The 108,777-nt window shown below is 47.6% G+C and carries 91 protein-coding genes, 2 tRNA genes and 2 pseudogenes (1 of these 95 cut by a window edge); 15 read left to right on the top strand and 80 right to left on the bottom strand.

The features are described from left to right. The 39 genes from mutL to ACTNEN_RS01800 form a co-directional block, all read right to left on the bottom strand. Positions 1 to 481, bottom strand: the start of a protein-coding gene (gene mutL, locus ACTNEN_RS01610; protein ID WP_441204313.1) for a DNA mismatch repair endonuclease MutL. The gene continues 1,571 nt to the left of window position 1, outside the view; 481 of the gene's 2,052 nt are visible here — the first part of the coding sequence; its start codon is at positions 479 to 481; its stop codon lies off the left edge, out of view. Then, positions 478 to 3,180, bottom strand: coding sequence for a DNA mismatch repair protein MutS (mutS, locus tag ACTNEN_RS01615; RefSeq protein WP_441204314.1), 2,703 nt, complete (start codon positions 3,178 to 3,180; stop codon positions 478 to 480). Before mutS ends, mutL begins: the two co-directional genes overlap by 4 nt. A 102-nt stretch (positions 3,181 to 3,282) precedes the next feature. Next, positions 3,283 to 4,725 (bottom strand): tRNA (N6-isopentenyl adenosine(37)-C2)-methylthiotransferase MiaB, encoded by a 1,443-nt coding sequence (gene miaB, locus ACTNEN_RS01620; RefSeq protein WP_441204315.1) that lies wholly within the window; start codon positions 4,723 to 4,725, stop codon positions 3,283 to 3,285. Between the two features lie 3 nt (positions 4,726 to 4,728). Beyond that, the gene (locus tag ACTNEN_RS01625; protein WP_441204316.1) at positions 4,729 to 6,000 is read right to left on the bottom strand and encodes a glutamate-5-semialdehyde dehydrogenase; all 1,272 of its coding nucleotides are present in this window, start codon (positions 5,998 to 6,000) and stop codon (positions 4,729 to 4,731) included. Between the two features lie 135 nt (positions 6,001 to 6,135). Further along, complete coding sequence (locus tag ACTNEN_RS01630; RefSeq protein WP_441204317.1) at positions 6,136 to 6,309, bottom strand: DUF896 domain-containing protein; 174 nt, start codon at positions 6,307 to 6,309, stop codon at positions 6,136 to 6,138. A gap of 149 nt (positions 6,310 to 6,458) precedes the next feature. After that, positions 6,459 to 7,319 carry a glutamate 5-kinase gene (gene proB / locus ACTNEN_RS01635; RefSeq protein WP_441204318.1) on the bottom strand — a complete coding sequence of 287 codons (861 nt, stop codon included), beginning with the start codon at positions 7,317 to 7,319 and terminating at the stop codon, positions 6,459 to 6,461. Positions 7,320 to 7,363: 44 nt separating this feature from the next. Next, positions 7,364 to 8,983 (bottom strand): NAD(P)/FAD-dependent oxidoreductase, encoded by a 1,620-nt coding sequence (locus tag ACTNEN_RS01640; RefSeq protein ID WP_441204319.1) that lies wholly within the window; start codon positions 8,981 to 8,983, stop codon positions 7,364 to 7,366. Next, positions 8,946 to 10,232 (bottom strand): NAD(P)/FAD-dependent oxidoreductase, encoded by a 1,287-nt coding sequence (locus ACTNEN_RS01645; RefSeq protein ID WP_441204320.1) that lies wholly within the window; start codon positions 10,230 to 10,232, stop codon positions 8,946 to 8,948. The genes ACTNEN_RS01640 and ACTNEN_RS01645 overlap by 38 nt, the downstream gene beginning before the upstream one ends. Before the next feature lie 62 nt (positions 10,233 to 10,294). Further along, the gene (locus ACTNEN_RS01650) at positions 10,295 to 11,989 is read right to left on the bottom strand and encodes a putative polysaccharide biosynthesis protein (protein ID WP_441204409.1); all 1,695 of its coding nucleotides are present in this window, start codon (positions 11,987 to 11,989) and stop codon (positions 10,295 to 10,297) included. 113 nt (positions 11,990 to 12,102) lie between these two features. Next, positions 12,103 to 12,600: an rRNA maturation RNase YbeY gene (gene ybeY, locus ACTNEN_RS01655; protein WP_441204321.1), complete on the bottom strand. Its 498-nt coding sequence runs from the start codon at positions 12,598 to 12,600 to the stop codon at positions 12,103 to 12,105. 2 nt (positions 12,601 to 12,602) lie between these two features. Then, complete coding sequence (locus ACTNEN_RS01660) at positions 12,603 to 13,634, bottom strand: PhoH family protein (protein ID WP_441204322.1); 1,032 nt, start codon at positions 13,632 to 13,634, stop codon at positions 12,603 to 12,605. Between the two features lie 72 nt (positions 13,635 to 13,706). Then, complete coding sequence (rpsU, locus tag ACTNEN_RS01665) at positions 13,707 to 13,883, bottom strand: 30S ribosomal protein S21 (protein ID WP_005539624.1); 177 nt, start codon at positions 13,881 to 13,883, stop codon at positions 13,707 to 13,709. 209 nt (positions 13,884 to 14,092) lie between these two features. Continuing rightward, positions 14,093 to 16,816 carry an alanine--tRNA ligase gene (alaS, locus tag ACTNEN_RS01670; protein ID WP_441204323.1) on the bottom strand — a complete coding sequence of 908 codons (2,724 nt, stop codon included), beginning with the start codon at positions 16,814 to 16,816 and terminating at the stop codon, positions 14,093 to 14,095. 88 nt (positions 16,817 to 16,904) lie between these two features. Next, the gene (locus ACTNEN_RS01675; RefSeq protein ID WP_441204324.1) at positions 16,905 to 17,468 is read right to left on the bottom strand and encodes a lysozyme inhibitor LprI family protein; all 564 of its coding nucleotides are present in this window, start codon (positions 17,466 to 17,468) and stop codon (positions 16,905 to 16,907) included. Between the two features lie 14 nt (positions 17,469 to 17,482). Continuing rightward, positions 17,483 to 19,123: an MBL fold metallo-hydrolase RNA specificity domain-containing protein gene (locus ACTNEN_RS01680; protein ID WP_441204325.1), complete on the bottom strand. Its 1,641-nt coding sequence runs from the start codon at positions 19,121 to 19,123 to the stop codon at positions 17,483 to 17,485. 309 nt (positions 19,124 to 19,432) lie between these two features. Next, on the bottom strand, positions 19,433 to 20,146 hold the full coding sequence (locus tag ACTNEN_RS01685; protein ID WP_441204326.1) for an ABC transporter ATP-binding protein: 714 nt from the start codon (positions 20,144 to 20,146) through the stop codon (positions 19,433 to 19,435). Between the two features lie 12 nt (positions 20,147 to 20,158). Continuing rightward, the gene (locus tag ACTNEN_RS01690) at positions 20,159 to 20,917 is read right to left on the bottom strand and encodes an ABC transporter ATP-binding protein (RefSeq protein ID WP_441204327.1); all 759 of its coding nucleotides are present in this window, start codon (positions 20,915 to 20,917) and stop codon (positions 20,159 to 20,161) included. A gap of 1 nt (position 20,918) precedes the next feature. After that, positions 20,919 to 21,998: a branched-chain amino acid ABC transporter permease gene (locus ACTNEN_RS01695; RefSeq protein WP_441204328.1), complete on the bottom strand. Its 1,080-nt coding sequence runs from the start codon at positions 21,996 to 21,998 to the stop codon at positions 20,919 to 20,921. A gap of 7 nt (positions 21,999 to 22,005) precedes the next feature. Then, positions 22,006 to 22,887: a branched-chain amino acid ABC transporter permease gene (locus ACTNEN_RS01700; RefSeq protein ID WP_441204410.1), complete on the bottom strand. Its 882-nt coding sequence runs from the start codon at positions 22,885 to 22,887 to the stop codon at positions 22,006 to 22,008. A gap of 162 nt (positions 22,888 to 23,049) precedes the next feature. Next, positions 23,050 to 24,309, bottom strand: a complete 1,260-nt coding sequence (locus ACTNEN_RS01705) for an ABC transporter substrate-binding protein (protein ID WP_441204411.1) — start codon at positions 24,307 to 24,309, stop codon at positions 23,050 to 23,052. A gap of 207 nt (positions 24,310 to 24,516) precedes the next feature. Further along, positions 24,517 to 25,527, bottom strand: coding sequence for an NAD(P)H-dependent glycerol-3-phosphate dehydrogenase (locus tag ACTNEN_RS01710; protein WP_441204329.1), 1,011 nt, complete (start codon positions 25,525 to 25,527; stop codon positions 24,517 to 24,519). Positions 25,528 to 25,572: 45 nt separating this feature from the next. Next, positions 25,573 to 26,223: a glycerol-3-phosphate acyltransferase gene (locus tag ACTNEN_RS01715; RefSeq protein ID WP_441204330.1), complete on the bottom strand. Its 651-nt coding sequence runs from the start codon at positions 26,221 to 26,223 to the stop codon at positions 25,573 to 25,575. Next, complete coding sequence (der, locus tag ACTNEN_RS01720) at positions 26,223 to 27,554, bottom strand: ribosome biogenesis GTPase Der (RefSeq protein WP_441204331.1); 1,332 nt, start codon at positions 27,552 to 27,554, stop codon at positions 26,223 to 26,225. The genes ACTNEN_RS01715 and der overlap by 1 nt, the downstream gene beginning before the upstream one ends. A 216-nt stretch (positions 27,555 to 27,770) precedes the next feature. Beyond that, positions 27,771 to 31,301, bottom strand: a complete 3,531-nt coding sequence (nifJ, locus tag ACTNEN_RS01725) for a pyruvate:ferredoxin (flavodoxin) oxidoreductase (protein ID WP_441204332.1) — start codon at positions 31,299 to 31,301, stop codon at positions 27,771 to 27,773. 299 nt (positions 31,302 to 31,600) lie between these two features. After that, positions 31,601 to 33,715: a VanW family protein gene (locus tag ACTNEN_RS01730; protein ID WP_441204333.1), complete on the bottom strand. Its 2,115-nt coding sequence runs from the start codon at positions 33,713 to 33,715 to the stop codon at positions 31,601 to 31,603. A 206-nt stretch (positions 33,716 to 33,921) separates the two neighbouring features. Then, entirely contained in the window at positions 33,922 to 35,808 is a 1,887-nt protein-coding gene (gene uvrC / locus ACTNEN_RS01735; RefSeq protein ID WP_441204334.1) for an excinuclease ABC subunit UvrC, read from the bottom strand. 48 nt (positions 35,809 to 35,856) lie between these two features. Further along, entirely contained in the window at positions 35,857 to 37,113 is a 1,257-nt protein-coding gene (locus tag ACTNEN_RS01740) for a putative glycoside hydrolase (protein ID WP_441204335.1), read from the bottom strand. A 104-nt stretch (positions 37,114 to 37,217) separates the two neighbouring features. Next, positions 37,218 to 38,420, bottom strand: a complete 1,203-nt coding sequence (locus ACTNEN_RS01745) for an FprA family A-type flavoprotein (protein WP_441204336.1) — start codon at positions 38,418 to 38,420, stop codon at positions 37,218 to 37,220. Positions 38,421 to 38,717: 297 nt separating this feature from the next. After that, positions 38,718 to 38,900, bottom strand: coding sequence for a 50S ribosomal protein L32 (gene rpmF, locus ACTNEN_RS01750; RefSeq protein WP_441204337.1), 183 nt, complete (start codon positions 38,898 to 38,900; stop codon positions 38,718 to 38,720). A 219-nt stretch (positions 38,901 to 39,119) separates the two neighbouring features. After that, the gene (locus ACTNEN_RS01755; protein ID WP_441204338.1) at positions 39,120 to 40,319 is read right to left on the bottom strand and encodes an acetate/propionate family kinase; all 1,200 of its coding nucleotides are present in this window, start codon (positions 40,317 to 40,319) and stop codon (positions 39,120 to 39,122) included. Positions 40,320 to 40,408: 89 nt separating this feature from the next. Next, entirely contained in the window at positions 40,409 to 41,416 is a 1,008-nt protein-coding gene (gene pta / locus ACTNEN_RS01760; RefSeq protein ID WP_441204339.1) for a phosphate acetyltransferase, read from the bottom strand. 200 nt (positions 41,417 to 41,616) lie between these two features. After that, positions 41,617 to 42,795, bottom strand: coding sequence for a tRNA(Met) cytidine acetate ligase (locus ACTNEN_RS01765; protein ID WP_441204340.1), 1,179 nt, complete (start codon positions 42,793 to 42,795; stop codon positions 41,617 to 41,619). An 85-nt stretch (positions 42,796 to 42,880) separates the two neighbouring features. After that, entirely contained in the window at positions 42,881 to 44,263 is a 1,383-nt protein-coding gene (locus ACTNEN_RS01770; RefSeq protein WP_441204341.1) for a PFL family protein, read from the bottom strand. Positions 44,264 to 44,284: 21 nt separating this feature from the next. Next, positions 44,285 to 44,557, bottom strand: a complete 273-nt coding sequence (locus tag ACTNEN_RS01775) for an ACT domain-containing protein (protein ID WP_441204342.1) — start codon at positions 44,555 to 44,557, stop codon at positions 44,285 to 44,287. A gap of 15 nt (positions 44,558 to 44,572) precedes the next feature. Then, on the bottom strand, positions 44,573 to 45,376 hold the full coding sequence (locus tag ACTNEN_RS01780; RefSeq protein WP_441204343.1) for an MBL fold metallo-hydrolase: 804 nt from the start codon (positions 45,374 to 45,376) through the stop codon (positions 44,573 to 44,575). Continuing rightward, a complete protein-coding gene (coaE, locus tag ACTNEN_RS01785; RefSeq protein WP_441204344.1) occupies positions 45,339 to 45,926 on the bottom strand; it encodes a dephospho-CoA kinase in 588 nt (195 codons plus the stop codon). The genes ACTNEN_RS01780 and coaE overlap by 38 nt, the downstream gene beginning before the upstream one ends. A gap of 1 nt (position 45,927) precedes the next feature. Next, positions 45,928 to 46,296: a hypothetical protein gene (locus tag ACTNEN_RS01790; protein ID WP_441204345.1), complete on the bottom strand. Its 369-nt coding sequence runs from the start codon at positions 46,294 to 46,296 to the stop codon at positions 45,928 to 45,930. After that, positions 46,283 to 48,880 carry a DNA polymerase I gene (gene polA / locus ACTNEN_RS01795; protein ID WP_441204346.1) on the bottom strand — a complete coding sequence of 866 codons (2,598 nt, stop codon included), beginning with the start codon at positions 48,878 to 48,880 and terminating at the stop codon, positions 46,283 to 46,285. The genes ACTNEN_RS01790 and polA overlap by 14 nt, the downstream gene beginning before the upstream one ends. A gap of 24 nt (positions 48,881 to 48,904) precedes the next feature. After that, positions 48,905 to 49,252, bottom strand: coding sequence for an anti-sigma factor family protein (locus tag ACTNEN_RS01800; RefSeq protein ID WP_441204347.1), 348 nt, complete (start codon positions 49,250 to 49,252; stop codon positions 48,905 to 48,907). Positions 49,253 to 49,302: 50 nt separating this feature from the next. Between ACTNEN_RS01800 and ACTNEN_RS01805 the strand changes: the two genes are divergently transcribed. Next, positions 49,303 to 49,385: transfer RNA gene (locus tag ACTNEN_RS01805), tRNA-Leu, on the top strand. A 97-nt stretch (positions 49,386 to 49,482) separates the two neighbouring features. On the opposite strand, the gene upp is transcribed toward ACTNEN_RS01805, so the two are convergent. The 7 genes from upp to ACTNEN_RS01840 all read right to left on the bottom strand — a co-directional run bounded on the left by upp (position 49,483) and on the right by ACTNEN_RS01840 (position 59,722). Continuing rightward, positions 49,483 to 50,127 (bottom strand): uracil phosphoribosyltransferase, encoded by a 645-nt coding sequence (gene upp / locus ACTNEN_RS01810; RefSeq protein WP_441204348.1) that lies wholly within the window; start codon positions 50,125 to 50,127, stop codon positions 49,483 to 49,485. 89 nt (positions 50,128 to 50,216) lie between these two features. Next, positions 50,217 to 50,891, bottom strand: coding sequence for a UDP-N-acetylglucosamine pyrophosphorylase (locus ACTNEN_RS01815; RefSeq protein WP_441204349.1), 675 nt, complete (start codon positions 50,889 to 50,891; stop codon positions 50,217 to 50,219). A 96-nt stretch (positions 50,892 to 50,987) separates the two neighbouring features. Next, positions 50,988 to 52,997, bottom strand: coding sequence for a DNA topoisomerase (locus tag ACTNEN_RS01820; RefSeq protein ID WP_441204350.1), 2,010 nt, complete (start codon positions 52,995 to 52,997; stop codon positions 50,988 to 50,990). 9 nt (positions 52,998 to 53,006) lie between these two features. Then, entirely contained in the window at positions 53,007 to 54,080 is a 1,074-nt protein-coding gene (locus tag ACTNEN_RS01825) for an aldose epimerase family protein (RefSeq protein ID WP_441204351.1), read from the bottom strand. A 210-nt stretch (positions 54,081 to 54,290) separates the two neighbouring features. Beyond that, positions 54,291 to 55,373 carry an aspartate-semialdehyde dehydrogenase gene (gene asd / locus ACTNEN_RS01830; RefSeq protein ID WP_441204352.1) on the bottom strand — a complete coding sequence of 361 codons (1,083 nt, stop codon included), beginning with the start codon at positions 55,371 to 55,373 and terminating at the stop codon, positions 54,291 to 54,293. 126 nt (positions 55,374 to 55,499) lie between these two features. Continuing rightward, positions 55,500 to 57,737, bottom strand: a complete 2,238-nt coding sequence (locus ACTNEN_RS01835; protein WP_441204353.1) for a DNA gyrase/topoisomerase IV subunit A — start codon at positions 57,735 to 57,737, stop codon at positions 55,500 to 55,502. 56 nt (positions 57,738 to 57,793) lie between these two features. Further along, a complete protein-coding gene (locus ACTNEN_RS01840) occupies positions 57,794 to 59,722 on the bottom strand; it encodes a DNA gyrase/topoisomerase IV subunit B (RefSeq protein ID WP_441204354.1) in 1,929 nt (642 codons plus the stop codon). Between the two features lie 349 nt (positions 59,723 to 60,071). On the opposite strand from ACTNEN_RS01840, the gene ACTNEN_RS01845 reads away from it, so the two are divergent. Continuing rightward, positions 60,072 to 60,713, top strand: a complete 642-nt coding sequence (locus ACTNEN_RS01845) for an orotate phosphoribosyltransferase (RefSeq protein ID WP_441204355.1) — start codon at positions 60,072 to 60,074, stop codon at positions 60,711 to 60,713. Between the two features lie 208 nt (positions 60,714 to 60,921). Here the strand turns inward: ACTNEN_RS01845 and ACTNEN_RS01850 are convergent, their stop codons facing one another. Then, complete coding sequence (locus ACTNEN_RS01850; protein ID WP_441204356.1) at positions 60,922 to 62,880, bottom strand: oxidoreductase; 1,959 nt, start codon at positions 62,878 to 62,880, stop codon at positions 60,922 to 60,924. Positions 62,881 to 63,178: 298 nt separating this feature from the next. Here ACTNEN_RS01850 and ACTNEN_RS01855 point away from each other — a divergent pair, with 298 nt between their 5' ends. After that, positions 63,179 to 64,012, top strand: a complete 834-nt coding sequence (locus ACTNEN_RS01855) for a LysR family transcriptional regulator (RefSeq protein ID WP_441204357.1) — start codon at positions 63,179 to 63,181, stop codon at positions 64,010 to 64,012. Positions 64,013 to 64,141: 129 nt separating this feature from the next. On the opposite strand, the gene ACTNEN_RS01860 is transcribed toward ACTNEN_RS01855, so the two are convergent. The 7 genes from ACTNEN_RS01860 to ACTNEN_RS01890 all read right to left on the bottom strand — a co-directional run bounded on the left by ACTNEN_RS01860 (position 64,142) and on the right by ACTNEN_RS01890 (position 72,786). After that, positions 64,142 to 65,737 (bottom strand): UDP-glucose--hexose-1-phosphate uridylyltransferase, encoded by a 1,596-nt coding sequence (locus ACTNEN_RS01860; protein ID WP_441204358.1) that lies wholly within the window; start codon positions 65,735 to 65,737, stop codon positions 64,142 to 64,144. Between the two features lie 170 nt (positions 65,738 to 65,907). Then, positions 65,908 to 66,924: a UDP-glucose 4-epimerase GalE gene (gene galE / locus ACTNEN_RS01865; protein WP_441204359.1), complete on the bottom strand. Its 1,017-nt coding sequence runs from the start codon at positions 66,922 to 66,924 to the stop codon at positions 65,908 to 65,910. Positions 66,925 to 66,928: 4 nt separating this feature from the next. Beyond that, positions 66,929 to 68,104, bottom strand: coding sequence for a galactokinase (locus tag ACTNEN_RS01870; RefSeq protein ID WP_441204360.1), 1,176 nt, complete (start codon positions 68,102 to 68,104; stop codon positions 66,929 to 66,931). Between the two features lie 190 nt (positions 68,105 to 68,294). Further along, entirely contained in the window at positions 68,295 to 69,233 is a 939-nt protein-coding gene (locus tag ACTNEN_RS01875; RefSeq protein ID WP_441204361.1) for an AEC family transporter, read from the bottom strand. Positions 69,234 to 69,297: 64 nt separating this feature from the next. Further along, positions 69,298 to 70,221 carry a 1-phosphofructokinase gene (gene pfkB / locus ACTNEN_RS01880; protein WP_441204362.1) on the bottom strand — a complete coding sequence of 308 codons (924 nt, stop codon included), beginning with the start codon at positions 70,219 to 70,221 and terminating at the stop codon, positions 69,298 to 69,300. A 74-nt stretch (positions 70,222 to 70,295) separates the two neighbouring features. Then, complete coding sequence (locus ACTNEN_RS01885; protein ID WP_441204363.1) at positions 70,296 to 71,048, bottom strand: sce7726 family protein; 753 nt, start codon at positions 71,046 to 71,048, stop codon at positions 70,296 to 70,298. Between the two features lie 49 nt (positions 71,049 to 71,097). Then, positions 71,098 to 72,786 carry a Na/Pi cotransporter family protein gene (locus ACTNEN_RS01890; RefSeq protein ID WP_441204364.1) on the bottom strand — a complete coding sequence of 563 codons (1,689 nt, stop codon included), beginning with the start codon at positions 72,784 to 72,786 and terminating at the stop codon, positions 71,098 to 71,100. Between the two features lie 297 nt (positions 72,787 to 73,083). Here ACTNEN_RS01890 and ACTNEN_RS01895 point away from each other — a divergent pair, with 297 nt between their 5' ends. Next, entirely contained in the window at positions 73,084 to 74,247 is a 1,164-nt protein-coding gene (locus ACTNEN_RS01895; protein ID WP_441204365.1) for a pyridoxal phosphate-dependent aminotransferase, read from the top strand. 10 nt (positions 74,248 to 74,257) lie between these two features. Here ACTNEN_RS01895 and ACTNEN_RS01900 read toward each other — a convergent pair whose 3' ends face one another. The 6 genes and pseudogenes from ACTNEN_RS01900 to ACTNEN_RS01925 all read right to left on the bottom strand — a co-directional run bounded on the left by ACTNEN_RS01900 (position 74,258) and on the right by ACTNEN_RS01925 (position 79,858). Further along, the gene (locus ACTNEN_RS01900; protein ID WP_441204366.1) at positions 74,258 to 75,268 is read right to left on the bottom strand and encodes a GHMP family kinase ATP-binding protein; all 1,011 of its coding nucleotides are present in this window, start codon (positions 75,266 to 75,268) and stop codon (positions 74,258 to 74,260) included. A 21-nt stretch (positions 75,269 to 75,289) separates the two neighbouring features. Beyond that, entirely contained in the window at positions 75,290 to 75,949 is a 660-nt protein-coding gene (locus ACTNEN_RS01905) for a D-sedoheptulose-7-phosphate isomerase (RefSeq protein ID WP_441204367.1), read from the bottom strand. Between the two features lie 33 nt (positions 75,950 to 75,982). Continuing rightward, complete coding sequence (locus ACTNEN_RS01910; RefSeq protein WP_441204368.1) at positions 75,983 to 78,049, bottom strand: HelD family protein; 2,067 nt, start codon at positions 78,047 to 78,049, stop codon at positions 75,983 to 75,985. Between the two features lie 156 nt (positions 78,050 to 78,205). After that, positions 78,206 to 78,631, bottom strand: coding sequence for a DUF4186 domain-containing protein (locus ACTNEN_RS01915; protein WP_441204412.1), 426 nt, complete (start codon positions 78,629 to 78,631; stop codon positions 78,206 to 78,208). Positions 78,632 to 78,640: 9 nt separating this feature from the next. Then, positions 78,641 to 79,354, bottom strand: a pseudogene (locus ACTNEN_RS01920) (DUF5131 family protein); the annotation flags it as partial. 147 nt (positions 79,355 to 79,501) lie between these two features. Then, on the bottom strand, positions 79,502 to 79,858 hold the full coding sequence (locus tag ACTNEN_RS01925; protein ID WP_441204369.1) for a DUF1304 domain-containing protein: 357 nt from the start codon (positions 79,856 to 79,858) through the stop codon (positions 79,502 to 79,504). A 673-nt stretch (positions 79,859 to 80,531) separates the two neighbouring features. On the opposite strand from ACTNEN_RS01925, the gene ACTNEN_RS01930 reads away from it, so the two are divergent. Then, positions 80,532 to 80,786: a polya polymerase gene (locus ACTNEN_RS01930; RefSeq protein ID WP_441204370.1), complete on the top strand. Its 255-nt coding sequence runs from the start codon at positions 80,532 to 80,534 to the stop codon at positions 80,784 to 80,786. A gap of 107 nt (positions 80,787 to 80,893) precedes the next feature. Here ACTNEN_RS01930 and ACTNEN_RS01935 read toward each other — a convergent pair whose 3' ends face one another. Together ACTNEN_RS01935 and ACTNEN_RS01940 are read right to left on the bottom strand one after the other, a co-directional pair. Further along, positions 80,894 to 81,934, bottom strand: coding sequence for an alpha-hydroxy-acid oxidizing protein (locus ACTNEN_RS01935; protein ID WP_441204371.1), 1,041 nt, complete (start codon positions 81,932 to 81,934; stop codon positions 80,894 to 80,896). 319 nt (positions 81,935 to 82,253) lie between these two features. Beyond that, positions 82,254 to 82,382, bottom strand: a complete 129-nt coding sequence (locus tag ACTNEN_RS01940) for a hypothetical protein (protein WP_441204372.1) — start codon at positions 82,380 to 82,382, stop codon at positions 82,254 to 82,256. On the opposite strand from ACTNEN_RS01940, the gene ACTNEN_RS01945 reads away from it, so the two are divergent. The 5 genes from ACTNEN_RS01945 (at position 82,381) to ACTNEN_RS01965 (ending at position 87,302) form a co-directional block, all read left to right on the top strand. After that, complete coding sequence (locus ACTNEN_RS01945; protein WP_441204373.1) at positions 82,381 to 83,796, top strand: MATE family efflux transporter; 1,416 nt, start codon at positions 82,381 to 82,383, stop codon at positions 83,794 to 83,796. The two genes, ACTNEN_RS01940 and ACTNEN_RS01945, sit on opposite strands and share 2 nt — an antisense overlap. Continuing rightward, complete coding sequence (locus tag ACTNEN_RS01950; protein WP_441204374.1) at positions 83,796 to 84,245, top strand: MarR family winged helix-turn-helix transcriptional regulator; 450 nt, start codon at positions 83,796 to 83,798, stop codon at positions 84,243 to 84,245. Before ACTNEN_RS01945 ends, ACTNEN_RS01950 begins: the two co-directional genes overlap by 1 nt. An 89-nt stretch (positions 84,246 to 84,334) precedes the next feature. Then, on the top strand, positions 84,335 to 85,489 hold the full coding sequence (locus tag ACTNEN_RS01955) for an ABC transporter substrate-binding protein (RefSeq protein WP_441204375.1): 1,155 nt from the start codon (positions 84,335 to 84,337) through the stop codon (positions 85,487 to 85,489). A 368-nt stretch (positions 85,490 to 85,857) separates the two neighbouring features. Next, complete coding sequence (locus ACTNEN_RS01960; protein WP_441204376.1) at positions 85,858 to 86,583, top strand: ABC transporter permease; 726 nt, start codon at positions 85,858 to 85,860, stop codon at positions 86,581 to 86,583. Between the two features lie 59 nt (positions 86,584 to 86,642). Next, a complete protein-coding gene (locus ACTNEN_RS01965; RefSeq protein ID WP_441204377.1) occupies positions 86,643 to 87,302 on the top strand; it encodes an ABC transporter ATP-binding protein in 660 nt (219 codons plus the stop codon). A gap of 115 nt (positions 87,303 to 87,417) precedes the next feature. On the opposite strand, the gene ACTNEN_RS01970 is transcribed toward ACTNEN_RS01965, so the two are convergent. The 3 genes from ACTNEN_RS01970 to ACTNEN_RS01980 form a co-directional block, all read right to left on the bottom strand. Beyond that, positions 87,418 to 88,488: a M24 family metallopeptidase gene (locus ACTNEN_RS01970; protein ID WP_441204378.1), complete on the bottom strand. Its 1,071-nt coding sequence runs from the start codon at positions 88,486 to 88,488 to the stop codon at positions 87,418 to 87,420. A gap of 113 nt (positions 88,489 to 88,601) precedes the next feature. Then, on the bottom strand, positions 88,602 to 89,177 hold the full coding sequence (locus tag ACTNEN_RS01975) for a hemerythrin domain-containing protein (protein WP_441204379.1): 576 nt from the start codon (positions 89,175 to 89,177) through the stop codon (positions 88,602 to 88,604). 510 nt (positions 89,178 to 89,687) lie between these two features. Then, complete coding sequence (locus ACTNEN_RS01980; RefSeq protein ID WP_441204380.1) at positions 89,688 to 90,875, bottom strand: flavodoxin domain-containing protein; 1,188 nt, start codon at positions 90,873 to 90,875, stop codon at positions 89,688 to 89,690. A gap of 111 nt (positions 90,876 to 90,986) precedes the next feature. Between ACTNEN_RS01980 and ACTNEN_RS01985 the strand changes: the two genes are divergently transcribed. Beyond that, positions 90,987 to 91,640, top strand: coding sequence for a Crp/Fnr family transcriptional regulator (locus tag ACTNEN_RS01985; RefSeq protein ID WP_441204381.1), 654 nt, complete (start codon positions 90,987 to 90,989; stop codon positions 91,638 to 91,640). A gap of 10 nt (positions 91,641 to 91,650) precedes the next feature. On the opposite strand, the gene ACTNEN_RS01990 is transcribed toward ACTNEN_RS01985, so the two are convergent. Continuing rightward, positions 91,651 to 92,109: a hypothetical protein gene (locus tag ACTNEN_RS01990; protein ID WP_441204382.1), complete on the bottom strand. Its 459-nt coding sequence runs from the start codon at positions 92,107 to 92,109 to the stop codon at positions 91,651 to 91,653. Positions 92,110 to 92,439: 330 nt separating this feature from the next. Here ACTNEN_RS01990 and ACTNEN_RS01995 point away from each other — a divergent pair, with 330 nt between their 5' ends. Further along, positions 92,440 to 93,162 (top strand): precorrin-2 C(20)-methyltransferase, encoded by a 723-nt coding sequence (locus ACTNEN_RS01995; protein WP_441204383.1) that lies wholly within the window; start codon positions 92,440 to 92,442, stop codon positions 93,160 to 93,162. 164 nt (positions 93,163 to 93,326) lie between these two features. Next, positions 93,327 to 94,085: a hypothetical protein gene (locus tag ACTNEN_RS02000; protein ID WP_441204384.1), complete on the top strand. Its 759-nt coding sequence runs from the start codon at positions 93,327 to 93,329 to the stop codon at positions 94,083 to 94,085. Positions 94,086 to 94,163: 78 nt separating this feature from the next. Here the strand turns inward: ACTNEN_RS02000 and ACTNEN_RS02005 are convergent, their stop codons facing one another. From ACTNEN_RS02005 to ACTNEN_RS02050, 10 genes are all read right to left on the bottom strand, one after another. Further along, positions 94,164 to 95,486: an L-cysteine desulfidase family protein gene (locus ACTNEN_RS02005; RefSeq protein WP_441204385.1), complete on the bottom strand. Its 1,323-nt coding sequence runs from the start codon at positions 95,484 to 95,486 to the stop codon at positions 94,164 to 94,166. Positions 95,487 to 95,540: 54 nt separating this feature from the next. Continuing rightward, entirely contained in the window at positions 95,541 to 96,158 is a 618-nt protein-coding gene (locus ACTNEN_RS02010) for a dihydroxyacetone kinase subunit L (RefSeq protein ID WP_441204386.1), read from the bottom strand. A gap of 78 nt (positions 96,159 to 96,236) precedes the next feature. Then, a complete protein-coding gene (locus ACTNEN_RS02015; protein ID WP_441204387.1) occupies positions 96,237 to 97,244 on the bottom strand; it encodes a dihydroxyacetone kinase subunit DhaK in 1,008 nt (335 codons plus the stop codon). A 44-nt stretch (positions 97,245 to 97,288) separates the two neighbouring features. Continuing rightward, on the bottom strand, positions 97,289 to 98,023 hold the full coding sequence (locus ACTNEN_RS02020; protein ID WP_441204388.1) for an ABC transporter ATP-binding protein: 735 nt from the start codon (positions 98,021 to 98,023) through the stop codon (positions 97,289 to 97,291). Next, entirely contained in the window at positions 98,023 to 98,808 is a 786-nt protein-coding gene (locus tag ACTNEN_RS02025) for an ABC transporter ATP-binding protein (RefSeq protein WP_441204389.1), read from the bottom strand. The genes ACTNEN_RS02020 and ACTNEN_RS02025 overlap by 1 nt, the downstream gene beginning before the upstream one ends. Further along, positions 98,805 to 99,845 carry a branched-chain amino acid ABC transporter permease gene (locus tag ACTNEN_RS02030; protein ID WP_441204390.1) on the bottom strand — a complete coding sequence of 347 codons (1,041 nt, stop codon included), beginning with the start codon at positions 99,843 to 99,845 and terminating at the stop codon, positions 98,805 to 98,807. Before ACTNEN_RS02030 ends, ACTNEN_RS02025 begins: the two co-directional genes overlap by 4 nt. Next, positions 99,845 to 100,720, bottom strand: coding sequence for a branched-chain amino acid ABC transporter permease (locus tag ACTNEN_RS02035; RefSeq protein ID WP_441204391.1), 876 nt, complete (start codon positions 100,718 to 100,720; stop codon positions 99,845 to 99,847). The genes ACTNEN_RS02030 and ACTNEN_RS02035 overlap by 1 nt, the downstream gene beginning before the upstream one ends. Positions 100,721 to 100,850: 130 nt before the next feature. Further along, positions 100,851 to 102,104, bottom strand: a complete 1,254-nt coding sequence (locus tag ACTNEN_RS02040) for an ABC transporter substrate-binding protein (RefSeq protein ID WP_441204392.1) — start codon at positions 102,102 to 102,104, stop codon at positions 100,851 to 100,853. A gap of 71 nt (positions 102,105 to 102,175) precedes the next feature. Then, a complete protein-coding gene (locus ACTNEN_RS02045; RefSeq protein ID WP_441204393.1) occupies positions 102,176 to 103,198 on the bottom strand; it encodes a uroporphyrinogen decarboxylase family protein in 1,023 nt (340 codons plus the stop codon). A gap of 18 nt (positions 103,199 to 103,216) precedes the next feature. After that, a complete protein-coding gene (locus ACTNEN_RS02050; protein WP_441204394.1) occupies positions 103,217 to 103,894 on the bottom strand; it encodes a GntR family transcriptional regulator in 678 nt (225 codons plus the stop codon). 181 nt (positions 103,895 to 104,075) lie between these two features. Between ACTNEN_RS02050 and ACTNEN_RS02055 the strand changes: the two genes are divergently transcribed. Next, positions 104,076 to 104,150: transfer RNA gene (locus ACTNEN_RS02055), tRNA-Pro, on the top strand. A 426-nt stretch (positions 104,151 to 104,576) separates the two neighbouring features. Here the strand turns inward: ACTNEN_RS02055 and ACTNEN_RS02060 are convergent. From ACTNEN_RS02060 to ACTNEN_RS02070, 3 genes are read right to left on the bottom strand one after another with little or no spacing between them, the layout of a single operon-like run. Then, positions 104,577 to 104,954 carry a DUF1667 domain-containing protein gene (locus ACTNEN_RS02060; protein ID WP_441204395.1) on the bottom strand — a complete coding sequence of 126 codons (378 nt, stop codon included), beginning with the start codon at positions 104,952 to 104,954 and terminating at the stop codon, positions 104,577 to 104,579. Further along, on the bottom strand, positions 104,951 to 106,234 hold the full coding sequence (locus tag ACTNEN_RS02065; protein WP_441204396.1) for an NAD(P)/FAD-dependent oxidoreductase: 1,284 nt from the start codon (positions 106,232 to 106,234) through the stop codon (positions 104,951 to 104,953). The genes ACTNEN_RS02060 and ACTNEN_RS02065 overlap by 4 nt, the downstream gene beginning before the upstream one ends. Continuing rightward, positions 106,234 to 107,721, bottom strand: a complete 1,488-nt coding sequence (locus ACTNEN_RS02070) for an NAD(P)/FAD-dependent oxidoreductase (protein WP_441204397.1) — start codon at positions 107,719 to 107,721, stop codon at positions 106,234 to 106,236. Before ACTNEN_RS02070 ends, ACTNEN_RS02065 begins: the two co-directional genes overlap by 1 nt. Before the next feature lie 185 nt (positions 107,722 to 107,906). Here ACTNEN_RS02070 and ACTNEN_RS02075 point away from each other — a divergent pair, with 185 nt between their 5' ends. Further along, positions 107,907 to 108,368, top strand: a complete 462-nt coding sequence (locus tag ACTNEN_RS02075; RefSeq protein WP_441204398.1) for a FadR/GntR family transcriptional regulator — start codon at positions 107,907 to 107,909, stop codon at positions 108,366 to 108,368. Positions 108,369 to 108,581: 213 nt separating this feature from the next. Here ACTNEN_RS02075 and ACTNEN_RS02080 read toward each other — a convergent pair. Then, positions 108,582 to 108,777 (bottom strand): annotated as a pseudogene (locus ACTNEN_RS02080) (IS30 family transposase); the annotation flags it as partial.

Here is a 108,777-nt window from a genome sequence, read left to right on the forward strand (position 1 = left end):
TCAGAAACTTCCTTCTGGCAGGCACATTTTTAAAAAGGTTCCGAACGATGATCGTTGTACCATCCGGTGCGCCGATCTCCGACAGCTCCTGCTCCACGCCACCGTTTATCACATAGTGCGTGGCATAGAGCGCCCCGGGCTGCTTGGTAATCATTTCCACCTCGGAAACTGCCGCAATGGAGGCAAGTGCCTCACCCCGGAAGCCAAGCGTCTGAATGCTTCCAAGGTCGCGCGCATCCCGGATCTTGGAGGTTGCGTGCCTTACAAATGCATTGCGCACATCCTCTCTTGCAATCCCGATCCCGTTATCCGTAATCCGGACCATGGCAATGCCGCCCTCCCGGACTTCTACGGAAACTGAGCTGGAGCCGGCATCAATGGCATTTTCCAAAAGCTCCTTCACAATGCTGAGCGGTCGCTCGATAACTTCACCCGCTGCAATCTGATTGATGGTTTCATCACTTAAAATGTTTATTTTCATGATTTTAACAGCTTATCCTTAAGTTCAAAAAGCGTGTTCATTGCATCCAGCGGAGTCATGTGATTTAAGTCAAGCGATCTGAGGTAGCTGACCGCCGCCTCCACCCCTGCCGGGAGAGGATTTCCACCCTGCAAAGACACGTCCTTGCTCCCGGCGGGTACCTCCGCGGAGGATGCATTCGCAGACTCCGATGTCTCAGGCTCCCCCATTTCCTCCTCTGCGAATGCTTCCTGCCGGTAGCTGTCCGCACTGGAAATCTCTCTTGCCTTTCCGGTAATATCCGCATCGGTAAGCTCCGCCGCAATTTCCTTGGCACGGTCGATGACAGGCTTCGGGACACCGGCAAGCCTTGCCACATCAATGCCGTAGCTCTGGTCTGCGCCGCCCGGGATGATCTTACGGAGGAAAATGATATCGGAGTCGTGGCTTGTCACTGCAATACAGTAATTACTGACGCCGTCCAGCTTGCCCTCCAGCTCGGTCAGCTCATGATAGTGAGTTGCAAAGAGGGTCTTGGCTTTTACAACCTTACTGATATATTCGACTACCGCCCAGGCGATGGAAAGTCCGTCAAAGGTTGAGGTGCCTCTGCCGATCTCATCCAGGATCAATAAGGAACGGGTTGTCGCATTGCGCAGGATATTGGCAACCTCGTTCATCTCCACCATAAAGGTGGACTGTCCGGAAGCAAGATCATCGGATGCACCGACTCTTGTAAAAATCCGGTCGCAGATACAGATGTCCGCCTTGGATGCCGGCACAAAGGAGCCAATACTTGCCATCAACACAATGAGCGCAACCTGACGCATGTAGGTCGACTTTCCTGCCATGTTGGGTCCGGTGATGATCGCAATTCTCTCCTTTTCATCATCCAGCAGGGTATCGTTAGCAACAAACATGCCGTCCTGCATCAGCTTCTCGATCACCGGATGCCGGCCATCCTTGATCATCAGTGTCCCGTTGTCATTGAGCCTCGGACGGACGTAGTTATTGCTCGTTGCCACCTTGGAGAGCGAAACCATGCAGTCCAGCATGGCAATGGCATGGGATGTCTGCTGGACTCTCTTGATGTTTGCTCCGATCGTATCCCGGACATTACAGAAAAGCTCGTATTCCAGGGCATTGAGCTTCTCCTCGGCGCCGAGGATCGTGTTCTGAAGCTCCTCGAGCTTGTCCGTCGTATACCTCTCGCCGGTCGCTAGTGTCTGCTTCCGGATGTAATAATCCGGCACCTGGTCCTTAAAGGTATTGGTAACCTCAAGGCAATAGCCGAAAATCCGGTTGTACTTTACCTTCAGCGTCTTGATTCCGGTTTTCTGACGTTCCTCTGCTTCCAGCTCTGCAAGCCATCGCTTGCCATCCGTTTTGGCATCCATATACTTGTCAGCTTCCGGATGGTATCCTTTTTTGATGAGCCCGCCATCCCGGGAGGAAACCGGAGGATCCTCTATGATGGCTTTGTCAATCAATTCGTACAGATCCTGCATCTCATCGATGCCATCCCGGATCTCCCTGGCAAGTGCGGATGTAAAGGACCTAAGCTGCTGCCGGATATCCGGAAGCATATGAAGCGACTCCTTAAAGGCAATGAGATCCCTTGGAGTTGCGGAGGTATAGCTGATTTTACCGAGAATCCGCTCAAGATCATAGATCGAGCCAAGATACTCGGACAGTTCCTCGCGGTCAATATAACGGTCGCAGAGCTCATCCACCAGATCCTGCCGGCGAGTGATCTCCTCTATGGAAATGAGCGGCTGCTCCAGGAAGCGGCGCATAAGCCGTGCGCCCATCGCGGTTTTGGTCTTGTCCAGCACCCAGAGCAGTGTCCCGCGCTTTTTCTTCTCCCGCATTGTCTCTGTAAGCTCCAGATTCCGCTGCGTCGAATTATCAATGATCATAAACTGCTGACTGGAGTAATAGCGGATATTGGAAATGTAATCTACCGAGCCCTTCTGCGTATCATAGATGTAGGACAGCGCACCGGCAGCAGAGAGCCGCGCAAGCTCCCGATCCTTAAGCCCAATCCCCTCAATGCTTGCATGGAAATGCTTTTCCAGCAGCCTTGTCGCGGTATCATCCTGGTAAACCGCATCATCCAGCTCCGTAATAATCAAATTAAAACGGTTCTTAAGCTGATCCGTATCCATTCCGGAAATCATAAAGCTATGGTTACAGACAATCTCCGCCGGAGAAAAGCGGCTGAGCTCATCCATGACATCCTTTGCCGTATTACAGGTCGTGGTCAGAAACTCACCTGTGGAAACATCTACGCTGGAAACGCCAAAGCCTGAGTCATTATAATAGATGCTCATGAGGAAATTATTTTTGCTCTCATCCAGTGCGGTTTCCGCCGTAACCGTGCCGGGGGTGATAACTCTGATAACCTCTCTTTTTACAAGTCCCTTGGCAAGCTTCGGATCCTCCACCTGCTCCCCAATGGCTACCTTATAGCCCTGGGATACGAGCCTTGCAACATAGGAATCTGCGGCATGGAAGGGAATCCCGCACATCGGCGCCCTCTCCTCAAGCCCACAGTCCTTTCCTGTCAGAACAAGATCCAGCGCCTCCGAGGCGATCTTAGCATCCTCAAAAAACATCTCATAGAAATCGCCGATGCGGTAAAAAAGGATACAATCCGGATATTCCTTTTTGGTTTCCAGATACTGTGTCATCATCGGTGACATTTTATTTTCTGCCATGGTCACTGTCTCCCCTGCTGCAAAAACCCTGAGCATAAAAGCCCTGGAAATAAACATAAGAAGTGCCTGCCCGTGAGTGAACTCCCGTCAGACACTTCCTGATCAATTCTGTAATGAACCGAAATAATAGAACCCGCGGCTCTCATCCAGCCTTACCCTAACCATTTCTCCAATGAGACTCTCCGGTCCCTCAAAATGCACGAGGATATTGTTGGAGAGACGTCCGGTAAGATAGCCCGGCTTCTCCTTGTCCGTTTCCTCCACCAGAGCCTCCATCACCTTGCCGAGATCCCGGCCTTCGTTTTCCTGTGAGCACTCCTTCACAAGCTTCAAAAGCCGCTCAAAGCGGTCCTTTACGATTTCCTCCGGCACCATATCCCATTTTGCCGCAGGTGTACCATGCCGCCGGGAGTAGATAAAGGTAAACGCCGAATCAAACCTCGCCTCTCGTACCACATCCATGGTATCCTGGAAATCCTCCTCGGTCTCCCCCGGAAATCCGACAATAATATCCGTCGTAAGGCTTACATCCGGGAGCCTGTCATGAATCTTATGCACAAGCTCCAGATAGCTCTCCTTGGTATAATGCCGGTTCATCTTAAACAGCAGTGCCGAGGAGCCCGACTGCATCGGCAGGTGAATGTGCCTTGCCACGTGCGGATTTCTCCGGATCACCTCAATCAGCTCGTCCGAGAGATCCTTGGGATTGGGTGTCATAAAGCGGACTCTCTCGATCCCCGGGATGCTAGCCACCGCATCCAAAAGTTCCGGGAATGTAATCTCCCCGGAGAGATCATTTCCGTAAGAGTCTACATTCTGCCCCAGGAGCGTGATTTCCCTGACTCCGTCCTTCACAAGCATCTCGCACTCTCTCAGAATATCTGTTGCATTACGGCTTTTTTCCCTGCCTCGTACATAAGGCACAATACAGTAGGTGCAGAAATTATTGCAGCCAAAGCTTATGTTGACGGAAGCCTTAAATTTATATTTCCGGTCAGAGGGCAGATTCTCCACGATCATAGAGCTGTCCTTCATGACCTCCACCTGCCGGTGCTTACGGATCAATACCTGATACAGAAGCTCCGCAAGCTTATAGATATTATGGGTGCCGAAAATCAGTTTTACATAGGGGTATTTTTTCTGAATGGTGGCAACCTCATCTTCCTCCTGCATCATACAGCCGGTAATACCAAGCACAAGCTCCGGATGCCGCTCATACTGATGCTTCAGCCTGCCGATCCTGCCATAGAGCTTTTCATTGGCATTTTCACGGACAGTACAGGTGGTGAATAAAATCACATCGCAGCTGTCCTCATCCTCTGTAGCAGTATACCCGCATTTCTCCAAAATGCCGAGAAGCTTCTCTCCATCCTTAGCGGACATCTGGCAGCCAATGACATTCACCTTGCAGAGTGCGCGGTAGCCCTCCTGCTTTTTTACTTCCACAAGCTCCCGCACCCGGTCCATAAAATAGTACTGGCGCTCCGGCTCCTCCATCGGTGCCACTTCACAAATATCCTTAAAATCAAAAATTGTTTCGTTCATCCTTTATTTCCTGATCTGTCCGTTTCCTGTAATTTCGTACTTGCTGGTGGTCAGCTCCTTAAGTCCCATCGGGCCTCTTGCATGCAGCTTTGCTGTGGAAATCCCGATCTCCGCTCCAAAGCCGAACTGTCCTCCATCGGTAAATCTAGTCGAGGCGTTCCAGTAAACGCAGGCCGAATCCACCTCGTTTAAAAACCTTGCAGCATGATCCGGGTTTTCTGTAATGATGCTTTCGGAATGCTTTGTCGAGTAATGATTGATATGCTGTATGGCTTCTTCCACCGAGCCTACCGTCTTGACGGAGATTTTATAGTCCAGATACTCTGTTCCAAAATCCTCTTCCGTTGCCGGCTGAATCAGCTCCTGATGTAAATCTGTTGCTGCACGCAGCACTGCAAGACTCTCCGGATCCGCATAGCAAGTCACATTCCGCTCCTGAAGCTTCCGAATGACAGGAACCAGAACCGCAGGAAGCACCGTCCGGTCCGCGACGAGAGATTCACAGGCATTGCAGACACCGATTCTCTGGGTTTTGGCATTAAAGACGATAGGAACCGCCTTGTTGACATCCGCCGTCTCATCCAGAAAAATATGGCAGTTTCCGGCACCGGTTTCGATGACCGGCACACTGGCGTTTTTTACCACCGCTTCAATCAGGCGTCGGGAGCCCCTCGGGATCAGCACATCCACACAGTCATGCATCTTCATAAAGGCCTGGGTCGTCTCATGATCCGTAGCCTCGATCAGTTGGATGGCGTTTTCGTTAAAGCCGCTGTCCTTCAGCGCCTTACGGAGAACCCCTGCGATTGCCATATTGGAGTGGATCGCGTCAGACCCTCCCTTCAGGATCACCGCATTGGAGGACTTAAACGTAAGCGCAAAGGCATCGCTCGTAACATTTGGCCGGGCTTCATAGATGATTCCGATGACACCGATCGGAACCCGCTTTTTTATGATTTTAAGACCATTGGGTCGGATATCCTCTGAGAGCACCTCACCGATCGGATCCGGAAGTCGTGTGACATCCAGGATCGCATCCGCCATGCCATCAATTCTTTCTTTATTAAGCATAAGGCGGTCCAGGATGCCCTGAGACATGCCGCTGCTTCTGCCATTGTCAAGGTCCCGCCGGTTAGCTTGAAGGATCTCATCGCAGTGCTCCCGGAGTGCCTCCGCCGCATTGGCAAGAGCACGGTTTTTATCCGACTCCGAATATTTTACAAGTGAATACGCCGCCTCTCTTGCATTCTTTCCAAGCGTTTCAAGATCTGTCATGGTTTTCCCCTCCTGCCAAAATCTCAAACATCGTATATCGTATTTCCGGTCCTTGCCAGCCTGGCTGCGGTCCAGTCTGTCCTTACCGATTCCAGATGCTGATCTTAATGACTGCCTGTTCTAAGCCCGGTCAATTTAATCCTTAATCTCAATCTGACTAAGATAACTATTAAGATTCTCCCTTACTGACGCAATATACGCCTTGCGGAGGCGCTGCTGCTCCTCCCGTTCCTCCTCTGTCAGACCCTTGGAGGTCTTGGATTTATGATAAAGCTCATTGATTCTTGAAATGTCCTCTGTTGTTACCATTGTATTTCCTTTAATTTTTTTCTAGAAATTTATTTTAATAATATTTACTTTTGAACCTCATGAAAGCGAATTTATGCAAGTCTTAAAGGTTTGAAACGATTGACTCTATAAAATCGAATATCCTTAACCTGGATTTGCGGCGAGTGGGTTCAAATATCCTCAATATATTGGATAAGGTTAAAATTCTGGTTCCTGTGTGCGGCAAAAAGCGTGCCGACATTCGCTCCCTCCACAATATCCGTAATAACATCCGCAGAGGTAAAGCGGGCAATCACCATATCTGCTCCGGAATCTGTCGCGATCCTTGCAGCAGAGAGCTTTGCGGACATGCCGCCGGTTCCCACGCGGGAGCTTGTGCCCTTGCCCATACCGAGAATCTCCTCCGTAATCACCGGTACATAGCTGATAAAGCTTGCCTCCGGGTTTTTATGCGGATCATCTGTATACATGCCGTCTATGTCCGAGAGCAGAATCAGGAGATCTGCCTGCACCACACTGGATACAATCGCAGCCAGTTGGTCGTTATCGCCGAATGTTTCCACCTCCGGGATCTCTGCGGTGGAAATCGTGTCATTTTCATTGACAACCGGGATTACTCCAAGCTTCAAAAGCTCATTAAAGGTATTGACAGTATTTTTCCGGGAAACCGGATCTATAATGACATTTTTGGTAAGCAGTAGCTGCGCGGTGTTCTGACTGTACTCTGAAAACATTTTCTGATAGGTCATCATGAGTCTTGCCTGTCCGACTGCTGCAAATGCCTGCTTCTCCGCCATGGTATCCGGACGTCTTCGGATGCCGAGGGTCTGCCGTCCTGTCGCAATGGCGCCGGACGAAACCAGGATGACATCCCGACCCTCCCCCTTAAGATCCGCAAGTACTCTTACAAGCTTCTCGATCTTGGAAAGATACAGGTCCCCGGTCTCCGGGTGGGTAATGCTGGCAGAGCCTACCTTTATGACAATTCTTTTTTTATATTTTAATGCCTTACGCTTTTCTTCACTTTCCATAGCCCACCTATGCTTCCTCGGTAATGCGTCCGTAATCTACTATTTTACAGCAAATTGTAATGCTTGACAAGTGCCTCTGCTGCCTTCATCCCGTCCATGGCAGCACTGGTAATGCCTCCTGCATAACCGGCGCCCTCCCCACAGGGGTAGATTCCCTGCAGGTTTGCCTCAAGGTTTTCGTCTCTCGGGATCCTCACCGGTGAAGAGGTTCTCGCCTCAATACCGGCAAGGATCGTATCCGGTCGGTTGAAACCGGGGATCTGATGGGCAAAGCTCTCCATTCCCTCGATGAAGCTTGCATTCACATCATTGAGACTAGCAAACGGACTGTCCTCCGTAAATTGAAATATACGTTTAAGATCTGCTTCTTGATACAAGCCGCGGAATGCCGGTGAAATGCCGATTTCCTCCGGTGGAACCTCCTCTCCGGTTTTGAAGCTGCCGTAGCGTTCCATCGGGATTTTACCGTCTGCAAGTCGATACGCTCTTGCTTCCAGTTCTCTCTGCAGCTTAAGCCCGCCCAGGGGATCGGCATCGCCATGATAGTCCTCCTTACGGATGGAAACAATAATGGCTGCGTTGGCATTTCTGCCATCTCTTGCATGGTAGCTCATACCATTGATACAAAGCCGCCCGGGCTCGGAGGAGGAATTTACAACATAGCCGCCCGGACACATGCAGAAGGAGTATACGGCTCTGCCACTCTCTGCGGTATGTGTAAGCTTATAAGCTCCAGGTCCCAGTGCCTTAAGCATTGCCTCATCCACCTTGCCATACAGCGCGTCATTGATCATCTCCTGCGGATGCTGCACCCGGAAGCCCATGGCAAAATCCTTTCCCTCCATATGAAGCCCTGCCTGAAGCAGCTCCTCATAGGTATCCCGGGAGCTGTGTCCGATTGCAAGGATGACATTCTGCTCTCCATGATACGTGAATTTTGTATGGAAGTGAAATTCGCCGCCAAGGGACTGGATCTCCTTACGGATGCCTCTCACAATGCCGACCAGCTGGTCTGTACCGACATGCGGCTTGGCATCGATCAGAATCTCCGAATCCGCACCATGCGCAATAAATTTTTCCAGTACATAACGATTGCGTCCGGATTTATCCTTGGTCAGCGTATTCAGCTTGCCATCGGAAAAGGTTCCGGCTCCACCCTCGCCGAACTGGGGATTGGATTCCGGATGGAGTGTTCCACGCTGCCAGAGATCCTCTACATCATGAATCCGCTCCTCCACTGTAGCGCCCCGCTCGTAGATGATAGGCCGGGCTCCGGCATGGGCTAGGATCAGTGCCGCAAACATACCGGCAGGTCCAAATCCTACGACGATCGGGCGGTTCTCATCCTGTTTAAAATATTCGGATGCCGGAACACCGGAAATAGAGCTGTGAAGCTCCGGCATCTGATACACCATCCGCTCTGCGATGCTTACATCCCGGTTCCGGAGTCTCCGGACAAGACCTGCCTCGTCCTTTACATCCGTCTCCAGAAGCACCGTATAGCTAAAGTAAATTTCCGGCTTTTTCCGCGCATCGATAGAGCGGCGCAGAATTTCCAGCTTCCGGATATGGCTTGCATTTATTTTAAGAATCGCAGCACTTTTGTTTCTAAGCTTCTCTGTGGGTTCAACGACGTGAAGCTTTAGCTGATTTATGCGTATCATACTGATCTTTTCTTACCCTGTCCTTCCCTGCTCTGTTTCCGGCCGCAGCCTTACCTGCGAGATATCCGCTGCTCCACGCCCACTGCAGATTATAACCTCCGCAGATTCCGTCCACATCCAGAAGCTCTCCTGCAAAATACAGTCCCGGCACCTTCCGGCTCTCCAGAGTACGCGGATTCACCTCTCTTGTGGATACTCCTCCGGCGGCACATTGCGCGTTGTCAAAGCCATTGGTGCCCGTCACCACGGTCGGAAATCCCGTGCAAAGACCGGCAAGCTTCCGAAGCTCTCCCTCCCGAAGCTCTCCGATCCTTTTATGAAGCGCGAGCCCCGACTGCTTTAACAGTACCTCCGCAAGCTTCTGATTTAAAAGACCGAGAAAAAATTGTCCCGTCTCCTTATACGACAGGCTCTCTCTCCTGCTTAAAAAAAGAGACAGCACTTCCTCCAGCGTTTTGTCAGGGAAAAAAGAAAGCTCTGCCGTTACCTTTTTTCTGTCCCGCAGACCATAAGAAGCATAACGGCTGACCTGAAAGACCGGGATCCCGGAAATACCGTATTTCACAAGCTGCAGCTCCCCCGTGTCTCTCGCCACAGCTTCCCCATTGATCCGGAGAATGACCTCTCCCCGGACTCTCACGCCGGCTAGCTTTGGATAAAACGACTCCTTACATTTCAGTGCGACAAGCGCCGGAACCGCTGGTATAAGCGTATGTCCAAGCTGCTCCGAGAGCGTATATCCGCTTCCATCCGAGCCGGATGATGGTACGGCACAGGAGCCTGCCGCAAGGATCAGACGGTCACAGATAAACGTTTTTTCTCCTGCCAGAATCGTAAAGCCATGCCCACTCGTTTTTACGGAACGCACCTTCTGTCCGGTCTCAACCCGGACAGATTGATGCGTAAGCTCATCCATAAGCGCATATACCATGGAGGACGCCTGATCCGAATAGGGATATACATAGCTCTCTCTGTAACGTGGCTCGATTCCAAGGCTTTGGAAAAAACCGAGCGTCTCCGGTACGGTAAAGCCGGACAAAACTTCACTTATAAATTCCGGATCCTTCCCCCGGTATTTCTCCAGGGTCATGTCCAGATTGGTATAATTGCATCTGCCGTTTCCGGTTGCCGAGAGCTTTTTTCCAAGTCTGGGGTTTGCTTCCAGCAGCGTGACATCCGCGCCGTGCCGGCTGGCGGAAATCGCCGCCATCATGCCCGCAGCGCCCCCGCCGATCACGATTACCTTCATATCGCTTCCTCTTTCAGCTTCCTTTGTCTAAGATAATAAAGCAACGACAAGCTGTAAAATCCTCAGGCTTTTACAAAGCGCTTGAGTCTGCCTCCCATCGGCATATTATCAAGATCCTCACGTGTAAAGGCATGCATCACAAGAAGTGCTGCAATATATATCACCACTGCAATCAGCACCGCCGGTCCGACAGAAATTGCAGAACCGATTCGTCCATTCCGGATCCCCTCCGGCAGCAGGATACGGATGCCAAAATAAACCGCATACGCTGCTGCACCCATGATCAGGGAGGCGATTGTCGGCAGTATATAAACCTTCACAATACCCTGCCGGAAATGCACATGCTTCTGGATGGCAAGCTGGTTCAGGATGCACATCAGGAGCGCAAACAGAATGTTGGACAGAACCACAGCGTAAATGCCAAATCCTGCATACATAAGTCCGATCAGGATCGCAATATGCGCAGCAAGTGAAATAAGTGCATTGCGAAGCGGCACATTGAGATGCCCAAGTCCCTGCAGGATCGCATTGGAAATGGTCGACAGGGAGAAAAATACAACTGCAAGCGATCCGATCCGGGTAAGGTTGATAAGAAGCCCTACATTTTTGCCGGGGAACAGCATCCGGCAGATCGGCGACGCCAGTACCGCCATCCCGATCGTTGCCGGTATGGCAATCAGCATGGTAAAGCGAATGGCATAGCGCACGCGGGAAACCGTATCCCGGTGATTTCCGGATGCCACCGCGCGTGTGAGGCTCGGGATCAGGGAGCTTGACAAGGCATTGGCAAGCGCCACCGGAATATTAAACAGGATATGGTACTCGCCGAAGATTCCCCATTGTGTGACAATATTCTGCGCCTGTCCCAGCGCTGTCATGACATTACCAAAAAGATAGTCGTCAATGACCGAGGAGATATTATACACCGTGCTGGAGATGAGGATCGGAAGCATCGTTGCGGCAAGCACCAGAGAGATCCTGCCGTAGCCTGCCACCCTGCTCTCATCACGTCGTACCGCCCGCTTCATCGCGGGTCTCTGGGCAAGATACAGGATTATGAAAAACAAGAGTGCCGTCAGCGCGCCTGCACCGGTGCCGATCGCTCCGCCTGCCGCACCAAATGCATAGGTATACTCCGTATCATTGTAAAGCAGATTGGCGGTCTCGCCTCTATGAAACAGGATAGAGGCCGCGAGCACGGAAATCACTGCATTGAGGATCTGCTCCAGGATCTGGGAGATTGCAGTCGGCACCATATTGCCGGAGCCCTGGAAATAGCCGCGCAGGATGCCGAGGTATGCCATAATCCAGACCGTAGGGGCCAAAGCACGCAGGGCATATTCGCAATAGGGCTTTTTGAGGAGTCCTGCAATGGCATCCGCGCCAAACCAGAGCGCAGAAAACATCAGAAATCCCATAATGGTCGCATAGACAAACGCCGCCTTGAGCACGCGCTCCGTGTTCCGATAGCTGTCCTCCGCCATATAGCCTGATACAATCCTGGAAATTGCGGTCGGCATGGAAAAGGACGACAGGATCAGAAGCAGCGTATAAATACTAAATGCGCTGGTATAATATCCGTTTCCCTCCGCGCCGATGATTGCGGTGAGCGGGACACGGTAAATCATGCCGATGATTCTTACGAGAATGCTGGCGCCCGCAAGCAAGGACCCCTGCACTACAAAGTTTGTGCTGCGGCGGCTCTGCTGCGACGATGGTCTCGTAGATCGGGATGGCTTCTGCTGCGGGGAACGCATGGGTATATGCTCTTGTCTTCCGTAATCCGAACTCCCTTGTCTTCTGCGAGGCGCGGCTTGCTGTCTTTCATGCGGTGCTCTGCTGGATGCCCGACCGGTACTCTTGCTGATGCTCATCTTGTGTAACCCTTTCCTTCCAGTATTTCTCTCTGCCGCCGCTCCATCTCAAGACGTTCTGTATCAACCATATGGTCGTAGCCAAAAAGATGCAGCATGGAATGCGCCACAAGAAAGGCAAGCTCACGTCTCTCGGCATGCCCGTATTCTCTCGCCTGACTCTCAATCCTGTCCTGATTCAGCACGATGTCTCCCAGCAGAAGCTCACCTGTGTCCGGATTAAAAAGACTCAGATCCTCCTCATCAATATCCTCAAAATCCGCCGGATGCCGGTAGGTAAGCATCGGAAAGGAAAGGACATCCGTCGGCGCATCAATCTCCCGCTGCTCCTTGTTGATTTCCTGAATGCCGGCATTGTCTGTAATAAGGACGCTTACCTCACATTCATAGGGACACTTCTCATAATCTATTGCTGCTTCAATGATTTCCCGGATGATTTTATCAAAATCAAGATCCAGCCGTTTTTCGGTTTCAAAATCTATGTTGACTGTCATATTTACTGACGCTTTCTGCGTTCGTTCCGCTTCTCTCCAAAGTCCCGCGGCGTGTGATTTTCTCTCCGCTCTGCGCGCTTTTTTTCATCCTTCTCATAGGCATTGACAATTCGCTGCACCAGGGGATGCCGCACCACATCAGCACTGGTCAGCACAGAAAAGGCAATGCCCTCGACATTTTTAAGCACCCGCATGGCATCCTCAAGTCCGGAGGCACGGTCTCCCTCAAGGTCCTTCTGCGTAAGATCTCCCGTAACAATGACCTTGGATCCAAAGCCAATACGGGTGAGAAACATCTTCATCTGTGCCGGTGTTGTGTTCTGCGCCTCATCCAGGATGATATAAGCGTTATCCAGTGTGCGTCCTCGCATATAGGCAAGCGGTGCAACTTCGATGAGGCCCTTGTCTGCATTGGTCTGATACTGCTCCGCACCCATAATGGAATACAAGGCATCATATACCGGGCGCATATACGGATCCACCTTGGACTGCAGATCTCCCGGCAGGAAGCCAAGCTTCTCGCCTGCTTCAATCGCCGGTCGTGTCAGGATAATCCTCTGCACCTCCTGCTCGCGGAATGCAGTGATCGCCATTGCCATCGCAAGATATGTTTTACCGGTACCGGCAGGTCCGACACCAAAGGTAATCATGTTATTTCTGATGGCATCCACATACTGCTTCTGTCCAAGAGTCTTGGGCTTCACCGGCTTGCCAAGCGCCGTGCGCGCAAGGACATCCTTATCAATCTCCACAATATCTGCCGTGGACTTATCACTGAAGCTCAATGAAATCGCATAATCCACATTCTGCTCCGTAATATTATTTCCTCTACGGGACAGCTCCAGCAGATTTTCAAATACCTCTCTTGCCTGCTGTGTATCCTTTTCCTCTCCGATGATTTTAATGATACCATCCCGGTCGATCACTGTAACATGGAACGAGCGCTCGATTTTCTTTAACCAGGAGTCCAGCTGTCCCAGTACATTTCTCTCATGCTCGATCGGTATATCGATCATAATTTCCGTTGCTGCCATTTTACCTCCGAAAACAACGAAAGCCCCAATTCATTGCTGAATCAGGGCTATTTCAATCATGTTGAATTGATATTAGTTGAACTTACGCTTTCTGGCTGCTTCAGACTTTTTCTTACGTCTTACAGACGGCTTCTCGTAATGTTCTCTCTTGCGGATTTCCTGCTGGATACCTGCCTTAGCGCAGTTTCTCTTGAATCTGCGTAAAGCGCTGTCCAGAGATTCGTTTTCCTTTACGATAACATTAGACATGCTTAGACCCCAAACCTCCCTTCGGGTGCAAACTGAATTTTATTATAGCATACAACAGCGTTACGTCAAGAGCGGATTTTATTTTTTCATCGCCGAAGTGGATTTTTGCTGTTGTCTTTTACTAAGGCTTCTCCGCTCCTGCGGCAGCTCTTTTACAGTAATATTACTGTAAAGTCCCAACAGGAGCTTTAGATTTACGACAGACAGGCTCAGCCCTGAAGCTGTGCTTCCGCCACCTCTCTTGCCTTTACGAGGGCATCCTTGATACCGGCTGCGTTTTTACCTCCCGCCTGTGCCATGTTAGGACGTCCACCGCCGCCACCGCCGACAAGCGGAGCAACCTGCTTGATCAGGTTTCCGGCATGCGCACCCTTTTTAAGCGCGGCATCCGTAGCCATTGCAACCATGGATACCTTACCATCCTGGTCCGAAATCAAGAGGACAACGCCATCACCGAGCTTTGTCTTAAGATCGTCTCCAAGATTACGAAGCTCATTCATATCCACACCGGATACATGTGCAGCAAGGAACTTGACTCCGTTGATTTCAACCGTCTGGTCCATGACATTACCAAGTGCGGATTTTGCCTCCTTGCTCTTAAGCGCGTCATTTTCATTTTTAAGCTCCTTCACTTCCTTCTGGAGCGTACGGATATGATCAGCAAGAGTTGCAGGTGTTGCCTTGACAAGGTCGGAAGCTTCCATGATCTGCTTTTCCAGCTTGTCATAATATGCACGCACATTATCTCCGGTCAATGCCTCGATACGTCTGACACCGGCAGCAACACCGCTCTCGGACAGAATCTTAAACTGTCCGATCTGGAGTGTGTTCTTAACATGCGTACCGCCGCAGAGCTCTGTGGAGAAATCTCCCATCCGGACTACCCGTACCTTGGAGCCGTACTTCTCTCCAAACAGTGCCATGGCTCCGGTCTTCTTGGCATCCTCGAGGCTCATCACTTCTGTCGTTACAGGGAGTGCCTCCTGGATTTTTTCATTCACAAGGTTTTCAACCTTTTTAAGCTCCTCACTGGTCATTGCCTGGAAATGAGAGAAGTCAAATCTGGTTCTGCCGGCATCCTGATATGAGCCTGCCTGCTCTACATGAGAGCCAAGAACCTCGCGCAGTGCCTTCTGCAGGAGATGCGTTGCCGAGTGGTTGCGGCAGATCGCCATACGGTTCTGCGTGTCCACCTTAAGCGTTACATGGTCGTGGAGCTTGAGCATGCCCTTCCGCATTACACCGATATGCGCAATCTTGTTTCCTGCGACATGCTCTGTTGATGTTACTTCAAACACAGCAGCGCCTTTACCAAGCGCGGCGCCCTCATCGGCATCGTCCGATCCCATAAGGATCAGACCCTTGTCGCCGACCTGTCCGCCCATGGTGCCGTAAAACGGTGTTTCCGAAGTAATGATTGCTCCGTTCTCGCCATCACTCAATGCTTCTACCACTGCATCCTCATCCCCGGAATCTCCGGATGCAAGGGAAACCATCGCCACGATCTCAGATTCTGCAGTTGTCTTATCATATCCGATAAATGTGCTGCTTAAAGCCGGATCCAGCGCATCATAAACCGTAGCGGCATGTCCGCTGTAATCTGCCATCTTACCGGACGCAAGACGATCCTTCCGGGCTGCCTTTTTCTGATTTTCCATAGCGGCACGGAAGCCTGCTTCATCTACAGAGAAGCCTCTCTCCTCCAGGATCTCCTTGGTGTTGTCCAGAGGGAAGCCGTAGGTGTCATACAGCTTAAAGGCATCCTCGCCTGAGAGCTCCTTACGGCCTTCTGTGCTTAAGCTCTTTTCCATCTGCTCAAGGATATCCATACCCTGCTCATAGGTTTTTTCAAATTTTTCTTCCTCGGCAAGGATGACGCTCAGGATAAAATCACGTTTTTCCTCAAGCTCCGGATAACCGTCCTTGGAACCGTCAATTACATTTTTAGCAAGTGTTGTCAGGAAAGAGCCTTTAATTCCAAGCTTTCTGCCATGACGTACGGCGCGGCGGATGATACGGCGGAGTACATAGCCTCTGCCGTTGTTGGATGGCATGATTCCATCAGAAATCATAAAGGTCATGGCTCTCGCATGATCTGTCATGATACGTACCGATACATCGGACTCTTCCGTACCCGGCTTTTCATAGCCGATGCCGCCTGCCATCTGACAGATAAGATCGCGGAGGCTTTTTAAGGTATCCACATCAAAGATGGATCCTACATCCTGTACCGCAACCGCAAGTCTCTCAAGGCCCATACCAGTATCAATGTTTTTCTGCGCAAGGTCGGTATAATGCCCCTCTCCATCATTGTTAAACTGGGAAAAAACAACATTCCAGACTTCCATAAAGCGGTCGCCCTCGCCGCCCATGACATCCTCCGGGCCATTGCCGTATTTCTCTCCACGGTCATAATAGATCTCTGTACAGGGACCACAGGGACCGGAGCCATGCTCCCAGAAGTTGTCCTCCTTACCGAACTTGTAGATATGATCCGCAGGGATATGCATGTCATTGAGCCAGATATTGTAAGCCTCGTCATCATCCACATAGACAGACGGATACAACCGATCCGGATCCAGACCAACACGCTCTGTCAGAAACTCCCATGCCCACGGAATCGCCTCTTTTTTGAAATAATCGCCAAAGGAGAAGTTGCCAAGCATTTCAAAGAAGGTTCCGTGCCGTGCCGTTTTACCTACATTCTCCAGATCACCCGTACGGATACACTTCTGACATGTAGTAACCCTCCTTCTCGGTGGGATTTCCTGTCCGGTAAACCATGGCTTCATCGGCGCCATACCGGAATTGATAATCAGCAGTGAATTATCATTGTGAGGAACCAGCGAAAAGCTGTTAAGGCGTAAGCATCCCTTCTCCTCAAAATAAGAGAGAAACAGCTCACGCAATTCGTTTACACCTCTGTACTGCATTGTAATAAATCTCCTTAGTATACAATATATACAATATGCCTTTTAATATTGACATTAACTTGATGACTATAACACAAGTCCCCATGATTTACAAGAAAGCTTTGTAATCTTTGAGGAGGTCATAGCATCTTAAACGGGTAAGCTCGGCATATTTACGGAGGTAATCCAGGTTTTCTGTCATGCCGCTTTTTGTATTGCTGATTTCCTTCATTGCCTCAAGATTTCTGGATTGCAGAAATTCTTTTTCCGACTCATGAAATGCATCTTTCTCCGACTCCTCAAGATGGCTTGTAATGACATTGGAAATCCGATTCAGCTCCTGATTCCAAAGCTCTGCGATCCTCTCATACTTATCCCGTGTGGAAATCCCCCGGTTTCCATTAAGATAGGCAGTGATTTGTCCGTCAAGCTCCTGAAGCTCCGTTGTGAGATCCTGAAGCGTCGCTGCATCCCTGGTATCCTCGGATGATGCAGGATCCTCCGGAATAATCAATTGCTCCAGAGTTTCCTCCGGAGCAGCATCTGCTTCCGATGCAATTTCATAAGCCTTAAGCTTCCGGTCAAGATAAATCCGGAAGCTCAGGGTAAAAACGACGGTAAATGTCAATAGCCCCAGAATCAGAAGACACATCCGTTTTGATATAAATTTCAATCTGTAACTCCTGCTTAGCGCATCCACTTGTTATAGAGATTCAGAATCTGATCCGTAAACTTATTAAGATCCTTGTTGGCGCCTCCGTAGTTTGCCTTAACCGCAGCTTCCAGCTTACGGTACGCAGACAGCAGTCTCTCGAATGCTGTATCGCTTGACTTCTTACGCCGCTTGGCAAGTCCGGTGGAGGCTTCTGCGATGCCCTCCGGCAGTTCCTTCACAAACGGCACCGGAGCTGCCACATAAATCCAGCGGTCGGCTGCAAGATCAAAGATCGAACCAGAGTACGGACAATCCACCGTATCTCCCGTCTTGTCTGTGATCAGCTGCGCAAGCGTCTTCATCGAGTCATCATCTCCATGCACAAGGAAAACCCGTTCCGGTTTCTTTTCATACGCAGAGATCCAGTCCAGAAGCCCCTTTTGATCGGCATGTGAGGACATGTCCGGCATCGTTGCAATCTCTGCCTTTACCGCAATTTCCTCTCCAAACAGCTTGATGTACTCGGCACCGTCCAGAAGCACTCTGCCGAGTGTACCTTCTGCCTGATACCCGGCAAAGACAATAGTACTCTCCGGTCTCCATACATTGTACTTGATATGGTGACGGATTCTGCCGGCGTCGCACATACCGGATGCCGATATAATGACCTTGGGTGTTTCATCATAGTTGATTGCCTTGGATTCATCCAGTGTAATCGACAGGTTCAGCCCCGGGAAGAAAATCGGGTTGATACCCTTTTCCACGCATTTCCGGGTTTCTTCATCATAGCAGTCCTTAAGATTTTGTGAGAACACATGTGTAGCATCCACAGCAAGCGGACTATCTACATATACAGGGAATCCATCATGTCCGTGGATCAAATGCTCCTGCTTGATAATCCGGTAAAGATACAGAAGCTCCTGTGTTCTGCCCACTGCAAAAGATGGAATAACCACATTTCCGCCTCTGTCCAGCGTCCTCTGCGTAATGGACACGAGATCCTTGAGATGATCCGTACTGTTATCATGCAGACGATCTCCGTAGGTGGACTCCATAATGACATAATCCGCATCCTTTATATACTGCGGGTCACGGATCAACGGCTTATTGAAGTTTCCGATATCTCCGGAAAATACCAGTTTTTTATCAACGCCATCCTCATGGATAAATACTTCAATGGAAGCAGAGCCCAGGAGATGTCCTGCATCAATAAATCTTACCTTGATGCCATCTGCGAGCTCGATCATTTCATTGTAATTCACTCCACGGAACTGATCCAGGACATTGGACGCATCATTAAGATCATAGATTGGAGCCACATCCTCCTTGCCGGCGCGTCTTCCCTTCCGGTTCCGGTACTCTGCCTCCTGCATCTGGATATGCGCACTGTCACGCAGCATGATATCTGCCAGCGCCTTTGTTGCACGCGTTGTGACGATGGTTCCGGTAAAGCCGTTTTTATAGGCATACGGCAGCATCCCGGAGTGATCGATATGTGCATGCGTCAATAAAATGTAGTCAAGCTGTGAGAACTTTATCGGGAGCTCCGCATTTTCATAATGGTTTGCGCCCTGCTCCATACCACAGTCGATTGCAATATTCAATCCGCAGGCCTCCAAAAGATGCAATGATCCGGTTACCTCATGATCCGCACCGATAAACGTGAGCTTCATACTTCCTCCTTTTCCCGTTGATTTTTTAATTTATTTCACTACAGGAAAACCCTAACGGATCCTCTCTGCAAAATGTTTCTGTTTACACCAATTCCAAATCAAAATCCATAACAAAAAATTATGGATGCAAAAAGAACCTTGCTGATTCTATTATATCAGCGAGGTTCCTCTTTATCCATACATTGTTTATAAGTCTTGCATTTAAAAGCTTCTAGCGTCTGAAAGTTTCTGAACCAAAGCATTCTGAATACAAGCTTCTGTATTTAAACTGTAAATTCTTTAAAAGCATACATACTAAAGCGTCTTTGATTACTCGGACAGATATGCTGCCTTAACCTTAGGATCATTGGCAAGATCATGTGCCGTACCTTCAATGGTGATTTTACCAGTCTCAAGTACATACGCACGGTCAGCGATGGCTAGTGCCTTGTTGGCATTCTGCTCAACCAGAAGTACCGTAACACCGGACTCGTGTATCTTTTCAATGATATTGAAAATCTCATTTACATAAATCGGAGAGAGACCCATGGATGGCTCATCCATAACGATCATCTGCGGATGGCTCATAAGTGCCCGCCCCATGGCAAGCATCTGCTGTTCACCACCTGACAACGTACCGGCAACCTGGTTCTTTCTCTCCTCAAGTCTCGGGAAGTGGTGATATACCGTGTTGAGTGTTTCCTCTATTTCCGCCTTGTCTTTTCTGGTATATGCTCCCAGCATCAGGTTCTGAAGTACCGTAAGCGTTGCAAAAACACGTCTGCCCTCCGGTACATGCGCAAGACCCATACCTACAAGCTCATGTCCCGGAATATGTGTAATGTCCTTGCCATTATACGTGATCTTACCGGATCTTGACGGGATCAGTCCGGTGATCGTCTGCAACGTAGTAGTCTTGCCGGCGCCGTTGGCACCAATCAGTGTAACAATTTCACCCTGATCTACATGAAAGGAAATCCCCTTAAGAGCATGAATTACACCATAATATACATTTAAGTCCTGGACATCCAGTAATGTGCTCATTCTGTTTCCTCCTTAATCGCCGAGATAAGCCTTGATGACAGCCGGATCGTGCAGTACCTGAGAGGTTTCTCCCTGCTTCAGAACCTGTCCGAAATTCAGAACCGTAAGCCGGTCGCAGATACCCGAAACAAGCTTCATGTCGTGCTCTATGAGCAGGATCGTCATATCAAACTGATCTCTGACAAGACGAATCGTCCGCATGAGTTCCTCGGTCTCATTAGGATTCATACCTGCAGCAGGCTCATCCAGAAGAAGCAGCTTTGGCTCTGTTGCCAGAGCTCTGGCGATTTCCAGCTTACGCTGCTGACCATACGGCAGATTGGATGCCTTATAATCCTTGAAATCTTCCAGTTCAAATACACTCAGAAGCTTCATGGCTTCCTCATTCATCGCCTTTTCTGTTTTGTAATACTTCGGCGTACGTAAAATTCCATCCAGCGTAGAATAAACATAATGGTTGTGCAAGCCGGCTTTTACATTATCAAGCACGGAAAGCTGTGAAAACAGACGAATATTCTGGAAGGTTCTGGCAATTCCCTTTTTATTGATATCCACCGGATTGAGGCCTGTGATATTGTTGCCATCCAGGATGACCTGTCCTGTCGTCGGCTTATACACACCTGTAAGCAGGTTAAATACCGTGGTCTTGCCTGCTCCGTTAGGACCAATCAGACCATAAAGCTCGTTTTTTTCAATCTGAACACTGAAATTATCTACAGCCTTGAGACCTCCGAAGGAAATGCCCAGGCTCTGAACATCGAGTAGTGACATATTATCTGGTCTCCTTTCCGTCCTCTGCCGGATGCTTTGTAAAACGGTAGAATACTCTCTCACGCAGCTGGATCAAAGCCGGTGCAGAGGTAAACAGCATCATAAGGATCAGTACAACTGCATAAATCAGCATACGGTAGTCGTTAAGGCCTCTCAGTACCTCCGGAAGCAGTGTCAGAATCACAGCCGCAATGACAGAGCCTCTGATGTTTCCGATGCCTCCCATTACAACAAAGACAAGGATCATAATCGACTGGTTATAGCCGAAGTTCTTGGGCAGCGCCTGCAGTGAGCTCAGGTTGTGCGCATAGAGTACACCTCCGACACCTGCGATTGCAGCGGAAATGGTAAATGCCAGTGTCTTATACTCTGTAACATTAAGACCGATGGACTCAGCCGCGATCCGGTTATCACGAATCGCCATGATTGCTCTTCCTGTTCTCGAGTTTACAAGATGAAGAACGATAAAAAGAGAAATCAAAAGCAGGATCACCCCGATGGTAAAGTTTGACATCTTGGGGTTACCGGTAATTCCCTGTGCTCCCTTGATGATCACGGTACCACCCTTTTCCAGACCGAGTGCCATATTATCCTTAAGGGAGAAATGCGGCCCATGGCTGTCAACGCCAAAATACAGGGCATTGATAAGGTTCTTTATGATCTCACCAAAAGCAAGCGTTACAATGGCAAGGTAGTCTCCTTTTAAACGAAGGACGGGGATACTGATCAGAAATCCAAACAAAGCAGCGACAGCCGCGCCGATCAGAATTGCAATGATGAAGCGAAGCATCTCCGGCATTGCAGAATCCTTCATCAGCATGGACCAGGTTGCAGATGAAAACGCACCGAGGCACATAAATCCTGCATGTCCGAGAGACAGCTCTCCAGAGATACCAACTACCAGATTCAGGCTGACTGCCATAATACTGTAAATACAGAGCGGTACCAGAAGTCCTTTAAACAGAGAGCTTACATTTCCGGTCTTAAGCAGAATTTCAATGATCACGTAGACAAGTATAATCATGCCATAGGTGACAAAATTGCTTTTAAACATCGAGGATTTTGCGGATTTTGTTTTCATACCTGTGTCACACTTTCTCCATGATCTTTTTGCCAAGGATACCTGTCGGTTTAACCAGCAAAACAATGATCAATACTGAAAATACAATTGCATCAGAAAGCTTGGAGGAAATGTATGCTTTGGAAAGGTTCTCCAGCACGCCAAGGATAATGCCTCCAACAAAGGCTCCCGGGATCGATCCGATGCCTCCAAGTACGGCTGCAACAAATGCCTTGATACCGGGCATTGCTCCGGTGGTCGGTGTAAGCGTCGGATAAGCCGAGCAGAGAAGCACTCCGGCGATCGCAGCAAGTGCAGAACCAATGGCAAATGTGAGTGAAATAGTAGCATTAACATTCACGCCCATAAGCGTAGCTGCTCCTTTATCCTCGGACACTGCCAGCATCGCCTGACCGGCTTTGGTTTTATTAATGAATGTAACAAGTCCTGCTACAATCACGATGCAGACCACAATCGTCACAATTGTTTCACCGGAAATTGTCAATGCACCATTGGCAAAATGGAGCGGCTGGATCGGGACAAAGGATGTAAAGCTTTTGGGGTTGGCTCCGAAAATCAGCAGCGCCAGGTTTTGTAACAGATAGGAAACACCAATAGCGGTAATCAGTACGGAAAGGGAATTTGCCTGCCGCAGCGGTTTATAGGCAACTCGCTCAATAACAATGCCGAGTACCGTACATACCACGATGGAAATCAGTGTAGCTACCGGAATCGGAAGACCAAGGGAGTTAAATGCAATAAATGCAGCATACCCGCCGACCATCAGGATATCGCCATGTGCAAAATTGAGCATTTTGGCAATGCCATACACCATCGTGTAGCCCAGAGCTATGATTGCATAGACAGATCCAAGGCTTACACCACTCAGCAAATAGGAAATGAAGCTCATCATCTCTTTTACCTTACCTCTCGTGCTTCTTAAAACTTACAAAGCCGGACTCATATCTAATCCGGGTGAATCTTTAAACAATAAAGGGCTGCTTATACAAGCAACCCTTTATGCTCTCATTAATAATAGCGTTTTTCCGGAAATAATACAAATAAAAATATATTATTCAGCAGAAACGTAAGCGCCGTCCTTGATAACAACAGCCTTCGGCTCCTTATCAACATCGCCTTTCTCATCCCAAGTCATGCCGGAACCTGTGATACCATCAAACTTAAGGGTCTTCATCTGCTCTTCCATTGCTGTACCGATCTCATCTACGGACATATCCGGAGTGATGTTGGCAGCCTCTGCAGCAGCCTTTACGATATATGCAGCATCATAAGCATCTGCAGCAAACTGGATCGGGGTCTCATTATATGCAGCCTTGTACTTTGTAACAAAGTTTACGGTTGCATCATCCTTGGCATCTGCAGCAAACGGTGTCAGAAGCATCAGACCTTCGGCAAGCTTGGTATCAAAGTTGTCAACATTAAGGATTCCATCCATACCATCACAGCCAAAGAACTTAGGAGCAAATCCCATGGTGTTGGCCTGTGTAAGTACCAGAGCAGCCTCTGTATAATAGAACGGAAGGAATACAAGCTCTGCACCGGCATCCTTCATCTTCTGGAGCTGTGTGGAGAAGTCCTTATTGGAATCAGCAGTGAACTGCTCATCTGCAACAATCTCAAGTCCCTGATTTGGAGCTTCCTCAACAAAGGCATCATGAATACCGGAAGAGTAAACATCGGATGAATCATAGATGATACCGATCTTGGTAGCCAGCTGATGTTTACCGATATACTCTGCGGACTTTGTGCCCTGTGCCGGATCGGAGAAGCATACACGGTATACATTCTTAGGTGCGGTACAATCAACTGCAGAACCTGACGGAGAAATCAGGAACATGTTATCATTCTCGGATTCTGTACCAACGGCAATGGTCGGAGCAGAGGTTGTAGGTCCGATCAGCATCTGCATACCCTGATCCTTCAGAGAGTTGTATGCATTGATTGCCTTCTCCTGATCATGCTCATCATCAGCGGTGATATACTTTACCTTGTATCCGTTGATACCGCCCTTTTCATTGATTTCATCAAGAGCAACCTTGGCACCATTAACAACGGCATTACCATAAACAGCTGCAGCACCGGTCAGAGGACCCTGTCCGCCGATGATCCACTCTTTATCAGAAGATGCAGCATCACCTGCAGCAGCAGTTGTTTCTGCACCCGCAGCAGCGGAAGAAGCAGCTTCTGAAGCAGCAGTTGTTTCTACACCTGCAGCAGCGGTTGTAGCATTAGGTGTGGAAGAAGATCCACAAGCAGCGAGTGACATAACCATGGCGCCAGCCATAACAGCACTTAATACTTTCTTCATAATTTATATCCTCCTCGTTTTATCCTGAAATATTCCGAAATGAATGTTAACGGATAAAACTTTGAGTAGATTATATGAGACACAGGAATGAAAGTCAATTCTTATATAACATAAAATATGTATTTTGAGTATTAATATATCTACAAATTATAGTAGTTATAATCAGTAGTGATTGTATGTTGTTTTACTCTCCCGTTTTCCTTCATGCATTTAAGGCATTTCAAATTTAAGAGCGGAATGCTCTGTCCTGCGATCACGCATCATCAGATCCTGAACGGCATCCTTTACCGGCTTTCCTTCAAACAAAATCCGGTTGACCTCCTCCACAATCGGCATCTGGACCTGATACTTCTCTGCAAGCTCCTTACCGGACTTCGCCGCATATACGCCTTCTACAACCTGACCGACCTCCTGCATGGCTTCCTGCGCTGTTTTACCCTGCCCGATCAAAATGCCCGCTCTCCTGTTCCGGGAATGCATCGAAGCACAAGTAACCACAAGATCTCCGATGCCGCTGAGTCCGGCAAAGGTTTCCGCTTTCCCGCCCATTTTGATTCCAAGCCGGGTAATTTCCGCAATTCCTCTTGTAATTAATGCTGCCTTGGAGTTGTCTCCATATCCAATCCCATCCGCGATGCCTGCTGCAAGTGCGATTACATTTTTGAGCGCACCTCCGATCTCGATTCCCTTTAGATCCGGGCTGATGTAGACACGAAAGTATGGACTCATAAACACATCCTGAATCGTTTTAGCTATGTGCTCCCGATGTGCACCGGCTACAATGGTGGTCGGTAAGGCACGCGCCACCTCCTCTGCATGAGAGGGTCCGGAAAGAACCGCCGCATCTACCCCGGGAATTTCCGACTCAATGATCTCTGTCATGGTCATAAGACTCCCGGATTCAATTCCCTTGGCAACGTCTACAACAATCTGTCCGGGCTTCACATAGGAAGCGATCTCTCTGGCGGTTGAACGAATGTAAGGAGATGCAACCGCCAGCACCAGGAGGTCACTTTCCACAACAGTATTCACGAGATCCATGGTGATGGTTACATTCGCAGGGATCACCGCACCTGGCAAATTTTTATGGGACCGTTTTGTCCTGAGCCAGTCGGCGTCCTCCTGTCCCCGGGTGCGAAGCATCACCTGATGCCCGTTATGGGCAAGTACCATGGCAAGCGCCGTCCCCCAGGTTCCGGCTCCAATGACTCCGATCTTCATACAAGCACCTCATTTTCCTTTAATAATTAGCCCATTAGCCGCAGCTTACTTTTTACCGCCACTGCTGAGTTTGTTTTCCCTGCCCTGCATCAGACGAACCAGATTGGAACGGTGCTGAAAGATCCCAAGCGCTGCTACGACAAAGACAATCATGCACACCTCAGGATAAATCTGCATGGAAAAAGGAAGCCATCCTGTCCTTCCAAGTATAAGTGTAGACAGAAAAAACGCTGACATACCAATTATGGATCCAAGACTTACATATCTTGTCACGGCAACAATCAGGACAAACATTGTAAGCAAAATGATTGCGAGCCGCCAGTCAAAGGCAATGATCAGCGCTCCTGTACATGCAACCCCCTTTCCGCCATGCAGCTTTGGGATGCAGGTAAAATCATGTCCGAGGATTGCTCCAAGACCGGTGTACAGAGTAATTAATGTACTTTCATCCTCCGAAAGCGGCTTCCAAAGCATGTGCAAAATCAGGATCGGCAAAATCGTTTTAGCGATGTCCATCAGCAGCACAGTACAACCGGCTCTCTTCCCCAGTGTACGGAGAATGTTGGTGCTGCCGGGATTGCCGGATCCCTCTTTAAAGATGTCCACACCCTGGGATTTTGCATACAAATAGCCATTAGGGATGTTTCCAAACGCATATCCTATCAGAAGTGCAAGGACGATATGGCTAAGCTCCATCAGATTTCCTCTCCTTCTCCTCTTTCACGGATAATAAACTTGATCGGCGTACCATGGAAGCCAAATGCTTCACGGATCTGGTTTTCGATATAACGGGTATAAGAAAAATGCATCAGCTCCCGATCGTTTACAAAAATCACAAAGGTTGGTGGTTCGACACCGGTCTGGGTAATGTAAAAGAGCTTGAGGCGCTTGCCCTTGTCGGAAGGCGGCTGCTTCATGGCTACGGCTTTGGTCATAATCTCATTCAGCACGCCGGTTTTGATCCGGAGCGTCTGACTCTGACGGATCTGCTCAATCATACCAAAAATATTGTTGAGACGCTGTCCTGTCACTGCAGAGATAAAAAGATACTCCGCATACGGCATGTAAGAAAATTTCTCCATCAGCTTCTCGGTAAACTCCTTCATGGTTTTGTCATTTTTTTCAATGGCATCCCACTTATTGACAGCAATAATGACTCCCTTACCGGACTCATGCGCAATCCCCGCGATTCTTGCGTCTCCTTCCGTAATTCCCTGCGTAGCATCAATCAAAACGATACAGATATCCGCACGATCTACCGCAGCAACGGTACGAATGACCGAATATCTCTCAATGTCATCCTCAATCTTACCCTTACGGCGCAGTCCTGCAGTGTCAATAAATACATAATGCTGTCCATCATGTACAATCTCCGTATCAATGGCATCCCGGGTTGTACCGGCAATATCCGACACAATCACTCGATTCTGTCCGAGCAGCTTATTAATGAGAGAACTCTTACCGACATTGGGCTTTCCAATCAGCGCTACCTTGACGGCATCATCTTCCTCCTCTTCCTCTGCCTCCAACGGGAAATGCTTGACAACCTCATCCAGCATGTCACCGATTCCAAGCTGATTGACAGAAGATACACCAAACGGATCTCCCAGTCCCAGATTGTAAAATTCATAGATATCATTGCCGAATTTCTGGAAGCTGTCCACTTTATTGACGCAAAGTACAACTGGCTTATGAGATTTCCGTAGCATATCGGCAACCTCATAATCTGCGTCTACAACGCCGGACTTCACATCCGTAACAAAAATGATCACATCTGCCGTATCAATGGCAAGCTGTGCCTGCGTACGCATCTGCTTCAAAATCACATCATTGGAGTCCGGCTCGATACCACCGGTATCCACCAGAGTAAATTCATTGTGCAGCCACTCTGCGTCCGCATAAATACGGTCTCTTGTAACACCGGGAGTGTCCTTCACGATAGAAATCTGCTTACCGGCGATAGCATTAAACAGTGTTGATTTTCCTACATTAGGGCGGCCAACCACCGCAACAATCACTTTTCTCATATACTAAAGCGTTCTCTCCTCAAGGGCATACAGCCCGCATTTTTAAAATCAGCCAATTTATTTTAGCATGATACGATGGATAAGGCAATCCGTTGTACTTCGGGCTGTTCCTGCCTGTTACAGTCCTGCTGCAGCAAGGGGGACCTCCTCTACAGATAACAAAACAGGGAGGCGGTCAAAAGACCGTCTCCCCTAAGGAAAATCTTAAAGCAAGAATCAATTGTTGTAGAGGTCATTGAGCTTCTTGAGATGCTCATAACGCTCCTGAGCTTCCATCTGGTTCTTCTCGTCCAGAGCCTTAGCTCTCTCCGGGTTCTTGAGTCCAAGTGAAAGGTAACGAACCTCACCCTTAAGGAACTCCTGGTAGCCAGTGTAATCCGGCTCCTTGGAATCCAGAGTAAACTTCTTGTCACCGCCGTTCGGGTTGAACCGGAAGTTGTTCCAGTATCCGGACTGAAGTGCAAGCTTCTCCTCGGTCATAGCCTTAGCCATGCCCTTCTTGATACCATGGTTGATACATGGAGCATACGCAATGATCAGAGATGGTCCCGGATAAGCCTCAGCCTCAGCGATGGCCTTAACTGTCTGCTGCATATCGCCGCCCATATTAACATGAGCTACATATACATAACCATAGGACATTGCAATACCTGCAAGATCCTTCTTCTTGGTTTCCTTACCAGCAGCAGCGAACTGAGCAACCGCACCTGACGGAGTAGCCTTGGAGGACTGTCCACCTGTGTTGGAGTAAACCTCAGTATCAAATACCATTACGTTGATATCCTTGCCGGAAGCAAGTACATGGTCAAGTCCGCCAAATCCGATATCATAAGCCCATCCATCACCACCGAAGATCCACTGGCTCTTCTTAGCAAGGAAGTCTTTATTCTTTACAAGATCCTTGGACAGATCATCTGTCTTATCAGCAAGAGCTGCAAGAAGCTTATCTGTAGCTGCACCGTTAGCAGCGCCAACTGCAAATGTATCAAGCCACTCCTGAGCAACTTCCTTAACGGAAGCATCGGTCTCAGCAAGCTTCTCAACTTCCTTCTTCAGTCTGCCGCGGATTGCGTTCTGAGCAAGCAGCATACCATATCCGAACTCAGCGTTATCCTCAAACAGTGAGTTGTCCCAAGCCGGGCCCTGTCCCTTGGCATTGACTGTGTACGGTGTAGAAGGTGAAGAGTTACCCCAGATAGAGGAGCATCCAGTTGCGTTAGCGATGTACATTCTGTTACCGAACAGCTGTGTGATCAGCTTAGCATACGGAGTCTCACCACATCCAGGACAAGCGCCGGAGAACTCAAGCAGCGGCTGCTTGAACTGTGAACCCTTAACAGATACTTCCTTGAACTTAGCAACAACGTCATCCTTAACAGGAAGCTTAACTGCATAGTCAAAGTACTTCTGTCTGTCGAGCTCATCGGCGATCGGCTTCATTGTAAGAGCCTTCTCACCCTTCATACCAGGACATGTGTTAGCGCAGGATCCGCATCCGGTACAATCCAGAACAGAAACCTTAATGCCGAACTTATATCCAGCCATACCATTGAGTGGCTTAAACTGATCTCCCTCAGGAGCCTGAGCTGCTTCAGCATCTGTATAAGCAAACGGACGAATTGCAGCGTGCGGACATACATAGGAGCAGAAGTTACACTCGATACAGTTATCCGGATTCCACTGAGGAACATTAACCGCAATGCCTCTTTTCTCATATGCTGCAGTTCCGGAAGGTGTAGAACCATCTACATAGTCCTTGAAAGCAGATACTGGAAGGCCATTACCCTCCTGAGCAGATACAGCGTTCTGAATGTTGTTGACGAAGTCAAGTACATCCTTAGCGCCCTCGGTCTTATCCTTGAACTCAAGACCCTCATCCTGTGCATTAGCCCAGTCAGCCGGGATCTCAACCTTCTCAAATGCGTTAGCGCCGGCATCAATTGCTGCCCAGTTCTTTTCAACGACATCCTGTCCCTTACGGCCGTATGTCTTCTGTGCAGCTTCCTTCATGAGACGGTTAGCCTCTTCCTTAGGAATGATACCTGTCAGAGTAAAGAATGCGGACTGAAGAATGGTGTTGATACGTGTCGGGCCCATGCCTGTCTCAATACCAATCTTTACACCGTTGATGATGTAGAAATTGATCTTGTGATCATACATGTACTTCTTAACCTGTCCAGGGATATGCTCACCGATTTCATCCTTGGTCCATACGCAGTTCAGAAGGAACGTACCGCCATCTACAAGCTCCTGAACCATGTTGAACTTGGTCATGTAAGCAGGATTATGGCAGGCAACGAAGTTTGCTCTGTGGATCAGGTAAGTTGACTTGATCGGCTTCTTACCAAATCTCAGGTGAGACATGGTTACACCACCGGACTTCTTGGAGTCATAGTCAAAATAAGCCTGAGCGTACATATCGGTATTATCGCCGATGATCTTGATGGAGTTCTTGTTAGCACCTACGGTACCATCTGCACCAAGACCCCAGAACTTGCAGTTAACAGTGCCTTCCGGAGTAGTAACAAGAGCCGGACCGGTTGTAAGAGAAAGATGTGTTACATCATCATCAATACCGATGGTGAATCTCTTCTTATCTACGTTGTCATAAACAGCAACGATCTGTGCCGGAGTTGTATCCTTGGAACCAAGACCATAACGTCCGGAAAGAACGGTTGCATTCTGGAACTCTGTGCCCTGCAGAGCAGCGACTACATCGAGATACAGCGGCTCACCGATGGAACCAGGCTCCTTGGTTCTGTCAAGAACAGAAATCACCTTGGTTGTCTTTGGCAGAGCAGCTACAAAAGCGTCCTTGGAGAACGGTCTGTAAAGTCTTACCTTTACAACGCCGACCTTAGCGCCGGAATTCTTTACCATGTAGTCGATGGTCTCCTCAATGGTATCATTGACAGAACCCATAGCAACGATTACATGCTCCGCATCCTCTGCGCCATAGTAATTGAAGAGCTTATAGTCTGTACCGATCTTGGCATTAACCTTATCCATGTACTCCTGAACAATAGCAGGAAGTGCATCATAGTATGGGTTGCATGCCTCACGAGCCTGGAAAAATACATCCGGGTTCTGTGCAGAGCCTCTCTCAACCGGATGATTCGGGTTAAGTGCATGTGCTCTGAACTCATCAATATACTGCCAGTCTACAAGGTCCTTAAGATCCTCGTAGTCCCACTCCTCAATCTTCTGAATCTCATGAGAAGTTCTGAAACCATCAAAGAAGTTGATGAATGGAATCTTTCCCTTAAGTGCAGCAAGGTGAGCTACCGGAGTAAGATCCATAACCTCCTGTACAGAAGACTCACAGAGCATTGCAGCACCGGTCTGACGGCAAGCCATAACATCAGAGTGATCGCCGAAGATGTTCAGTGCGTGTGTGGCAACGCAACGAGCTGATACATCAAATACACCAGGAAGCTGCTCACCAGCTACCTTGTAAAGATCAGGGATCATCAGAAGCAGACCCTGTGATGCGGTGAAGGTAGTTGTAAGAGCACCGGCAGCAAGAGAACCGTGAACTGCACCTGCAGCACCAGCCTCTGACTGCATCTCGGTAACCTGAACGGTCTCGCCGAGAATGTTCTTTCTACCTTCAGTTGCCCACTCATCAACATGCTCAGGCATGACAGATGAAGGAGTGATAGGATAGATAGCGGCTACTTCAGTAAATGCATATGATGCATGTGCAGCAGCCTGATTTCCATCCATGGTTTTCATTTTTCTTGCCATAAGAATTCCTCCTAAAAAAATGAATAATCCATATAGGATGCGTTACATATATGAAAACCCATCAGCATGGGGTATCATACACGACTAAAGTATAGCATTTTTACCTAAAAAATCAAAGGAAAACCAGCCCGTACGGAAATAAATACAAGTAAATACCGGTAAAAATCAGGCTTTGTATTTGCATTCATACAAAAAAGAGAAGCCCAGGACGAACCAGACTTCTCTTTTTCTGACATATGCTTTTCTTTTAAGAATTTATTTCATTATATGCAACGCTGTTTTAAGCAAGCAGCTCTAACTCAGACACCGCCGGGACCATCGGAAATGATCGCGCCGCCTTCATTCACAGGTGCATCAATCTCATCCGAATCTCCTGTATTGCTGCTGACGGTCGGTGCCTCTACAATTTCAGCCTTCTCCGTGGTCTCCTGCGCCGTGGTTTCCGTCTTTTTAGGCTCCGTAGCTGCCTTTTCCGTTGCCTTTGCTGCGCTTGTTTCAGAGGAAGGACCACCTGCAGCGCTCTCTCCGCCTGCGTGCGTTTCCTGAGCAGCCGCTGCTTTCGTGGTTTCTGCCGCGCTGCCGGATGCTGCTGTCGTCGCCTGGGCAGAAGCATAAACCTTAGGTGTATGTCCCTTATATGTGGTATAGTGATCCTTTACCTTTTCGGTTGATCCATCTGCATTGGTGATGATTTTATATGCCTGCCATTCACTGCCCTGGGATCCCTTGGAGGTATCTCCTGAAGTGATTACAACCGGATTTGGCATCGGCAGATCCTTTACCTTCTCCGAAGTAAGCGACCACTTTACGCCCTTTGGCAATACCCTGACGCCATAGATCTGTACCGTAACTGTCTGATCAGAATACCATGCACGGATACCAATGTTATGACTCGAGTTGTTGACGAAACGGTAATCCGGTCCCGGCCAGGATACGGTAGCGTCCATACCCGGAGTTACATAATTCGGCGCAAAGGTATGAGACCGGCGATAAGTTGTGGTAAGTCCGGAACGGAATACCGCATTATACAGGGTTGTGGAAACCTGGCAGACACCGCCTCCTACCTCCTGTACAACCTCTCCGTTATTATAGGCTGCCGCTGCGCCGTAGCCCTTGGCTTCTGTTCTCTGTCCGACAGTATTGTTAAAAGAGAACTCCTCGCCCGGACGCAGAATCGTACCATTGATGGCTGCTGCCGCAAGCTTGATATTCCCGTTACGCACAGAGTTGCTTGTGGTTTCTGTCTGATAGGATCCGATCGTATCATACTGATCCTTGATCGATGTGGAGGATGCGGAAACCACCTCGCCTTCTGTCTTGATCTGCTGGTCATAAGAACCGGATTTGATGGCATCCATAACCTTGGAAGCGGTATCCTTGACATTTACTGCATATCCGTTGACGGAACCTCCAAAAACAAACTCTCCACTGGAGGAATCGTATTTTGTGATATCTCCGTTTTCCGGATCCATCTTCCAGACCGCTGCGAGCTGTGTAACATAATCCGTAATCTGCTCCGACATATCCGGAAGCTCCAGCACATAATCTGCCGACGCTGCTTTAGTGGTTTCCGAAGACTCCGCAGCCGACTCTGACGAGCCCTGTGTGCCGGTTTCCGCAGCATTTGTCGTCTCCTCTGCCTTTTTTGTCAGCTGATCCGCACCCTTGGATTCATAATCCTTAAAAATCTGATCTACGTAACTGTCAATATCCTCACCAATAAGATCCGGCACAGAATACTGTGTCTTCTCCGGACGGATCGTTACCTTTGCAAGTGGATTGTCAACCTGCGTTACTTCCTCCGTGCCTTCATCATCAGAGCTTCCCTTGGCGGAAGCTGCTTCCGACTCTTTAGGAAGCTCCGGCATCTTAAAGCTGTCAATCGACGGATTGGCATTGACAATAACAAGATTCCAGGTATACGCCGCCTTTAATGCATTTTCCACCTGCTCCCGGTCCATGCCGTTCATATTGAGCAGCTTTGCATCCGGTGAAATCTGGCTGTAATCAAGATACAGATCTGTACGTATTACATTCGGATCAAACTGGGCGCTTGTCTCCTCCGCCCCGGCTCCCATACTTGTGGTTTCCGTCGCATCAGCCTTAGCAGAAAAAATTGTATTTTTAGCGAGGAAACCCAGTCCTACCACAAGAACCGCAGCGATCGCGATTCCTCCGATCAAAAAACCTCTGCCGGAATGTTCATCATCATGCCTCTTGTCATAGTTATTACCGGATGAGCCGGAATTATAGGAATATCCGCTGCCTGCTCTTTTAGCAGAAGTGGTTCTCCTGCTGCTTCCCTCTGCATTTCTTGGTCCGGTATATCCACTTCTGAGCCGGGATGCGGTTCTGCTCCGGGACATACCACGCTCCCGGGATACTCCTCTTACATTCTGATCATTTCTGTTCATCTCATATCCTCTATATAAAAATAAAAAGCTCTTATTTACAGTGCCTACTATTCTAGCATAATTTCAAAAATTGTATATTGCCAATTTCATATAAAATCTTAAAGAAAGCTTACACAAAACTATCGTATTTCAAAGCCGTACAAGGATAATTGATAATGATTCTCAGATGAATTGCACGGAATCTGTCAGGTATTTTCTCAGATACATTACGGATCCTTCCGAAAAAAATCATAGACTGCTCTCGCAGCGTATACATCCATGTGCGGGCATGCGGTAAGCTCCTCAAGGCTCGCTTTTTTGATATGATCCACATCACGAAACCGGCTCATCAGAGCGCGTTTTCTAACACTTCCGATTCCGGGGATATCATCCAATATGGATTTGATCTGATTTTTACTACGGAGAGACCTGTGGTACTCAATGGCAAAGCGGTGTACCTCATCCTGGATCCGGGTCATGAGCTTAAAGGCATCACTGTTTGTATCAACCGGCAGTTCTTCATCGTGATATAGCAGAGCTCTGGTGCGATGATGATCGTCCTTAACCATACCCGCAACGACAACGGAATCAATCCCCAGGCCTGCCAGAACCTCCTCACAGACATGCACCTGTCCCTTGCCTCCATCCATCAGAATCAGATCCGGAAAGACAGAAAAGGACCCCATCTCGTTTTCTTTACCGGATTTTGCATTCGCCTCCATCTCATTAAGACCATGCTGGAATCGGCGGGTCAGCATTTCCTGCATGGAGGCATAGTCATCCTGTCCCTGCACCGAGCGGATCCGGAATTTCCGATAGTCATTGTTTTTAGGCTGTCCGTTGACATAAACCACCATGGATCCTACATTTAAAGCGCCCATGGTATTGGAAATATCATAGGATTCAATCCGCCGTGGAGGCTCCGGCATATGAAGAATCTTCTGGAGCTCCACAAGAGCCCGGCTGGTCTTCTTTTCTTCCTCCCTGTACTGCTGACGATAGCGGTTCATCAGGATCCCGGCATTGGTTACTGCAAGCTCAACCAGCTTTTCCTTCTGACCGATCTGCGGTGTCCGGATGCTGACCTTTTTTCCCTTCAGCTGACTCAGCCACGCGCTCAGTACCGGTGCCTCCGGAAGCTCTGTCTGGACCCAAAGCTCCTTGGGGATAAACGGCGTGCCATTGTAATACTGCTTGATAAAATCAGTCAGAATCTCCGCATCCTCCGCTTCCCGGTCTATGTCAATAAACTGATGATCTCTGCCGATAATTTTGCCATCCCGTACAAAGAAAATCTGAATGACACAGTCGCTCCATTCCCGCCGCATGCCGATGATATCACGGTCCTCGGTGTCATAAGCCGTGATTTTCTGACGGTTCTGTATTGCCTCAATTGCCTGGATCTCGTCTCTTAACTGGATCGCTGTTTCAAAATCCAGGTTATCCGAGGCTCTTGTCATCTTGCGCGCAAGCTCCTTTATGATGTCGTCATATTTTCCGTTAAGAAAGTCGAGTACCTTGCCAACCTGTATCAGATAATCCGCGCGCGACTGCCTGCCAATGCATGGAGCATCACATTGATGAATGTCATAATAAATGCACTTGTTGTTGAGCGGATGATCCTCCGAAAACACCTTGCTGCAGTTCCTGATATGAAAGGTTTTACGAATCAGCTCTATAACCTCTCTCACCTGATCCATGGATGCATATGGTCCGTAGTACCTTGCACGGTCCCGTCCACGCTTTCGTACCGCTATAACCCTGGGAAACGGTTCATCCATCGTCACCTTAATATAGGGATAATTTTTATCATCCTTTAGGAGTGTATTGTATCTCGGCTTATATTCCTTAATCAGATTGGATTCCAGAATCAGCGCCTCAAGCTCGGAATCCACCACGATATACTCAAAACGTTCAATCAGGCTCACCATCTGCTGGATTTTAGCAGATTTTTTATAAGATTTCTGAAAATACTGCTTAACCCGGTTTTTGAGGACCTTTGCCTTACCGACATAAATTACCTCGTCCTTAGGTCCGTGCATCAAATAAACTCCCGGCATGGCCGGGAGTTTCGTAAGCTCTTCCTGTATATTAAATCTGGTATGATCTGTCATCCTGATGATATCCCTCCCGGGGCTGTTCCTGATGCAACATATATATGATCAATGCTCTGATGACGCAAGAAAAGCGTCCCAGTTATAGTCATTGGCGGCATTCCAGAGGATCCACTCCTCATACCCCTGATCATAAACCGCCTTGATTTCCTGCCGGATTTCCTTTGCACCATAGTTTATATGGTATGGCAGCCAGGAAGCCGTAAATGCCTGCAGCCACGGCCTCACAATTGCCTGATGTATGCCTTCACTTTGATTGAGAGTAAGCGACTTCCGGGATGCATTAAGCGCGCCGCTGATACTGCCATATGGATCCGTATCAGGATGCTCAATGCCAAAATTACCGTCGCCATAATGAGATGGATAAATCATCGGACACATATAATCCACGCAGGATGCCATAACAGGATAATCCTGTCCTACCGCTGCGGCATCAACATAGGATCCGATAATCGTACCAAAAACATCTGCAGAGACAAAGATATTTTTTTCTGCTGCGCGGTCAGAGATATACTGCATAAACTCGGTAATGATGTCAGTTTTAGACCGTCCCTGTGTATCGTCCTCTGTGTAAACTACATCCTTCATGCCCTGCTCGGTGCAGAAGCGCACATAATCGAACTGGACTTCATCAAAGCCTGCATCCGCGCAATCGTCCGCAACCTCCGCAAGATACTCCCAGTATTCTTTTTTGTAGGGATTGACCCACGCCATGCCCGAATTATCATAAAAAAGACTGCCGTCCGATTTTGTGTTCATCCATTCAGGACGAACTGTGGCAAGATAAGGGTCACGGAATGTAACGAGTCTGGCGATGGCATAAATGCCATGCTCATGCAGCTTGGAAATAAGCCCGGGCAGGTCAGGAATTGTATCTGTCTGAGAAGCCAGCTCTTGAACCTCGGGCGACTCTGCCGGAAAGGCAATCTGCCCCCGGTCATTTTTGATGTCAATTACTACTGCATTTAACTCTGTCTCGTCAATATGAGAAATAATATCTTCCATGCGGGAGGACCCCGCCGTGGCGTCGGTTAGATAAATACCCTTTACCTTAACCCTTTCTCTGCTGATTTCCTTCTTTTTCCAGGTCTTGGCTTCCATCGCAGCCGCCTCCGAGGCTTCCGCAATGGAAGCTTCTATGGACTGCTTCTCTCTGGAAGCTGCAAACTGTGACTCCGCCGCCAGCTCGGACTCATATTGCTTTAGTTCGTCCGACTTGTTGATTTTATAGACAAGTGGTTCCCTTTTCTGGCAGCCAATCAGCGCGAGGCAGAGGATCGTTACAAGCGTAAAAATCTTCTTCATGTTTGACCTCGTATATATCAGCCATAATACGGGTTCATTATACCACTTTTCTCTTATTCTTCAACTTTTTATGGGACAGAGTCACCATTTATAGCCATTTTCCCCTATTTTAATGACTCTGCGATGGCACATGCCAGTGCATCAAGGGCCTCAAGGTTAAAGGTTGCCGACTTGACAGTGAGTGTTTCTCCCACCTGCTCCATATTTTTCATCGAGTCCAGCTCCGCTTTCAAAAGCTTACCTGCAGCAGGCGCCCAGGTACCATTTTCAATGATGGCATATTTTTTATTCTGTACAGTAAGCGCCTTCATATCCTGAATCAGATTTTCCATCTTTGGGAAAAGTCCGTTATTATATGTAGTAGCGCCAAAGACGATATGCGATACACGGAAGCTCTCGGAAATCAGTACCGATACATCCGTTTTGGAAACATCATATACTGCAATATTTTTAACGCCTTTTTCAGCAAGACGAAGCGTAAGTGCATTGATGACAGACTCTGTATTGCCGTACACTGAGTTGTAAAATACTGCCACAGCCTTGTCTTCCGCTTCATACTTTGACCACTTGTCATATAAGCCGACAATGAAGTCGAGGTCCTCTCTCCAGACCGGTCCGTGCAGCGGGCAGATCATCCGGATCTCAAGCTTGCAGGCTTTTTTCAGTACATTCTGCACCTGCATCCCATATTTACCGACAATATTGGAGTAATATCTTCTGGCGTCATCCGTAAAATCCTTTGCCTTATAATTCATCTCATCCGCAAACAGATTTCCATTATTTGTGCCAAATACGCCAAATGCATCTGCGGAGAACAGAATTCCGTCCGTTTTGTCATATGTGAACATAACCTCCGGCCAATGCACCATCGGAGCCATCACAAACGACAGCACATGTTTTCCAAGGCTTAATTCATCTCCCTCCTTAACTACCAGCTTCTGCTCCTCTGTCAGTGCCAGCGTAAAGAACTGGCTTATCATCTGGAAGGTTTTAGCAGTGGAAACCACCTGGATTTCCGGATAACGCAGTACGATTTCATCGATCAGTGCGCAATGATCCGGCTCCATATGGTTGACAATCAGATAATCTAGCTTGCGCCCGCACAAAACATGCTCCAGGTTTTCCAGAAACTGTTTCCCTGCTGTATGATCCACCGTATCCAGAAGAGCTGTTTTTTCATCCTGGATAAGATAGGAATTATAGGTTACTCCACGGTCCAACGGAAAGATGTTTTCAAAAAGATGAAGACGACGGTCCTCCACTCCAAGGTAGGTAATATCGTCCTTCAGATTTCTCACTGCATACATTGCTAACTCCTTTTGTCAGATCACTGACATATTTTTATCATTCTGCTTCAGTTTAACATTATTTAAAGTATCAGTCTATAGGCTCTTATGACAAGCTGATAAACATTATCGTTTTATTTTGGATACAATTTTAATCCATGCCATCCTTGCTTTGCGGTATATAGATTCCGTGAAAGTCTGACAATGACAAAAGAAAACCGGACAAAAGTAAATTTTAAAGTCAAAGAGGCTTTATTTATGTAAAAAAAGACTCCAGAGAAAACTCTCTGAAGTCTTTGATCATCTCATTTATGAGGATTAAGCCTCAACCTTGATAATCTCACGCTTATTGTAAGATCCGCAAACCTTGCAGACTCTGTGAGGCATAACAAGAGCACCACACTTTGAGCACTTTACAAGATTAACAGCACCCATCTTCCAGTTAGCTCTTCTAGAATCTCTGTGAGCCTTGGATGATTTATTCTTAGGACAGATTGACATTTCTCTACACCTCCTTCGTCATACCCGGCTATTATAGCCAAACGGTTTTTCTATGTCAAGCAGATTTCGATAAAAAACCCGCCTTTTTCACACTCGTACTACAATACTACATCGTCTTATAAAACGCAAGTATTATTTTATTATTTTAGAAAAAATACCGGTGACACAAAATTCTGCCACCGGAAAATATGCTTATTATGACCTTGCTTACAGAGTTAATCAGCCCTGTACAAGACGCAGTGTATCTCTTGCGATCGCAAGCTCCTCGTTGGTCGGAATCATAAAGATCTTAACCTTGGAATCATCTGTTGAAATCAGTGCAGCCTTGCCGCGAACCTTATTTCTCTCCGGGTCAATCTTTGCACCAAGATATCCGAGGTAATTCTCTACGATAAATGCACGAGTATAAGCGTCATTCTCGCCTACACCGGCGGTAAAGGTAATGGCGTCAACACCATTCATTGCGGCAACATAGGCGCCAATGTACTTGGCAACTCTGTACCGGAATGCATCCAGAGCTACTGCTGCCATGTGATTGCCCTCTTTAGCAGCCTTCTCAACATCACGGAAATCAGAGGAAACACCGGACATGCCAAGCACGCCGGACTTCTTATTCAGTACATTCAGTGCCTCATCCACAGTAATATGCTCATGATTGCAGAGGAACTGTACTACAGCCGGATCAATATCTCCGGAACGTGTACCCATGATCAGACCCTCAAGCGGAGTAAGACCCATGGAAGTATCTACGCCCTTGCCGCCAATGGATGCAGAGATGGAAGCACCGTTTCCAAGGTGGCATACAATAACCTTAGCCTTTTCCGGATCAAGATGACCGAATTTAATCGTCTCACCGGAAACAAAGGTATGAGATGTGCCGTGGAAGCCGTATCTTCTGATACCGTACTTCTCATAGTATTCTGTCGGAATCGCATAATAGAACGCCTTCTCCGGCAGGGACATACCAAAGGTAGTATCAAATACAGCAACGTTTGGCTTGCCCGGTACAATCTTCTCACATGCCTCGATACCGGTAAGGTTTGCAGGGTTATGCAGAGGTCCCAGATCAAAGCAGCTGCGGATAACATCCTTAACATGCTGATCTACAACAGTGGACTGGGTAATTTCCTTACCTCCATGGAGAACTCTGTGGCCGATCGCATTGATCTCATCTACAGAAGAAACAACGCCATGATCCTTATCTGTAAGAGCATCAAATACAAGCTTTACAGCAACATCATGATTCTCCATCGGTGTCTCAAGCTCAAAATCCTCTTTGCCGGGAACCTTATGTGTAAGCTTGGAACCAGCAATACCGATTCGCTCGCAGAGACCCTTGGCAAGGACAGCCTCAGTATCCATGTCGATCAGCTGGTACTTGAGGGAGGAAGATCCACAGTTAATAACAAGAATTTTCATTGGTTTATATTTTCCTTTCAGATGTTGTAAGGGGGACAGTCCTGACGGCCTGTCCCTCTTTTTTCAGTAAGCTTCTTCTGTAAGCTTCCTTACGCGTTCTGTGCCTGTACTGCTGTCATAGCTACTACGCCAACGATATCATCGGCAAAACAGCCTCTGGACAGATCGTTTACCGGCATGGAAAGACCCTGAAGTACAGGACCGTAAGCGCCTGCCTTGGCAAGTCTCTGTACCAGCTTATAGCCGATGTTTCCAGCCTCAAGAGACGGGAATACAAGGACGTTTGCCTGTCCTGCAACAGAAGATCCCGGAGCCTTGGAAGCGCCGACAGACGGAACGATTGCTGCATCAAGCTGCAGCTCACCATCCAGCTGAATTTCAGGATGCTGCTCATGTGCGATCTTTACAGCCTCTGCAACCTTAGTTACATCATCATGCTTTGCGGATCCCTTGGAGGAGTAGGAAAGCATAGCAACCTTAGGCTCTGCGCCAACGAACTGACGGAAAGAGTTAGCGGAAAGATATGCAATCTCAGCCAGCTTCTCGGAATCGAAGTCTGTATTTACCGCGCAGTCAGCAAAGACAAACAGTCCATTGCCATCAATCTGCTCACCAAACTCACAGTTTGGTACCTCCATAAGGAAGAATCCGGAAACTGAGTGGATGCCCGGCTTGGTCTTGAGCAGCTGCAGAGCCGGACGGATGGTATTACCGGTAGAGTGACATGCGCCGGAAACAGCACCATCTGCATCACCGCACTTGCACATAAGGCATGCATAGTACATATAATCCTTTGTCATCTGCTCCTCGGCCTGCTCCGGGGTAAGACCCTTCTTAGCTCTGAGCTCTACGAACTTATCGATGTACTTCTGTCTGTTAGGATCGGTAAACGGATCAACAAACTTGCAGCCGGTAAGATCAAATCCAGCTCCGTTTTTAGCGATTTCCTCAGGTGTACCGATAATAACCAGATTAGCAATACCCTCTTTTAAAATCGTCTCGGCAGCCTCATAGGTTCTCTTGTCCATAGACTCTGGAAGCACGATGGTCTTCTTGTCTGCCTTAGCTCTTTCCTTGATCTTGTCAATAAATGCCATTGGTGATTCTCCTCTCAAATCATTTCATATTAAATCAGCCGGGGATAAAATCCCCGACAAGCAGCACATTACTCTGTACTACGTGTATACAGTTCACATACCTATTCTGATTATACACTTTTAAAAATCCACCGCAACAAAAAATGCCATTGGAAACAGCCAAAAATTGGCTATATTCCGCATTTTTTTCAATACACACATCATGCGAGCACGAGAAACCTCCGCGTGTATTCATTCTCATCCATCGGATAAATCAGGCGATATAAATCAGCAGCAAACAAATCATGCTCAAATAGCAGCCTGCTTACAGAAGATGCCTGCTCGTAGTCCTCACTTTGATATTTTGCCATGGATGTAATCGGCTTGGCTGCAAGCTGTCCCAGCAGCTCCCTGTAGTCTGCCCGTACTCCAAGTACACGAACCGGTACCGGCTCCTTGCCAAAATACCCGGCAGCCCTCACAGCTTCCGTTTTGCGAATGTCCAGCAGGATATGCAGGAGCGCCCTGCTCACTCTCGAGTAGGTGTAGTTTCTTGTTTTAGCTGCCTGGATCCTCTCTGTAAAGGTAAGATTCTCTCCCACATGCCGTAAGACTGCATTGGCAAGGTTTTCGCTTACATCTAGATAATCCGCAAGGTCATATCCATCATGATATAGCTTCAGCAGCATAAACGACAGCATGTCCGAGAGCTGATTAAGCGATGCATGCCTCTCGTGATGCTCTCCCTGCCCCTCATGGATTCTTTTCCGGATGGCATGAGCGGAGGCAAAGCCTGTATTTCGGACAATAACATCTGCAGGAAACGGATTTCCCTGCCGCTTCAATGCCTTAAGGTACTCTATGCCCAGTACATCATTCGGCTCCAGGATATGCCCGGTTTTCTCCACCTCCGGTGTAAGACGGTTCCGAAGCGTTGCCCGGACTGCCTGCTCTCTTGCCGCCGGATAGCTTCGTCCTTTATGGAGCTCCTCGGAAAGCGTTTTACGAAACTCCGGGTACTCCGACTCATGCACAAGAATCTCGGCAATTTGATCCAGTCTTAAGAGATTACCACTCTCCGAGCCAAAAACAAGCTGGTCCACAAGACCGGTTCTACGCAGCAGGGAAATGCCTGCGGAAGCAAAATTTTCCGCAGACGCTGTCGCAAACATCACCGGAATTTCCAACACCATGTCCACACCGCCCCGGAGTGCCTGTTCCGTACGTTCATATTTGGAAAAAATCGCAGGCTCACCCCGCTCTACAAAATCCCCGGACATCACAGCGAGAACGATACAGTCCCCATATCTCTCACGGATCTTCTGGATCAGATACCGGTGTCCCTCATGAAACGGATTAAACTCAGCTACAATGCCAATGACCTTTTTCCCCTGATACATAATCCTCTGCTCCTATATAAAGTAAGCTGTAAAGTAAGCCTGAGATGTATACGTCCGGTCCTGGCAAAGCTGTATCCATGCTCCTTTAGTTCTTAAAGCTGTGAATCGGAGCCGGGATCCTGCCGCTGCGGTTTACAAATCGGGCGCATCCAAATGTATTTACCTTCATAATCGGCGCATGCCCTAACAGACCGCCAAAATCTACACTGTCTCCGACTTTTTTACCGTAAGCTGGTATCACACGGACCGCTGTCGTCTTCTGGTTCACCATACCAAGCGCCGCTTCATCGGCTATAATGCCGGAAATTGTAGTTGCCGGTGTATCTCCGGGGATTGCAATCATATCCAGACCTACGGAGCAGACACAGGTCATCGCTTCGAGCTTCTCGATCGTCAATGCCCCGGCTTCAACAGCATGAATCATGCCCTGATCCTCGGAAACCGGAATAAACGCACCGGACAGTCCACCTACAGAGCTGCATGCCATGATGCCGCCCTTTTTAACCTGATCATTTAACATGGCAAGAGCCGCTGTCGTTCCCGGTGCGCCTGCCTTTTCCAGCCCCATCGCCTCCAGGATATCGGCAACGGAATCTCCGATTGCCGGTGTCGGCGCAAGGGAAAGATCAATAATGCCAAACGGGATCTTAAGCATACGGGACGCCTCCTTGGCAACCAGCTGTCCGACTCTTGTAATCTTAAATGCCGTCTTTTTGATCGTTTCAGAGAGCTCCTCAAAATTCATATCACCTGCATTTTTAAGAGCATCCCGCATCACTCCGGGACCCGACACGCCGACGTTAAGAATTACATCCGCCTCAGATACGCCGTGAAATGCCCCCGCCATAAATGGATTATCATCCGGAGCATTACAAAATACCACCAGCTTGGAGCAGGCGGAGGAATCGGTGTCCCGTGAAAGATACGCCGCTTCCTTAATAACTTCACCCATCAGCTTCACTGCGTCCATGTTAATGCCTGTTTTGGTGGAACCCAGATTTACAGATGCACAGACAATATCCGTTTCGGACAGAGCCTGCGGCAGCGAACGCATCAGATTCTGATCTGCTGTCGTCATTCCCTTCTGGCAGAGTGCGGAAAATCCTCCGAGAAAATTTACTCCTACCTCTTTTGCTGCCTTGTCCAGAGTATGCGCCACCTTAACAAAGTCCGCTGTTGTATGGCATGCGCTTGCCCCTGCGATGGCGATGGGTGTTACCGAGATCCGTTTGTTGACAATCGGCACCCCGTATTCCCTGGAGATTTGTTCTCCGGTTTTTACAAGATCTCTGGCAAGGGTCGTGATCTTCCGGTAAATGTTATCACAAAAGGTATCTGCATCCCCGGCGGCACAGTCCAAAAGACTGATCCCCATGGTGATCGTACGCACATCCAGATTATTGTGCTCGATCATATTATTGGTTTCCGAAACTTCCTGAATATTTACAAGGTCATTATTATTAGGCATAGCATCCTCCTCCGGCATAGATCAGATCCGGTGCATGGAAGTGAAAATTTCTTCGAGCTGCAGCTTAATCACAAGCCCCATGGAGCTGCCAAGCTCCTCAAGCTCTGTGTTGATCTGATCAACGGAAGCATTGGATTTCTGGATATCCACAATCATCATCATGTTAAAATAGCCTCCGGTAATCGTCTGGGAAATGTCCAGGATATTAATATTTTTACCGGACAGATATGTACAGACCTTAGCGATAATACCCACAGAGTCTTTGCCGACAACAGTAATAATGGCCTTTTTCATACATCATCCTCCACATTAAAATTCCACAATTTCAGATATTCCGTCCCGTTTTGCGACAGTAATGTCAAAATCATCCGCATGAAACTCCGATTCTGAAGCATCAATCTGATGTTTTACTGTCTGAAGCGCCAGCATCGGCAGATTGTTTTCCTTACTGAGATGCCCGAGAAAAACATGCCGGATCCGCTGGTTTAAGGTTTCATCGATCAGGCTCCCGGCATTATCATTGGAGAGATGCCCATGATCCGAGAGGATCCTGCGCTTAAGCGACACCGGATAAGGTCCGGACGCCAGCATTCCAAGATCATGATTGGCTTCCACCAGCATAACATCAAGATCCATAAGATGCTCCTGCACATAAGGTGTGTAATGTCCCATGTCGGTTGCCACTGCCGCTTTTTTGCTTTCATCGTCTGTTTCTATACGATATCCGACCGGATTGGCTGCATCATGGTCTATGGAAAACGCCCGGATTTTGAGATCTCCGACCTTCATCGGATGATCCGGTAGAATTGGATGCAGGAGATCCTTTGGGACTACGCCAAGACTCCGGTTCATGAGAACCTCCTGCAACGTTTCCAGCGTTCCATATACAGGAATCCCATATTTTCTGCTTATCGTTCCAATCGCCTTAATGTGGTCAATATGCTCATGCGTGAGGAAGATTGCATTCACATCCTGTAAGCCAAGCTCCAGGTGATGAAGTCCCTCATTGATTGCCTTCATTGTCACCCCGACATCAATGAGCACATGCGTATCTTCTGTCCCGATATATGTGGAATTACCGCTGGAACCGCTTGCAATGCTCGTAAATCTCATGTACCGTTTCCTCTCTGGTCCCCGAGTTATCAATCACAAACGTCGACAGCTCAAAATACTCTGCATCATCCATCTGCGAATGTATCATATCCTCAGCTTTCCCTCTTGTATAGCCTCTGGACTCCATGAGTCTTTGAATCCGGACCTCTGCTTCTGTATAAATGAACCACACTTCATCGCATTCGTCAATAAAATGCTGATTGGGAAGCGCCGTCTCCACCGTAATATTATGTTCTTTTTTACGTGCTTTAGCGATAAGGCGGTCTACCTCACGAAACACCTCCGGATGCACAATATGATCCACCTTTTTCCGCAATACCCTGTCCCGGTATAAGCGCTCTGCAAATTTCGTAAAATCAAGACTTCCGTCCTCTCGCGCCACATCTGGTCCAAGCAGTGCAAGGATTGCATCATAGACTCTGGTTCCCGGCTGATAAAGAGCTTTGGCAAGATCATCCATCCGGTAAACCTCATACTGAAAATCGTTTTTAAGCACCTCCAGCACAGTGGATTTCCCGGCACCGACACCACCAATCACACCAATCACCATACTAGATTCCTTCCTCCAGTCTCAGCCGTTTGGCATTCCAGTCCTGCTGCTTCATTTCATTCAGCCACTTGAGGCTCTTGGAAATGCCATCCTCATCAAATGTAAATGACCGGGATATCTTACGATCTTCCGGCGTATGGTCATAAGCAAAGGGCTCCGGCCAGACAGTAACCAGGAGATCCGTGCTTTCCTTTGCAGGCGGCTCCGGTTCCGGGTTTTCCGCTGTCGGCTCCGGGATTGCCGCCTCCGTGTCCGGCACACGATAGGTATGCTTCTCCATCCGGTAGCGCATCCCCTCCGAGGAGCCAGTATAGTTTGACATCTTTAAAAAATTAAGATGCATGATGTCTTTGGTATCAATGCGCTTCATCCCAGTCATTTCCTCTCTTGGCATCCGCAAGCAGCCACACCTTAAGCTCTACCGCATTCTGCATGGTATCTACCAGCAGCTTCTCCACTGCGTCTGCTTCCTTTTCCGGAACCTCCAGCAACAGCTCATCATGTACCTGAATGACGATTCTTGCTTTATATCCTCCCTCGGTAAGCGCTCGGTCTACCTCATTCATTGCCTTTTTCATGATATCCGCTGCAGTCCCCTGGATCGGAGAGTTCATCGCTACACGCTCTCCAAACTGCCGGCGCATGAAATTGGAGCTGTTGATATCCGGTACCGGACGGATCCTGCCAAACATGGTACGCACAAATCCATGCTCCCGCGCAGACGCCACCTCATGATCCAGATACTGCTTTACACCCGGGTAGGTTTCAAAATATCTTTCAATATATTCCTTTGCCTCCTTGCGGGAAATGCTCAGACCCTCCGAAAGTCCAAATGCCGAAATACCATAGACAATTCCAAAGTTCACAGCCTTGGCATTACGTCTCAGCTGCGGTGTAACCTCACTGAGCGGCACATGAAATACCTGGGATGCCGTAACCGCATGTATGTCCGAGGCATGCTGGTACGCTGCAATCAGATTTTCATCTCCCGAGAGAGACGCAAGGATCCTGAGCTCAACCTGAGAATAATCCGCGTCGATAAAGATGCATCCGGGCTTCGGCACAAATACCTTGCGGAATCTCCTGCCAAGCTCCGTACGGATCGGGATGTTCTGAAGGTTCGGATTGGTAGAGGAAATCCGGCCGGTTGCCGTAACCATCTGATTAAACTCTCCATGGATCCGTCCGTCCTCGGAAATGAAATTGAGGAGACCTTCTGCATATGTGGAATTAAGCTTGGAAAGTGTCCGGTAGTTTAAAATGTCTCTAACTACCTGATGCTCCTCGGCAAGCTTTTCCAGCACATCTGCAGCCGTTGAGTACCCTGTTTTGGTTTTCTTGCCTCCCGGAAGCTGCATCTTTTCAAAAAGGATTTCCCCAAGCTGCTTTGGAGAGTTAATATTAAAGTTTTCCCCGCACTCGTCATAAATCCTGGCTTCCAGCTCCCGGATTCCCTCCTTAAGCTCCACACCGTAATCGAGAAGCTTCTGGCGGTCTACCAGCACCCCGGCTCTCTGCATATGATACAAGGTATATACAAGCGGCATCTCGATCGTCTGATACAGTGAAAGCTCCTGTAATTCATCCAGCTTCTTCCGTACCGGCTCCGCCGCCTCCAGCGCGACGACCACGGTATATGCCGCTGCCTTGGCAGAATCAGAAAGCTCTTTTTCTGATGGGAGTGTCAGATTCAGGAAGTCTCTTGCCAGATCCTCATAGCTGTAGGTGTCCTTCAATGGATTTACAAGATACGCTGCCAGAGCAAGGTCCCATACCTTGGAGGACGGAGCAAACTCCACTTCATACAGCTGCTCTTTTAAATTGAGTGTATAAAGATCCACATGATCCGAAAGTTTTTTAAGTTCCTCGCGGAAATCAAAGCCGTAAAAATGATAATAGCGGTCATGAGATAACGCAAAATACAAGGACGCATCCCCGCCGGTTCCATTCACAACAAAAGAAGCCCGTCCCTCTCGCTCCGCATCCTTAAAGGCAATTCTCGCAATATAGGGATCGGTCACCTCTTTTACAAGCCCCGGATCCATCGTATGATCCTCCGGGAGTTCTACCTCATCAAAGCGTTTGATCAGAGATTTAAACTCGAGTCTTTTTATGAAAGCCAGTGACTCCGGATTATACATATCCGAAACCCTTGCATCCTCATATGTGAATGCAATCGGTACCTCTGTATGAATGGTTGCAAGCGTTTTGGACATCTCCGCACTGTCCCACTGCTCCACAAGCATTTTAGCGGCTTTGGGTTTTCTGGGAACCTTAAATTCAGGATCCTCCCGGAGCGCTGCTTCATGAGCTGCCTCAATCGTATGATACTTCTGTATGATCCACTCCGCGGACTTTGGTCCCAGGCCTTCAACTCCGGGGATATTGTCGGAAGAATCGCCCATCAGCGCCTTTAAATCAATAAATTCCGTTGGAGTAACGGCCCACTCCTTTTGTACATCCTCAGGGTAATAATTATAAACTGTCGTCACTCCTTTGGAGGTTTTAGGCAGCGCAATCTTGATATGCTTGTCTGCAAGCTGCAGGAGGTCTCTGTCTCCGGAAACAATGGTGACCTCACACTGCCCGGACTGCTCTCTTTTGGCTATCGTACCCAGGATATCATCTGCTTCATATCCCTCCATGGTAAGGATCGGAATATGCATGGTCTTAAGAACCTCCTGGATCAAAGGAACCTGCTCCTTAAGCTCCTCAGGCATAGGCTTGCGGGTACCCTTATAGGCAGCATAAAGCTTGTGCCGGAACGTGGGTGCATGCATGTCAAATGCAACTGCCAGATGATTCGCGTTTTCCTCATCCATCACCTTAAACATGATATTGAGAAACCCATAAACCGCATTTGTATGTAGTCCCTGTGAATTGCTGAGCTCCGGGATCCCGTAAAACGCCCGCGAAAGTATGCTGTGTCCGTCGATTAGTAAAAGCTTGTCCATACTACTTTTGTCCCTGTCTTTCCGTTAGTATCCCAGCAGCCAGACTCTGAGCTGCATAAAAAGGATGATCATCGTTTCCCAAAATACCATGGTATCTACAGCATATCGGCATATACGGACTGCCGCCACCTTCATAAGATGAAACCGCGACTGTTCCAGTGTATGACGAAATTCACTGTCCAGGTCCATGCTGTCCTCATCATTTTCACTGTCCAGTCTGGCAACACCGGAGTATACCATGTGCGTGATCCTGAGCTCTTCCATACAATCCGGACATTCCTCCAGATGTTCCATGAATTTTTTTAAGGTTTCATCGTCCAGGTTATGATTCAGATAATTAAAAATGCACTTCCGTGCTTCCAGACATGTCATATTTCTGCTTGAAAATCCTTCTCCGATATGGTAATTTATATAAGTTCGATGCCGCCATGGCGGAATGGCAGACGCGCCTGACTCAAAATCAGGTGGGGGCAACCTCGTGCCGGTTCAAGTCCGGCTGGCGGCACGCATTTTTAAACAAAGGGAACAGCTTTTGCTGTTCCCTTTTCTTTTGTTGTACTTACTTGTACCTGGCACCTTTTTAAATTGCCTTGCGCTATGGTTTATTTCGTACCAAAAATCCGGTCTCCCGCATCTCCCAGTCCGGGGCAGATATAAGCATTTTCATTAAGGCAGCGATCCACATTGCCGATATAGATCTGGATATCCGGATGCATTGCAGAAAGCTTTTTAATACCCTCCGGTGCAGCAATAATGCAGATAAACTTGATCTTTTTGCCCCCATGTCTCTTGATCTGGCTGATGGCATCCACGGCAGACCCGCCCGTTGCCAGCATCGGATCACAAACAACAATGGTTCTCTCCTCAATCGGACTCGGAAGCTTACAAAAATACTCTACAGGCTCATGTGTACTCTCATCCCGGTACATACCGATGTGTCCGATCTTAGCCGACGGAACCAGTGCGGTAAGCCCGGAAACCATCCCGAGACCAGCTCTCAGGATCGGAACAATGGCGAGCTTTCTACCGGCAAGCATCTTGACTGTTGTGTGCTCAATCGGCGTATCCACCTCCACATCCTTCATCGGAAGATCTGCCAGTGCCACAAAGCCCATCAGCATGGCAATCTCTTCTACCAGCTGGCGGAACTCATTGGTACCCGTATTTTTATCTCTGAGAATGGAAATTTTGTGCGTAATCAGCGGATGATTGAGAATGTGAACATTCTCCCCATAAGTGTTGTCCATAACCGTCCTCCTTTTTTCTTTGGCTGGATCTATTTTATTACAAACTCCCGGAACTTTAAACCTTTTACGAGTCGATTACTGAATTTTCCTCAATCTGCCTTTGGCACAATATCAGCCTTGGCTTTGTAAATCATATGCGCTGATACACACCCTCTTACAGAACTCAGCGGATAAATATTTGTGTCTCTGCCAATGCAGACACCCGGGTTTAAGACGGAGCCGCAGCCTACTTCCACATGGTCTGAAAGCATTGCGCCCACTTTTTTAAGTCCGGTTTCGATATCGCCATCTGACGCATGGATGACAACAAGCTTTTTGTCCGAGCGCACATTGGAGGTAAGAGATGCCGCACCCATATGAGACTTATAGCCGAGGATGGAATCTCCGACATAGTTATAGTGCGGTGTCTGCACGGAATCAAAAAGTATGACATTTTTAAGCTCACAGGAATTGCCCACAACGCAGTTTTTTCCTACGATAATGTTTCCTCTGAGAAACGCACAGTGTCTTACCTCCGTCTCCGCACCGATGATAATCCACTCGGAAAGAAATGCCGAGTCAAAAATTTTAGCTGTTTTATGAACCCATACATGAGGCTTTACCTCCCGATATTCCTCCGGATCCAGCGTAGGTCCATAAGATGCAATAAAGTCATGGATCTTGGGAAGCGCCTCCCATGGATACGTAATTCCCTCAAATACCGCTCTCGCTTCCGTGAAGTTCAGATCATACATCTTTTGGATCGTAAGTTCTTCTTTAGTCATAGTTTTCCTCTTTTATTTAAAGATATTTGTATATTTTACAGCCGTATACATATTTTACAAATCCGGACCTGTCACATAATTATGCCTCATAATATCTCATAATCTGGTGTTTTTTATTGCATTGGTTTTGGTCCGGACAAAATGCTCAAGCTTATCCATATATTCCTGCTCCGTGATTGTTCCATCAGCTACATAGCTTAATCCCTTTTCCCACGATGCCGTGAGCTCGGGATTTAGCAACTGCCTGACAGAAGCCTTCACCACCTGTGTTACCAGCTCTCCGAGTTTTGTTGGTGTCAGGACCTGTGTCTTTTTATTTAGCGCTATATAACCGATTTTTTCAAGCTTCGTCAGAATGCCTGCCCGGGTCGCTGAAGTTCCGATCCCCGCGCCTTTGATCTGCGCTCTCAGATCATCATCCTCAATCAGATTACCGGCATTTTCCATCGCAAGGATCATCGTACCGGAGGTATACCGTTTTGGCGGTGCGGTTTCACCTTCCTTCATCTCCATGGTCACGAGCTTAAGCTTCTGTCCCTTCTTAAGCCGGAGCAAGGTCTCGGAAAAATCCGCCTCCGGTTTTTCATCCGAATTGCCATCCTGCCCCTCACCTGCATCTCCATCGGAAGCTTTATCCGGAGTTCCTGCGTTTTCCGCCTGTCTCCGCACCTCTGCAACCGTAAGATACCCCGGCTCCTTCAGGACTTTGGAGTTTGTCACAAAGCTTTCTCCATCCGAGACAATACTAACATTCATTTTCTGATAAACCGCCGGCGGATAAAAAATGGATAGAAATCTACGGACGATCAGTTGATATACCTTCTGCGTAAGCGGTTTCAGATTCTGATACTCCCTCATGCCCTGTCCGGTCGGGATAATGGCATAGTGGTCTGTGATCTTTTTATCATCGGTATATCTTGATGAACCTATGCTCTTTACCGAAGCAAATGTAAGTACTTCCCCCGCATAGTTTGCAAGCGGTGCAAAATTTCTAAGTCCACTGATATTTTTCTGAATCTCCTTGGCGACTGCAGAGGATAGTACACGCGCATCGGTTCTTGGATACGTCGTCAGCTTTTTTTCATATAATTCCTGCGCAATGGCGAGCGTCTCATCCGGATTTATTTTAAACATACGGGAGCAGTCATTCTGAAGCTCGGCAAGATTATAGAGCAGCGGCGGGTTTTTACTTTCCTTTTTCCGCTCTATGCTTTCCACTACAGCTTCCCTCGGAAACGGCTGAAAGGACTTCATAAATTCCACAGCCTTTTCCTGCTTTAAAAATCCATTATTTTTGTATAGATCCGTGGGCGCATATTTCGTTGAAGAATCCGAGCTTCTGAACTCCGCGCGGAAGCTTCCGTGCTTTATATCGGTATCCGCCTCTCCGGGAGCAAACATACCATTGATCTTGTAAAAATTTGTTTTCTGGAAGGAACGGATTTCCTCTTCCCTGCGGACAATCATCCCAAGCACACAGGTCATGACTCTGCCGACAGAAATCACGGTGTTTTTGTCTCTGCCCAGGTGTCTTGAAAGCGTTTTACCATACTTTAATGTGAGAGCCCTTGAGAAATTGATGCCCATAAGGTAATCCTCCTTGGCTCTGGAAAACGCTGCCGCGGACAGATTATCATACTCTGTATCCGGCTTTGCCTCCCGTATCCCCCGGAGGATCTCCTCCCGGGTCTGAGAGTCAATCCATACCCGCTTTTTCTCCTTACCACTCACCTTTGCCATCATGTCTACAAGGCGGTAAATGTATTCCCCCTCCCGTCCCGAGTCTGTGCAGATATAAATCGTAGAAACGTCCTCACGATGCAGAAGTCCGGATACGATGTCAAACTGCTTCTTGACCGAGTCAATGATCTCATAGCGGAACACCTCTGGGATAAACGGCAGAGAATCAAATCTCCACCTCCGGAGGCTCTCATCATACTTATCAGGATAGGACATCGTAACGAGGTGTCCCACACACCAGGTGACAATGTAGCGATCCGTCTCGATATAACCATCCCGACGACTGCGAGACGGATCAATATCCAGTGCCTGGGCAAACTGCTGCGCCACAGAGGGCTTCTCGGAAATAAATAAATCTTTACTCAAAACAGAAACTTACTCCACAGAAAACTGATAAACGGTTACAGTATCATAAACATCTCCGGATTTTATAAGAGATGTCGGAAACTCCGGGTGATTGATCGCATCCGGATAATGCTGTGTTTCAAAGCAGTAGGACGTTCTCGGTCCATAATGCACGCCATTTTTACATGCCGGCTCTCCCGGACGGTCATTGTGCATACCATTGGCAGTATAAAACTGCAGCCCCTCCCGGTCTGTCATAACCTGCATTTTGATACCGGACTGCTCTGCATATGCAGATGCAGCAAGACGCAACTGTCCGTCAAAAGCATTGATACAGAAGTTCTGATCAAAACCACCTGCATGATTCAGCTCGTCAAAATCCGCATTAATATCCTGAGAAATTCTCTTTGGCTTCCGGAAATCAAGCGGTGTTCCTTCAACCGTACGGAGCTCTCCTGTCGGGATGGAATGCGCATCCGTCACTGTAAACTGATCTGCATTGATCCATACAATCTGATCTGTTGCGTCTCCGCTGTCATGCCCGTTTAAATTAAAATATGCATGATTGGTGAGATTAAAGACGGTGTCCTGGTCTGCCTTAGCCTCATAATGGATCCGAAGTGCAGTATCCTCCGTAAGCGTATACGTGACGCTGATCTCGGCATTTCCCGGAAAACCCTGATCACCATCCGGCGAATGCAGGCGGAAACAAACATAGCTTCCCTCCGCGTCTGTACCGGTTTCTGCCTCCCATAAACGGTTTCTGTAAAAATCCGGTCCGGAATGCAGATTATTGATTCCATCGCTGTTTTTGCCGAGCTCATACTTCCTGCCGTTGATCTGGAACACCGCTCCACCGATCCGATTGGCATTGCGTCCGACCGGTTCTCCCATATGACCCGGGTTTACCAGTAAGGTTTCAACCGTATCAGCACCGCACAGAACATCTCTCATCGCTCCACTTCTATCCGGTACAAGCATCGTGAGCCAAATGCCACCGAGGTCTGTAAAGGATGCCTCTGCATGCGATGAATTGCTTAAGCTGTACCTGTTCACATCCCGTCCATCCGGAAGCCTGCCGATTTTGGTTTTTGTAACTGCCATGGAAAATTTCCTCCTGTTTTTTATATTTTTTTTATATCTTTTTCGTTTTAGCCTTCTTCATCATCAATTCATCATCGTTAATTGATCATTCATCCTGTCTGCAAGATCCATCCAGTCCGGAAAAATTTCCTGAGCTTATCTGGTTTCGCAGAAAAAAATACGGGAATTCGTCTTTATAAACGCATTCCCGATCTTTTTTATAGTATTATATTACTTTTTTGTGATATATCCAAGCTTAACCAGCATTTCTGCAGATTCTACGCCGCCGCCTGCTGCCCCACGCAGGGTGTTGTGGCTGAGACCTACAAATTTCCAGTCATAAATTGTATCTTCACGTAAACGTCCGATTGAGATGCCCATTCCTCTTTCAAAGTTTACATCAAGCTTTACCTGCGGTCGGTTGTCATCCTCCAGATACTGGATGAACTGCTTTGGCGCAGATGGCAATTCGTACTGCTGCGGAAGTCCCTTATAATTTACAAGTCTGTCAATCAGTTCCTCCTTGGATGGATTTTTACGGAACTTGACAAATACCGTTGCCGTATGGCCATTCAGGATCGGAACACGGATACACTGGCTGGAAATCACAGGAACTTCTGCCGGTACAATCTCAGATCCCTCAATATGTCCCCAGATACGCAGCGGCTCTTTTTCAGATTTCTCCTCCTCACCGCCGATATATGGAATAATATTTCCGACCATCTCCGGCCAGGACTCAAAATTCTTTCCGGCACCGGAAATTGCCTGATAGGTAGATACGATAACTTCATATGGTTCAAATTCCATCCACGCCGAAAGTGCCGGTGTATAGGACTGTATAGAACAGTTCGGTTTTACAGCAATAAAGCCACGGGTGGTGCCAAGACGCTGTCTCTGTGCCTCGATGATCTTATAGTGTTCCGGATTAATTTCCGGAATTACCATCGGTACATCCGGTGTCCAGCGGTGTGCTGAATTGTTGGATACGACCGGAGTTTCCGTCTTTGCGTAGGCTTCCTCGATGGCGCGGATCTCATCCTTTTTCATGTCAACTGCAGAGAATACAAAGTCTACATCTTTGGCAACTTCCTCTACCTTGCTGACATCCTTTACTACCATCTTTTTTACGACTTCCGGCATTGGGATATCCAGCTTCCATCGTCCGTTCACCGCTTCCTCATATGTAAGTCCTGCAGAACGAGGGGATGCTGCAAGTGTAGTCAGTTCAAACCATGGATGATTTTCAAGCAGAGTAATGAATCTTTGTCCAACCATACCTGTTGCACCAAGCACAGCAACCTTCAACTTCTCCATATTTGTATCTCCTTTTTTATCGCCTGTTTTATAAATACTGTATAAGCATATTTAATCACTATTTATAGTACTAAATATGGCAAATAGCAACAAGCGATTTTTCATATAAGCCATAAACTGCATACATCAATGCTTCGTACCCCTGGTGGCTCTTCCCGCCATCCGAAGACGGTTCAGCTGCAGCGTCTTATCACTTACCTTCACTTCCACAGGTTCAGCACCGAGAAGATAGAACTGCTCCAGCTCATCCTCCTTACCGAGACGGATGCCTGCAACACCTCGTGCATTCTTTTTCTGGAGAGGGATCTCCTCCAGAGAGCATTTCAGGAAATATCCATCCCTGCTTCGGAAAACAATATCCGTTTCATCATTAAGAACCGCAATCTGACAAACCCGGTCTCCCTCTCCGAGCTTTGTTGCGGAAACCAGCCGGTTTGCCGTGTCAAATTCTGAGGTCTCAACCTTCTTAACCATGCCGGAGCGGGTCGCAAAAATCAGCGTCTTATCAACGAGCTCTGATTTCACGGATGCGAATATGATTTCCTCCTCGCTCGCACTATATTTACTGATATTGTCTACCGGCACGCCTTTATCCCGGAGCTTGCCAAGCGGCACATCCTGAAGCTTGATCTGATGCATGTTACCCTTATCCGTAAAGAACAGCACCCGGTCCGTATTCATAGCCGGGAAAATAAAGCGGTTCTCCGTATCCACTGCTTCCTGGTTTCTAAGATACGTAGCTTCATCCATCAGCTTACAATATCCGAATTTGTCCTGGATATAATAAACCTTCATCTCCTGCACCTGCGTCTCGTCATAGACCGCCTCTTTGCCGTCCTCAATCAACGTACGTCTTGGTACCGCATATTTTGTACGGATCATCATAAGATCCTCGGACAGCACTTCATTAGCCTTGGATCGGGACGCAAGGATCGACTTGTACTCCTTGATCCGTTTTAAAGTTTCTCTGTGCTGCTTCTGTAGTTCAATGAGTTCGAGACCGATCAGCTTGCTGAGACGCATATCCAGGATTGCCTGTGCCTGACGCTCCGTAAAGTGGAAGCCCTCAATGGTTTCTCTGTACTCCTGATCTCTTGCCCGGAGCGTGATGCCCTTCATATTTCCGCTCATAAGTGCAGCTTTGGCTTCTGCCTGAGATTTACTGCTGCGTAAGAGCGCAATGATGGCATCAATCAGATCCACCGCCTCGATGAGACCTTCCTGCACCTCTTTTTTGGAAAGCTCCTGTTCCAAAAGATTATTATACTTATGGTCAATAATTTCATACTGGAACTTGAGATACGCCTTAAGGATCCCCCTAAGCGTCATGGTTTCCGGACGACCCTCATTGATTGCAAGCATATTAACGCCAAAGGTGTCCTCAAGCTTTGTCTTTTTATAAAGCACGTTCTCGATGCGCTCAATATCCGCACCGGTCTTGAGCTCCAGCACGATCCGGATGCCGTCTTTACCGGACTGGTTGGAAATATCCACGATCTCCGGCAGCTTCTTGTCCTCTACCAGCTGCGCGACATCCTGCATAAACTTCATGATGCCCTGCCCGATCATCGTATACGGGATCTCCGTCACGACAAGCTTATCACGGTCGGACCGTCCTTTTTTAGGCTCAAAGCGAAGCTTCCCCCGGAGCTTTAACTTGCCTGTGCCGGTCCGGTAGATATCCACAAGCTCTGACTTGTTGGCAATGATTCCTCCCGTCGGGAAATCCGGTCCCTTGAGATACTGCATCATCTCTGCCGTCTCCATCGCCGGATTACGCAGATATGCCAGGATCAGATCGATAATTTCGCCCAGATTATGAGGCGGTGTAGAGGTTGCCATGCCAACAGCAATACCCTCAGAGCCATTGAGTAGAAAATTGGGAACTCTCGCCGGAAGCACCACAGGCTCCTTCAGCTTCTCATCATAGTTTGGCTGAAATGGCACTGTACTGTTAAGGTCCTGCAGCATACAGTCCTCGGTAAACTTTTCCAGCTTGGCTTCCGTATATCTGGGTGCAGCTGCAGAATCACCCTCGATCGATCCGAAATTTCCCTGTCCATGAACCAGCGGCTGCATCCGTTTAAAGCCCTGCGCCATTACAACCAGAGTATCATAAATAGAGGAATCTCCATGCGGATGATATTTACCCATGGTATCACCGCAGATTCTTGCGGATTTATATGTCGGACGATCTGAGTTGGCATGAAGCTCATTCATGTCATACAGCACTCGCCTTTGAACCGGCTTCAGTCCATCTCTGATATCCGGTACGGCACGGGCGGTAATGACACTCATGGAGTAATCCAGATAGCTTTTCTGCATCTCCTCAGAAAATTCTGTTGTAAGTATTTTTTCAGCCATGCAATTTTCTCCTAATTCTGCATCCGGACAGGTTCCATATTTCCGATCCGCATGTATCACGCATCGATTTCAGCCTCATTGGCATGATCATAAATAAAGGTACGTCTCGGACCGACATCTGATCCCATGAGCATCCCTGTAACCTCGGAGGCAAGCCTTGCGTCCTCGATCTCCACCCGTTTTAATACGCGATTTTCCGGGTTAAGGGTTGTTTCCCAGAGTTCCTCCGGATCCATCTCTCCAAGACCCTTAAACCGCTTCAAGGTAAAGGTGCCCTCTTTATGTTTTTTCCGGTATTTCTCCAGTGCCTTATCATCATAAAGATATTCCGGTTCTTCCTTTTTGCTGTTTGGTACCGCAAGATACAGCGGCGGCATGGAAACATAGACATGTCCTTCCCGGATAAGATCCGGCATAAAACGGTAGAGGAAGGTAAGCAGCAGCGTATCAATATGTGAGCCATCCACATCAGCATCCGTCATGAGGATGATTTTATTGTACCTGAGCTTACTGATGTCAAAATCATTGCCATAGCCCTCGGAAAAGCCACAGCCGAAGGTATTGATCATGGTTTTGATCTCTGCATTGGCAAGCACCTTATCAATCGTAGCCTTCTCGACATTAAGGATTTTACCTCTTAATGGAAGTATCGCCTGCGTATGCCGGTCCCGGCAGGTCTTGGCAGAGCCGCCTGCAGAATCTCCCTCAACAATAAATATTTCGCACTCATCCGGATTTTTGGAGATACAGTTGGCAAGCTTTCCGTTGGAGTCAAAGGAGTACTTTGACTTGGAAAGCATATTGGTCTTGGCCTTTTCCTCCTGCTTCCGGATTTTGGCTGACTTCTCCGCACAGCCGATGATCGTCCGGATTACCTCGACATTACGGTCAAAATAATGCTCAAGCTCGTCTCCTACTACATTGGCAACATACTTTGATGCATCCTGAGATGCAAGCTTGGTCTTGGTCTGACCTTCAAAAATAGGCTCCGGATATTTTACGGCAACAACTGCCGTCATACCATTCCTTGTATCCGCACCGGTAAAATTAGCATCCTTATCCTTAAGGATCCCAAGCTGTCTTGCATAACTGTTAACCAGCTGAGTAAACTTACCCTTAAATCCGACAATATGGGTGCCACCCTCCTGCGTAAAAATATCATTACAGAAGCCCAGGATGTTTTCCTCAAAGGAATCCGTAAACTGAATACAACACTCCACTTCGGTATTACCGGAAGTCCCTTTAAAATAAATTTCCGGAGTTACCGTCTCGGAATCCTTATTTAATTCACGTACAAAAGCAGAAATACCATCCGGCTCATGATACTGAATGATCTCAGGTGTTTCCCCCCGCCGATCCTCATAGTGGATGATCAGATCCGGATTAAGATATGCAGTTTCATGAAGCCTTGACTTAAGCCAGTCCTCCTTGAAGCGCGTTTTTTCAAAAATCTCACCATCCGGGATAAACGTAGTCTCCGTACCGGTTTCTTTGGTTTTGCCGATGACCGGGAGCAGACCCTTGACTAGCTCTTTTGTCGGGATGCCGCGTGCATACTCATCCTCATAGATTTTGCCATCCTGATATACCCGGACTCTCATATATGACGAGAGCGCATTGACGACGGAGGAACCGACTCCATGCAGTCCGCCGGAGGTTTTATAAGATTTATTATCAAATTTTCCACCCGCATGCAGTGTTGTCATAACAACCCGCTCTGCAGAGACGCCTTTTTTATGCATCCCTACCGGGATCCCGCGTCCATTATCCCGAACCGTGCAGGAGCCATCCGGACCAAGCGTCACCCAGATTTCCGAGCAGTATCCGGCAAGATGTTCATCCACGGAATTATCCACGATCTCGTAAATCAAATGGTTGAGTCCCTTGGTACTGATGGAACCTATATACATACCCGGACGTCTGCGTACGGCTTCCAGTCCCTCCAGTACGGTAATACTGTCTGCATTATATTTTGGCTCTGCCATTCTATCCTCCAGTTTCATGTATAAAGTCAAATGTTAAACATTCGCAATCATTACTTTTACGCTTCCGTTCCGTAAAGAAGCAGGATCTTTTTACTGAAATTCTGCTAAAATCTGTAAAAGAATTTTATTGATCCCGTCACAAAGCTCATAAACTATAGCACGAAAGTTAAGCCTGAATCAAGTCCCGGCAAAAATATATTAGCATACATTTGTTCTGTTATACAAGTTCTTGTGGTATGTAAAATTCTTTTTATTTTTTTAAATTATAGAAAATTATATTCACTTTTTTAAAAACGTGCTATACTGAAGTTAATAAAAATCTTGCAAAGTAACTGAGGAGGACAGATGTATGGATGCGATTGCTTATACCAAAATTCAAACCGCTGGCGTAAGAGCTCCGCTCAAGGTGCGGAAAGGTCATTTTGCGACAAACCATTGCCACACCAATTATTATTTGGATCTCACCACTCTTAAATCAAGAGTCAGCGAAGCACATGAAATTGCGCAGACACTCAGCACCATGTATCTGTATGGCACAATCATAGATACGATTCTCTGTGCGGAAGGAACCGAAGTGATTGGAGCTTATCTTGCGGAGGAGCTCAGCAAGGCCGGCTTCCTTAATACCAATGCACATAAGACCCTTTATGTCATTCAGCCCGAGTATAACTCCAACTCGCAGATTATCTTCCGGGACAATCTGAAACCTATGATTCAGGGCAAAAATGTACTGATCCTGGAGGGCTCGATTTCCACCGGTAAATCCGTAAACAAGATCATGGAGGCTGTAAATTACTATGGAGGTACAATATCCGGCATATCGGCATTGTTCTCTGCGATTGATCACATCAACGGTATCCCGGTGCTTGCCGTATTTGGCAGGAAGGATCTGCCGGATTACAGCTATGCGGATTATCATGACTGCCCGTTGTGTAAAAAAGGCATCAAGCTGGATGCACTAGTAAATGCCTTTGGCATATCTGCCATTTAAATTTAAGTGTATTCTTCACTCTCTGCGAAGCATGGCCTCCTTCTGTTAACTACTTGCTCCGCAGAATCTCTTTCAGAAGAGGGCGTGCGAAAATGGAAAATCATTTTCGCACGCCCTCTTCTTTTATTTATCTACTGATGTCAATATCAGCTGAATGCCTATGAATGAAATCAACTTTCCAGATATGAAGCAAAGTATGTATCTGGAATCAGATGTCCAATGCGGCATGGTAGCCCCAGTAAACCGCATTGGTAATGGTGGATACTCTCGCTGCGTCTCCGATCACGCGTACAAAAGGAGCGGTATCCATCAGCGCTTCCACAACATCGGTTCTGGACCTCTGTCCAAGCGCACAGATCACCGTATCTCCAGGAACCAGCACCTGCTTTCCTTCCCTGGTCTCACAAAGGATACCCTCCTTTGTGACTTTCAGTCCCTTATAACCAGTGTGGACCGTGCAGTATTTATGGATCTCTGCCATAAGCAGTGGACGATGACGGACATTGGCATCCGGAGCAAGCATGTCACGCATCTCTACAATTTCAACATGCTTTCCCTCCTGACCGAGATGTACCGCACACTCACAACCCGCAAGACCACCGCCGAAAACAACGACATGATCCGTGCAGCGATCCTTGTCCTTATAATAGTTATTCACTATAATCACATTGCTTCCATCCTCACCATGCAGTCCCGGAATCGGAGGCACCAGCGGTGTGGATCCCGCTGCGATGATCAGAGCATCCGGAGCTTCCTGCTCCACATAATCCGGCGTCACCTCAACTCCCAGACGGATCTCAACGCCGGCTCTCTCGCAAAGCAGACGATATGTACCGGAGAGCTGATACATCTCGTATTTAAACGGAAGCGCCTGCTCCGACTTGAGGATTCCACCGACTTCTTTTTCCTTCTCACAAAGGATAACCTGATGACCACGTCTGGCTGCAGTATAGGCTGCGTACAGTCCGCCGGGGCCACCGCCAACCACCAGAACCTTTTTCTTAACCGGTGCCGGCCGGACTTCATCTCCCTCCATTTCTCTTCCGATCAGTGGATTGACCGTACATCGTCTTGTCGATGTCGCTGCCCGCTCTGCCATACAGGTAAAGCAGCGGAGACACCGCACAATCTCATCGTCTCTCCCCTCATTGATCTTTCTCGGAAGGAACGGATCCGCGAGCAAAGCACGGCCCATATACACAATATCCGCTTTTCCGGAAGCAATGATCTCCTCCATCTGCGCCGGGTCATTGAGTCCGCCGATGGTTGCTACCGGCTTATGCACATGCTTTCGGATCTCTGCCGCAAGAAATACATTTCTGCCATGGTCCTCAAACATAGAAGGATGCGTAATGCCAAAGGTTTTCTGATACGTACCTGCGGACACGTGAATGATGTCTACGTAAGGCTCGATCGCCTGTGCAATGCGGACGCCTTCCTCAAGGTCATATCCTCCTTCCGTAAACTCCGCTCCACTCATACGAAACTCAATCGGAAAAAACGGACCAACCGCATCCCTTACAGCTTGGAGTACCTCGATTGCAAAGCGGGTACGATTCTCAAGTGGTCCGCCATATTCATCGGTTCTATGGTTAAAAAGCGGAGACAGAAACTGATTTATAAGCCAGCCATGACCGCCATGGATCATAAGCATCTCAAAGCCTGCTCGTTTTGCAAGTCCGGCTACATGTCCGTAGGCTGCCACGATTTCCTCGATCATCTCCTTTGTAAGCGCCTTTACCGGCACACCGTCTGCACGCACCGTTTCCGAGGGTCCCCACTGATGAAGCTCATGCTGTCTTTTCTTATCCGTCATATAGGTCCCTGCAAACATACCGGAGTGGGAGAGCTCAAGACTCGGAATACCGCCGTGTCTGCGGATCGCGTCTGCTGTATAGGTAGCACAGGCAAGAGAATTGAGAATCGACTCATCCAGATGATACGCATGAGATCCGTCTGTTGCAGGATGTACCATGCATTCGCTGACGGTAACGGCTGCCGCTCCACCCTTGGAACGAAGCTCGTAAAAAGCTGTGGACTTCGGTCTGATGCAGCCGTCATTTGTGATATCTGTTCCACCCATAGGAGCAGAAAACATACGGTTTCTGAATATTGTTTTACCGATGGTAATCGGCTTGCAAAGGTTAGGATATTTACGACTTCTCATGACACACTCCTGTAAATTTCTGCATATCATCAATATATTTGTTAACAAATTAACCATGTATATCTTACACGGCTTTCCCGATCCGCGCTATCAACAAGCCGAAAGTGCGTAGAAACTATTTTTTTGCACCTCGACGTTATTTTTACAGAGATTTACAGAAAATCCGTGGGTAAAAAGGTATAATATAAGCTACAAGCTTCAACAATGCAATTCATGGATACGCTGAAATCAAATAAAACGAATAAGACAAAATAAAAGCTGTCGAAGGATAGAACTTTACAGGAGGAATTTTCGGATTATGGACACCAAGACGCTGCGCTATTTCTGCGCCTGCTATGAAACAAAAAGCTTAAACAAGGCATCCGAACGTTTTTATATCACCCCGCAGGGCATGGGGAAAAACCTGAACAAACTGGAAAACGAGCTTGGCGTCACGCTATTTCAACGGTCTCAGGCAGGACTTGAACCTACGAGAAGCGGAGACTATCTATATAAACACAGTAAGGAAATGCTTTACCGACTGCAGGATCTGGAGATGGAAATGAAACGCATGGATTTTTCCCGCCACTCCCGACGGGTAGGGTTTGCCTGCGGCGTCATAAGAGCTCTGCAGGCAGTCCCTGCCCTAAGGTCGCTTAGCCAGGAGCTGATCGGCTCTGAAGCCGTGGAATGGACGGAAGACTTTAATCAGAACATCCGGGATCTTTTGCTGGGCGGAAAGATTGACACCGCCTATGTGGTAGATCATTTCCGCTCTCCGATGGTCCATGAAGAAAAAATTTTTGAAAGAAAGCTATGTGCCGTAGTTTATAAAGGACATCCCTTGTATCAAAGGGATGTCCTGTCCTTTGATGACCTGCGAGAGGAAAAGCTGATCACACTCAATGAAAAATTCAGCATTTTTCACTCGGTGGTCACAAAATGTCAGGAACTCGGCTTTGTGCCGCAGATTCCCATCCGGATCATGGAAAATTCCTTAATCTATACATTTGTACGTGAACAAAGCGGAATCGGAATCGATGTGGATCTGCATCGTTCTGATTTCCCTCAGGCAGACATCCGATGCATCGAAATCGTGGATTCCATCCCCTGGGCAATTTATGCCGCGACACCAAAATATCCGGGATCCTGATACATTGTCAGAAATCCCGGTACAGAATCTCAGTTTAAGGTTTCAAGAGCCAAAATAAATATACGACAGAAAATATGCAGCCTACAAAGCACATGGAGATCCGCCGATTCCAAGGCTCCTGTATGCATTTCAAATCGATGCGGTAAAGCGGTCGAATGCTTCCTGCCCTTCCTTTGTCCGCTTATAAACGCCTGCATCCTCCAGCACCTGGCAGAAGACCTTACCGATTTCCTCACGAAGGATGCCGTCGATGTTATCCTCAGTAAAGCTCACACCGTTACGCTGATACTCCTTGGTAAATTCCGAAACCCAGTCGGCATGCTTTGCTGTTTCCGGATGTTCCCGGAGATCTCCGCCGGATAAAATCAGCTTTTTAAGCTCCGCCATCTCATCCTTTAAGCGGCTTGGCAGCACAGCAAGTCCCATGACCTCAATCAGCCCGATATTTTCTTTTTTGATGTGATGCAGCTTTGCATGCGGATGGAAGACTCCCAAAGGGTGCTCCTCCGTCGTGATATTATTGCGAAGTACAAGGTCCAGCTCAAAAAGCTCTCCCCTCTTACGGGCAATCGGCGTAATGGTATTATGTCTTACGCCATCCGTCTCGGCATAAATAAACGCGTCGGCATCGGTATATGCTCTCCAGTGGGTAAGGATCCGGTCCGCAAGCATACTAATTCGTTCCGTATCCCTGCCGGAAAGACGGATCACGGACATCGGCCACTTCACGATGCCTGCATTCACATCCTCAAAGCCCGGCACAGTAAAGCTTCTCTCGACCGGTGCCTTTGCCATGGCAAACTCATAGTGCCCGCCCTGGAAATGCTCGTGCGCAAGGATTGAGCCTCCGACAATCGGCAGATCCGCATTGGATCCTACAAAATAATGCGGGAACTGCGCTACAAAATCAAACAGTTTCCGGAACGCATCCGCGTCAATTTTCATCGGCGTGTGCCTGGCATTGAGCACAATGCAATGCTCATTATAGTATACATACGGCGAATACTGCAGGCACCACTCTGCTCCCTGGATCAAAAGCGGGATAATGCGGTGGTTCTCTCTTGCAGGATAATCCACACGTCCGGCGTAGCCCTCACATTCACGGCAAAGCTGGCACTTGGGGTAGCCTGTCTGCTTTGCCTTGCCGGCAGCCGCGATCGCCTTGGGATCCTTCTCCGGCTTACTCAGATTGATGGTAATGTCAAGTGCACCATAAGGAGTCTCCGTCTTCCATTTCAGATCCTTCTTTACCCGGTACCGGCGGATATAATCCGTATCCTGGCTGAAAGTATAGTACCAGTCTGTTGCCTCCCTGGGACTCTCGTCATAGAGCGCGTCAAATCTTGCCTGAACCTCCGACGGTCTCGGTGTCAATGCACCCATAAGCCTTGTATCAAAAAGATCCCGGTAAACCGTCGTGTTATCCGGAAGCAGTCCATGCTCTGCCGCATAATCGTCAAGCGTTTTAAGCACATGGGCAAGATAATTTCCGCTTTCAATGGTGCCAAGAGGACTTCCGATACCATCCTCTGCAGCTTCTGTATCATCAAAGGCGATCTGAGATGCCTCCGTAAGCACATCCTCCCGTGTAAAGCTGAGCTCACTCACTCCAAGCTGTGCGATCAGTGTATTAAGTGCCCAGACGATATCGCTCTCCTCGATCAGTCCGGTCTTAACTCCATAGGCAGCAAGATCTTTTACCGCTTCCTGCAGATCCATTGTCATGTCCTCCCTTAATCCTTAGCCATTACCCTTTATCATCTTCCAGCCAGCTACTCGGACACAGCTAAGCCGGCAATTTCACTTTTGAGTCCTAAAGCCTGTTTCAATTTCTGCTTCAATTCAACTCGAAAAAATGCCTGCCATCTCATGAATGAAGGCAGGCATAAAGCATCTTAGCCGTTATAGCCATTAGGATTTTTACACTGCCAGTTCCAGCTGTCCCGGCACATGTCATCCAGATCATACTCTGCCTTCCAGCCAAGCTCCTTCTCTGCCTTCTCAGAGCTGGAATAGCAGGTAGCAACATCACCGGCACGGCGAGGCTTGATGACATACGGAAGCTTCTTCCCGCAGGCTCTCTCAAACGCATGGATGACATCCAGTACAGAGTAGCCATGACCGGTGCCAAGGTTACAGATATATACACCATCGTTTTTAGCAAAGCGTTCAATCGCCTTGACATGACCTCTTGCAAGATCCACCACATGGATATAATCGCGGACGCCTGTACCATCCGGTGTCGGATAATCATCACCAAATACATTGATGACCGGGAGCTTGCCGATTGCCACCTGTGCCACATACGGCAGGAGGTTGTTAGGAATGCCCTTAGGATCCTCTCCAATGAGGCCAGACTTATGCGCGCCGATCGGATTGAAATATCTCAAAAGGATTACATTCCACGCTGGATCCGCCGTATGGATATCCGTCAGAATCTGCTCCTGCATCCATTTGGTCCAGCCGTACGGATTGGTGCAGGTGCCCTTAGGACAGTTCTCTGTAATCGGAATTTCCGCAGGATCACCGTAAACCGTTGCGGAGGAGCTGAAAATGATGTTTTTGACACCATGCGCCTGCATGACGCTGACAAGATTTAGCGTGCCATTAATATTGGTCTGATAATACTCAATGGGCTTATGCACCGACTCTCCAACTGCCTTGAGTCCTGCAAAGTGAATCACCGCATCAATCTTGTTTTCCTCAAAAACCCGATGGATGGCTTCCTTATCCAGCATATCCAGCTTATAGAATTTAACCTTTCTTCCTGTGATCTGCTCGATCCTGTCCACTGCCTTCTGGTTGGAATTATAAAGATTATCAAAGATAACCACATCATAGCCTGCATTCAGAAGCTCCACACATGTATGGCTGCCGATATATCCGGCGCCGCCGGTAACAAGAATCTGCATAAAATCAAACCTCCTCTGGTCCGTCGCCAATGCTTACTACATAAAATGTACAGTCGTATCCGACCCTCTTTTTATAGGCATCTCCGACCTTCTGTTTAAAGTCCGGGATCGCTTCATCCTTTACAATGGAAACCGTACAGCCTCCAAATCCGCCGCCGGTCATACGAGATCCGAGTACGCCCGGTACCTTCCAGGCTTCCTCTGCCAGGATATCCAGTTCCTCACAGGATACCTCAAAATCATCCCTGAGAGAAACATGCGACGCATTCATGAGCCTGCCGAACTCCTCGATATGTCCCGCCTTGAGCTCTGCCACTGCCCGGATCGCGCGGTTGTTTTCATAGACCGCATGCTTTGCACGCTTCCTCACCACCGGATCCTTGATGGCATCCTTATATTTCTCAAACTCCTCATTACTGAGATCCCCGAGCGTCTTGATTCCGCAGGCATCCGCAAGGATTTCTCTTGCTTCCTCACACTCTCTCCGGCGATCATTATAAGCAGAGCCCACAAGCTTATGCTTCTTGTTGGTATTGGTAACCACCAGTTTCATACCATCCAGTACCACCGGCGCATATTCATAATCGAGCGTCGCGCAGTCCAGGAAGATCGCATTGTCCTTTTTACCCATGGCACTTGCAAACTGGTCCATGATGCCGCAGTTCATCCCGCAGTAATTATTTTCCGCATCCTGCCCGATCTTGGCAAGCTCCACAAGGCTCACCGGAAAACCAAACTCCTCCTTAAGGACATAGCCGGTCAGTACCTCGAGCGAGGCACTGGAGGACAGCCCGGATCCATTGGGAATGTTTCCGTTCACAACGATATCAAGTCCCACCGGTATCTGAAAGCCTCGCTTTTCAAATGCCCACATCACGCCCATCGGATAAGCCGTCCAGCTGTCCTCCTTCAGTGGCTGAAAGGCATCCAGACTTCTCTCGATGACACCGGACTTGGAAAGATTCACAGAATAAAAACGCACGTTCCGGTCTGCCCGCTTCCGCACTGCCGCATAGGTACCGATGGTAAGTGCGCACGGAAATACATGTCCTCCATTATAATCCGTATGTTCTCCGATCAGATTGACACGTCCCGGAGCAAAATAACATCTGACTCCCTCTGTATCCCCAAATTTTTCCAGAAAGGCACTGAGAGCCTCCTCTTTATAGGAAAGATCCATGCTGATTGCTTCCTCCTTTTATCAGACATCTGTTTCATTATAAAAAAGAGGTTTTGTGCAGTCAATGCAAAAAACCTCGGTATTTCTTGGAAATTCTATGGAATTCTGTGAAATTATATGAAACTCTCAGTCTTAGATTTATGGCTCTTTAGATATATAGCTCTTTTTAAATCTTATAAAATACAGCGCCTCAGATCAGACCCGTTGCCTTTAAAGCATAAATCCAGAGAAAGAGGGAAACAACAGAAAAAATGGTACTTGTGGCAAGAAGCTGTCCGGCAAGCTCCCCATCACCGCCCAGGTTCTGCGACATCGGAAACATCGCCGCGGCATCCGGTGTACCAAATACACAAAGCACAACAAATCGCTCCATAGGGCCAAAGCCAAATGCGCCCGCAATCAGCATCAGCACTGCCGGCACCACAAAGAGCTTAGCGAGCAGTGTCGGCACAATATACTTTAGATTTTTACCGATCGCAAGGAACTGGATGGTGCCGCCCAGGATAAAGATTGCAAGCGGAGTAGACATATTGGCGAAGTTCCGGATGGGTGTCATAAAGCACTCCGGAATCTCGATCTTAAGTCCGAGGCACACCGCGCCCAGGATTGAACCGAGAATCAGAGGATTGGTCACGACTCTCTTTATGAGGTCCCATGCAGAGGATTTGCCTCCGTTAAAATACTCGAGGATAATGATTGCAGACAGATTATAAATCGGGATACAAAACGCAACCGCCACCGTGGCAAGGTTGGCGCCTTCCTCTCCAAAAATCGCCTCTGCCAGCGGAATCGCAAAAATCAAGGTATTGCTCCGGTATACGCCCTGGATGATTACACCTTTTTTTCTGTTATCGGATACCAGGAGCGGAACCAGCAGAAACAGAAGGAAAATCAATAGCAGAAGCGCTGCCACAATAAAGCCTACAAATCTCGCCTGGGCGCCGAAATCAAGATCCATACTGTAAAAGTTCTTAAACATCAGGATTGTAAAAAACGCCTTGAAAACAAGCTGGTTCAGACGGTTAAAGAAGGGAATGTCTGCAAATCCGAGTCTCCGGAATCCATATCCATACATCATATAGCATAAAAAAGGTACGACCGCATTTATAGCAATGAATAAAGCTTCCATTCTCCTCCCCTTATTAAAGTATGCCCGACTGCGGCAGCATTACCGCACCGGCATACTCACTTCCTTACAGCTTGTGCTGCATGGTCTTAAGCTCTGCCATCAGTTTCTTCACTTCATCAAGGCTTCCGAACCGCTGTGTAAAAGCACTCGCCGAGCCCGAAGCAATCCCGTAACGGAACGCCTCCTCGTAGTCACCCTGACTTTGTTCATAGCCATAGAGAAATCCCGCCAGCATGGAATCACCTGCGCCGACTGCATTCACCACATGTCCCTCCGGAGCACGCCCCTTATGAAGGATTCCCTTATGGTCTACCAGCACCGCACCCTTGGAGCCCATGGATACCAGTACATTTTCCGCGCCCTTATCCTGCAGCTCCATCGCCGCATCGATGATATCATCTGTCATAAACAATTCTCTACCGCAGACCTCGCTCAGCTCATCAATGTTGGGCTTGATAAGAAACGGATGGTACGGCAGCGTATCCAGGAGCGGCTGCCCCGTCGCGTCAATCACGATGCGAATGCCTTGACTCTCCAGCTTAGCACACAGATCCGAGTAAATCGTATCCGGCAGATTACGTGAGATGGAGCCTGCCAGTACAAGATAGTCCCCCTCGGAGAGATCCTTCAGCTTCTCCATGAGACTTTGAATGTGATCCTCGTTGATTTCCGGTCCCATGCCATTGATTTCCGTGCCCTCAAAGTTCTGCAGCTTTACATTGATCCTGGAGCAACCGCTGCAGTGAATAAAGCTCGGATTGATGTCCTCGCTCTGGAGCAGCCGCTCAATCTCCTGTCCGACAAAGCCTGCCGTAAATCCGACCGGAATCGAGGCCATGCCAAGGCTGTGCAGCATGAGCGAAACATTGATGCCCTTGCCGCCCGGAATCATCAGCTCCGATGTCGTCCGGTTGGTTCTGCCAAACTCAAAGTTCCTGATTTTAACAAAATAATCAATGGAAGGGTTGAGCGTCACCGTATATATCATAAGAAATTCCTCCTTACAAATTCTGTATCATAACAGATAATGTAAGGACTGTCATCCTATTTCTTACGATTTTGTTAAGTTTTTTTGCTGCTTCTTTCAGATTTCCGACGACTATGCCGGACCACCTTCCGGACAAGAAGATCCGGTCTATCCTTCCGGGATCTCCCGCTCCGTTTCCGCGCATTTCCTAAACCTCGTATTTTGCGTGTCCCTGCGTCGGCGCTTCTCCTCCGGGGTTTATGCTCCTCCTCCACACGGAAGCGGTTTATCTCCTCGGAAATTGTTGTATAATCCCGCTCCATGAGCTCCGCACTCATATCGTATCGTAATAGCTCGTACGGGACCTGATCTGAAATCTTTCCAATCACAAACTTCTTGGACATCCGCTTGTATGCAGCCATCTCATGCTTTGCCTGGATCCTGGCGAGCTCCGGTCGCCAAAGAAGACTCAGCTTAAGTCTTACATCCATCAGGGGATTTACGCCCGGCTCCCGCAGCATATAAAAATCCGGCATCCCCTCTACCTCATCGACGGTAATGATGCCCCACCACTCCGGCACATGCTCTGCAATATGCGCAGCATGCGTAGAGCCGACAGCGATGATATTCGCATCAAAAAAATAGTCATAGTCGCGGATCTGTCGCGGAAGGCGCGTATACGTATCGGCATCGCTCTTGATCTCAATCCCGACAAAGGCGTTTTCGGTAATCATCACCACATCCGCCCGGCTGATCCCCATAATTTTTTCCTCAAGGATCCGCACTCTGCCATAGCGGGTTTCCAGATATTCAAACAGCGGCTCGCGAATGTCTTTGTCATACAGCATTCAAAATCACCTGATTCTGTCTCTGTTCCATCTCATCTCATTACATCTATTATGCCATTGCCGGCTCCACATTGCTGCTCCGCTTCTGGGTCAACATCTTTGCCTTATACAATGCAAATGCAATATTGGTCGCGTGGTCTCCCACCCGTTCCAGACCATTGATCATATCCGAGAAAAAGACGCCGGCTTGCACATCGCACTTACCATCCGCCATACGCTGGAGATGCCGGTCCGTAATTTCCAGCACAAGTGCATCCGTCTTGTTTTCAAGCTCCTCCACAAGACCCTTATCGCTCATATCACCGGTCAGGAACATATTTAAAGACCTTTCCAGAAGCCGGTGCACGGTTTCCATCATCTTGCTTAGATCCTGATATGCTTCATCGGAAAGCGTAATCTTATGGCTCTGGAAATATGCCGCCATATCCGCAATATCCTCGGCATGATCACCGATTCGCTCTACATCAGAGACTACATGGAAATATCCGGAAATCAGATCCGCATCGCGAAGCGGAATCGCGTTCTGGTTGATTTTAGTAAGGTACGCTCCAATCGCGGTGCAGAGATAATCAATATATTTCTCTGTTTCATAGACCACCTTAAGCCTCTCACCATCATTTTCCGTAAGACAGTAAACTGCAAGATTCAGATTGTCAATGGCCATATGAGCCATCCGCTCAATTTCCTGCTTGGCAAGATACATGGCAACCGGCGGCGTCGGAAGCTTGGGAGCCCCGATGTACTTAAGACTGAAGCCCTCCTGGGTGCTGCTTTCCGGCTCATCCTTCACAAGCACATAGGTAAGCTTGATAATAAGATCCATAAACGGATACAGCACAATAACCTGAAATACCTTAAATAAGAAATGCGCAAATGCAATGTTTCTGCCTAGTGATCCCGCATTTTCCGCATGTCTCGCGCCGGAAACTGTCATAATCAGCAGCTCGATCTGCGGCGCAAACAGCAGCAGCAAAACAAACATCAGGATCGTACCGAAAATATTAAACAAAAGATGGATCAGAGCCGCACGCTTGCCGTCTGCATTGGCGCCAACCGACGCCAGCATAGCACTGGAGCAGGCACCGATATTGCAGCCCAGGATGATAAACATACAGATCCTAAGATCGATCAATCCCTGTGAGCCCATGACAACCAGGATGGATACGGTAACGGAGGAGCTCTGCACAATGGACGTAATCACAAAACCCATCAGGACGCCTAAGAACGGATTGGTAAAGCCCGCAAGGAAATGGATCACTGCCGGGATATCCCTGAGATCCGCCATCGCCGAGGACATACTGGAAATACCGACAAACAGAAGTCCAAATCCCATAACGATTTCACCGGATTTCTTGACCCGCTGGCTCGGAATAAAGTTCATCATGATCGCGCCCGCAAAGACAAACAGCGGCGCGATGGCACTGAGTCTGAATGCAACCAGCAGCGCGGTAACCGTGGTACCGATATTTGCACCCAGGATAATCCCGCAGGCATTGCTCAGCGCCATCAGTCCGGAGTTTACAAAGGTCACAACCATTACCGTCGCCGTACTCGAGGACTGAATTACGGCAGTAAAAAAGAGACCAACAAGAAGACCCGTAAGACGTGTCCTCGTGAAAGTCTCCAATATGTTTCTGAGTCTTGTACCAGCAACCTTTTCAATACCATGGCTCATCATATACATCCCGGCAATGAAAAGACCCAGGCCGCCTAAAAGAGTAATCAGAATCGTCAGCATTTTTGTACTCCAAAATTTTTAAAGTTTACGTCATTGCAAAATATATGTAAAAGTTCTGTAAAGAAACAGTTCCATGTTAGACGATAACTGAAATTTAGGCAAGAGTCACTTTTATCAATTTCTTTAACTTTTAACTGCAATACCTCTGGAAGAAAAGCCTCTTCTCATAGCAAAAGTCACATATATACGGCGGACATAGATCAGAGCTTTTAGATTTTTTCTTGTCTCCCGCACTGAGATATGCTATACCGTGTGTAATTGTTTTTTTATCTAATATTTTGCCTTAGGGGGTTCAATATGCAGTTCAGTAAACGTATGGATCGTTTCGGCGACGAAATCTTTGCCGCTCTTAATGATAAAAAAATCGAGCTTGAGAAGCAGGGCCGGAAGCTTTACAACATGTCGGTCGGCACACCGGACTTTGAAACACCGGAGCATATCCGTGAGGCACTGATCGAAGCCGCCAAAGATCCCGAGAACTGGCATTATGCACTGCGGGACACGGATGAGATGCTTGATGCCGTGGTAAAGTATTATAAAAGGCGTTTCGGTGTAGACATCCGTCCGGAGCAGGTTGCAAGCTGCAGCGGCACCCAGGAGGGTATGGGACTCATCGGCATGGCTCTTGCGAATGAAGGCGACACGGTTCTGCTCCCGACGCCCTGCTATCCGGTCTTCATTACCTGTGCCAAAATGGCCGGTGCGGTGCCATACTACTATCCTATGACAAAGGAAAACGGATTTCTGCCCAAGGTATCGGAGATCCCGGAGGATGTTGCAAGGCGCGCAAAGTTTATGGTTGTATCTCTCCCCTCCAATCCGATGGGCTCCGTCGGTACACCGGAGGTTTATGAGGAAATCATCGCATTTGCCAGAAAATATGACATCCTCATTATCCACGACAACGCTTACTCGGATATCATCTTTGACGGCATCGAAGGGCATAGCTTCTTAAATTATCCCGGTGCCGAAGAGGTCGGTGTGGAGTTTTTCTCCCTTTCCAAGAGTTTTAATCTGACCGGCGCAAGAATCAGCTTTCTTGTGGGTCGGGAGGATGTAGTAAGTGCTTTCCGCAAGCTTCATCAGCAGATCAGCTTTGGTATGTTTCTCCCTCTGCAGAAGGCTGCCATCGCGGCGCTCACAGGACCACTTGATTCTGTAAAGGAGCAGTGCCAAAAATATCAGGACCGCAGGGATGCACTCTGCGGCGGTCTCCGCTCCATCGGCTGGGATGCGGTGGACGGGCATGGCTCGATGTTTGTCTGGGTACCGATCCCTCCGAAATTTAAATCCAGCATGGAATTCTGCATGGAGCTCATGGATAAGGCCGGTGTGATTGTCACTCCGGGTTCCAGCTTCGGTCCCCTCGGTGAGGGCTATGTCCGCTTTGCGCTGGTGCTCCCGCCGGATAAAATCTCAGAAATGTGCCAGGTCATTAAGGCATCCGGCATCCTGGATTAAAGCAATACTATTACGCCGGTATATAGGTTTCCGGTGCATAGTAAATCACCCGTGTTCCGCCGTTTTCAAACCGGAATGGTACATGCATGAGGTCTTTCATGGCTTCCATGAGCGCGGCCTTTTTATCCGGCTGTACATAAAACAGGAGGAATCCTCCTCCACCGGCACCAAGCAGCTTTCCGCCCAGCGCACCGGCTTCCAGTCCTCTTGCATAGAGATCATCGATCTTTCCGGTCGTGACGGCAGAGCCGGTCTCCCGTTTCAGCCTCCAGGTATAATCCAGCAATCTGCCAAAATCATCGAGATCCGCCTTGGGGGAGATCAGGACCTTTTCCGCGTCAAACACAAGATCATACATCTTATGCAGTTTCTCGATTTTACGCTCCCGGGCATCCTCCGAGCCGGCTTCATTCGCCTTCTGTACATCAGAGGAAAAACGCGTAAAGCCCGTAAAAAACATGACCAGATTATCGTTGAGCTGCTCCTTCCGCTCTGGAGAAATAATCACAGGACGGACCTCATACCCGTCTGCACTGAATTCAATCAGATTTAATCCCCCAAATGCCGCTGCGATCTGATCCTGCAGACCACCGGCTTCCTTACACAGCACCCGCTCGAGGTAAATCGCTTCATCCGCAAGCTTCCGTTTGTCCGCATATTTTCCCTTCAGCGCATAGAATGCATTGAGCATACCCACGGCAAAGCTGCTGCTGGTTCCAAGCCCCGAGCGCGCCGGCAGATCCGCCTCATAGGTCAGGCGGATTTCATGCATGTCTAACATCTGCATGGCATTGCGGATCGCCGGATGCTGAATGTCCTCGATTCGGGTGACACGCTCCGTTTTAGCATAGGACAACTCCGTGCTGTAATCAAAAAAGCGTGGCAGATGCCGGACGTTGACATAGCAGTATTTATCAAAGGTTGTAGAGAGCACAGCACCGCCGTACTCCCGGAAGTACTCTTCCATATCCGTCCCGCCGCCAAAAAAGGACATGCGGAACGGTGTCTTGGTAATAATCATAACGTATCCTCTATGTAATTTTTAATCCTGTCCAAAAAAGTGCTGCTCCAGCATAAGACAGAGGCAGTGATAGATCGGAAGGTGCAGCTCCTGGATCCGGTAGGTCTCTGTATCCGGTGCCTGGATCGTAACATCACTTAACTTCTTAAGAGCCGAATCCTTTGCTCCGGTGAGCGCAAGCACCTGCATGCCACGTGCTCTCGCAACCGTTGCAGCATAAAGGACATTTTTACTGTTTCCGGAGGTGGAAATTCCCAGAAAAACATCTCCGGCTCTACCGTAGCCGTTGACCTGCTGTGCAAAGCAAAGCAGCGGCGCACAGTCATTACTATAGGCTGTGGAAAGCGCAGGATGACCATCCAGTGCAATCGCCGGCAGTGCCCCCTGGAGGTGGTCCGCAAGCTCTCTGCCAAGCCCAAGCCCCTCATCTGACGCAAGCAGGCGATCACAAAAGTCTGCATTCAGCTTCCGTGGCAGCCGGAAGCCCTTCATGAGCTCTCCGACAATATGCTCGGCATCTGCCGCTGACCCGCCGTTTCCTGCGATGAGAAGCTTTCCACCTCCGGTATAGCAGCGTTCCAGAACCTGATACGCCTCAGAAATCCGTTCACTTTGCGTGACAAGCACCGGATATCTCTCGATCAGGAGGTCAAGCTCCCGTTTTACCCGTTTTTCAAGCATGTAGTATCATTCCTCCCCTGTAAGTCAGATAATTTATATCAAGCTGCTTATGATCGGAGACAGCACACCATCGGAAAGGATAATAATCCTCTCTGTCGCACGTGAGATCGCTGTATAAAGTCTATGCCGGAACATCGGCTCGTCCGGATAATCCTCTGCTGTCACATCCGGCAGGATCACCGTGTCAAATTCAAGACCCTTGGCAAGCTTAAGCTCCATCAGTACAATACCACTCTTCGGCAATGCCTCATACTGCCGGATCACACGCGGCATATCGTCTCCCAGCACCCGCATCATGTGATTGATACCGGTCCAGTCCTCAACGATCACCGCCGTAAGCCCGTCCTCCGTATTATGTGCATGGATCGCCTCTCTCAGCGCCTCAACATATGCCTCATGCTCTGCGAATGCCTTAATCTCCGGTTCAATCCCGGGGCGCTGCACAGAAGACGTATGCACCCGGGTTTCCTCCGGCAGAAGTCCGGTAAAAAGCCCGGTAATTTCCGGTGAGGAACGATAGCTTGTAAGAAGCGGAAGCTCAACCACTTCCTTCTGCTCCTCTAAAAACAGCTCCCGCAGTCTCTTAAATGTAATCGTATCCCGGTGAATCGACTGAAATTCGTCTCCCAGGAACATAAAGTGCGCTCTGCGGAAGTACTTTTTAAGTACAAGCAGCTGTGCCTCTGTATAATCCTGCACCTCATCCACAATGACATATTTTGTGCTGCGGTCGCAGAGTCCCGTAAGCGTCAGCTTAAGATAGATATACTCCGCCGGCGTGAGCTCCTCTTTTCCAAGCAGACGTTTTCCGATTGCATCTATATCCAGCCAGTCAAAGGAACGGATCCTCTCGACGATGCCACCCATCTGATTTTCCACCGGATTATCCTCGGGATCTTCCATATCCGCATCCTTTGTAAAATCCTGCTCCTGTTTCCGCTCAAGCTTCAGCGCATTTTTCTTAGCCCTCTCCAGAAGCTCATCCACCGTCGTCTGCATGAGCCGCGAGCCGGTCGGGATATTCCGATGGGTTCTTAGCACCGCGGCAATCTGCTTTTTAGACAGAACCCTGGATTTTTGAAGATTGATATTTTTAAGTGCCCAGTCTTCTATTTTTAAGCTCGGAAGCTCTGCATCGATGATACGGAATGTCTCCGCTTCGGTCATATCCGCTTCTCCCCGGCTGTCCACCTTAAGTGATCCGAGGAAATCCGACCATGTCATCGTTACTGGATTGGCTTCTCCCATTTCCGGAAGCACATGATCAATATACTGCTGAAAAACCGGATTTAAGGTAATTAAGGCAACCTGCTCCGGTCTCAAGGTTTTCCGCTGCCGGTAAAAAAGATAGGCAATCCTCTGCAGAAGGATCGAGGTTTTACCGGAACCTGCAATACCTGCCACAAGCAGCACCGGAACATCCGGATAACGGATAATCTTGTTCTGCTCCTCCTGGATCGTTTCCGTGATGGACTGCAGCTTGTCTGTACGCTTCCTGGTAAGCGAACGGATCAGCAGCGGATCCTCCAGCGCGACCTTGGTGTCGAAATATGCATGCAGGACATTTCGTGTAATGTCAAATTGCCGCCGAAGCTTAAGCGTAACCGGGATTTTACGACCGTCAACCTCATAGGAGGTCTCACCATTTTCATGATTGTAATAGACTTCGGCAATGGGACTCCGCCAGTCCACAACCAGCTGCTCATGCTGTGCATCCGTACAGGAGGCTGCACCGATATAAAAGTCCTCCGGCGCTTCATCCTCGTCAAACTGCACTGTAATCCTTGCAAAGTATGGGCGGGGCAGTAAGCGCTGTACATCTGCAAGCCTCGTGCTCACAGACTGACTGTCAATATTGAGCTGCGCTACCGCACGGCTCATCGTCTCAAACTCAATAAGAGTTTCCTGTCCCTCCTCATCATTATGGAAGTTATAGTTAAGATCCTCACTCTGCTGACTTTTTTCCTCTGCTGCCTTCCTGGAAATCTCCTGAAGCTCATCCCGGAGCGACTGCTGCATATCTATAAGCTGCTGGTAAAGCCCGGTAAGGTGCGCCTGTTCCTCTTGAAATATGGTATCTTTAGTTTCTGTATCGTGCATGTATAAAACTCCGTCACTTTTTTTACGAGATTAACTTTTGTTAAATTGCGAATGCCGGCTTCTCATCATATTTTTCACGTTTTAATCCTTTGCTTATTCAGCTTGATACGCGCATGATCTACCGCCATATTTAAGCTATCATACCATACTCGTCGTTTATAATGAAGAGAACATTTGTCTTTCGATCCACTCCATCAGTGTATCCACAACGTACTTCTGCTCTTCCTTGCTGAGCGCTCTCCCCGCCGGGATGCCGTGCCATTTCTCAAGGCAGCCTCTGCAGCAGCAGGCGCAGGCGTGCTGGGCGAGAAAAACCGGATGACCGCGCATAGGAGTCTGCTTGCCGTCATTCGGAATGACTGCCGGCGCAAGCCGCTTTGCAATGATATCTTCCGCATGCCTACGGATGGTATCCATACCCTTATCCCGGACATACTGCTGATCGGCAGGCTTCAGCTTAAATCGACTGCGGAAATTTGATTCCGAAATCCGTTGAAACAGGTCCCGCTTGAGCCAGGCTTCATGAGACTCCGGCTCCGGACCGGAAGTAATCTTGGGGACAGCATTCCCCGAAGCAGCGATACTGCCGGCGTAGTCAACATTCGCCTTAGCCGCCTGGCTCTGCTGAAATCTGCGCTCGATATGATAGACCTTACCATCCTTTACAAAAACCGCGCCGGTCTGTTTAAAATGAAAAGCCACGCCATATTTCATGCACTGCTCCCGGGTGGACAGGATCCATGCATAATGGCAGGGACGCGCATCCGGTCCGGATTCTCCGCCGCACAGGACATAATCGATCTGTCCCGTGGCAAGATATGATACAATATCAATCGGACCCAGCATCGGTTCATGGCAGATATGCTTATGCCGGATCGGTAATGTCAGGTAAATGGGCAGACGGTAATCTGCCATCTGCTGGTTCTCCACCGTGCAGTAAATGGACACATTAGGATAGCCCTCACCCCAGTCCTCCGGAATGCATTGTAAGAATCTGTGGATCCGCTTCGTTATGATGGCAAACTGCAGATCCCTTCGCTCCCGCATGATCTGCCAGCACTCGGGACGCCACGCATCCGCTTCCTCCAGAAAGAAGTCCGACGTCATACAGGTAAAGACGGTGCCATCCGACGGCTGTAGCTTATATTGTTTCTGCCGGTTCTTTTTAAGCGGAAGGTCAAAATCACCGGTCTTACGGATGATGCTCGCATCCTTGCCGATCGACGCATCACGCCTGTATACATAACAATGTTCACAGCCCGGACTGATTTTATGACATCCATGCCAGGGATTCCAGATCACCAAGAAATGCCCCCTTTCACCTGCTTAAGGCGGATTGCCTTTGCCAGTTAACAGTTACTATTAATAGGAATGCTTCTGCCCTTTGTCCTTTCACCTGATGCAGACGGACGGTCCTCATACACTGCGAGTCTCAACAAAGCGAAGGTCCGTTCAGAAGACGCAGGATACCAGTGTCAGCATCGCAAGTCCTCCCTGCATCAGGATGATTTTAGGGTTACTTGTCACACTGCCATACAGCGCAACTCCGACAATATACAGCATCAGGCTGACAACGGCTGCCTTACTGTGAAATGCAAATACCGAAAGCCCGATCAGTACAGAAATCAGCCCATTGTAAACTCCCTGATTTTTAAAGAGTACATTAACACTTTTCCGGCTGAGCTCCTCTCTGGACATACCAAATACCTTGGATGTCTTGTCCGATGTCGTGGCGATCGTCTCCAGATAAAAAATATAGAGAAACTCTGCTGCCACAAGTACCGATAGAATTTTTGTAAGTAGACTCATATGGATTACCTCGTGTTTCTCCGACATGCGCCCGGAAGTCATCGATCTCGCTAAATATTCTCTCTTATCCTCTTGGCATAATGTCGCTTTGTTATACCATTTTATAAGCTCACAGGCGCGAAATCAACAGCTCGTTCCACATGTATTAACTTCCTAACTTACCATGTCCGATCTTTCTATATTATGAAGTGATGCGGAGGAATGTGAGGATATAGTCATGCACATGTTCACATAATTAAGGAATGTGGATTCAGTTCTCATCAAAAATTTTGAAATTTGTTTAAAATACTGATAGCTTACACTCTCCTCGCTCCTATGGTCTAAAATCATGATCATTTATCACAAAGCTTCCCGGTAGTCCAAATGGTTTATGGCACATTTTAGTACGTGTTTTTTACAGCGCCGTAAGATTGTGATAAATTTCACACAATTCACTAGGTAATAATCAACAAAATTATACTTGCATATTTGTATAACTTGCAGTATAAGGAAGATGTGACAGGAGCATACAGGAAATGCTTAAGAGCATCCTCCCCGGTTTCACCGCTCCTTAAATATAGATGACTTTTGAGATGAGCTAAGCAATAGATAAGCTTAGTTCAGGAGGAGCCTGGTTCATAACCCCGGCTCGTAAAACAGATGGATGACAGACCTTTTAAAAGGAGGTAATTGTATGAAACTTTATAACATTAATAACGTAAGCGCACTTTTCAATGTTCTGGACAGCTGCAAGGGTGATGTAAAGCTGATTTCCAAGGATGGCGACATGATCAATCTTAAGTCCAAGCTCAGCCAGATCCTGCTGGCAGCAAAGCTTCTGGATACATCCTTTATCAAGGAGCTGGATCTCAAGGTTTCCGATCCGGAAGATATGAAGAACATCATGAACTTCATGATGATGAGCGGCAGCGGCGAGGCTGTTGCGTAAGTTATATTCGCAGTCACATAATTTAACCCCGGTGATTTCTTAAGGAAGTCACCGGGGCTTTATTTTTGATTTAATATCCAGAGTAACGATGAGAATGCATCTTTTGCTTAGAACCGGACTAATTTGCTCGTCGGATGGAACAAATTGTCTTTGGAAATTTCCTTAAGTGAGCCTACGCCGCACATCCTCATTGTATCCATCAGCTCCTTGCCAAGCTTCTCGGTATAAAGCTCTACACCTTCTCTTCCGCCTCCATAAACGGCTGTAACATACGGGCGGGCAACCAGCACAGCATCCGCGCCCAGTGCCAGCGCTTTAAAGACATCTACTCCGGAGCGGATGCCACCATCCACAAGGATCATCATCTTACCGCCTACAGCATCGACAATCTCCTCCAGAACTTCTGCTGTAGACGGTGTCTGATCCAGGACTCTACCGCCGTGATTTGACACAACGATGGCAGATGCTCCTGCTTCCCGTGCAGCTTCTGCTCCTTTCACTGTCATGATACCTTTTACGATAAACGGCTTGCCGGACGCTGTGATAATCTCCTTAAGCTCTGCAACCGTCTTGGAACCTGCCGGTGGTGTCAGCCCCTGCAGAAATGGAAGTCCGGCAGCATCCACATCCATAGCAATTGCAAAGGAATCGCTATCTTTCACAAGCTGGAATTTCTCCTTAAGTGTATTGACATCCCATGGCTTTACGGTCGGTACACCTGCACCTCCCTGCTTTTTAATGGCAGCCGTCGCCGCCTTCATCACATCCGGATTGGTACCGTCACCCGTAAAGGCACAGATACCCGCGTCCGCACATGCCGATACAAGGATATCGTTATATCCGATATCATCCAGCTGATCGCCGTAATGCAGATTCACCGCACCCACAGGACCTGCAAAAATCGGATACTTCATCTTCAAACCAAAAAATGTAAAGGAAGTATCCGGATCCCGGTTTTCCGCAATGGTATTAAGATTAATTCTGAGCTTTTTCCATGCCTCATAGTTACGAACTGCCACATCACCAATGCCCTTGGCTCCAGGTCCCGGCATATGATTTCCACAGGCACGTCCGTTACACTCCCGGCAAGCCTTACAGTACTTTCCCATGCAGGTAGATGCATGCTGTAATAATTCCTCGTATGTCATACTGACTTCCCCCTTAAACCATAAAAATCTTCCTGAGATCTTTTTGATACTTTTGATTTTTATGCTTTTGATAAAGCCCTGTTTACAGGTATCTCATGTTTACTATTATAACGACGATTCCAAAAAAGTCATACTGTTTTTGCATGGTACTTTCGTACCTACATAGCACCTGCATAATGACTCCGATGCACTTAGGCACTCAGGCAATAACATATTGACAATTCTGTATTCCAGCTTTATAGTTGCTATTAGCAATAGTTGTTCAGCGCATTAGTTGCTTATTACAATAGAAGGGAGCTGTAAAACATATGCATTTCATTCATTCATCTACAGAATCGACCACATCCCAAAGTTCTTCCGGAGTATCTGCAGATTGCTCGCCAGGGGTATCCACAGAGTACTTATCTAAAGCCTCTGCACTATCCTCGGATTCCCAAGAGTCTTCCATGGCGACCTCTGACATGGAAAATTCTGCCGTCAGCAAGGAAGTCATGGAAGCCAGAGAAAAGCGTTATAATCTGATGCTGGAAGCACCGATCATCAAGGTCATCCCTATCATTGCACTGCCTATGGTCATCACGATGCTGATCGACTCCTTTTATAATCTCGCCGATACCTACTTTGTAAGTACACTGGGAACCTATGCTACCGCAGCTGTCGGTGTCAACAACTCCCTTATGTTTTTCCTGCGGGCCGTTGGCATGGGATTCGGCATGGGCGCATCCTCCATTATCTCAAGACTGCTTGGAGCCAAAAAATATGACGAAGCGTCCAGAGTCGCGTCAACTGCATTCTACACATCCTTACTGCTGATCACGCTGATCTCTATTGGCGCCTATATTAAGCGGTCAGATCTCGTAATGCTCCTCGGCGCAACCGGAAACTCCAGACAGTATTCCATTGATTATGCAGATTACATCCTGTATTCCGCACCCTTTACCATCGGAAACACTGTTCTCTCCCAATGCCTCCGCGCAGAAGGAAGCACGACGTACTCCATGGCAGGCATGGTTTCCGGATGTATCGTAAACCTTGTGCTTGACCCGCTCTTTATCTTTGTATTTCACTGGGGTGTTGCAGGTGCCGCCGCTGCTACAGGTCTTTCCAAGGTCATAAGCTTTATTATCCTCCTGATCCCGTATTACCGCGGCAAATCCATGATCCAGGTATCCACCCGCTTTTTTGCTCCAAGCTGGTCCATGTACCAGGAAATCGGCAAAATGGGCATACCATCCTTCCTGCGCACCAGTCTCATGAGTGTTTCCAGCGTCATCACCAACAACTATGCCGGAAGTTATGGCGACTCTGTGCTTGCGGCAGTTTCCGTCTCCAACCGCATCATGATGTTTATGGGCTCCATGGTTCTGGGCTTTGGTCAGGGATTCCAGCCAATTGCGGGGTACTGCTGGGGCGCTAAAAAGTACCGTCGTACACGTAAGGCTTTTTGGGTAACCTCAGGATACGGTCTTTTGATCTGCATCTTTATGGGAACTCTGATCTATGCGCTTGCTCCAAAGATTGTCGGTGCTTTTACAGTAGATGATCAGCAGATTATTAAAACCGGCGTTTTTATGGTAAGATTACAGTGCGTTGTCCTTCCCGCCCATGTATGGGTCATGATCATCAACGGACTTTTCCAGGCGCTCGGTCGTCCCATTGCAGCAACAGTTCTGGGACTTTCCCGCCAATGCATCTGCCTGATTCCGCTGCTTGTGATTCTCAATGCCGCCTTAGGTCTTACAGGACTCGAGATTGCACAGAGCACATCGGATGTTGCAAGCGTTATCCTTGCGCTTCCCATGCTGTATATGATCATGCGTGAAATCAGACAGCGAATGCATTCACCGGAGGCAGTAGACTAATGGATTTTAAAAACCCCGACAATATTTTTTCATCCCGGCATCTTACCGGACTCATCGGCTCTCTCGAGCGGGAGCGCCGGGCATACATTAACAGTAAGCTGGAAAGCACAGGACTCAGAAACCACCAGTTCTGGGCACTCATTCACCTAAGCCACTATCCCGGCATCAATCAGGAGGATCTTGCGAATGCTCTGAGCCTCGATAAAACCCGCATGGCGCGGAGCTGCAAGGAGCTTGAGGACATGGGGTATCTCCACCGGGAGCGGGACCCCGAAAACCGCAGGCAATACCGGCTGTACCTTACCGATCAAGGCAATGCGCTCCTTCCGGAAATCCGTACCGTGCTAAACGACTGGAGCAACAGCATCGCTGCCGGCATCACCATGGAGCAGGTAAAAATGGTGATAGAAGTCCTGGAACAAATGGATGCGAATGCTTCTTCCATCTAATGTTCAAGAAATAATTCACTGTAAAACGACAGGTTACAGTATAATAGCATATGATTTTACTGGATTTTACAGGGAGGAAATAAAGCATTATGAAAAAACACATCTTACTTAATGCATTGATTGCCACTGCGCTGTCTGCTGCACTGCTGGCAGGATGCGGTGCATCCGGTTCTGCTAACGCAACAACTACTGCACAGGAGACTACCAATGTCGGAAGTGAAGCTTCCACCGAGTCCGCAGCTTCCGAGACCAAGGCTTCCGAGAGTGCAGCTGCTGAAACATCTGCCGCGGAGAGCAAAGCTGCATCAGAATCTACCCAGGCCGCATCCGAAGCTGAAACCGCACCAATCGGTGATACTTCAGAGGGTGCCATGAAGATCGGCTCTCTCAAGGGACCGACCACCATGGGTCTTGTAAATCTCATGCACGATGTTGAGTCCGGCAGCAAATCCGGCTATCTTTTTGAAATGCAGACACAGCCGGATGTCATCATGAGCGAGCTCGTTTCCGGCAAGCTGGACGTTGCACTGCTGCCAGCCAATGTCGCAGCCGTTGCTTACAATAAAACAAATAAAGGTGTCAAGGTCATCGACATCAACACACTCGGCGTGCTGTACTGTGTAACCGGCGATGATTCCGTGAAATCCGTAAAGGATCTGTCCGGTAAAACCGTACTCAGCACCGGTCAGGGCGCTTCTCCGGAGTATGTTTTAAACTATCTCCTTGATAAAAACGGAGTCAAGGACTGTGACGTACAGTTTAAGTCCGAGGCAACGGAAATTGCCGCAACACTGAAGGAGGATCCTACTAAGATTGCCATCCTGCCGCAGCCATTTGTAACTGTTGCCATGGCACAGAACGATGCTCTCAAGCTTGCCTTTTCACTTACCGATGAGTGGCAGGCCGTTTCTCCTGATTCAAAGCTCCTTACAGGTGTGACTGTCGTAAGAAACGATTATCTTGCGGATCATAAGGATCAGGTAGATGCGTTCCTTGCAGATCATAAGGCAAGCACCGATAAGGCAAATGCAGATGTTTCCGGTACTGCCGCTCTTGTTGCACAGTACGGCATCATCGTCAAGGCACCAATTGCCGAGAAAGCACTTCCCCAGTGTAACATCGTTGCCATCACCGGCGATGAGATGAAGACTGACCTCTCCGGTTATCTTTCCGTCCTCAATGCAGCCAACCCAAAGTCCGTCGGCGGTACACTGCCTGATGATGACTTCTACTATGTAAAGTGATCATAATATAAGACAAGAAACCATCATTAAAATATGACACTTTTGTCGATACTTTATATAAAATATCAACGATAAAATATCGGTAAAAAGGCTGCCATAAAAAGCCATTTAAGAAGTCCCTGCTCCAGTCAAAATAAACAGGGACTTTTTTTATTGCCGTTTACCTTGTACAATAGCATAGAATCCAAAGTGTTCTACGGATGTTTTGCGGTTGTTTTACGAAACAAAGGTCCATTGTCATTTCACATTGCCATTTCCGTTTCACAGCAATAAATCAATATAACTTACAAGAAAGTTATAAGCAAAAATACCATCTGTCACAGGAAAATCGATTTTATAAAGGAGCATGTATTTTAAGCATTAATCATATGAAAAAAAAGATCCTTATCATCTTCCTCTGGATACTGATCTGGCAGATACTCACTCTGCTCATCCATAACAGCATCCTTATGGCAGGTCCCATTGACACAGTAAAAGCGCTTCTGAACATGGCTCCCATGCCTCTGTTCCGCGCATCTATTGCCTTCTCCACTCTGCGGATCTTCGGCGGATTTGCCGCGGGCTCCTGCATTGGCATGCTGCTCGGATGGGGTGCCTACCGTCTGCCGCTCCTGGAGCAGTTTCTGAAGCCTTTTATTTCCGCCTTAAAGGCGGTACCGGTTGCGAGCTTTGTCATTATGCTCCTGATCTGGGCAGGCAACCGAATGCTCTCCTTTTATATTAGTCTCCTTGTCGTACTGCCAATCATCTATCTCATGACCTTAAGCGGTCTCCGTGCAACTGACCCGCAGCTTCTGGAGCTTGCGAATGTTTTCCGCATGGGGACTCTCGCGCGGATCCGTTTTATTTACCTGCCATCGGTTTTTGCAAATCTTTACGGTGCGTTTCAATCCGCCATCGGTATGGCATGGAAAAGCGGTATCGCTGCGGAAGTCATCGGACAGCCTCTCGGCTCTATGGGAAACGGACTCTATACTGCCAAAATATATCTTGACACCGGCGAGCTCTTTGCCTGGACCATCGCAATCGTACTGCTCTCGTTTTTTATGGAAAAATTGCTTCTTATGGGATTCCGCCGGCTGATCCGGCGATGAAGATCATGTTGAAATTATTGTTGGCGCATAGCCATAAGTTTAAAAGGAACTAAAAATCCATGAAGCTTACTGTAAATCAAATCTCAAAATCATATCCCGGGCATCCTGTGCTACGCAATCTGACCTTTACACTGGACTCTGAAGCCACAGATCCTGCCAGGCAGAACCTGCTCCTGACCGGACCGTCCGGTGTTGGTAAAACTACGCTGCTTCGCATGCTCGCGGGACTGGAAGCACCCGACAGCGGAAGCATTCTCTATTTCCGTAAAAGCACGCTGACTACGAATGCGGAAAATCCCGCTGTACCCTTCCAGCCCAGGATTTCCATGGTATTTCAGGAGGACCGTTTATTTCAGGGTTTTACGGCACGTGAAAATATTGCGGCAGTATCGCCCATGCTTTCCAGGAAAGCTACAGATACTCTGCTGTCTGAAATTCTGCCGCAGGACGCCTTACATAAACCGGTACGTGAGCTCTCCGGCGGTATGAAGCGTCGCGTCGCAATCGTCCGCGCCATCGCCGCAACATCCGATCTGCTTATCATGGATGAGCCCTTTACCGGTCTTGATGCCGATACCCGAGAGCATGTCATTTCCTTTATCTTCCGGCACAAAGAGCACCGCCCGCTGATCCTCTCAAGCCATGAAACTGCCGGCCTCCCTGCGATGAAAGTACTGGAGATTAAGAACCTGACCACTACTACAGCAGTATGTCCGTGAAATATGCCTCAGCAACATATCGGCTGACGGCAATTCGGTCTATGTAACGTTTGTAATCAAAACATACCCGAATATTTGCTCTTTTTCTCAGAAATTATCCTTAGATAGCAAAAACTCATCCGACGGTCCGCCAGTGCTTGTCCACGTGATTCAACACCTCGCAGCCATCCTCGGTCACAAGCACAAGATCCTCGACTCTTACGCCAAAATCCCCTGCAAGATATACCCCCGGCTCGATGGAAAAAATCATCCCCGGTGCAGCAACAATATCACTCACCGCACTGACATCTCCCATCTCATGATCCCGCTGACCGATAAAATGTCCCAGCCGATGGTTAAACTCCTTGGTATAACCGCCTGCAGCAATATGCTCCCGCGCCACACGATCAATCTCCGACAACTTAACGCCCGGACGGATTGCCTGCTCCGCAAGCTCATTCGCCTCACGCACAAGATCATAAATCCGCACCTTTTCCTGCTCCGGTTCACCCGCAAAAAACGTCCTTGTCATATCCGAGCAGTACCGATGATAAACGCAGCCCATATCAATGAGTACACACTGCCCGCGCTCAAGCACTGTATTGTCCGGTGAATGATGGGGATCCGCTGCATTCGCCCCAAAGGACACGATCGTGCTAAAGCTAGGCTCGCTTGCGCCATAATGGAGATAACGCGCATCTATATAGGAAGCAAGCTCCTTTTCCGTCATGCCGACCCGCACATAGGCTGCCGCCTCCTTCATAACCGTATCATTGATCCGGGATGCTTCCTTCATGATCCGCTGTTCCTCGGCATCCTTCACCGCACGGCAGTCATCCACGCAGTCAGACGCAAGCACCACATCCAGGTGATGAAACCGCTTCATGAGCGGCACAAGATAGCGCGCTGTCCACTCCTTATCTACGCCCAGGCTATGCTCCTCATTCACCTCCCGGGCAAGCGCGCCCACGCAGTCATCCGTGTCGCTGTACCAGATCGCGCGGAATGGAGGCTCCGGCACATGAAACAGCCGGTTCAGAAACAGCACATGGTCACCACTCTCCTTAAGCAGCAGACCGTACATCCTCTCCCCCGGATGATTGTCAATCCCGGTCAGATACCAGATACTGTCCGGATCCGTCACAAACAACTGTGAAAGCCCATTCTGTTTCATGTGATTTAATACGCGTGTGATTCTTGATGTCATATGCAAGTCCTTCTTTCTATGCCCATGATTCCTGATGCGAATGCTTCTGCCGCTGTGTTCTCATCCCAATCTCCGGTCTCAAAACCTTCCGTTGAAAATCTTTCTTCAAGAAGTCAAAGATACAAATTCTCCTCATACTTCGGAAAAAGCACCTCGTCTTCCTTCATAATATGCTCTGAAATGTCATTTAACAAGCTCTGAATGCGTTCCAAAAATGTGCGGATGTTTGTGACGTCCACATTTGCATCCGTATCCGCAGCATTCTCCGCATTTTCCTTCGGGAGAGAAAGGGTAAGAAGTGACATCTCCTCCGTAAGCCTCCTGATGATCCTCTCCTGATCCCGATGCTCGTTCTGAAGCTCATTCAGCAAGGTTCTGAGTTCAGCCGTGGGATGCTCGTAAATCCACATCAGCGGAAATACAACCTGCTCCTCCTTATCAAAATGATCCATCAAATGTTCCTTTAAATCAAGAAACGTCCGGTTTAAGCTCCGAAGCTCCTTAAGCTCCAGCTCCCTGCCAAGAGCCGTAATTTCCTCCATCTGGTCACGCTCGGTAAGATGATGCGTATTTTCTATATTGTCCAGCATGTCCTGCACCGACAGCTTCCGGAACTTCTCCAGTCCCTCCATCGGATCCTGCACATTACCTGATTTAAGGTCCTCCCAGCGTAACGTCTGTCTGATCATGACTTTCTCCCTTTCATTGTTCTGTCGTATTTTTCCATAAAATAATTACGCATAAAACAGCTTAATGACTATGCATCTTCAATCTATCACCTTTTGGCGTACAGGTGAACAATTCTGCCATTTTAAGAGCAAAAAAATAGAGGCTGTGCATCATGCAAATACATCTGCCTCAAAAAATACATTATTTTACTTACTGCATAACCAGTTTTACGCAATGTAATAGGCCCCGACATTTGTTTCTTGCTTGCAAATGCCGGGACCTTAGTGAATGTTTGGACTTCTCACTTGCTCATCCCTCCTTTATTTGATTTTTGTCTTTTGGTTTTTAGTATTCAGATCTCAACTACGTGAAGCACTCGCCATTTCATCTACCATCTGAATCCTTATCACGAACATCTCTGATTGGTGAAGCACTCGCCACCTTTCCTCTGATGTTTTTCCCTCTTCAACTGTCTTTATTGTATCAGATAAAAAACATATTGTAAAGTATTTATTTTATGGAAAATATTTTTACTTCAGCAACTCTGCGACAAGCTCCGGGATCTGCGCAAAATCTGCTTCTTCCGGGTTCCACTGTGAACGCACATTCTGCTCAATGACATCAAATCCGGCATCTGCAAGCTTCTCCTTCAGAACCTTAACCGACTCTCCGCTCCAGCCATAGCAGCCAAATGCCGCTGCCTTTTTATTTTTAAACTTCAGCTGCTTTAAAAACTCCAGCCATCCGGCAACACTTGAGAGGACACTGTTGCTCACCGTCGGTGATCCTACTGCAATCGCCCTGGACTTAAAGACCTCCGTCATTACCTCGTTTTTATCGCTCTTTGCGATATTAAATACCTTGACTACCGTATCCGGACTCTGCTTATGAATCTCATCCGCAATTCTGTGGGCAATTTTAGCGGTGCCCTCCCACATCGTATCATAGGCAATTGTCACCTGGTCTTCCTGGTATGCGTCTGCCCAGGCAGCATATTTTTCCACGATCTGCAGAGGATTTTCACGCCAGATCGCACCATGTGCCGGAGCAATCATTTCAATCGGCAGATTCAGACCCGCAATCTCTTCCAGCTTTTTCTTAAGGATCGGCGCAAACGGATTTAAAATGTTGGCAAAATACTTCATTGCCTCTTTGTTCAGCACGCACGGATTTGCCTTGTCGTTAAAAAGCTCTTCTACGGCATAGTGCTGACCAAATGCATCCATGGAAAACAGGATATTGTCTCCTGTCATAAAGGTTGCCATGGAATCCGGCCAATGCAGCATACGCATCTCCAGAAATACGAGCTTCTTGCCATTACCGATCTCTATGGAATCTCCTGATTTCACCACATGGAAATTCCAGCCGCGCTTGCCATACTGACCCTCGATGCTCTTTACCGCATTTGCCGTGCAATAAATCGGAGTGCCGGGAATCTCCTCCATTAAAGCCGTGAGCGACCCCGAATGGTCACATTCGCCATGATTTGCAACAATAAAATCTATTTTCTTTAAGTCAATTTCACTTTTTAAATTTTCAACAAAGTCAAAGCGGTGCGGTGTCCAGACCGTATCCATCAGCACCGTCTTCTCTTCCTCAATCAGATAGGCGTTCTGACTGGAACCGTTTAAAATCGAGTAATCATCCCCATGGAAGCGATCCAGCTCCCAGTCCATATATCCGATCCAGCTAACATTTCCCTTGACATGCTTCCTCATATTGATACCTCCAAAGATTGCTTGCGTATTGTAATAAAACTATAGTAAAATACGCGCTGGAAGTATGTGGTAATTACCACGTATACGAAATAATACAAAGGAGAACCTGATGTGAATGCAGCATGGTTGTCAGACACAGAATTATTTAAAGGATTTACACCATCAGAAATACAAGCTGCCCTGCAAAGTCTTTGTGCTCGCTCTGTAGCCTACCAGAAGGGCGCGGTCATCCTCTCTGCGGGAAGCACGACTGACAAAATGGGGCTGGTCCTGTCCGGAAGCGTCACAATCGAGAGTAATGATGTCTGGGGCAACCGTACCATCCTAAGTCATGTCGATCCCGGACATTTTTTTGCTGAAACCTATGCCCTGTTGAGCACAGAGCCTTTGCTGGTGGGCGCCGTTGCCAATGAGGATGCGGAAATTCTGTTTCTCTACCTTGGAGGCATTACAGAAACAGCCGGTCTCGCAAATACCTGGACGTCCAAGCTTTTAAACAATCTGCTCATAGTTTCCGCACACAAAAATATGATGCTCTCCAGCCGCAGCATCCACACTTCGCCTAAAACAATCCGCCGGAAGGTGCTGGCATACCTTAACTCCGTTGCACTAAAGACAAATGCCCGGCAGTTCGACATTCCCTTTGACCGTCAGCAGCTGGCGGATTATCTGAATGCAGACCGAACGGCTCTATCCAAGGAGCTTGGAAAAATGAAGGCAGACGGACTCATTTCATTTGATAAAAACCATTTTGTAATCAACTAAGGTAGTCATCTTACTTGTCGTCGATGTCCAGCTCGTGATCGATTCTTTTTTCGATCTTTTCACGGAATTGTCCAAACAGCATCTTCCGTGTCTTGCCTTTGATCATGAGATATTCAAGTACAAACAGGACCGCGATGCTGAGAACCATAAGGAGGTTTTCCAGCGCGCTGGACTCCCGTACGATCATATGTCTCGAAATCAGGAAAATCAGCACCTCCGTGACATTTTCTACTGATGGCTTTGCCAGCATCTTTAAGAACTCCGTACCAACGATGACGCTTAGAATCGCTGACAGCATTTCCGAAAAGGCTTCCGCGTCCTCCCGATGCAGAAATAGCTCATGAAATTTGGGCAGCAGCCCGATCATAGCAAATATAATTGCCACGGATACCGCAATTGCCATGAGAATCTCCACCAATTCTCCAAACTCCGTCACAATCTTCCGCGCTCTCTCGATAAAGTTTTCCATATATCAACCTCTCCTCTGATGGCTTTAATGCTGACCGGTAGTTCCAGGTATTCTCTATTCCGCTTCATACCACCTGATGTTTTCTGTTTCAGTTTGATTCTGCCTGCGCAAACCCATTGATTAGATTTTAGCATACTGCACTTTTAACGGAAACAGAATTATTGTAAAATCAACCGGTAGATTCACATCACAGTATATTCACATAGATATTTACAGCAATACATGTAAGAGATATATTGCGATGTTAATGATAGAAAGAGAGGTTTGCGGCGGTTTATCCCGGCCTGAAGGAAGCAATAGAATTTCACAGGGCTCTCCGCTGAAAATTTTATGACAGGAACATTATATGGCATCGGCGTCGGTCCCGGAAATCCGGATCTCATCACAATGGAGGCACGTAAGGTGATTTCTCGTTGTAATCTCATCCTGGTCCCGGGGAAATCTCCGGCAGAAAGCCGCGCATATCACATTCTCCATGAGGCATTGCAGCAGGAGGATCTTGCCGGTAAACGCGTGCTTTGCTGCGACTTTCCCATGACACGGGGCCCGCACACAAGAGCTCTTGCGGTGAGGGAAAGCTATGAAAGGATTCGCGGATTCCTCCTTGATGGTACATCGGTTGCATGCCTTACGATCGGTGATCCCTTGATTTACTCTACCTTTGCGTACCTGCAGGAAGCCGCCGCACATGACCAGCTCCCGGTAAAAATCGTAAATGGCATCCCTTCGTTCCTTGCGTCTGCAGCATGCTTTAATCTGCCGCTTTGTCTCGGAGAGGAGGAGCTTCATATATTAAATGGGGATTCTGACTTTGCGGAAAGTCTGCGTCTGTCCGGGACCAAGGTTTTTATGAAGCTGGGCAGGCGGCTGCCGGAATTTGTCTCCGCACTTAAGACATATAAAGGCACGCATTCCTTATGCGTCTACGCTGTAAAAGACTGCGGCTTACCGACGGAGGAAAGCTTCGCAGGTCTACATGCGCTCGAGGCTCTCTGTGAGGACCATGGACATCCCTATATGATGACGATCATCGTAAAGGACGTTTTAAGCTAAGAAGCAATGTAAGAGCTTCGATCGTGTACTTTTCTGTCTTTCCCTCCTGTTACGATGTATTTGTTTCGATATTTATTCGCCGATATTTGTTTCAACGAAAATTCGATGGCAAGTATCGTCCGAAACATAGTCCGAAACAAAACTTCATTTCAGGAGGTCTTCAAATGTACCAAGCCAGAATCATTTTATTTTTCCATCGCAGACGTCATAGCCGAAACGCCAGTCATTTTAACGCCGGTCTCTTCTTTTTGGTTTTAACTCTCTTCCTAGCATCATTGCTAGTCTCCATAAGTTCCGTCACACCAGCACACGCTGCCGGATGGTATCTCGACGAAACAATGCCGGGTCCCGACGGTCAGCCCGGCGCCTGGTATTACTATCTCACAGACACCGCAACTGGAAATCTCTCTGACCGGAAAACCGGCTGGTTCACAGATCCGATCGACGGCTACACCTACTATCTTGACCCAAAAGATGGTCGCATGCTTTCCGGCAGAGAAACCATCGACGGAACGCATCATCTCTTTGAGCCGACCCGCAATCGAGGAAATTATTTCCCGCTTGGCCTCGGCTTCTTTTATTACAAGGCAAACGGTCTCCGTCCCTATGGCGCTCTTTTACCTAAGGCCGTCCATGCAAATACAGCCTTCCGTGCTTCATCATTCTTATCTAAAGAAATCCCGTCCCGGAAATCTACTCCTTCAGGGATCGATAAAGTAATCCCATCCGGAAAAGCCACACCTTCCGGGATCGATAAAACGATTCCACCAGAAAAATCCACGCCTTCGATGATCGATCCCGCACCCGATTCCAAGCTATATGATAAAGAACCGGATTTCATTATAGAAGAGCCCTACATCTTATCCCACACCGATGGAACGGATCCCACGGAGCTCTGCATTGTATGCCGCAAAATAAAATAGTATTTTCCTGTATGTAACGAAATAAGCGGATATTTCCGATTCCTGGAAATATCCGCTTATAAGCAAGTTGCGCACTGCCTATATACAGGTGTTGACGTCTACCGCATCGGTCATGACATTCAAAATCTCCTTATCCGTAGATTTCATGCCAACCTTACCAATGTAGCCGACATTTTTGATGGTTTCCTCGACATCCTCCTCAACAAGACCCTCTCCCGCCTGGAAGCCCTTGTCGTTCATGCTCATATAATGAGCAAGAATCGCTGCATGCACCGAAGCCGCAATCTTAGCAGCACAGCTCGGCTTAGCGCCATCACATACAATACCACCGACATTGGCCAGGGTGTTGGTAATAGTTCTCCCAATATGCGCATAATCTCCGCCACTCATATAGGTAATCGCTGCGCCCGCACCGCAGGAAGCACTGACAGCACCGCAAAATGCAGAGAGCGCGCCGATGTAGTGCTTAATGTAAACAGAAACCAGATTGGAAATGATCAGTGCCCGATAGCGTACATTGGCTGAAACATGCAGTTTTTCCGCAAAAACCAGTACCGGCATGGTAACCGTAATCCCCTGGTTTCCGGAGCCTGAATTGATCACAACCGGCATGGAGCAGCCAGACATACGGGCATCACTTCCTGCAGCAGCCGCAGCACACGCAAGCTCCTTGACATCATCTCCCCACACCTCGAGAATTGTTTTGCCAATGCCTGCGCCCCAGGCATGATCCAGTCCCTCCTGCGAAATCGCAGCGTTCATCCGGATCTCACGGTCCAGAACATCCTGCACATCGGTAAGCTCCACCTGGTCTGCATACTGCAGGAGGCCCTTGAGGCTCATCCTGCTTCTGTCGCCACTTGTTACTGACCCGGCGGTGCTGTCCTGCGTCTGACCATCCTTAATCAGGATCTTATCATCCCTTTTAACAAAGGAAATGTTTGTATGGGTGTTCTGGATAATGACCTCTGCGCTATGATGCTGACCGCGGATCAGCGCTTCAATATAGAGGTTGGGAACATTCTCCACATACTCATAGTTGCAGAAGCCAGACTGCACCAGCTCTCTTGTTTTTTCCCGGTCTGCGTCTGTGACATTTTCGATAACCTCAAGCGTAAGATCGGGATTGCCGCCCACAACGCCAAGCGTTGCTGCAACCTCAATGCCCTTCTGTCCGCCTGCATTCGGAACTTTGACGCCTTTTACATTTTTTATCATATTGCCGGAACAGCGAATCGTAAGATGCTCCGGCTCCTCATCCAGCACTTTTCTGGCAATCGCCGCGCAATATGCAATGGCGATCGGTTCCGTGCATCCCATTGCCGGAATCATTTCACTGCATAGAATGTCTGTATAATTCTGCATTTCCTCTTGACTAAGTCTCTGCTCACGATCACCCATATCTAAACCTCCTGCAGCAAACGGTGATAGTTTGTATGTTGCTGATCACTATCGTTATAGAGAAGAAGCAATTCCCTCAAAAATCAGCTTGCCGACAATGGCTCCTCCATCTATAAGCCCAATGCTCTTTTCTCCATAATACGCTGCACGTCCATGAACTGCCTGCATGTCCTTGGTGCTTTCTGCACCCCTAGCCGCCGCAGCTGCTGCATTGTCAAACGCTTCTTTGTCAGATACATCTCCGGAATCTTTTAAAGCCTCTACTGCCGGGCATAGAGCATCAAGAATCGTCTTTTCACCAGGCTTGCTGCCAGCTTTATCCATAATGCCGGACAGTCCCTTACTGCAAGCCTCGGCAAATTCCCGGACATCTGCTTCTGTCTTGCCTCGCAGAGCCTTTGCAATCCCCATCATGCCAATAGAAAGTATCGTTCCAAGCGAAGATGGTGCCGCTTCATTAAAACTTCGGCTGGATTTCTGAAACAATTTTCCAAGATCTGTTTCTTCTGTCTGATTTAAATACTCAGCCACTGCACGGAAACCATCCGACATGGATATGCCCAGATCTCCATCTCCGTTCCGCTGGTCCAGCCTAATCAAATATTCCATATTTTGTGCCATACTGGAAGCAACCGCATTCACTGCTGTTTTAACAGATGCCGCATTAATCATAGGATATTCCTCTTTTCTTTCATATCAGTCAGCATATTTTTACGATGATAAAACATCATTCAATTTCTGTACCTTGCATCATTTATTTTCGTTAGTATAAAATGGCGTAGACGCCGGATAGCGTAAAAGTTCTTTTAATTCTTCATCCAGCTTAAACGCAGTAATGCTGAGTCCTGCCATTTCCATAGACGTTGCATATTCACCAATATGCGGCATATATACCCGGATACCTTTCCGATCAAGGATCTTTTTGACAGCTCCAAATACAATCATCTGTTCCTCCAACGGAGTTGCCCCCAGGCCATTGATCATAATAGATATTTCATCATCCTGCTGTAAAGGCATATCATCCAGAATTTTATCTATGGAAAGCTGCGCGATCTCATCCGCAGTCATCATTTTCTTTACTTCAATGCCTTTTTCACCATGGATACCCATACCGACTTCAATTTCATCGTCCTTAATTTCAAACGTTGGCTTTCCAACTTCCGGAACAATACAAGGAGATAGTGCAAATCCGATCGTACGGATATTGTCAAGTGCTTTTTTAGTTACCCGACATACCTCCTCAAGATTTTTCATCTGATCAGCAGCAGCTCCGGCAATCTTATAAGCATAAACAATGCCCGCTACGCCACGTCTCTGGCTGGCTTTATCCTTGGGAGCCGATGCGATATCATCTGTACCAAGGAGAATCTCGGTTTTAATATCATCAAAATCAGCATCCTCGCAGGCCATCTTAAAATTCATCAGATCTCCACCATAATTTCCAAAAAGACAGAGAACTCCACTGCCGGAATCACAGGCACGGATCAGATCTGCCATCTTGGACGATGCGGGACTTGCAAACACATTACCTATAGCGCATCCATCCAGCATTCCTTTACCGACATATCCGCAAAAAAGAGGCAAATGTCCGGAACCACCACCGGTCACAATACCCACCTTTCCCGGTTTCCTGGGATAATTGGAAACCAGCATACGAAAGTCATCGTTCACAAGCTTTACTCTGTCTCCATAAGCAGCAATAATTCCTTCTACTTCGTCCTGTACATAGTTTTTAGGATCATTAATAATTTTTTTCATTTTGTACGTCTCCTTCCGACATGGTAAGTGAAACCTGATTACTGTTACTGTCCAAGATAAGTCTTTTTTACATCATCATTAGTTAATAACTCCTGCCCGGTACCTGTCATGCGAATATGACCAGTTTCCAGTACATATCCCCGATCCGCAATAGACAGAGCCATCGAAGCATTTTGCTCAATCAGAAGCACAGTCTTTCCAGTATCCCGGATCTTTAATATCAGTTCAAAAATTCCCTCTACGATTTTAGGTGCCAGACCCATAGATGGTTCATCCAGCATAATAAGATCCGGTTTCATCATGAGTCCGCGGCCAATCGCCAGCATTTGCTGTTCACCACCTGACAAGCTGCCTCCCGCCTGCCTGTACCGTTCCTTCAACCTCGGAAACAGCTGATAGACATATTCCATCTGCTCTTTCACGTCCTGCTTGCTCATCTTAGGATTTCCAAGTGAACCCGCAATCAGATTTTCATATACGCTAAGCTGTGGAAAAATTTTACGGCCTTCCGGCACATGCGCAATTCCAAGCTTCACAAGCTTATCCGGAGGCATACTGGTAATGTCCTGACTCTTATATATAATCGTTCCTGCTGCTTTTTTTACAAGACCGGACACCGCCATCAACGTTGTGGTCTTACCTGCGCCATTGGAGCCGATCAGAGTCACGATCTCATCCTGTTTCACCTCAATGCTTTCATCCACCAATGCACGCACATAACCATAATTTACAGAAAGATGGTCAATTTTCAGGATACTTTTTTTATTTTGCATTTCCATCAGTCAAGCTTCCCCCTCGTAATGGTCCCCTTTCCGAAATAAGCTTCCTGTACATCCTTATTGCTGTTTACCTCTGCAGGTGATCCCTCACAAATTTTATGTCCGAAGTTCAGAACCAGAATGCGGTTGCAGGAGTTCATAATAAATTTCATATCATGTTCAATAACTGCAATCGTATACCCATGAGCATTTAAATCCTTGATAAAAATACGCAGCGCTTCCGTTTCATTAGGATTCATACCCGCTGCAGGTTCATCCAGCAATAAGATCTTAGGTTTAAGCGCAATCGCCCTCGCAATTTCCACCTTCCTCTGGATGCCATACGGCAGATTGCCTGCCATGATATCCCGATACTGTGTGAGCTTCACTTCCTCGAGCACTTCATCGATCTGTTCACGGATGAACTGTTCATCCTTCTTATACTTAGACGAATGAAGTATTGCGTCAAAAATCCCACTTTGTGTCCGGGTATGAAACCCAATCTTTATGTTTTCTGCGACTGTCATGTATTTAAACAGCTGTATATTCTGAAATGTCCGTGCCATCCCATGTCTGGCAATCTGCTCCGGCTGAAGATGAGATATCTTTTCCCCATCCAGGTAAATCTCCCCCTTTGTCGGAGGATAGATGCCTGTGCAGGTATTAAAAAATGTCGTTTTGCCAGCACCGTTGGGTCCGATAATTCCAAAGATATCTCCCTGGTTAATCTGCATATTGACATTATCAACAGCTTTAAGTCCCCCAAAGTATTTGCATACTCCCCTGGCCTCCAGTAATACACTCATGTCGCCGCCTCCGTTTCTGTTTTCTGATCGTCGGCTGAAGCTTGTGAAATCTTTCTCACAATATCATGCCCGGACAGAATCGAATTACTTGCTCCAACCAGACCTTGCGGACGGAACCAAAGCATTACAATAATCACAATGCCAAATGCCACGAGACGCCATTGTCCAATCGGGCGCAGCACCTCGGTTAAAAAATTGACAATAATAGATCCGACAATCGGACCTCCAAGCGTTCCCTGCCCACCAATAATAACCATGGATAAAACATTCCATCCTTCATCCAGTGTAAAATACGTTGAATCAAGAAACTTTACATATGGTGCATAGGCTGCACCGGCAATTCCCGCCCAAAACGCACCATACATAAAATTCATCGCCTTGTATCTTGAAGTTTCTACGCCCAGAGATCTGGCCGCAATTTCTCCCTCACGGATCGACATCCATGCTCGTCCGACCCTGGATTTAAGCACACGACTGGTTGTAAAGAGAAACAGGATTGCAAGTGCAAGAAAAACATAATAATATACCTTGGAGTTTTTAAGGCTTATGCCAAAAAATACCGGGCTGGGAATGCCTTTGATACCCATTGCTCCTCCGGTGACATCTGTCCAGTTTAATGCAATAAGACGCATGATTTCGGAAAATCCCAGCGTGACGATGGAGAGATAGATACCGGACATCCTAAGTGTAGGAGTTGCCACCAGTAAACCTACAATTGCCGTCAAAATACCAGCAAGTGGCAAGATGATCCAGAAACTCAGTTCAAAACGTGTAGCAAGAATTGCTTCTGTATAAGCTCCCACACAGAAAAAACCAGCAATGCCTATACAGGTCTGACCGGAATATCCATTGATCGCATTCAGTCCGCCAGCCAATGTTGTATACATAAGGATGCGGCACATAACCCCCATGATATAGTTCTTTGGAAAAATTACAGGCATCAAAAGTATAAACACTGACGCCACAATCCATATCAGCAATTTGTATTTTTTATAAAAAGCTTTGCTGGTATCTTTAATGGTCGATAAGGTAAGCATTATACTCTGTTTCCTTTCTTGGATTTAAATCCCTGCGGTCGGATAATAAGCACCAGAATTAAAAATCCAAAAGCAAAGATATCCCGGAACGATGCACTGGAAATCATGATTCCTATGTTTTCAATAATTCCCAGACATAATCCTCCAAGTGCTGAGAACGGAACATCCGTCAGGCCCCCAAGTACAGATGACGAGAATGCCTTCATTCCATAAGACCCTCCCATCGTTGCCTGTGCCATCTGGTAATAAATTCCCAGAAGTGTACCGCCTACACCACCAAGTCCGCAGCCTATGCAGTTACCGATCATAGCCATCTTGTCCACATTAATACCCATCATATATGCTGCTGTCTTATCCTGACTTACTGCACGGAGTGTAATACCCCACCTTGTCTTATTGAATACAAGGCTAAGCAATACGGCCAGCACAACTACAACAACCATAATGATAATCTGCATCTTCTGAATCTGAATTACGCCGATATGATATACCGTATTGTCAACAACATTGAGCATCGGTTTCTGATTCGGTCCGAAAATAATCTGTGCAAGATTTTTAACAAGCATACTGAAACCGATCGTACATAACAGTGAAATATGTCTCGGAGCATTCATAAAGTGCTTGTAACACGTGTAATAAATAAAAATTCCAAGTATCCATGCCGAAATAAAGCTGGTGATAATCCCCAGAACCAGATTATTACCAAAATAGCTGAAGGTGTACAGCGCAGTAAAGGCGCCGATCATAATAACCTCTCCATAGGTAAAGGTTACCATACCGACCACACCTACAATGACAGAATATCCAATTGCCAGCAAAGCATAAATCAGGCCCTGACATAGACCATTCACCAATTGATTTAAAACATAAGCCATTATATTTTCTCCATTTCAGTGCAAAAAAGTGAAAGAAGATATAATTTAACAGGTGGCATAAGAAAAATCCAATGCCACCTTCCTGACCGTAAAGCGACTATGTGACCTTATTGTACATGTTCACACGTAGTTATTCTTTTGCGTAATCAAAACCTTCTTTTACAACATATTGACCATTTTCCACACCGCAGATCATATATTGTCTGTTAATATCTCCATTATCCGTAAATTTGATTGGTCCGGTAATTCCAGTATAATCAATCTTAGCAAGTTCATCCCTGATCGCCTGTCTTGTAATCTTACCATCACCTATGTTTTCGATGGACTTTGCAATCAGATATACACAGTCATAAGCACAAGCCGGATGAATGGTCGGCTCAAACCCTGACTTTGAAGCAAATTCATCTTTCCATGCCGTTAAGGTCGCATCCTTTGGATCAAAGAAGAACGGGGAGGTGATTAAAAGACCCTCACCATTTTTACCGGTCTGATCAATAAGCTGTTCGGAAGTTCCGGGTCCAAGAGCAGCCAGTGGAACATCCCAGCCTGCACTACGTATCTGATTAATGACCTGTGCTACAGCTCCCTGATCCATGATAATTACATGATCAGGATTGGCAGCCTGCAGCTTGGTAATCATCGAGGAGAAATCCTTCTCATCCTGCACATAATTTACTGCTGCTACAATATTAAGTCCGATTTCCTTGGCTGTGGATTCAAAGTTCTGATAAGCCGAGGTTCCCCAGTCTGAGTTGATATAAATGACTCCAACATTTTTGGCTCCAGCATATTTCTGGAGCAGGTATTTTGCAGCAAATGGAGCCTCCGCGCTCTGCAGTCCCATAATACTGAAACAATAATCACTCATGGGTGCGTACTGAGGATTGGATGCAGTTGGTGAAAGGAGCGTGATTTCCGCTTCATCTACAATACTGGCATCTGCCATACAGCAGCCGGATGTAAAGTCACCCAGAATTGCCATGATGTCCTGATCATCTGCAAATTGTCTTGCCAGGTCAGAGGACTCCTTCTGGTCTCCCTTGGAATCCTTGATCTCCAATTCAAGTTTATATCCATTGGCACCACCCTTGGCATTGATTTCATCTACTGCCATATTCATGCCAACTTCAAATCCTTTGCCATACTCAGCATTTGTACCAGTAAGTGGGGCTAACACCCCGAGTTTGATGGTACCTTTATCTGCTGCTCCAGATCCTCCTGAAACCGCAGATCCTTCCGTCGAGGATGTATTCGCTGATTCCTCAGCTTTTGCAGTCTCTGTAGTAGATCCCGTTGTATTACCACCTCCGGAGCTGCCGCACGCTGCCAGAGAAACAATCATCATACCAGTCATCAAAAGAGCTGTTATTTGTCCTTTCTTCATATTATTTTTTCTCCTCAAAATGTCCTGTTTGCCTCTAAACATTTTATTCTGATAACCCACACTCGTATGAGTTAAATAACCACTTTTTTCGAGGGTCTGTCGCAGATTTCTCTCACCCACTTAAGCTTCTCATAGTCTATCGAACGAGGCAGTGTACAATCCGCACCAACAATTACCCCAACTCTGCCAACTTCATTCAAAAGTTTCTCGGTGAAGTTCTGAATTTCCACTTTGTTCCCTCTAAACAATATACTCTCCTCAGTATTTAAAAATCCTCCGATCACACATTTGCCACCAAAGAACTGTTTTCCTTCCTTAAGAGAAAGATCTTCCGTATTACATGCCCAGTTAAATGCCGTAGCCGGATAATCCTGATAAACTGTCAGATAATTGGTGTTTCCGCGCCAGCCGCAGATATGAATAATATTATATTCAGATAAAGTATTGGCAATCTCCAGAATTTTTTTATCGGACGGAGTCACATAAAGTCGATACAATACGTCCGGAATATAACGATGCATATCCTGTGCTGAAAAATAAATGCCATCTGCTCCACCCGGTGCAAGCACTGCATAAATCAATGGTCTTAAATTATCTGCAATGCGATCCAGCGTTTCGGCAACAGCTTCCGGATTGGTACGGATAAACTCTAGTACAATGTCATGAGACTCCGGCTCCGTAACCTTTGCTGCCCGGCGAACGGCTGCTTCAAGATGCCATAACGGAGAAAAAATATTATAAAACATTGCAATATCTTCTCCGTAAATATCCCGGTTCTCTTTCAGCAGTTTAAGCTGTCCCTGGAACCACGGATCTGTAAACGGCACAGGCTCAAACTGCTTAAGAGTCTCCGCAGAACTGAGGTCCAGCTCAATTGGCAAATCAAAGTATCCATCTGTCATAACCTTAACAAAATCCGGGTCCCATGCATCGTGAAATGCTCTCGCGCCGGTTACATTCTGGTCATAATACTCCGGATGCTCCACTGCATTGACATGCTCATCCGGCAGATAATGATGCCAGAACCCAACCGGCACTCTGGATGTTGGGATATTTTTCAGTGCCTTAAATACCAGTTCCTTTTTGCTCTCCATGCTTTCCTCCTCGCTTCTTTAAATTTCTTGTTGATATAATGCTGAAATCTGCGTCTTCACAGAGCAGATATCGTTCATGAGTATCGTACAGGCTTTATCCAGATCCTTCTCTTCAATCGCCTCGATCAGTTTTTCATGCCACGCGCCTCTAATGGCTGCGTCCCGACCCCAGTCTGTAATAAAATATTGTGCTATATATGTGGCGCTTTGCCGGATTAGCTTCTCAAGTATATTTAATGCAAATCCATTACCGCTCAAAGAGTATAGATACGAATGAAACTCGTAATTGATTTTCCAGCTATTGGCTGCAAAATCACAGTCATCTCTCTCCCGTTTTTCCAAAATTTCGTGACACTTGGATGCGATGTGTTTCAACTCCAGAATATTATCTGGTGTAATCTTTTCAAAGGATCGGCGGAATCCGCAAATCTCTATGTCACATCTCAATTGGATCAGGTTCATAACATTCTGAAAACTCACTGGTACAATCTGATAACCAACTCTTGGAATGCTTCGTAATATTCCGTCATTGCAAAGTGCCAGAAGCGCTTCTCTCACCGGCGATTTGCTGACATGATAGATTTCTGTTAATGCTCTTTCTGTAATAATATCCTTGGAAGTAATTTTACCGTTTGTAACCTGATCATAAATCTCATTGTATATTTTTTCTTTCACATTAATCTCAGAAACCTTCATCCAACCTCCCATAGAATATTATTAATATTCTTGTGATATTCTATAAGTATTCTAACTCGTTTTGAATTTAATATCAATATTTTTTTATTTTTATATTATAAAAGTTTTTTCCACTATGAGATTACTGCAAATTGTGTTCTTGACTTGCAATGCCTCTATGGTGTAAAGTATATGATGTCTACGGGGTATGGCTCAGTTTGGCTAGAGCGCTCGGCTGGGGGCCGAGAGGTCGCAAGTTCGAATCTTGTTACCCCGATGTATGGAAAGTCCTTGAGGAATCATCCTCAAGGGCTTTTTTAGCGTAAATACGTGGGTTTTGAAGGGCTTGTTTGAGCTTAATGGCTCATGTATTTATCTAAATTAATAGTAAAAAAAAATAATTCAGGCATGATAATCTGATCCCGGATAAGCTCCGGCTGAACCGTGGAATGATACTCTTTGTCCTTCTTGATGTTTCTTTTCCAATTAGATTATTTGTATTTTCACCAGTATTTTCCTGCACAGTTGTGTGATTATTGACATTTACATAATTCATTAACTGTGCTAAGTTCCTTAATGAAAGAAGCGGTTGTGCCTCGGAGAAGGTATCCTCATGAATTAACGAAGGATATCGATCTCTTGCCGGCGCTTCTTTTATTTTAGCTAATTCTATGGCATGCAAATGAAGTTCCAAATCTATCCATCACCTCTTCTTCACTGTTTTTGTTGCAATTACATCGCTTCCTAATCCAAGCACATCATGGATTATCATCTGTCCTTCGCTCACAGGTGCAAGAAGACATATCTTACGGATTTCCTGCATCACGTCATGGATACGAGCCTTGGGGATCGCAGGGGTTACACGAACACTGACGAGTGGCATGTCGCCGTCTTTAACAAGACAGGAGCTTGCTATCGTCCGCTTCGGATCCACAAGCTCTTGAACTACGTATTCCTTACCTCGCGGACACAGATTTCCGGTTACCTCATTCACCTCCACGTGTCCATCCTGAAACGTCGTATATTCTGCCGAGAGATCGCATCCATTCGGACAGACAATGCATGTAAGTTCACGCTTCATAAAACATTCACCTCCAAATCCTGCGTTGTGTCTAGTTTCTCTTGGGAGATGTCTACCTGAAGCATTTCTGCCGGTAATGCTTTTCTGAGCTTTTTCTGAAAGACGATCTTATCCCCCTGGGTAACTGTAAGTGTAACCCCGCGAAGAGGCTTACGTACTCTGAGCGACAGTCGGAAATCCCGACTTCCACTGATTCTCTGTGGCAACACGTGTCCAACGTTAGCACCGGAATTCACATTAAGAACACAGTCAGGGAGATTTCCCTTATCCACGTATTCCGCCACTGCACAGGCGAGTTTTTCTGCCTCAAGAGACACAAAATCCACAAGGTCATGAACATGCAGGACGTTTCCGGCAGCAAAGATTCCAGGAACAGTAGTCTGATAAAATTCGTCCACAACTGCACCTTTGGTCCGAGGATCCAGTTCTACTCCAGCATCAATGGAGAGTTCATTCTCGGGGATAAGTCCCACCGAAAGAATCAGGGTATCACAAGGAATCTCCTTTTCCGTTCCCGCGATAGGTGTCATATGATCATCCACCTGAGATATCGTTACCGACTCTAGTCGGTCCGTACCCTTAATATCAGTCACCGTATGTGAAAGACTTAAGGGGATGCCATAATCATTCAGGCACTGCTCGATGTTTCGTGGGAGTCCAGATGGATAAGGCATCACCTCAAATACACCGATAACATGTGCACCCTCAAGTGTTAACCGACGTGCCATGATCATACCGATATCTCCGGAGCCCAGGATCACCACTTCTCGCCCCACCATCCGGTTCTGCAGATTAATATAAGCCTGTGCAACGCCTGCCGTAAGAATACCTGCCGGACGAGTTCCTGGGATTGCCAGTGCTCCTCTGGTTCTTTCGCGACAACCCATGGTAAGGATAACTGCCTTGGCGCGGATGTCCACTATAGCGCCCTCATGCGCTCCAATTACCCGGTGCATCGGAATACCACCGGCATCCTCCGCATCTGTAATTTCCACCACGGTAGTGTCACAAATATAGGAAATATCCCGCTTCTCTGCGTCGCGGATAAAACGGCTAGCATACTCTGGTCCTGAGAGAGTTTCTCCAAACCTGGTTAGTCCAAACCCATCATGTATACATTGCTTAAGGATTCCACCGAGCCGGTCCTCACGTTCTAAAATCACCAGATTTCTCATTCCCAGATCATACAGCTTTACCGCTGCTGCTAGTCCTGCGGGACCTCCGCCCACGATAACCGCATCGACAGTTTTAAGCGTCTCTACCTCTGTAATTCTGCCCATTACTGCGTCTCCTTCCGTACCTCACCAGTAAACAGCCAACCTCCAGAGCGCTGATAACGAAGCTCCTCAGGCTCAAGTTTAAGTTCTTCCTCAATCAAGTGCGTAATCCGCGTTTGGCAATATCCGCCCTGGCATCTGCCCATCATAGCCCTAGTTCGGTTTTTAATTCCCGTAAGGGTGTGTACACCCAGAGGATTATATATCGCTGCGAGGATTTCTGCCTTTGAAACATTCTCACAGCGACAGATCAGTTGACCATAAGCCGGGTTCTCCTGGACTGCAGCTTTTCTTTCCTCAAGTGTCATTTCCGCAAATCTTCGGATTGGATGCCGAATCGGATCAAAATCAGGATTTTCCTTTACTGCATTACCTTCAGCTTTCTCTCCCTCCAGCACAGCACGCACTGCTCTTCTCGCAAGGGGCAGCGCACAGGTTACTCCGGGCGACTCTATTCCCACTAAGTTTACAGTATGCGGATGTTCTGCCTTTGCTTCCAGAATGAAATCCAACACTTCTCCCGTCTCCGGATCACAGTTTTTCCAGCGGATCCCGGCAAAATTACGAATAAAATATTCCCGTTTCATCTCCGTGAACATCCGCCTGCCGTCCGTAAAGAGCATCGCAAGCCGATCTCCTCTGTTAGCATAATCCTCTCTTTCATCTGTAAGATACGAGTCTGGACCCACCAGAATATTGCCATCAATAGTAGGCGTCGCATGAGTGGAAAACCCACCCTTGTCATTAGGTGCAGGGTAAACCGGCGTTTTAAGATATGCTCCGGCACGCTTGTCAAGAACATAATATTCTCCCTTAAAGCCCTGCTGGTAATACTTCGGGTACCCGAGCATTGCTGAGATCCATGGAGAAAATGCGCCGGCACAATTCACCACCCATCTCGCATCGATATCCCCCTGTGAGGTATGAATCTGGTAATGATCCCCTGCATACGTCCGATCAATCCCTATCACCTGCGTGTCGAACCGGAACTCCACGCCATTATGGCACGCATTTTCCGCAAGCGCGATGGTATATTGAATCGGGTCCAGAATACCTGAGGAAGGTACATACATTGCAAACTCACCGCCAGCATTCGGTTCGATACGTTGCATCTCCTCACGGTTTATCATGCGAATGCCTTTGACTCCATTTTTCTCGCCGTTAGCCTTGAATTTCAAGATATTCTCACGATCGTGGTCAGTAAAACCCACCACTAGTTTGCCAGTTCGCTTAAAGGGTATGCCAAGCTCCCGGGATACCTGATCAAATTCCTGATTACCCTCAACAGCGCACTCTGCCCTGAGACTCCCAGGTTTATATGTAAAACCTGCATGGAGCATCCCTGTATTACGACTAGAATTGCCAGTTGCCACATCCAGTTCCTTTTCCAGAACCACTACTCGAAGCCGATATCGACTTAACTCTCTTGCAACTGCGCATCCCACCACTCCGGCGCCGACAACAGCCACGTCATATCCAGACTGATTCATATTTTCACCTCCGAAATGCTCAACTTTATTTTCTTTATAACAAGATAAAAGTGTATAATACAAGGAGAAGGTAACCATTTGAACCAGTTCTCACAGAAATTGCATACTTTTAGACAAATCTGTTCAACGGGAGTGTTGGCAGGATAGCCGATGCATCTAGGGCGAAAAAAGGAGTAGCAGCAAACATGGCAAATATACACTATAAATCTCTGCCGGAAAAAACCGCAGATCTGCTTTCCGATTACTTATACCAGCAAAATTTTCGAAGTGGAGAAAAACTGCCTGGTGAAATTGTACTGGCAAAACAGTTTGATGTAAGCCGCAATACCATACGTAGCGCCATTAAAATCCTAAAGGAAAACGGAACGCTCGAGGTACAACGAGGTTCCGGTACTTTTATGGCAGCTAGAAAAAACCTGAGCTCTGATCCGCTCGGGTTAACGCTCATATCTGACAAGCAAAAGTTGGGAAAAGATTTGATTGATGTACGTCTTATGGTTGAACCAAAACTGGCTGCTTTGGCGGCAGAGTATGCAACACCATTTGACATAAAAAATCTGGAAGAAATATGTAAGGTAAATAGCAACCCGAGAGTCCCGTTTGTACTCCAAGAATCCCATTTTGTAAATGAGATTCCTGTTTTGTAAGCGAGATTCCCCTTTTGTAAACGAAAATCCCGTTTTGTAAGCGAGATTCCCGAGTTTTCATGTGTACCTTGACATGATATAATGCGTTCAGCAGAAAAAAGTGTATAAGAAACCAGAGATCAATTCCCTCTCGAAATTTTTGTATTCGGAGAATCCATCCCTGTGTGGATAGTTTGAAGTTGGTTCCTCTGGCGGCTTAAACAAGTTTTTCTGTTACTTTTTGAGAAGCTTCGGCTTTAATACGATGTTCTCGGCGGCAACCGGTGAACATCCGAGTTTCTTAAGCAGTTCTTCTCCATAATAAAAGCTGAACGCGTCGTATGGGCTACGGTTGTTCAGCTTTTTTCTTTTGTACGAGTTGATATGGTTCATCATCAGAAAGATATCTTCCTGTGTAAGATCATCAAAA

This window comes from Oribacterium sp. HCP28S3_H8 (genome assembly GCF_052064775.1).
Taxonomy (GTDB): Bacteria; Bacillota; Clostridia; order Lachnospirales; family Lachnospiraceae; genus Oribacterium.

Bases quoted from the DNA above. Each gene is read 5' to 3' on its own strand.
- mutS (WP_441204314.1), bottom strand. From the start codon at position 3,180: ATGGCAGAAAATAAAATGTCACCGATGATGACACAGTATCTGGAAACC.
- miaB (WP_441204315.1), bottom strand. From the start codon at position 4,725: ATGAACGAAACAATTTTTGATTTTAAGGATATTTGTGAAGTGGCACCG.
- ACTNEN_RS01625 (WP_441204316.1), bottom strand. From the start codon at position 6,000: ATGACAGATCTTGAAACGCTTGGAAAGAATGCAAGAGAGGCGGCGTAT.
- ACTNEN_RS01630 (WP_441204317.1), bottom strand. From the start codon at position 6,309: ATGGTAACAACAGAGGACATTTCAAGAATCAATGAGCTTTATCATAAA.
- proB (WP_441204318.1), bottom strand. From the start codon at position 7,319: ATGGAAAGTGAAGAAAAGCGTAAGGCATTAAAATATAAAAAAAGAATT.
- ACTNEN_RS01640 (WP_441204319.1), bottom strand. From the start codon at position 8,983: ATGATACGCATAAATCAGCTAAAGCTTCACGTCGTTGAACCCACAGAG.
- ACTNEN_RS01645 (WP_441204320.1), bottom strand. From the start codon at position 10,232: ATGAAGGTAATCGTGATCGGCGGGGGCGCTGCGGGCATGATGGCGGCG.
- ACTNEN_RS01650 (WP_441204409.1), bottom strand. From the start codon at position 11,989: ATGCGTTCCCCGCAGCAGAAGCCATCCCGATCTACGAGACCATCGTCG.
- ybeY (WP_441204321.1), bottom strand. From the start codon at position 12,600: ATGACAGTCAACATAGATTTTGAAACCGAAAAACGGCTGGATCTTGAT.
- ACTNEN_RS01660 (WP_441204322.1), bottom strand. From the start codon at position 13,634: ATGGCAGCAACGGAAATTATGATCGATATACCGATCGAGCATGAGAGA.
- rpsU (WP_005539624.1), bottom strand. From the start codon at position 13,883: ATGTCTAATGTTATCGTAAAGGAAAACGAATCTCTGGACAGCGCTTTA.
- alaS (WP_441204323.1), bottom strand. From the start codon at position 16,816: ATGCAGTACAGAGGTGTAAACGAATTGCGTGAGCTGTTTCTCTCTTAT.
- ACTNEN_RS01680 (WP_441204325.1), bottom strand. From the start codon at position 19,123: ATGAAGCTCACGTTTATCGGTGCGGATCATGAGGTAACCGGATCATTG.
- ACTNEN_RS01685 (WP_441204326.1), bottom strand. From the start codon at position 20,146: ATGAGCACATTACTGGATGTCCAGGACTTAAATGTATATTATGGTGTA.
- ACTNEN_RS01690 (WP_441204327.1), bottom strand. From the start codon at position 20,917: ATGTCACTACTCGATGTTCAGAGCCTGGGCATTTCCTTCGGAGGTCTC.
- ACTNEN_RS01695 (WP_441204328.1), bottom strand. From the start codon at position 21,998: ATGAAAACAAAATCCGCAAAATCCTCGATGTTTAAAAGCAATTTTGTC.
- ACTNEN_RS01700 (WP_441204410.1), bottom strand. From the start codon at position 22,887: ATGAGCTTCATTTCCTATTTGCTGAGTGGTGTAAGCCTTGGATCTGTC.
- ACTNEN_RS01710 (WP_441204329.1), bottom strand. From the start codon at position 25,527: ATGAAGATCGGAGTCATTGGAGCCGGAACCTGGGGGACGGCGCTTGCC.
- ACTNEN_RS01715 (WP_441204330.1), bottom strand. From the start codon at position 26,223: ATGGAGCTTAGCCATATCGTCCTTGCACTTCTGATAGGATATGCGTTT.
- der (WP_441204331.1), bottom strand. From the start codon at position 27,554: ATGAGAAAAGTGATTGTTGCGGTGGTTGGCCGCCCTAATGTAGGAAAA.
- nifJ (WP_441204332.1), bottom strand. From the start codon at position 31,301: ATGGCAAGAAAAATGAAAACCATGGATGGAAATCAGGCTGCTGCACAT.
- ACTNEN_RS01730 (WP_441204333.1), bottom strand. From the start codon at position 33,715: ATGAACAGAAATGATCAGAATGTAAGAGGAGTATCCCGGGAGCGTGGT.
- uvrC (WP_441204334.1), bottom strand. From the start codon at position 35,808: ATGACAGATCATACCAGATTTAATATACAGGAAGAGCTTACGAAACTC.
- ACTNEN_RS01740 (WP_441204335.1), bottom strand. From the start codon at position 37,113: ATGAAGAAGATTTTTACGCTTGTAACGATCCTCTGCCTCGCGCTGATT.
- ACTNEN_RS01745 (WP_441204336.1), bottom strand. From the start codon at position 38,420: ATGTATGCAGTGAGAAATCTGAAGGACGATATTACCTACCTTGGAGTG.
- rpmF (WP_441204337.1), bottom strand. From the start codon at position 38,900: ATGTCAATCTGTCCTAAGAATAAATCATCCAAGGCTCACAGAGATTCT.
- ACTNEN_RS01755 (WP_441204338.1), bottom strand. From the start codon at position 40,319: ATGAAAATTCTTGTTATTAACTGTGGATCTTCCTCCCTCAAGTACCAG.
- pta (WP_441204339.1), bottom strand. From the start codon at position 41,416: ATGGCATTTATTGACAAGATCAAGGAAAGAGCTAAGGCAGACAAGAAG.
- ACTNEN_RS01765 (WP_441204340.1), bottom strand. From the start codon at position 42,795: ATGTATCAGGGGAAAAAGGTCATTGGCATTGTAGCTGAGTTTAATCCG.
- ACTNEN_RS01770 (WP_441204341.1), bottom strand. From the start codon at position 44,263: ATGCCTAATAATAATGACCTTGTAAATATTCAGGAAGTTTCGGAAACC.
- ACTNEN_RS01775 (WP_441204342.1), bottom strand. From the start codon at position 44,557: ATGAAAAAGGCCATTATTACTGTTGTCGGCAAAGACTCTGTGGGTATT.
- ACTNEN_RS01780 (WP_441204343.1), bottom strand. From the start codon at position 45,376: ATGAGATTTACGAGCATTGCAAGCGGTTCCAGCGGTAATTCCACATAT.
- coaE (WP_441204344.1), bottom strand. From the start codon at position 45,926: ATGGTGATTGGTGTGATTGGTGGTGTCGGTGCCGGGAAATCCACTGTG.
- ACTNEN_RS01790 (WP_441204345.1), bottom strand. From the start codon at position 46,296: ATGAAGCGCATTGATACCAAAGACATCATGCATCTTAATTTTTTAAAG.
- polA (WP_441204346.1), bottom strand. From the start codon at position 48,880: ATGGACAAGCTTTTACTAATCGACGGACACAGCATACTTTCGCGGGCG.
- ACTNEN_RS01800 (WP_441204347.1), bottom strand. From the start codon at position 49,252: ATGACATGTCTGGAAGCACGGAAGTGCATTTTTAATTATCTGAATCAT.
- upp (WP_441204348.1), bottom strand. From the start codon at position 50,127: ATGGACAACACTTATGGGGAGAATGTTCACATTCTCAATCATCCGCTG.
- ACTNEN_RS01815 (WP_441204349.1), bottom strand. From the start codon at position 50,891: ATGACTAAAGAAGAACTTACGATCCAAAAGATGTATGATCTGAACTTC.
- ACTNEN_RS01825 (WP_441204351.1), bottom strand. From the start codon at position 54,080: ATGGCAGTTACAAAAACCAAAATCGGCAGGCTTCCGGATGGACGGGAT.
- asd (WP_441204352.1), bottom strand. From the start codon at position 55,373: ATGGAGAAGTTGAAGGTTGCTGTGCTTGGTGCAACAGGTATGGTTGGA.
- ACTNEN_RS01835 (WP_441204353.1), bottom strand. From the start codon at position 57,737: ATGGCTGAAAAAATACTTACAACAGAATTTTCTGAGGAGATGCAGAAA.
- ACTNEN_RS01840 (WP_441204354.1), bottom strand. From the start codon at position 59,722: ATGGCAGAGCCAAAATATAATGCAGACAGTATTACCGTACTGGAGGGA.
- ACTNEN_RS01845 (WP_441204355.1), top strand. From the start codon at position 60,072: ATGGATGCGATTGCTTATACCAAAATTCAAACCGCTGGCGTAAGAGCT.
- ACTNEN_RS01850 (WP_441204356.1), bottom strand. From the start codon at position 62,880: ATGAGAAGTCGTAAATATCCTAACCTTTGCAAGCCGATTACCATCGGT.
- ACTNEN_RS01855 (WP_441204357.1), top strand. From the start codon at position 63,179: ATGGACACCAAGACGCTGCGCTATTTCTGCGCCTGCTATGAAACAAAA.
- ACTNEN_RS01860 (WP_441204358.1), bottom strand. From the start codon at position 65,737: ATGACAATGGATCTGCAGGAAGCGGTAAAAGATCTTGCTGCCTATGGA.
- galE (WP_441204359.1), bottom strand. From the start codon at position 66,924: ATGCAGATTCTTGTTACCGGCGGCGCCGGATATATCGGCAGCCATACA.
- ACTNEN_RS01870 (WP_441204360.1), bottom strand. From the start codon at position 68,104: ATGGATCTTTCCTATAAAGAGGAGGCTCTCAGTGCCTTTCTGGAAAAA.
- ACTNEN_RS01875 (WP_441204361.1), bottom strand. From the start codon at position 69,233: ATGGAAGCTTTATTCATTGCTATAAATGCGGTCGTACCTTTTTTATGC.
- pfkB (WP_441204362.1), bottom strand. From the start codon at position 70,221: ATGATATATACGGTGACGCTCAACCCTTCCATTGATTATTTTGTTAAA.
- ACTNEN_RS01885 (WP_441204363.1), bottom strand. From the start codon at position 71,048: ATGCTGTATGACAAAGACATTCGCGAGCCGCTGTTTGAATATCTGGAA.
- ACTNEN_RS01890 (WP_441204364.1), bottom strand. From the start codon at position 72,786: ATGCTGACGATTCTGATTACTCTTTTAGGCGGCCTGGGTCTTTTCATT.
- ACTNEN_RS01895 (WP_441204365.1), top strand. From the start codon at position 73,084: ATGCAGTTCAGTAAACGTATGGATCGTTTCGGCGACGAAATCTTTGCC.
- ACTNEN_RS01900 (WP_441204366.1), bottom strand. From the start codon at position 75,268: ATGATTATTACCAAGACACCGTTCCGCATGTCCTTTTTTGGCGGCGGG.
- ACTNEN_RS01905 (WP_441204367.1), bottom strand. From the start codon at position 75,949: ATGCTTGAAAAACGGGTAAAACGGGAGCTTGACCTCCTGATCGAGAGA.
- ACTNEN_RS01910 (WP_441204368.1), bottom strand. From the start codon at position 78,049: ATGCACGATACAGAAACTAAAGATACCATATTTCAAGAGGAACAGGCG.
- ACTNEN_RS01925 (WP_441204369.1), bottom strand. From the start codon at position 79,858: ATGAGTCTACTTACAAAAATTCTATCGGTACTTGTGGCAGCAGAGTTT.
- ACTNEN_RS01930 (WP_441204370.1), top strand. From the start codon at position 80,532: ATGAAACTTTATAACATTAATAACGTAAGCGCACTTTTCAATGTTCTG.
- ACTNEN_RS01935 (WP_441204371.1), bottom strand. From the start codon at position 81,934: ATGACATACGAGGAATTATTACAGCATGCATCTACCTGCATGGGAAAG.
- ACTNEN_RS01945 (WP_441204373.1), top strand. From the start codon at position 82,381: ATGGCGACCTCTGACATGGAAAATTCTGCCGTCAGCAAGGAAGTCATG.
- ACTNEN_RS01940 (WP_441204372.1), bottom strand. From the start codon at position 82,382: ATGGAAGACTCTTGGGAATCCGAGGATAGTGCAGAGGCTTTAGATAAG.
- ACTNEN_RS01950 (WP_441204374.1), top strand. From the start codon at position 83,796: ATGGATTTTAAAAACCCCGACAATATTTTTTCATCCCGGCATCTTACC.
- ACTNEN_RS01955 (WP_441204375.1), top strand. From the start codon at position 84,335: ATGAAAAAACACATCTTACTTAATGCATTGATTGCCACTGCGCTGTCT.
- ACTNEN_RS01960 (WP_441204376.1), top strand. From the start codon at position 85,858: ATGAAAAAAAAGATCCTTATCATCTTCCTCTGGATACTGATCTGGCAG.
- ACTNEN_RS01965 (WP_441204377.1), top strand. From the start codon at position 86,643: ATGAAGCTTACTGTAAATCAAATCTCAAAATCATATCCCGGGCATCCT.
- ACTNEN_RS01970 (WP_441204378.1), bottom strand. From the start codon at position 88,488: ATGACATCAAGAATCACACGCGTATTAAATCACATGAAACAGAATGGG.
- ACTNEN_RS01975 (WP_441204379.1), bottom strand. From the start codon at position 89,177: ATGATCAGACAGACGTTACGCTGGGAGGACCTTAAATCAGGTAATGTG.
- ACTNEN_RS01980 (WP_441204380.1), bottom strand. From the start codon at position 90,875: ATGAGGAAGCATGTCAAGGGAAATGTTAGCTGGATCGGATATATGGAC.
- ACTNEN_RS01990 (WP_441204382.1), bottom strand. From the start codon at position 92,109: ATGGAAAACTTTATCGAGAGAGCGCGGAAGATTGTGACGGAGTTTGGA.
- ACTNEN_RS01995 (WP_441204383.1), top strand. From the start codon at position 92,440: ATGACAGGAACATTATATGGCATCGGCGTCGGTCCCGGAAATCCGGAT.
- ACTNEN_RS02000 (WP_441204384.1), top strand. From the start codon at position 93,327: ATGTACCAAGCCAGAATCATTTTATTTTTCCATCGCAGACGTCATAGC.
- ACTNEN_RS02005 (WP_441204385.1), bottom strand. From the start codon at position 95,486: ATGGGTGATCGTGAGCAGAGACTTAGTCAAGAGGAAATGCAGAATTAT.
- ACTNEN_RS02010 (WP_441204386.1), bottom strand. From the start codon at position 96,158: ATGATTAATGCGGCATCTGTTAAAACAGCAGTGAATGCGGTTGCTTCC.
- ACTNEN_RS02015 (WP_441204387.1), bottom strand. From the start codon at position 97,244: ATGAAAAAAATTATTAATGATCCTAAAAACTATGTACAGGACGAAGTA.
- ACTNEN_RS02020 (WP_441204388.1), bottom strand. From the start codon at position 98,023: ATGGAAATGCAAAATAAAAAAAGTATCCTGAAAATTGACCATCTTTCT.
- ACTNEN_RS02025 (WP_441204389.1), bottom strand. From the start codon at position 98,808: ATGAGTGTATTACTGGAGGCCAGGGGAGTATGCAAATACTTTGGGGGA.
- ACTNEN_RS02030 (WP_441204390.1), bottom strand. From the start codon at position 99,845: ATGCTTACCTTATCGACCATTAAAGATACCAGCAAAGCTTTTTATAAA.
- ACTNEN_RS02035 (WP_441204391.1), bottom strand. From the start codon at position 100,720: ATGGCTTATGTTTTAAATCAATTGGTGAATGGTCTATGTCAGGGCCTG.
- ACTNEN_RS02040 (WP_441204392.1), bottom strand. From the start codon at position 102,104: ATGAAGAAAGGACAAATAACAGCTCTTTTGATGACTGGTATGATGATT.
- ACTNEN_RS02045 (WP_441204393.1), bottom strand. From the start codon at position 103,198: ATGGAGAGCAAAAAGGAACTGGTATTTAAGGCACTGAAAAATATCCCA.
- ACTNEN_RS02050 (WP_441204394.1), bottom strand. From the start codon at position 103,894: ATGAAGGTTTCTGAGATTAATGTGAAAGAAAAAATATACAATGAGATT.
- ACTNEN_RS02060 (WP_441204395.1), bottom strand. From the start codon at position 104,954: ATGAAGCGTGAACTTACATGCATTGTCTGTCCGAATGGATGCGATCTC.
- ACTNEN_RS02065 (WP_441204396.1), bottom strand. From the start codon at position 106,234: ATGGGCAGAATTACAGAGGTAGAGACGCTTAAAACTGTCGATGCGGTT.
- ACTNEN_RS02070 (WP_441204397.1), bottom strand. From the start codon at position 107,721: ATGAATCAGTCTGGATATGACGTGGCTGTTGTCGGCGCCGGAGTGGTG.
- ACTNEN_RS02075 (WP_441204398.1), top strand. From the start codon at position 107,907: ATGGCAAATATACACTATAAATCTCTGCCGGAAAAAACCGCAGATCTG.